Below are 115,343 nucleotides of genomic sequence, written 5' to 3' on the forward strand. Positions count from 1 at the left end.
GCACCGGACCGGCACTGGCCGCCACGACAGCCGTGCGGCGGGGCCCAGCGGTCGCCACCTGTTCCGGGTGGACTTCGCCGAGGCGGCGGGAGGGCCCACCGACCGCCGTGAGACGTCGACCGGCATGACCGGCCCTCTTGACGCGGCCAGTACGGGGCCCGACACTCCACTACAGGAATCCTAGTGAACTGGTAGGGAATCATGGGCCGTGCTGCGCTGGAACCCGTCAGTGACCTGGTCCGTACCGCCGTCCGCCCGCTGCTCCTGCTGACGTCCCGCCGCCACATCGACTTCGTGCGTGTGTGCAGTGCGGCAAGTTCTCACGCCGGCCCAGCCCCCGTTCACACCTGACCCTCCCGTTCAAGTACAGCCGCCCCGGCCCGTGCCGAAGCCGCCACGTGCCGTTGCCGCCGTATGCCCGCATGCCTGTGACCGAGCACCCAGGGAGACGCATGTCCGCCACATCCCCGACCGCCGTGCCGTCCTTCCGGAGCAGGATCGGCTGTGACGCGCGCAGCGGCTACTACGCCGCGCCGCATCGCTACCGGCTCCACCTCTCGCTGTCCTGTCCGCACTGTCTGCAGATCGCCGTCACACACAGCTTGCTCGGCCTCGACGACACCCTGCCGGTGACGCTGCTGCCCGCCGCGCCCGACGCACCCGGCGGCGGACACCAGGCGTTGCGTCCGCTGTACGAGGCCAGCTCGCACCAGCACACCGGTCCGGCCGTGGCGCCGGTCCTCAGCGACAACTGGACCGGGCGGATCGTCAGCACGCACACCCCCGACATCCTGCGCGACCTGGCCCGGCAGTTCGCCGGTCACGGTCCCGATCTCCACCCGCGCGGTGCCGACGAGGCGATCGCGGCCGTAGGCCGGCTCTGCGAGCAGGGCATCACCGAGGCCGCCCAGCGTGCCGGGCAGTCCGGTGGCGACCCGGCGGCACGCGACACCGCGCTGGTCACCCTGCTGCGCACGCTGGACGTGCTGGAGTGGCGGCTCGCCTCCCGGGAGCATGTCCTGGGCGGCGAACTCACCGTCGGCGACGTGAAGTTGTGGGTGTCGCTGGTCCAGTTGGACACCGTCCACCGCCACCACCTGGACGCCGCCGCGGTGCACCGGATCACCGACCACCCCCGTGTGTGGGCGTACGCACGACGGCTGGCGGCGCACCCCGCCTTCGGCTCCCACCTCGACCTGGACGGCATCGCCCGCAGGCACCACGCTCACTGCCGGGGGCAGGAGGCAGCCGGCGCGGCGGTGCAGATCGTGGACTGGGCGGCGTACGCGCGACTGGAGGCACCGGAGCCGGTGCGGCAGCCCGGCTGACCGGCAAACGACGGAGCAGTTCTGCGCGGTTGCGATGACGTGGTCGCCGATGCGGAGGTGATCAGGCAGCGGTGCCTCGACGTCGCCCTCGTCGGGGCAGAAGGCTCCGCAGAGCCGGAGCAGACAATCGATGCGCCGGTCGTCGGCCCGGCGGAGACAGCGTGCGACGCCTTCGTCGCGCCGGGCCCGGTATCGCGCCCACGCTGTGTCGCACATACATGTTCCCGCCAAGTATACGGAGCCGTATAGATGGGTCTACGCTCGATCTGTACGGCACCGTATGGAAGGGATCCGTCATGAGTGATCTGCGTCTTCCCGCAACCGACCACATGTCCCGCCCGTGGCGGATCCACGAGATCGCCGGCGACTTCCGACTCGAGGACCTGTGGGCGCTGCCGACTCCGGGCGGCCCGGACGACCTGCACCACTTGGTCCAGCAGATGGCGAACGGCAAGGGTGGTCCGGACGGCGGCAACCCCGTGGGCCGCTTCCTCTTCGCGGTGCGCTGGAAGCTCGGCGCGCTGCTCGGCTGGGACAAGCCGGACTCGGGTGTCGGCGGCCGGGTGGCATCGCTGCGCGACAGGCTGCCGGACGACCTGCGCGAAGGGCCGCGGGGGCCCGACCTCAGCACGGTGCCCTTCACATCGGTCTTCCAGACACACGACGAGTGGGCCGCCGAGTACGCCAACAAGACCATGCACGGCGTGATGCACATCGGCTGGGTCCCGGACGGGAACGGCGGTCACCGCGGCCAGATGGCCGTCCTGGTCAAGCCCAACGGCCGCTTCGGTTCTCTGTACATGCTCGGCATCAAACCCTTCCGGTACCTGGGTGTGTATCCGGCCCTCCTGCGATCGATCGGCCGGGAGTGGCGAGAGAACGCCGCGCGCCGAACGGCACGCTGACGCCTCCCCCGAAGGCCGTGACGGCGGTCGTCGAGTCCGGCCTCGGGCAGTGCGTGCACCGCGACATCGGTCACCTGATGAGACCGCCGACCACTACGTGAGAATTCCGCCCGGAATCTCATACCGCGCCATCCCGGCAACGAATACCCCACAGGAGAGGAGCGTGCAGCGCGGCACCCGAGGGAGTGCTCATGACGGGACAGCGGCTCCAGGCGGCGGACCAAGGCCTGGCGGACCACCCATGCCCTCCCGACGGCCGCACGGGCACCACCGCTCCCGACACGGCACGGACACTGGCCGGGCTGCTCGCGGACGTCGCCCACGTGGACGAGGTGCCCGTCGACAGCCACTTCTTCAACGACCTGGGGGCCGACTCCTTGGTCATGGCGCACTTCTGCGCACGGGTCAGGAGGCACCCCGACCTGCCCTCGGTGTCGATGCGCGACGTCTACCGCAATCCCACCCTCGCCGATCTGACGGCCGCCCTGGTGGACCAGGCACCCCCGGCTCCTGAGCGACCGGCGCCGGAGCAGGCCGAGCCGGCCGAGGCCGCGGAGCCGTCCTCGGCAGCCGACACGTCCGGGGCGCGGACCTCCGCCCCGGCGCCCCCGGTCCGCGGCCGGCCCCACTACGTGCTGTGCGGGGTGCTGCAACTCCTGGGCTTCCTCGGCTACGCCTTCCTCGTCGCCGTCGTCGCCGCCCGTGGCTACGACTGGATCTCCGCCGCGGAGGGCCTGCTCGACGCCTACCTGAGGTCCGTCGTCTTCGGTGCCGCGCTGTTCGCCGTACTGTGCACCCTGCCGGTGGTCGCCAAGTGGCTGCTCATCGGGCGGTGGACGGTGCGGAGGTTTCCCGTCTGGAGCCTGACCTACGTACGGTTCTGGCTGGTCAAGACGCTGATCCGGACGAGTCCGCTCGTGCTGTTCACCGGCTCGCCGCTGTACCCGCTCTACCTCAGGGCGCTGGGAGCGCGGATCGGGCGGGGCGTGACCGTCCTGTCGCGCAGCGCGCCCGTCTGCACCGACCTGCTGACGATCGGCGCCGGCACGGTGGTCCGCAAGGACTCGCTGATCAACTGCTACCACGCCCGCGCCGGCGTGATCGAGACCGGTCCCGTCACCCTCGGCCGGGACGCCGTGGTCAGTGAGGCAACGGTGCTGGACATCGGTACCCGGATCGGCGACGGAGCCCAGCTCGGCCACGCGTCCTCGCTGCACACCGGTCAGACGGTCCCGGACGGCGAGCACTGGCACGGGTCACCGGCCCAGCCGACGAACGCCGACTTCCAGCCGGTGGCACCCGCCCACTGCGGCACTCTGCGGCGCGCCTGCCACGGCGCCCTGCTGCTGCTCACGATCGTGCTCGTGTACGTGCCCCTGGGGGTCGGCTGCCTGGACCTGCTGCTCTCCAGGATGCTGGAGGAGACGGGCGTGGGCGGACAGCCGACCGCCGGCTCGGTGCTCTACGTCGGTGTCCTGGTGGTCACGGCCGTGACCTTCTTCGGCGGTCTGCTCGCCCTCCTCGTCGTCCTCGCCACCGTCCCCCGCCTGCTCGGCGCGTTCCTCGTCCCGGACCGTGTCTACCCGCTCTTCGGCTTCCACCACGCCGTGCACCGGGGGATCATGCTGCTGACCAACCGCCGGTCTCTCACCCGGCTGTTCGGCGACAGCTCCTGCATCGTCCACTACCTGCGCTGGATCGGTTACCGGCTGACCCCCGTGGAGCAGACCGGCTCCAACTTCGGCACCCAGGTCAAGCACGAGAGCCCGTTCCTCAGCACGATCGGCACCGGCACCATGGTCGCGGACGGCCTCTCCCTGATGAACGCCGACTACTCCAGCACCTCCTTCCGCGTGTCCCGCACCGCCGTCGGCGCCCGCAACTTCCTCGGCAACCGGATCGCGTACCCCTCGCGCGGCCGGACCGGCGACAACTGTCTGCTGGCGACCAAGGTGATGGTCCCCGTCGACGGTCCGCTCCGGCACGACGTCGGGCTCCTCGGCTCGCCCTGCTTCGAGATCCCCCGGTCCGTCCTGCGGGACAGCACCTTCGACGCCCTCAAGGAGGGGGACACACTGCGGCGCCTCCTCGCGGCCAAGAACCGGCACAACGCCGTGACCATGGCGTGGTACCTCTTCTCGGGCTGGCTCTACTTCTTCTGCGTCGCGCTGCTCATGTCGTCCGCCGCGAGCCAGTACCCCCGGTGGGGCACGGTGGCGCTGGCGCTGGCCAACGTCGTCGTACTGCCGTTCACGATCCTGTACTTCGTCCTGGTCGAGCGGGTGGTCACCGCGCTGCGCCCGCCGCAGCCGCTGTTCTGCTCGATCTACGACCGGCGCTTCTGGCGCCGCGAGCGGTACTGGAAGGTACCGGCGGAGACGTATCTGCACATCCTCGACGGCACACCGTTCAAGGGCGCGGTCTGGCGTCTGCTGGGCGTCCGGATCGGCGCCCGGGTCTTCGACGACGGGTGCAGCGTGACCGAACGCCCGATGGCAGCCGTCGGGGACGGCTGCACGCTCAACGCGGGCAGCGTCCTGCAGTGCCACTCGCAGGAGGACGGCACCTTCAAGTCGGACCGCATCGCGATCGGCGCCGGCTGCACGCTCGGCGTCGGATCGTTCGTCCACTACGGCGTCACGGTCGGCGACGGCGCGGAGCTGGCGGCGGACTGCTTCCTGATGAAGGGCGAGTCGGTCACCGAGCACACCCGCTGGGCGGGAAATCCCGCCCGCCCCGTACCCGGCGGCGGACACCCCCGGCCCGAACCCGACGACAGGCTCCCGGGGCACCGGCCCCCGCCCGACGCCGCTCAGCCCGCGCTCCGGGCCGGACCCGACGCCGGCCGACCCGCGCTGCATGACCCACCCGACCACCGCGGAGGTGCGTGATGGCGACGACGGCAGCCACTGCCGACGGCCGGGTCTCCCGGCACGACACCACCGCCGAGGCCGGCTTCACGGCCGTACCCCGCTGGGCGCGCGTCCCCGTCCCGGGTACCGCGGAGCACATCGCTCCGCTCCCCGGCAGCCTCGTGGCGGCCCTGCACCGGAGGGCCCGCGAACTCGGCGTGCCCTACACCGCGTTGCTCCTGGCCGCGCACGCGAAGGTGCTCGCGGTGCTCTCCGGCGACCCGGCGGTCCGCACCGGCTACCGGTCCCCGGCCGGCACCGGGCCGCTGCCGCTGGAGCTGACGGCCGAGCCCGGCACCTGGCGCGGACTGGCGCGGGCGGCCAGGGACGCCGAGGCGAGAACGCTCGCCTCCCCGGCCGCCCGGACGGTGCCGCCCGGCCTGGCACCCGCACCGCTCGGGCCGGGTCCCGACGTGGTCTTCGATCTCACCGTCGACGAGGCGGCGCTGCCCGCGGACACCACCGTGCTCGTCGTCGCGGCGAGCGACGTGGACGGCCGTCCCGTGCTGCGCCTGCGGCACCGGACCGACGTACTGGACGCGGACTGCGCCGCCCGGATCGCCGGGTACCACCTCGCCGCACTGGAGATGATCGCCGCCGACCCCGACGCCGAGCACCACCGGTGCACGCTGTTGTCCCCGGGCGAACTGCGGTTCCAGCTGGAGGAACTGGTCGGGCCGCATCGCGAGCTGCCGGACCGCCGCTGCCACGAGCTGTTCGAGGACCGGGTGCGCCGGCACCCGGACGCCGTCGCCGTGGTCCACGGCGACCGGCGGTGGACCTACGCGGAGCTGAATACACGGGCCAACCGGCTGGCGCGTGCCCTGCTGACCGCGGGCCTGCGCCCCGAGGACACGGTCGCCGTGGTGACCGAACGCGACCTCGACTGGACGGCGTGCGTCATGGCCGTGTTCAAGGCGGGCGGCGCGTACCTGCCGGTCGATCCGCACTACCCGCCCGCCCGCATGACGCGGATGCTCGCCCGCGCCGGCTGTGCCTTCGTCCTCACCGAACCGGGCAGTACCACGAACCTGGACCGGGCGCTCGACTCGCTGCCCGGCACCCGCCGGCTGCTCGCCCCGGCCCTCGCCGGCGAGGACACCGACGGATCCGACCTGGGCCTCGCGATCCCGGCGGACCGCCTCGCGTACGTCTTCTTCACCTCCGGTTCCACCGGCGAGCCCAAGGGCGCGATGTGCGAGCACGCGGGCCTGCTCAACCATCTCCACGCCAAGATCGACGACCTGGGCATCGGCGAGGGCACCGTCGTCGCGCAGACCGCATCGCAGTGCTTCGACATCTCGCTGTGGCAACTGCTCGCCGGCCTGCTGACCGGGGGCCGGACGCTGCTGGTCGGGCAGGACGCGGTGCTCGACGCCGACCGGTTCCTGGACACGATCGCCGCCGGACGGGTCAACGTGCTCCAGGTGGTGCCGTCGTACCTCGACGTCATCCTGTCCGCCCTGGAACGTTCCCCCCGCGACCTCCCGGACCTGCGGTGTGTGTCGGTCACCGGAGAGGCACTGAAGCGGGAGCTGGCCCAGCGGTGGTTCAGCACCGGACCCGGGGTCCGGCTGGTCAACGCCTACGGGCTGACCGAGACGTCCGACGACACCAACCACGAGGTCATGGACCGGGCACCGGCGCCCGGCCGGGTCCCGCTCGGCCGGCCGGTGCGCAACGTGCGCGTCCACGTCGTCGACGACAACCTGGTGCCGGTGCCGCTCGGTGCCCCCGGCGCCATCGTGTTCTCCGGCGTCTGCGTCGGCCGCGGGTACGTGAACGACCCCGAGCGCACCCGGCAGGCCTACCTGGCCGACCCGTACCGGCCGGGCGAACGGATGTACCGCGGCGGTGACTTCGGCCGGTGGCTGCCGGACGGGAAGCTCGAGTACCTGGGCCGCCGGGACGCGCAGGTGAAGATCCGCGGGTTCCGCATCGAGATCGGCGAGGTGGAGAACACTCTGCTGCGGGTGCCCGGCGTCCGTGACGGCGCGGTGGTGACGACCGGCGGCGACGATCAGGGCCGTCAACTGGCCGCCTTCTACACCGGCGCGGACTCCCTGACCGCCGAGACCCTGCGTCGGCGGCTGGGGGAGCTGCTGCCCGCGTACATGGTCCCCGCGTCTTTCCACCGGCTACGGCGGCTGCCGCTGACCGCCAACGGCAAGACCGACACCAAGGCCCTGTCGGCGCTGGCGGAGGAGCTGACCTCCGCCGGGAAACCCGGCTCCGCCGCGCAGGAACCCGGTCCGGCCGAGCAGCCGGGTTCCGTCGAGGAGCCCCCGGGAGCCCCGCGGACACCGACCGAACGCCGACTCGTCGCGGCATGGGCGAGGGAACTGGGCATGGCGCCCGAACTGATCGGCCGGGAAGACGACTTCTTCGACCTGGGCGGCACCTCGCTGTCGGCAGTACGCCTCGTGATGGCGCTGGACCGGGTGATCTCCCTGCGCGAGCTCACCGCCCGTCCGGTGCTGTCCGACCTGGCCCAGCTGGTCGACGCCAGGACCAGCCGGCAGTCCGAGGCCGTACGACCGTCCAGGACACCGTCCGCGCCACCGGGCGAGCCGTGAGAGATCGCACCGAGGAACACGAGAGGAGCACCACATGCTGTCCGCACTGTTCCGCAGGCACCCCGCCCCGGCCGGACCGGCCGCGCCCACCGGCGCCACCGTGCCCCAGCTGACGGACGACCCGCCGGTGTGGGAGACCGAGGGCGTAGCCGATCCGGCGGCCTGGGTGGCCGACCGGCGGGACACCCTGCGCCGCCTGGTCACCGAGCACGGTGCCCTCACCGTACGGGGACTCGCCCTGCGCACCCCGGCCGACGTCGCGTCGGTCCTGCAGCGGGTGGCCGACCGCCCGGTGACCGAGCGGGAGGCGTTCGCCGAGCGCACCCCGCACGCGGACGGCGTCTACTCGTCGTCGGCGTGGCCGCCCCATCAGCCCATGTGCATGCACCACGAGCTGAGTTACGCCATCGAGAGCCCTGCCCTGCTGCTGTTCGCGTGCCTCGTGCCTCCCGACGCGGGCGGTGCCACCGCCGTGGCCGACTCCGCCGCCGTGCTCGAGGAACTCCCGGCCGGACTCGTCGACCGGTTCGAACGGGAGGGCTGGCTGCTCACCCGGACCTACAACGGCGAGGTCGGCGCCACGCCGGCCCAGTCGTTCGGCAGCGACGACCGCGCCGCCGTCGAGGCGTACTGCCGCGCCCACGCCATCGACTTCGCCTGGCAGCCGGACGGCTCGCTGCGCACCCGGCAGCACCGCAGGGCGGTCGTACGGCATCCGGTCTCCGGCCGGCGCTGCTGGTTCAACCAGATCGCGTTCCTCAACGAGTGGACGATGGCACCGGAGGTGCGGGAGTTCCTGATCGAGGAGTACGGCCCCGACGGCCTGCCCTTCAACACCCGCTACGGCAACGGAGATCCGGTGCCCCGGGACGTCGTCGAGCAGATCAACAAGGTCTACGAGGCGCACACCGTACGCAGGCCCTGGCGCGCGGGGGACCTGATGCTGGTGGACAACATCGCGACCGCGCACAGCCGGGAGGCGTACGAGGGGCCGCGCGAGGTGGTGGTGGCCATGGCCGACCCCGTACGTCTCGACCTGCCCGGGGAACCGCCGAACGGGAGGGCAACGCCATGACCACGGTGCACACCGCCCCCGACGAAGCCGCCCACGCGGACGCCCCGGCCGTGCCGCCGTTCGCCGTCATTCCCGGCGCCCAGGTCAAGGAAGTCCTCCAGGGCCGGGAGAAAGCCGTGGTCGACGTGGTGGAGGCGACCTACCGGATGCACGGGTCCGGCCGCACGGTCAACCCGCCGTCCTCCTTCCTGCGCTTCCCCGACCGACCGTCCTCGCGGATCATCGCCCTGCCGGCCTCGCTCGGCGACGAGAGCACCGAGAACCGGGTGGACGGGATGAAGTGGATCTCCAGCTTCCCGGGGAACGTGGCGTCGGGGATCCCCCGGGCGTCGGCCGTGCTGATCCTCAACGACCCCGGCACCGGCTACCCCTTCGCCTGCCTGGAGAGCTCCATCATCAGCGCCGCCAGGACCGCGGCGTCCGCCGCCGCGGCGGCCGACCGGCTCAGCAGGGGGCGCTCGCGCCCCACCCGGCTGGGGTTCGTCGGGGCCGGCCTGATCGCCCGGTACATCCACACCTATCTGACCGGCACCGGCTGGTCGTTCGACAGCGTCGGGGTGCACGACGTGTCCGCCGACAGCGCGGCGGGCTTCCGCACGTACCTGGAGCGCTCCGGGGATGCCGGACACATCGCCGTCCATGCCGACGCCGAGGAGCTGATCCGCCACAGCGATCTGATCGTCTTCGCCACCGTCGCCGCCCGGCCGCACATCACCGAGCCGTCGTGGTTCGACCACAACCCGGTCGTGCTGCACGTGTCCCTGCGCGACCTCGACCCCCGGGTACTGCTCGCCGCCACCAACATCGTGGACGACGTCGACCACTGCCTGCGGGCCGACACCTCACCGGACCTCACCGCGCGTCTCACCGGCAACCGCGACTTCGTGCACGGCACGCTCGACGACGTACTGGCGGGCCGGGTGACGGTGCCCGCCGACCGGACCGTGGTGTTCTCACCGTTCGGCCTGGGGGTGCTCGACCTCGCCGTCGGCAAGTACGTCTACGACCAGGTGACCCGGTCCGGCGACCTGCACGTCATCGACAACTTCTTCCATGAAACGCGCCGGTATGGCTGAGGCGGTCACCCACCGCCGCCGTCCGGCGTCCCCGGCACCGACGAGGAGATCATCGTGCCAGTCATCACCGTTCCCCAGGAGTTCAACGAGGAGGACCTGTACGTCGACCTCGAGCCGATGACCGGGCAGCGGCTCTTCCTCAAGTGCGAGGGCTTCAACTTCGCAGGCTCGATCAAACTGAAGGCCGCCACCGAGATGGTGGAGTCGGCCGAGCGGCGCGGGGTGCTGACCCCGGACTCGATCCTGGTGGAGTCCTCCTCGGGCAACCTCGGCGTGGCCCTCAGCATGATCGCCGCGAGCAGGGGCTACCGCTTCGTGTGCGTGACGGACTCCCGCTGCAATCTCGCCACGCGACTGATGATGGAGGCGCTGGGCGGCCAGGTGCACGTCGTCTCCGACGAGCACGCCGCGGGCGGTCTGCTCGGGGCGCGGCTGGCGTACCTGCGCGGCCTGTGCGCCGCCGACCACCGGTACGTGTGGCTGAGCCAGTACCACAACCCCGACAACTGGCGGGCGCACTACTTCCGGACCGCCCCCGCCATCGCCCGGTCCTTCCCGCGCCTGGACGTGCTGTTCATCGGTGTCGGTACCACCGGCACGCTGATGGGGTGCGCGCGCTGGTTCCGGACCTGGGACCGGCCGGTGCGGATCGTGGCCGTGGACAGCGTCGGCTCCGCGATCTTCGGCAATCCGCCGGGCCGCCGGATGATCCCCGGCCTGGGCATGAGCGTCCGGCCGCCCCTGCTGGACGAGGCGTACGTAGACGAGGCGGTGCGCGTCGAGGAGGCCGACGCCATCCGTACCTGCCGGAAACTCGCGCGACGGGGCTTCCTGTTCGGCGGGTCGACCGGCACCGTGGTCAGCGGCGCGATGACCTGGCTGGCCCGCAACGGCTGGCGTGGCCTCACGCCGGTGGCGATCGCCCCCGACCTCGGCGAGCGCTACCTCGACACGATCTACCAGGCCAACTGGGTCCAGGCCCTCTACGGCAGCGACGCGCTCGGCGACGTGGCGGGTGACCGCCCCACGAACGCGGCGGGGGGCAGGATCCGCTGACGCCGCGACCGGACACGCCGTCGCCGGAAGGCGGCCCACGATGGACAACCGACCACGCACCGGGCGCCGGCCCGGGGAGCCGGGCGCCACGGCTCGCCGCCCCCGCCCATCGCGCCGCGGACCGCTGCGCCCCGAGCCCCTCCGACCCGCCGCCTGGGCCGGCCCCTGGGAACCGCCGGTGCCGGGACAGGCCCCCCGGCTGTGGCTGGCCCGTGTGGCGGACCTGAGCGCGGTCGTCGCCCCGCTCGCCGAGTCGGTGCTGGACGGCGCCGAACGGGAGAGAGCCGCGGCCTACCGCCGGGCGGCGGACCAGGAGGCCTACCGGGTCACCCACGTGGGACTGCGGCTGCTCCTCGGTGCCTGCCTCGGCGTCGACCCCTCCGACGTGCCGTTCGTCCGCCTGCCGTGCCCCGTGTGCGGGGCCCCGCACGGGCGTCCGGCCGTCCCCGGTGCCGACGTCTGCTTCTCCGTCTCGCGCAGCGGGGGTCTGTGCCTGCTGGCCTTCGCCGGCACGGCGGTGGGCGCGGACGTCGAGCGGCTGCCCGCCGCCGAGACCGTCACCGACCTGACGGCGACCCTGCATCCCCGGGAACGGGCCGAGTTGGCCGCCTGTCCGCCGGACGAGCGCCCCGCGGCCTTCGCCCGGGCGTGGACCCGCAAGGAGGCGTATCTCAAAGGCCGGGGCACCGGGCTCGGACGGGACCTGCGCCTCGACCGACTGGGCACCACGGTGGGCGCGCCCTGCCCGGTGCCGGGCTGGGTGGTCGCCGACGTCGCGGCCGGAGAGGCCTACGCCGCCGCCGTCGCCGTCGCCGAGCCGTGACGGCGGTTCACTCGGGCAGGGAGATGTAGGCCAGCGGGTCGGTGGTCGGCCGAGCGGAACCGCCGGCGGGTTCCACGGTGATGCAGACGGCGGTGGCCCCCTCCATCGGTCCGTCCAGGACCTGGGTCTGACGGCCGTTCACGGCGTGCAGCAGTCCGGCGGGCCGGTACTGTCCCGCTTCGGCGTACCAGAGCTCGTAGACCCGGCCGCCGGAGAGCGGTGGCAGGTCCACGGCGACGAGCGCCGCTGTGCCCTCCGACCGGGACGCGATCACGCTCGCCGTCGCGCCGCCGGGCAGTTCCTCGGTGCTGACCGTGGCGTCCGGGGCGGTCAGGACTCCGGTGAGCACCCGGGTCTCCGCCCGCGCGTCGGTGGCCTGCTCCCGGGCGGCGTCGGCCTCGGAGTGCTGCCACCAGGCGACACCACCGAGGGCCACCGCCGCCGCCAGGGACGCCGCCAGCGCCAGCCGCAGCAGGCGTCGGCGACGGCGATGACGCCGGGACAGGACCGCGACGGCGCGGTCCTGGCGTACGGTGGCGATCTGGTCGAGCACCCTGCGGCGCACGTCCGCGGACGGCGCGCGGACCTCGGCCACGACCAGCCGGTTGGCCGCTGTCGACAACTGGTCGGCCTCACGCCTGCACTCGGGACAGCCGGCCAGGTGGTTCTCGAAGGCGGCTTCCTCATCGGCCGGCAGCGCGTGCAGCACGTACGCGCCGACATCGACGTGGGCGTCGGTGTGGTTCACGATTCGGCGTCCAGACACTTGTGGAGGCGTTGCAGCCCCTGACGCATCCTTGACTTGATGGTTCCCGCCGGGACGGACAGGGAATCCGCTACCTCCGCGTAGGTCAGGCCCTCGTAGTAGGCCAGCACCAGCGGCAGCCGCAGCTCGGCGTCGAGCCGCGAGATGCAGCGGAAGAGCAGACGCCTTTCCTCGCGCTCCTCGACCTCCTCGACCACCGCGTCGAAGGACCGCTCCTGCTCCAGCGTCCCGACGCGCTGCTCGCGGGCCCGGCCCGCGGCGACCGACCGCACCCGGTCCACGGCGCGTCGGTGGGCGAGGGTGAGCACCCAGTTCCGGGCGGTTCCGCGCTCCGGACGGTACCGGCCGGCGGTGCGCCACACCTCCACCATCACGTCCTGGGTCACCTCCTCCGCCTGGGCCTCGTCCCTCAGCACCCGGCAAGCCAGTCCCATGACGGAGTGCGCCACGGCGTCGTACAGCCTGGCGAACGCCTCCTCATCACCTCCGGCGGCGCGGCCGAGCAGCGCGTCGACCCGTGCGTCGTCCGATGACCTGGCAGGACGCGGGCGCGCTCTGCCCGTCAGCCCCGCGTGGGCTCCACGTTCCATGGCCGCTCCTCAGCTCTGGACGACATTGCCCCCTCCACACGGATCGCGCATTCCGCCGGAGCCGTCTGCCTGACGGATTCACCGGCCGGGGTGTCCTTCGCCGTCAACGACACGCGGTACTGCCGGGCCGAGAGCCACCGGCGTCCGCCGCCGACCACGGGCGCCCCGACCGCACATGTGTTCGGCTCGTTGTGCCCCACGGGACGGGCACCCGCGCGAGCTGACCAGGCGATGCTCGAGCTGCTGACCGAGCGGGACACCCCAACCTGCGCGAGGCCCTGATCGAACGCGCCGACAGGCGACCGACGCGGTGGGACGGCACAGCGCTCTCGCGCACGATTCCGCCACATGCGGAACGGAGCGCGTTTCCGCACGGTGCTTCGCGTCGCGCAAGGGGTGAGCACCCGCGTCGTCCCTGCGTCACCTCTGGTGGAACCCCACCGGGATTGGCGTTAAAGACGCTACAAGAAGGCTCGACGGCACGGCATGCTCGCAGTGCTCAGCGGCGTGCTCCGTCACACCTGGCACTGCGCTCTGTGTCCGCAACCCGGCCGCGGGACGAGCCTGCGCCGACGAGAGCGGCGGGGGAGTGCGCGTCACCGCACCGGTACCACGACGAGCAGACACTGCCGAGCCTCTCATCCGGGTTCCCCGGCACTGCACAGCACGGAAGCGAGTCACCGAACGGTCTCCACTTCCTCAGGAGCAAGCATGGTCAGAAGGACTCTGCGGGCCACTGCACTTATGACAGCAGCCTGCGGCTTGGCACTCCACCTCAGTGGTGTCGCCGGCGCCGCCGTCAGCGAAGCGCCACCGGCCAAGGTGTTGGCCACCACGCTCGTCAACAGGACCGGCACCACCGTGACCGTCACCGCGGGTGTGGGATACGGCAACACGATCTCCGTATGGCAGGTCGGTGACGGTATCAGGATCAGGGACACCGGCGACCACATCGCTGCGTCCGGCGGTTGCACCGCTGTCAGCGCCAACGAGGCTCTGTGCCCCGGTGCCGCGACCACGACCGAGCTGGTGGTCGCCGCCGGCGATCAGAACGACAGCGTCACGTCGTCCCTCAGCGGGCTCGGGGTCACCCTGATGGGCGGTGGGGGCGACGACACCCTCGTCGGCGGAGGAGCCAACGACACCCTCGAAGGGGAGGAAGGCGCCGACTCGTTGTCGGGCGGGAGCGGGAACGACACGCTGATCGGTGGATCAGGTACGGACCGGATCACCGGCGGCTCCGGCAACGACTCCGTCGAGGGACGTGATGGCGCGGACATCATCGGCTCCGGTGCCGGCAACGATGTCATCGACGGAGGCAGCGGTGCCGACCAGATCGTCACCGGGGAAGGGTCCGACTACGTCGACGGAGGAAACGGCAGAGACATCGTCGACGTGGTCGACGAGATAAGCGGCAACGACTACGCCGACGGTGGCGCAGGAACCGACAGGTGTCGCTACGACGTCGGCGACTCCGTCACGGGTTGCCCCTGACGGCCTGCGGCCGTGAGTGAACTTTGCGCACCCCCATCCGACGGGACGACAGGGAGCACGTGATGACGAAAACCAGGCGCGCGCGGGCCACATTGTGCGTCACTGCACTCGTTGGCCTGGCACTGGCCGGCTCATCGGCCTGGGCCGAACCGGGCTACACCGGAGCGGGCCGGCTTGCGGACACGACGGTCGTGTCGTTCTCGGACGACAGTGTCATCATCACCGCGAGCACGGGTGTTGCGAACGACATCACCGTCCGGCGGCAGGGAGACATCCTCGTGTTGTCGGACACCGGGGACACGGTGTCGGCTGTGGGGCCGTGCCAGGTGCGGTCGGAGAACTCGGCGACATGTCCGCTGCCCGGGACCTCGATCCGCATCACCGCTCAGGACAGCGACGACCAGATCACCGTCTCGGCGAACGTGGAGACGCCCTCGACAGTCTTCGGCGGCGACGGTGACGACCGCCTCAACGGAGGCCCCAGGGCGGACCGGCTCTTCGGCGACGACGTGGCCCCCGGCATCAAAGCGGCGACGCCGGGCAACGACACCATCAACGGCGGCCCGGGCAACGACACACTGTCGGGATTGGGCGGCAACGACACGATCAACGGCAACGCCGGCAACGACACTCTGAACGGCAACGAGGGCAACGACACCCTGAACGGAAACACCGGCAATGACACCCTCAGAGGAGGCAGCGGCAACGACAGCCACAACGGTCAGGAAGGCATCGACACCCTCGAGGCCGTCGACGGAGTCCCGGTGAACGACTCACTCGACGGCGGCCTGGCCATCGACACGTGCAACCGCGATCCCGGGGACACGGCTGTCAACTGCCCGTGAGCCCATCAGCGTGGATGCGCAGGGATGGTGATCGGTGATACCTCCCGGGCCCCGGGCAGGGTGAGCCAAATGCCCGGGGCCCGACAGAAGTTCCCGTACGGGGCCGCTGGCGATTTCCGCAGACGCAGCAGTCCACGAGGAGAGAGGGCAGCGGTCAGTCGTCGACGAGATCGAGCTGGGCAGCACAGGCGTCCGCTACTCGAGTCCTTCGAGACGGCGGGCATCTTTGATCTCGCTGATCCTGGCAGCCGCCATCGGGGTCCACTCCCTCCTTTCTCCAGCGGCGCGGAGGGCTTCTCCAACCTCGCTGAGCTTCACGGAGGACAACACGCCCGCCCGCTCGATCAGGTCGTCCCGGGCCACGGTGGTCAGCCATGTACATGGAGTAAAGCCTGGACGCGGGAACGCGAACCGCAGCACGCCTTCGAAGGGCAGTCCTTCCGGGGCTCCTACGGCCACTTCAACGCCCAGTCCGCTGATGTCGACGCCCGCCGGCGCAACGACCTGCATCGCCTGAAACCCGGATGACTCCTCGTCCGAGAGCAGCACGACCGGGCGTCGCTCATCGAAGTCGGCCCACCAGACTTCACCGCGTTGCATGTGTCCTCCTGGCACGAGACGGCGACGGCCACCGTTGATCATCGGTGTGTGAAGACTGAAGATCATGCGGTGGCCGCGAGTCACAGCGTAGACCTTGCGCTGGCAGGAGGCGTTCGAGGTCCTGAAGTCCCGGATGGCGGGCCGGTTCGCGTGGATTGAACCCCGGCGTCGGGTGCGGGACTTGGTGCTGGGGCTGAATGCAGCACCTGCTCGGCCGGGCCAAGTGGGATGCCGAGACGGTGCGCGATGACGTGCGCGAGTACGTGCTGGAACATCTGCACGACGACGATGCGGGCTGGTCGTCGATGAGACCGGGGACGTGAAGAAGGGCACGCACACCGGGGGTGTCCAGCTCCAGTACACCGGCACGGCCGGGAGGATCGGGGTCGTCCGCGCTGACGAACACGCCCGCCGTCTGGCGACGCCGCCATCAGGCCCGAGCCCGGGCCAGCCATTACCGCCGACGAGCCGCGAATCAGACCTGGAGATCACGATCTGCGGCTGGAGTATCAGCCGCTCCGCCGGGCAGAGTCACCTCCCTGCCAGCGCATTCTGCTGCTTTCGTTGACCGTGCAAAGAGGCATGGACAAGACCTCTGCGAAGGAGTGAGCGAAACGCGCTGGATGATCTCCTTTTCAGAATCGACCAGCACCTCTCGTCAGTCCACGAAGACCTGATACTCATTCATCGTCCGGTACATGAACTCGTGGTGCGCGTTGATGCGCTTGCACGTGCATCGCGGCAGGTGCATAGTGAAATTGGGGCTATGGGTACTGCGAGCGGTGCATAGCCGCTGAAGACCGGCCTCCGATATTCGAGGGAGGCATCATGGTTGCTCTCTCCAACGTGCGTTTCGGTAAGCGCAACGATGACGTCAAAATCGTGCAAACCGCCCTCATGGAAGTCGATATAGACATTCCTGCGGGCGCCACCGGATTCTTCGGTGGCCAGACGAGATCGGCTTACGCGGAGTGGCAGCGCATGCTGGGACTGACCGGATCGGACGCCGATGGCTTCCCGGGCTGCTCTTCGCTGGCCAAACTCGGTGCGAGAGCCGGGTTCACCGTCGACTGCCGCCACCCCGGGGCCATCAGCAAGAGTTCCGTGCGCTTCTCGAAGAACTCGGGAGTGGCCGCCGACAGGGCCACGGCCCGCGCCTTTGCCGAGCAGGCCTGTGAGAGAACTGGTGCGCCGAGAACCTGGGTGACGGGGGTCGGCAACGGAGCGAATCTGCTGACTCTCATGTTCCGTGAGTCGTCCTTCCAGTCGAATGCGGTAAACCAGAACGACGTGAACGCAACGGGCCCTGTCCAATCGGACGGCGCCAGGCTCAACTGCTCTCGCGGCTACGCCCAGGTGATACCGGATACGTTCGCTGAGAACCACCAGGCAGGAACATCCGACCGGATCTACGATCCGGTGGCGAACGTCGCTGCGGCAATCAACTACATCTGGCGCCGGTATGGTGACATCTCGCGCGTGCAGCAGGCGAACCCGAACCTTGATCCGGCCCCCTACTGAAAGGAGACAGGACATGCCCGCGCAGGTTCCTTTCCCAGGTGCGGCATTCTTTCATAAGGGGCAACGCAGCCCCGTGATCACCGCGATGGGCAAACGCCTGGTCGCGGAAGGATGTGGAAAGTACGAAACGGGTCCTGGTCCCGAATGGACCGACTCGGATCGGGATTCATACGCTGCCTGGCAGCGCAAGCTGAAGTTCAAGGGCGCGGATGCCAACGGCATCCCTGGTAAGGTCTCCTGGGACAAACTGCGAGTCCCCGCGACGACGTCCACGACCCCAGGTGGCCGAGTCGCGTCTCCCGTACCGGGACGCGGCGTGACGACCCCCTACAACAAAAGGGGGCGGCACTGGATACTGGGCCGTCACACCGGCGCGGACTACGCCGCTCCGAAGGGCACGCCCTGCGTTGCGGTGCGCGGTGGAACCATAGCCCGCATCGGACGGGACAAAAGTTTCGGCACCTTCCTCGTGCTACGGGCCGGCGGATTCGACTTCTACTACTGCCACCTCTCCAAGCGGACGGTGACCCGGGGTGCCGTGAGGCCGGGCCAGAAAGTCGGCGAGGTCGGCAGAACCGGGAATGCCACCGGCCCCCATCTCCACTTCGAGAAGCGCCCGGCCGGTCTTGGCTTCGGTAAGGACGTCCCCCCCAACTGGTAGCTCGTGGCCGGCCGAGGAAATGGCCGCGTCGATCCCAGACGCCGTGATGCCGGCGGAAGTCCACAATGCCGGGCCCCGACTCTCACCGCCTTGGCGGGGGAGCCGGGCGCCATTGTGTGCCGTTGAGTCAGGGGATCCGTTCCGTCTTGCTGGCCACCAACTGGCCGGCCTCGAAGCCGTCGAGGCGGGCCGCCCGAGCGGTAGGTGCCGCGGGCACCGTCACATCGGCTTGGCCGTCGGTGAGATCGACCGAGGCGCACGGTCGTTGGTCGACGTACACGTCCACACGATCGACGTTCGCTGCCTTCACCTTGAGCTGCACGGAGCCGTTGACGGATACGGCGTCCGTGACGGACACGGTGTGCGGCTTCCGGTCCTTCAGGAGCAGACCCGCCTGGTCGAAGAGATCGGCGTTGTCCTCCAGGAGGTCCCGGCGGGTCATCCGGTGGAGTTCGTCGGGCACGACGCCCAGATCCTCCACGGGAGTGCCGGAGAGGGCGCCGACGCGGAGGGTGCGCCGGATGGACACACGCATGCCGGATCCCTTCGGCAGCGGTACGTACGGCGTGGCGCCGTCACCTGCGAGGAGGTCGGAGAGCAGTTTGTGGGTCCAGACATTGGCACCGCCGGCGCCGGTGTTCTCATCGGTGCCGAGAACCGGGCCGATCCGGTGGTCCTGGAAACCGGCCGCGAAGATGTCGGTGGCCGAGTAGCAGCGTGCGTTGGTGATGAGAACCACGGGCCCGAAGTACTGCTGCCCGACGGCGTTGGCACCCTCCTCGGGCGTGAGGGGGAAGGCACTCGAGAAGTTGGCGCCGGTCTCCATCGCCTGTTCCAGGGACGGGACCCAGGCGCCGAGGTCGATGCCGGAGGCACCGCTCTGGTGCCTGCGGCAGATACGCAGGTTGAGCGGGGTGTTGATGAACTGCACCGGCTCCGGGGTGATCCGGCGGGGGGTGAGGACCTGCAGGGCGAACTCGGCGGCGTGGATGTGTCCGCCACCGTTGTCCCGCACATCCACGATGAGACCGTTCTGTGGCAGCTGTCCGATGAGGCGGACGAACTCCCTGAGGAACGCCACCGGGTCGTCCACGCCGAACGTGAAGATGCGGATGTGGCCGAACCGCCCGGAGGACGTCTCTACTTGCTGCGCTTTGAACACCTTGGGCATGGACGTGGAGATCTCGCCCCGGCGTAGTTCGGGTGCCGGTGCATCGGCCTGGAGGGCCTGCTCCTGAGCGATGACGCGGGGGGCGAAGAGCAGCACCTTGGCCCTGCCGGCCTCGTCCCCGTCGAGATCGAGGCCCTGGGCCACGGCTGCGGTACTGATCGCGTCCGCGTCCACCATGGGAGGCAGGTTCTGCACGATCCGCCAGTTCTCGCGCAGTTCGCGTTGTGTGCCACCCTCATCGACATAGCTGACGGTCACCCATTCCTCGAAGGGAGGAAGGTGGATGCGCAAGGGCCGTACGGTGAGCGACTGGATGCCTCGGCTGCGTCGGGCGGGGGCGTTGCTGCCGGCGAACCGCGCCGCGTTGAGGTCGACGGCTGCGGAAATGGGGATACCGCTCCAGTGGGTGATTTCGACGCCGGGCGCGAAGCCGGGGGCGGAGAAGCCCTCGGCCACGTGAGTGACCATGAAGTGAGGGCCCTGCCCATCCGTGTACTGCTCTACCAGGAACGGCAGGAAGGCGATGCGGCCCGCAAAGGGCTCGGGGAGCAGGTAATTGGTGTGGAGATCTCTGACCGAGTGGAAGATTTCCGACATCTCGGCGTGGAACAGCCACTCCGGGGGCATGGTGTGCGTCTTCTGCCGCTCCAGGCGCCGACGCAGCACCCGGAGGCGCTGGACCGGGTTCACGGCGTGCATCGCTGTTTTGAGCGGCAGGTGGACGTAGTTCTGATCCAGCAGGACGAGAGCCTGATCGACGATGAGGCGGCGCTCCTCCAGGGTCAGGGTGCCCGCGCCTTGGAGGAAGCTGCTCAACGTTTCCGACGCGGCCAGGTGGTCGCGAACGGATTCCGCGGCGTGCTGGATGAAACCGGGTGTCCTGTCGTCAGTCAGGTCCGTCATGATGATCCTCCAGAAGGTGGTCTGCAGGGACTCAGCCCGCACCGGGAGAAAAGGCACGCGAAACGGAGTCGCGCTCGGCGTCAGCGGTGGCCGTGCCGGGAGAGTGGCTCGTCGACGGCGATGAGGAGTTGTGCATCGGGTTCTGGCTGCCTTTCCCATCGTCTCCGGCCGCTGCGTCCTCAGCCCAGGCGGATCGGCGGCAACAGCTCGTTCACGGGCAGGAGATCGAAGAAGTCATGTTCGGCCGCGGGTGCGTACCGCAGGAGTGCTGCGAAGCGGACCTGGCGGACGGTCACATAGTCGATGGCCTCCGGTGCGGCCTCGTCCAAGGATTCATGGACCGTGCCGTGCCAGTAGCCCGCGTCGGTCAGCGGATCACCGGTCCCCTCCTGAGCGGCTCCGGAGGAGAACAGGCTCACCGGCAGGTACAGCCGCGACACGCCCTTGTCCGCACAGGCCCGAGCGAGCTGCCTGCCCGTGAGCCCCTCCCCACCGCGCTCTCCGGGGGCGAACGGCGCCAGGATCACCACAAGCGGCAGCTCGCCCACGCACGCCCAACTTTGCGTGAAGGCTGAGCCGTGCTCCTGTCCGTACTCGCCGCTGTCCCGCGGCTCGTACGGTCGGCCCACCCCCTGAGGATCGGGCTGGGCGGCCCCGTCGAAGTACGCCCAGCGCCATCCTTCGGTCCGCCCGTCGGCGTTGCCCGACGTGGCACCCTCCGTCCAGGCATCCGCGTAGTCAGGGTCACGGACAAGTGGCGTCACAGGGACGTTCGGTGGTGAGCTGATGCCCGCGTCGTAGCCGTCCTGCCAGCCTTGGACCTGGGTCGGCACGAAGACTCCGGGGTCATCCGGGACCGGGTGGGGATTGTGCTGGGGCATGAGGAACTCCTTCGCTCACCGACTGGGCTCGCCCGCACAGCCGTAGGACCAGCCGGCCATGCCGTCCGCGTCGGATCTGTCGCTCATGAGGGATCCGCATCCTCTCGTCATCGCCAGGGCGTCACTGTGAGCCTGATACGGGCGTCCGCACCCACGATCGGGACGGCGGTGTCGGGCAGTTCGATGTGGTTGATCCAGATGTCGGGGCTCGGATTCTCGTCGCCACGGGGGTGGCTGCCCGGACGGTAGTCCCTGATGGAACCGGCGATGGTCGAGTTCCAGACGGCAGACAGGGCGGGCACGGAGCCCGCGCCGTCGGTGCCGACGTCGACGACGAGGATGTCGTCGAAGTCGGCTGTCTGCTCCAGGTGGTCACCGAAGTTCAGCAGGCCGTTGCTCTCACGCAACGACAGGATGCGCAGATGCAGTGCGTACCGCATGGTTCCGGTGTCGCGGGGTCGGACCAGGTCGCTGCACAGGAAGGTGTCCACCAGGGGTACGGCCCCGGTGCCCGGGTCGGCTTCCGAGGAGTGTTCGGCGGTGGAAATCCGCGTGCCGTCCCCCAGTTGGACGGGGCACCACTGCGCGCTGGTCCGCTCGTGCATCACGATCTGAAGCCCGCGCACGGACAGACCGACCTCGGCCTGCCAGGCCGTGTCCTCGCGCTCGGGCAGCCGGTGGCCGACGAGCGCGGCCTTCACCTCGCGGTCGCCGAACAGGAAGCGCCGCAGGTTCTGGTACCCCTCCTCGGAGTTGACGATCCCGTAGCGGCCGCTGTGGCTGCGGTGCACGTACGCCTGATGGGCACCGGGGACGTAGGCGTTGTCGATCTGTACCAGGCCGTCGCTGCGGGGCCCGACCACCGCAGCGGAGAGGCCGTGCGCCACGTCGTAGTCGGCCGGGTTGGTGCCGATCAGGCAGAAGACCCGATCGCGGGGGAAGGCGAGCGGCCGGTCAGGGGGCATCTCGCGGGGGTCCCAGTCCTCCTGGGGACCGTCCGGATCGGCGACGGACGCAGGCGTCAGGTACTCGTACATCCGCTGGGGACCGAAAATATCGGCACCGTTGATGCCGATGGCGTCGCGCAACCTCTCGAGCATGCCGAAGCCCAGGTCGAAGGTGATGCCGCCGTGCGGCGTACCGTACGTGAAGAGCTTTCCGACGCACTCGGCAGGATCGCGGCCGAGGTCCGGAAGAATCTTCTGGATCAGGCATCGGCACACCAGGCCGCCCATGGAGTGCGCCACCAGATGGACGCGCGGCGCCCCGGACTTCTCCCTGATCGTGTCGATCAGCGTCAGCAGGTCCTCCGCAGCCGTCTCCATGCGGAACGCCTTCGGCCGCCCGCTCCATGTGCTCGCGGACACGTCGTAGAAGCGGTGTATCCAGATGCTGTCGGGTGGGATCGTGGCATGCGAGTCCAGGTAGATCGCCTGACTGCCGTCGACCAGGATCTGATAGCCCTCATCAAGGTGCAGGCGCAGCAGGGGACTTTCGAACTGGTAGAAGTCGGGTTCGTTGTCCGGTCCGATACGGAGGTGCGTGGAGCCCTCGTTGAAGCCGTAGAAGGGGTCCGCCACGGCCTTGTTGATGCCTGCCGTGTCGCCGGCGAACCCTCGGACGTAGATGAGGGGGATCTTCTGGGGCTGATTCATGCGATGCTCACAGGCAGAATCGATCAAGGGTCACTGTGGCGGTCATGGCATCACCCCTGCTGTCCGAGAACTGCTCCTGTGGCTGGGCGCGCTTCGACCGTGGCTGGGCAGCCGTCGCGCCCGACGCTACGGATTGACTGTCAGCACCACGTCATCCTGACGTCATCGGGGCCCCGGGGGAGCCGCTCAGGGACGTGGCGTCCGATGCGTACGAGTGGTGCGGACCACCGCCGTGATCACTGGACGTGTCGCCCGCATCCGTCCTGGTGAACCGCCGTCCAGCGGGGTTGCACCGTGCGGATCAGGGGCTGAAACTGGTGATGAGTGCCTTGTCGAAGGATGCGGCACGTCCGTGGGGTCGCACCGGGGGAGCTACAGCGGCGACGCATGGCGGCGAGGCTGGGCAGCCCGAGTGCGCTCACGCAACACACTGTGAGCGAGGCGATGAGGTCGGTGTCTCCTCCCCAGTTGCGGTTGCTCGGCCAGTTCCGGCTGGAACTCGGTACCGAGACCGTCGAACTGTGCCGCAACGGCCAGCGGTTGCTGGCGTTCATGGGACTGCGGGGCCGGGTGTGCCGTACGGTTCTCGCCGGCACCCTGTGGCCCGACGTCACCGAGGAACACGCCCGTGGCAGCCTGCGCACCACCTTGTGGAAGCTCCCGCGCGGAGAGCCACCTCTGATCGCGTGCTGCGGAGACTCACTGGTGGTCAGCCCCGCCCTGCACGTGGACGTGCACTTCCTGACACGGACGGCGCTCGAGGTCGTGGAGGACCGTGGCTCACCGTGTCATACCCGGCCCGCACTGGAAATCCTGACAGGAGAGGACCTGCTGCTGGGGTGGGACGAGGACTGGGTGCTGGTGGAGCGTGAACGCCTGCGGCAACTGCGACTGCACGCGCTCGACGCGCTGGCCGAGGCACTGATACGGCAGGGCAGGCCCGCTCTGGCGATGGAAGCCGCCTGGGCCGGCGTACGCGCCGAGCCCCTGCGGGAGAGTGCCCATCGGGCCGTCGTGTCGGCGCATCTCGCGGAGGGCAACATCAGTGAGGCGGTGCGCCACTATGACGCGTTCAGCCAGTTGTTGAACGACGAACTGGGTGTCCCGCCCTCGCCGCAGTTCGCCCGGATGCTTCCCGAGCGACTTCCGGCACGAACCGCACGACGGGGTCGGGACTGCCAGCGTCGGGACCTTCTTCGAGGATGGTTCCGGTAAGCGCCGATGCCGTCGGCTCATACTCGATCGTCCGCTCCCGCCGCCACTCCAGTCAGGTCACGGCGCGCACCGTGCCGCGCCGTGACCTGGGGCTCTCGTCTGTCTCCCACCCCAGCGACTGTCGAGTCGCCGCGGATGCCAGAACGTCTACCCGGCCGGGGGACAGGACTCAGGGCCAGACGCCTGCGAAGTCGATCTCGCGTGCCCACTCGGGATGGTCTATCAGTGGATTCCGGTTGCCCTGGATCTCCGCGATGGCGGCGTTGCGGTGCAGCTCGTACTCGGTGACCGCCTCACGCTCGTGCCACTGCAGCAGGACCGGCAGCCGTTCCTGCGGGAACTCACGTGCCGCGTCGCCGACCTGGCCCGGATAGCGGAGGAGGAAGTACAGGGTCGCGCGGGCGACCGCGCCCTTGCCCTCCTGTGGTTCGAAGCCTGTGCGCTCGCGCATTCCGCAGGCGTCCCGGACCGTTTCGTCGAAGTCGGGGAAGTCGAAGTACGGGAAGTTGCCCCGGAAACTATTGCACCCGACCTCGCACGCGAACAGATGATGCAGGTCGCCCCGCATCGGCTCCTTCTTGGCGAACCACGACTGCGGCACCACGTGCTCGCAGTTGAACGGCATGGACGCCTCCAGCGCGTCGAACTCCGCCTCGAACTCGGCCGGCCCCGCAGTGCTCTCCTGCAGCAGGAGTTCCTGCACTCGGGCCAGCCGGGCCTCCGCAACAGCCGCGTCCGCCCGTATGAGCTCCTCGGCGGAGAAGTCCCTGCCGGAGTAGATGCTGCGCAGTCGGCCGTCCTTGTGCAGGTCGACCCACGGGTACACCAGTCGCATCGGCTTGTACCTGGGCTGGGGCTCGTGGGTCTCCGCCAGCAGCGTCGTCAGCGCACGGCGCAGCGCGTCACCGTCGCCGGTGCCGACGTCTGCGTAGTACGCGTCGCGTGCGGCGCTGTCCGCGGCCCGGTCGTAGTAGGGACGTTCCCGTGCGAGCCGGTTGTTGGCCAGGGCGGCGTCGACGTCCTTCTCGACCGCTGACACGACGTCCGCTCGTCCGGCCGGGGCTGGCTGCGGTGCCGCCAGCGGCGTCGGAGCGGGCAGCTGGGCGGGGAAAACCGCCTGCGAGGACGAGCGGGTGTCGAAGGCGACGGTGATCCGCAGGGGGACGGTGAGCTGAGCGGTGCCGTCGGCCGCGTGCGACTGCTCCTGGACCTGCACCGGTGAGCCGTCGGTCACCCGCCGAGGAGACGCGCCGTTGTGGGCGGGCATCGCGGGGGCGCTCTCCGTGGGAGACGGGGCGAGTCCGGTGGTGAACACCTCGTCCCGCAGCCGGGCCGCCTCACCGGACAGGGGTACCTCGTGCAGGGCCCGGAGCACCCGGCTGATCCGCACACCCTCGTTGGCCCGCCAGGCCAGTTGCTGCTCGCCCATCTCCGGCCGCCACACCGTGCCGTCGATGCTGAGTGGCCGGCCCTCGGCGTCGGTCTTCGGGACAGCCGAGTGGTGCAGCCCGACGACCTCCCACTGGTCGTTGAAGACCGGAGAACCGGACGAACCCTCACGGGTGTCGGATTCGTAGTGCAGGAACCGCTCCAGCACGTCGACGATCTGGTTCTCGCGCAGAGCGATCTGCTTGGGCTCGCCCCGAGGGTGCTGGATGATGTTGACGAACTCCCCGACGACGACCTTCCCCTCGGCCTCGCTGAGGACCAACCGGCCGAACGATGACAGCGCCTCGCCCTGAGCACCGCGCGGTGACACCGCGACGAGGCTGTAGTCGAGCGCCCGGTCGGTGATGAAGAACCGCAGGGGCTCCAGCTGGAAGACCGCCGGTACCAGTGGGCTCCCGTCGACACCGTCCTGGAAGGCGAAGGCGACCTTGCTGCGGCTCGCCTCCTCCGGGCCGCGCAGGACGTGATTGTTGGTGAGCAGCAGCGACGGGGACACCATGAATCCGGTCCCGTGTCCGCCTCCCGGTCCGCTGATGGTGACCCGGCCGACCGAGCGGGAGACCTGGACACCTTCCTCCAGGAATGCGACGGGAGTGAGATTGTTGCGTCCGATGAGGCGCTCCAGCCCCAGCACTTCGCTGGTGAACGCCTCCGGGGGCAACTGCAGGGTGCTTCCCGCACTGCTGGCGGGTTCCGTCGGTGTGTGCTCGATCGCCCGGGCCATGGCCCAGTCGGCGCCGAGACGCGCCAGCCGCTTCTCGACGCGCTCGGGAGTGTCCGCGTACAGCGGGCCGCGCGTCTCGATGACGGACTGGTTCCGTTCCCGCCGTTCGGTTCGGTTCGCGTAACGTGCCGCGGCCATCGTCAGCTGCGACAGATAGTCCGACTCTCGTTCGGAAGCGAGTTCCGCCGTGGCCATGATCTGCCTCCCGGCCTGTTGTGATTGTGGCGGTGGTGTCTGAGACACGATTTCTTCTGAGGCAGGCGGGACGGCGTTCTGCTGAAGGCGTCGGCTCTGCCGGGGATGCGCGCGCAAGACGTGAGGCGCAGCGCTCATGTTCGCAAGGTGCTTCCTGCTCCCGATATTTGCAGATGTGCGATATATGTGCAAAGGGGTCGCAGGACCTGTCAGCGCATCAGAAGCGGCACGCGTCACCGACGGCTGCCCCGATGCGGTTCGCTCCTCGGCTATGGGGCGCCGACGATCAAGTCATCGGGAACGTGAGGAAGTTGCAGCTTCTACGGTGCCTTGTCGAAACTCTCACCTCCGGCGTTGGTCCGTTTTGCGGCCCCCATCCGGGCGACCTACGCTGGAAGCGTCCATTGCATCCCAGGGTCACGGAAGCAGACGGGTGACCCACATGAGCGAGCATGTGACCAGGTCGCCGTCGCGGGCGATGCGAGGCGCTGTCCGAAGCGACAGCCCCTGACCGACGACGGAGCGGGCGCTCCGAAGGCGACCCGGCGATCTTGCGCCGTACGAGGAGCACACTCCGTCCCGCCGGGACTTGCGGCCGCCCGGCGTGAGCCCCTGCGGCTGTCGCCGTCCGGCGTCGGCGATCAAGCGGTGGGTACGGTCCTGCGCCGCGAGAGTGAGTGCCGCACGAGCGCCAGGCATCCCACGGCACCGATGTCATTTGTTGCCGGTTCCTTTCGAGTTGCGGCTGGTTGTCTGTCAGCGTCCGAAGCCGGCCAGTTTCGCGCGCAGCTGGAGGACGGACTTGGTGTGGATCTGGCTGACTCTGCTCTCGGTCACCCCGAGCACGTTGCCGATCTCGGCCAGGGTGAGCCCCTCGTAGTAGTACAGCGTGACGACGGTCTTCTCCCGCTCGGGCAGCGTGTTGATCGCCCGCGCCAGAAGCCGCCGCAGCTCCCGGTCCTCGGCGACCTCCACCGGATTGTCGGCGGCGGTGTCCTCCAGCGTGTCCATCAGGCTCAGCCGGTCGCCGCTCTCCCCGCCGGCGTGCAGCAGCTCCTCCAGCGCGACCACGTTCGCGAGCGACAACTGGCTGAAAACCGCGTGCAGTTCGTCCACGGCGATGCCCATCTCACGGGCGACCTCGCCCTCCGTCGGGGTGCGCCGCAGCCGCGCCTCCAGCGTCGCGTACGCCCGCTCCACATTGCGCGCCTTCTGCCGCACCGAGCGCGGGATCCAGTCCAGCGCGCGCAGTTCGTCGATCATCGCGCCCCGGATCCGGGTGATCGCGTACGTCTCGAACTTGATCTCCCGGTCGACGTCGAACTTCTCGATCGCGTCGATCAGTCCGAACACCCCGGAGGAGACGAAGTCCGCCTGGTCGACATTGGGCGGCAGTCCCACGCTGACCCGGCCCGCGACGTACTTCACCAGCGGCGAGTAGTGCAGGATCAGCTGCTCGCGCAGCCGCTCGTCCCCCGTCTCCTTGTACGACCGCCACAGCTCGTCGAGCGTCGAGGGAGCGGAAGGTCGCGCACGGCTCCGTTCGGCCGATGCGGCGGGCGACTGCTCGGCGAGTGCGGTGGCGCCCAGGGGTGCGGTCCGCGCCGTCTGTTGTGGGCGGGTGTGAGCGGACGACGCAAGCGCAGGACGAGAGGCTCTGAGTTCTGCGCGGGCCACGCTAGCCGTCGGCTCTCGCCGGAGCCTTTGCTTCAGCACGGCCAGGGAGGCTTCCGTTTCCGTCGGCGGCACGGCCTGTGCCAGCGCCCGCTCGGTCTGCTGCAGCATGTCCCGGACGGGGTCGTGCTCGGCCGGCGGGGAGGAGCCGGCAGGCTGCTGCTGGTGCGGTGTCACTGGTGCTCTCCTCCCTCTCCTGAGAGCAGACCGGACCGTTTCAGTTCGACCGCGAGCGGTTCGAGTTTCTTGCGGGCGTCGCTTCGGTGCTTGCGCACGGTCGAGGGCTCGATCTGCAGTGTGTCGGCGATCTCGGCTGTGGCCAGGCCCGCCAGGTAGGACAGCGCCATCACCTCGCACTGACGAGCGGGAAGGGCCGCGATCTCGGTACACACCTGGAGGAAGCCTTCCTTCACGTCCATGAGTTCGGCCGGGTCCGGGTCGCGGCCCGGCCGCTCGAAGTCGTCGAGGGGGGCGGTGTCGGAGTGGCGGCGGCGCAGGTTGATCGCCTCGTGCAGCACCGTCGTGGCCAGCCAGGAACCCAGTTCCGCACCGGGGCGGCGTCCGGGGCGTTCATGCGGCGCCAGCACTGGGCGAAGGCTTCTTGCACGGCATCGGACGCCAGAGCACGCTGGGCGCCGCACACGAGGGAGGCTTTGGCGAGCAGCCGCGGATACCATTCCCGGTACACCGCGTCGAACTCCTCCTCGCAAGAGTGTCCGGGCATCTATTCCTGCTCGTTGTCGGGAAGCCGCACGGCCCACGAGACACCGTCCTGGTCGGTGACCTCAACAGAACCTCCGCCAGAGGAAAGCTGCTCCAGCACGACCCTCAGCGTTTCACGCCGGACCACCTCACGGATCCAATAGGCACAGGCACGTGCGGCGATCCCGGCTGCGGCGCTGACACCCGTCGCCAGGCACGCCCACCCCAAGACTGTGAGCACCGTGGTCTTCTCCTCTTGCGTCGCTCTCGCGCCGGGAGGGCTCCCGGCATCTACAAGAGGGCAGCGGCCCGGAAAACGCGTAGGCGGGCCACCGGAGGAACGCGGAATCACCCAATGAGGTGATCATTCGCATGTCGGTTCGAAGTCCGTGACGGATGGTTCGGCCGTGACCACGCGACCACCCGACCGCACGACCCGCGGTCACGGTGACCGCCACAGCCACACCCCCCGTCGCGGCCCGCGCACAGGACCCGCACGCCGCACACCGGCCTCCCCGGCACGGCGGGAGAAACCTGCGGCGCGCCGCTCGGCTCGGCCCTGACCAGCAGTCCTGCCGGCCGCACCCTCCGCCGGCGCGAATCCAGGTGCCGGCACGACGTGTCGGGTGTCGGGTTGCGTGCTGCCGCCGCCCGTGCCCACCCCTCATGGCGTGCCGTCAGGCGTGCCGTCACCAGAACCCGCACCGGATGCAGCGCCGATCCGGTCCACGAGCCGAGTGACCTCGGGGGCGGTGGCGTGATCGAAGACGGGGAGCCGACCGTCACGGAAGTGGAGCCACCGGGCTCATGCCCCGGTCCTGTTCGACGTCGGGGCAGCGCGGAGGGGGAGTGTGGCGGGCAGGGTGACCGCGATGAGGAGGCCGCTCACCCACAGGGGCCCGAGGGTCCCGGCTGCTGTGCCCAGGGTGGTCGCGGCGACGAGCGGTCCGCCGGCGGCGCCGGCATTGAGTGCTGCGGTGGCGTACGAGCCGGCCATGGTGGGAGCTGCTGCTGCCTCGTACAGGACCCTCGTGATCAGTGTGCTGCCGAGTGCGAAGGACAGCGCTCCCTGCACGAACACGAGGGGGAACAGGGCGGCCGGCTGATGGGCCAGTACGGCCAGGCTGGGCCAGCCGATGAGCAGCAGCGGACCGGTGACGGCGATGACCAGGTCGGGGCGCCGGTCGGACAGCCGTCCGGCGACGGTGACGCCGGCGAAGGAGCCGGCACCGAAGAGCATCAGGGCGACGGAGACCCACAGGTCGCCCAGCCCGGCGGTCCCGGTCACCACGGGGGCGAGGAACGTGAAGCCGGCGAAGGTCGCGGCGTTGACCAGCGCGCCGAGCAGCATGACCCATAGCAGCCGCCGGCTTTTGAGCTGTGCGAGTTCCGCACGGAGGGAACGCCCGTCGGCGCGGAGGCAGTGCCCGTCGGCTGCTTCCTTGTGCTGTCCGCGGTGTGCTGGGAGTCCGGTGAGGATGCCGGCGGCGGCGGGCAGGCAGAGGGCGGCGAGGGCCCAGAACGTGGCCCGCCAGCCGAGCACCGTGCCGAGCACGGATCCACCGGGAACACCGGCGATCGTGGCCATCGTGGTACCCGACAGCAGCAGGGCGAGCGCACGTCCCTGCTTGCCGGCCGGGACGAGAGTGGCTGCGGTCGTCAGGGCGACCGCGAGGAATCCCGCGTTGGCGAGCGCTGCGACCACCCGCGTTGCGCACAGGAGACGGAAGTCGGAGGTGGCGGCGCCCGCGGCGTGGGCTGACAGGAACACGAGGACGAACCCGAAGAGGCTGGAGCGCGTGGGCCAGTTGCGGGCAAGCGCCGCCATGAGCGGGGCGCCGACGATCATGCCGAGCGCGAAGGCCGAGGTGAGCAGGCCTGCTGTCCCGACGGTGACGTCGAGGTCCGAGGCGATGTCCGGCAGGAGGCCGGCGAGCATGAACTCCGAGGTGCCCATGGCGAAAACCGCCAGGGCAAGCATGTACAGCGGGAAGGGCATCGAGTGGCTCCGAGGTGAGGAGAAGCACGAGAAGGTCATCTCGTCACCGCGGTCAGCACCCAGGGGTGCACCTCGCCCGGCCGCGTAACGGCGGCAGGACGGCAGGGCTGTGAACTCAGTGGTTCAGGGGGCTGACGGCGTGACCGAAAGCCCCCGCCCTGTCTGACTCTGGACTCGACACGGGCCGCACGCTACCTCACCGGCGCCTGTTGCAGCACCTCTCTTTTGCTCCTCCTCGCCAAGGGCCACGTCGATGCATCCGACCCCGGCGCTTCTTCCGCCTGCTGGAGGAGGCCGGCGGTGACCGGTGCGGGCGGGGCTCCGAAGGGCTTGTGCGCGGGGCGCCGGCCGGGCGCGGCGTGTTCGTCAGGGCAGGCTCGCGCCCTGGGTGCGCAGTTCCTGCTGGACGGTCGCGGCGGGGATGTCCTTCGGCGGTTTTCCCTGGGTTGCTGCGAGGGCGGCACAGACGCCTGCCGCGTGGCCGGTGGCCATGGAGATCGGCATGACGCGGTAGGAGGAGTGGGCGACGTGGTCGCCGGAGATGCAGCGGCCTGCGGTGAGGATGCGGTCGAGGTTGCGGGGGAGGAGGCAGCGCAGGGGGATGTCGTAGGACTCGCCCGGCGGGAGGCGCTTGAGGGTGGTGCCCCGGCCGCTGGGGTTGTGGATGTCCACGGGGTAGGCGCCGCGGGCGACGGCGTCGGGGAACTTCCGGGCGGTGAGGACGTCTTCGCCGGTGAGCTGGTAGTCGCCGGTGATGCGGCGGGTCTCGCGGACGCCGGTCTGTACGCCGCTCTGGATGATGTAGGAGTCGGCGAATCCCGGTACGCGGTTCTGCAGGAAGCGGGCGATCTGTGCCATCTGGCGGTGGGCGGAGAACTCGGCGCGGGTGAGGTCCCAGACGCTGGTGCCGAGGACCTCGGTGACGCGGGTGGAGTTGACGGCGATCTCCCCGGTGTTCGGGGTGGCGAAGAAGAGGATGTCCTCGCGGGGAAGGTCCAGTTCGCCGGCGTCGGTGGCGGCGCGGACCAGGTCCCACAGGCCGTGGACGCCTTTCCACTGGTCGGGGTGGGCACGGACGTATGCGGTGAAGGCGTCGTGGTCGAAGCGTGCCATGCGGAACATCAGGGTCATGGGCTGGGTCCAGCCGTCCTCGGGCCGGCCGGTCTCGTAGGCGGCTCCCGCTGCAGCGGCGATGTCGCCGTCGCCGGTGCAGTCGACGATGACGTCGGCGTCGATGACGACCGGGCCGGATTTGGTCTCGAACACGGCCCGTGCGCGGTCGGGGAGGGAGATGACGCCGGAGGCGAAGGCGTGCAGCAGGGTGCGGACCTCGTGGGTCTCCAACAGCTCGTAGGTCACCAGTTTGAACAGTTCCGGGTCGAAGGGCACCGTGTAGCCGGTCTCGAGGGAGGGGCGGATCGCTGCTCCGGCGCGTACCAGGTGGTCGAGGAGCATCCACAGCACGCCGCCGACGACCGGTTCTCCTTCGCCGTGGTCGGGGGGCAGCAGGCGGGCGGAGTCGCCGGTGACGGCCTGCTTGACCTCGTTGTGGAAGCTCATCAGCGGCATGACCAGGGCGGCGGTGGCGTTGCCGCCGAGGAATCCGTACCGCTCGGCGAGGACGACCTGGGCGCCGGTGTTGGCGGCGCCGACGGCGGCTGCGATGCCGGCGGGTCCGCCTCCGACCACCAGGACCTGGGTGGAGCCGGCGTGCAGGGCCTGGCGCGGCGGAAGGGGCACGCTGCGCGGGACGCGGGGCGGCTGCAGGTGGGACATGGTTCCTCCTCGGCGCGGCGGCGGTGCGGCGGGCGGGGCCCCCCGCGGGTTCTGATGGGTCAGCCGGTCGCCGGCGCGGCCGCCGTCGCCGCGGGTCCGGCGCCCGGGCCGGTGCGCGTAGCGGCGCCGGTGCTGGGGGCGGGGGCGGTGCGGTCCAGGTAGGCGAGAAGCCGGTCGGCGGTCTGGGCGGACCGGGTCCGCATGGCCGCGGTCCGCGCGGCCATGTGCGCCGTACGGGCGAGCCGCTCGTCCCACAGCCGGTCGACCTCGGCGAGCAGCAGCCCAGCTGTCTCCCGGACGACACCGCGCAGGGCCGGCGCACCGATCTGCTGGGCGAAGTCGAACACTTTGCCCGCATACGGCAGCGGAAGCAGGGGGATGCCCGCGAGCGCGGCGAAGATCAGAAAGTGCAGCCGCATGCCGATCGCCAGGTCGAGCTGCGCGGTGATGTCCAGGACCTGCTGCGGGCCGTAGTCGCCGTGCAGCACGGTGCAGTGGTCGGCGTCCGCCATGTGCGAGACCACCGCGTGGGCGTGCCGGATGTCGTCGCGTTCCATCGGGACGAAGACGATGCGGGCGCCCAGCCTGTGGACGAGGAAGTCGCCCACGCCGGCGAGCAGCTGGTGGTAGCCCTCCTCGTCGAGGTGCTCGGCCGCCCGGCCGGGCTCGCGCACGCTCATCCCCACCAGAAGGGGCCCGCGCGGAACGGCCTCGGCGCGCAGCAGGCGGGCCCCGCTGCCGCCGGGTTCCAGCAGCAGCGCCGGATCCGCGGTGACCGTGACGGGGCGGCTCAGGCCGGCCTCCTCCAGCACCAGCTTCGACTCCTCGTCGCGGACGGTCACCTCGGCCGCCTCGGAGAGTGTGGCGCGGATCCACGTGCAGTCGGCCTCGTCGGTGAGCGGGCCGGCGCCGACCGCGTAGGTGAAGACGGGCACGCCGAGGTGCTGGGCGGTGCGGGCCAGACGCAGGTAGCGGCGCGCCTCGGTGTCGTAGAGGATGCCGCCGCCCCCGAGCACCAGCACGGTGAGGCGGCGCAGGTGCTCGGAGATCTGTTCCCGGCACACGCCTTCCCAGCCGACGGCCTCGACATCGGGGTGGATGCGCCGGCTGTGTTCGGGACGGCGGGAGAAGACGACGACACGGGCGTCCGGGCGTCCGGCCCGGATCCGGTCCAGCATGGCGGTGAGGATGGCCTCGTCGCCGACATTCCGGCCGCCGTAGGACCCGAGTACCCCTACGGTCACCCTGCTTCGGTCGCACATGGTCGGCCCTCTCGCTTGGTTCACCGGCTCAAGGACAACAAGGGGGTGGGCCTGCAGCGGCCCGCCGCCTGCGGGGACGGCATGTGGTCGGGCGCTTGTGCTTCTCTCCAGGTTCACCGTGATGGGGGGATTCACGCGCCTGCGGGCCGAGGAATCGCCTCGGGAAAAAAATGGGGGGGCGCGGCCGGCGGGCAGGGCGGTCGGCGTGCTGCTGATCGCCGGGAAGGGGAGAGCCGCTGAGCGCCGGGGAGGCAAGCGCGGCCCGGCCGTGTCGTGGCCTATGCGGGCGTTGAGCGGGCGGGCTGCGGCTGCTGCCGGGGCGGGGGTGCGGTGTGCTGCCGGGCCGGTGATCCCGCTGGGGCGGGTGGCGAAGGTGCGGTGGCGCAGGAGGAGGAAGCGGGCGATGCCGGTGAGGGCGGAGGCGGTGAGGTAGACGGTCTGTTCGGTGAAGGTGCTGGCAGCGGGGTGGAGCAGGTGCAGGATCCACGTGGCGATGCTGGTGGCGAGGTAAGCGGCTGTTGCGGTGGCGGCGGAATGGGCGTGTTCGTGCGGGCGAACGCTGCGGCCGGTGGTGAACGTGATGCGCGCGTGCAACTCGGTGGACAGCACGGTCGTGACCGCGGTGACGATCGCGTTGGCGGCCGCCCAGGGCACGACGGTGGCCAGCAGCGGAACGGCAAGGCTGGAGAGGATGCCGGTGGTGCCGCCGAGGGCGGCGAAGCGGAGGAAGGAGACGAGGGGACGGGCGGGGGCCGCCGCGGCGGGTGCGGGGGCGTGCGGCGGATGCATGGCGGTGGTCCTTCCTTCACAGGTCCGGGGGCGGGACGGCGTGCGAGTGCAGGTGCCTGGTGGCGGGGTGTCACAGGCCGCGCGCGGTGATTGCGCCGTGGGTTCTTTCGAACAGGGGAAACGCTATGTTGCATTTACTGATTCATCAACAATGATGCTGCGCTGAACTGCCAAATATGCAGCTCAAAGTGGCGGAATCGTTGCAACAGCGTCACGGTTAAACGCAACGAAGCCTCTCAAGCATCGTTGCAATGGCTTGGGGTGAATGCGCCGAGGGATGCACGCCGGCCCCGTGAGGTCCTGATCCTCGTCGGTCTGCCCCTGCCCCGGGGATTTCACCGGCGGGGCCTCCAAGAGGGCGGCTCTCGGGTGATGGCGCCGAAAGACCGCGTCTCCGCGAGCAACCCCGCCCCCAGGACGGGAGCAACGCGCCCCCCGGGGCCGTCACCGCGGCATCGAGCACACGGAGCAGACCCGGTCAGACCCGGTACGCCCGGGCGAAAGCCCACGCCCCCGGTGAAGATGGGGCTGGTCGACAGTGCCGCACTCCGCCGCGACCCGAGCCGCGCTCCCGCCCGACGCCAGACGACGGGCGGCATGCTCTGCCCTGTCGGCCGTGCAACGAGCCCCTAGGGCGTGTCCGCAAAGTCCCGCCTGCCCTGCGACGCCCGCCGCAGGGCCCGCCCTTCGGGCGGACGACGCGACTTTGCGGACACCCCCTAGCCCAGGTCCAGGGCGAATGAGCCCCTAGCCCAGGTCCAGGGCGTTCGGCAGGCCCCAGCGGTAGCGGGTGAGGTCGTGGCGCTTGAACGCCTCGAACTCCGGGGCCCGGTACAGCGGTGTGATCGTGCAGCGCGGTGCGTCCGAACCCGCCCTGTCCAGCAGGGCGTTGACTGCGGCCCGAGCGGAGGCGTTGGCGCCTTCCATGGTCGCCAGGTCGATGTCGACGGAGACGTAGTCACCCGCGAGGAAGAGGTTCGGGATCCTCGTCGCCGCCGTCGGCCGGTTGCGGAGGGTGCCCACGGGGTGGATCAGCAGCTCGTCCTCGTTGACCGGATGGGGGGTGCCGATGCCGTCGACGCCGGGATCGAGGAACCACGAGTGCAGCGCGCTGTCCCGCAGCACCGCCTTGCCCGTGTCGTTCAGCGCCGCCTTCAGCTGCGCCCACACCTCTTTCGCGACCTCGGCCCGGGTGCACTGCTTGGCTGTCCTGCCGTAGAGGATGCCGGGCCTGTCCCACTCGGAGATGTCGACGGAGAGGCAGTCGACGGCGGTGCCGTCGCCGTAGTCGGCGGGGAAGTCGCGTCCCGGCCAGTGCCCGGCTTGCTGGATGGCCGTCAGGGCCCAGGGCGAGTCGACGCAGTTGAGGTGTCCGTCGAGCAGGGGAGCGGACTCGGTCAGGTAGAACTGGATACCGGTCATCCAGTCCGTCTTGAGATTGTCGCAGCGTGCGAGCTGGGGGTCGGCGGCCCGCAGGGCCGGTCCCCAGGTGCGGCGGGCGTGCTCGACGGGCATCGCGCACACGTAGTGGTCGGCGGTCACGGTCCGCGCCTGGCCGGCCGGCCCGGTGATCCGTGCTCCGGTGACCCTGCCCCCGCCGTACTGCACCTCCCGGACGGTCCAGCCGACCTCGAACGCGACACCGAGCGACGTCAGGTGATCGACCCACGGGTCGATCCACGCCTCGTTCGTCGGCGCGTTGAGGATGCGGTCGAGCGGGCCGTCCGCGCCGCGCCCCAGCCCGTTGAGGAGGAACGCCTCCAGCAGCCTGGCCACCGTGCGCGTGCTGGCTTCCTCCGCCTTGGTGGCGACGATGTTGCGGGTGACGCCGACGGCCAGGAGGCGCTGGTAGTCGCGGGTCATCCGCTCGGCTCTGATGTAGTCCCACCAGGGTGTGTTCTCCCAGACCTCGTCGCGCCGCTCGTCGCAGCTGGTGAGGAAGACCAGGATGCGGTTGACGAAGTACGCCGTCTGATGCGGGGGGATCCCGCGCGCGGTCTCGATGACGGCGGTCAGTGCGCGGCGGACGTCGTCGAGGGTGAGGCCGGGCGGTTGGTGGCCGGGCCAGGGCAGGGGCAGGCGCAGGTCCTCGCGGCCGGTGCGGGCGAAGGACATCTCCGAGGGGGCGACGAGGTTGTCCCGGACGCCGCCGGGATTGCCCGGGAACGGGATGCGCCGCATCGTGTCGGGCAGGTTGTGGTAGATGCCGGGGATGAAGCGGAAGCCGTGCTCGGCGGGTAACTCCCGCCGGCCGCCGCGTGCGCTGCCCGGCACGCCCATGCTGCGGGCTTTTCCGCCGAGCGCCCGGCGCTCGTAGACGGTGACGCTGAAGCCGCGCTCGGCGAGTTCGTGCGCGGCGGTCAGCCCGGCCACTCCGCCGCCGAGCACGGCGACCGACTGCGGGACGCGTGCTGAGGGGTGTCTTGCGGGGTGTTGTGCCGCGGCCTCGGCCGTGCTGGCGGTGCCCAGCGCGGCAGCGCCGCCGGCCGCGGCGGCCCCGGCCATGAACGTACGTCGTGAGGTGCCCGAACCGGCCATCCGATCCCCCTCTTACCGCAGGTAACCATCGCGTGCGCCGCAGGAGCATACGAACAACCCGTGAGACCCGGAAGAGACGTGCGGCCCCCTTCCTGTGATGGCCGGATACGGAGGCGCCCGCGCCCAGGGTCCGGCGACGGAGCGCGTGTGCAGGTGAGGGGGGCAGGGCCGCGACCCGTCCATGCCGAGGACGCCGACGAGTTGTCCCGCCCCGGCTCGTGGCCGTGCGACCGGCATGCGCCCGCTACGAAGCCCCCGGGCAAGGGCCCGGGGCTGCTGCTCGACTCGCTGCACGACTCACGACTCGGCACGCACCGTTCCCCGTCCGGCCGCCGGACCTTCTGCGGCCGTCTCCCAGGGCCGGGGACCGGTGCCGTCGGTCCATGCCTGGAGGAATCCCCGGTCCGCGCACACGATCCCGCACTGCTCGGCGTACTCCACCGCCGGAGAGGTGAAGTCGCTCGTGGTGACCAGCACGGCCACATCGGCCTCGTGGACGGTGAAACACGTGCCGCCGAAACGCTGGAGATCCTGGGAGCCGACCCGATGGGAGTCGCCGTAACGCTTGCACTGGATGACGACTCGCCGCCCGTCGCCGGTTGTGGCCACCACATCGGCGCCCAGATCGCCGGATCCTCCGACGACGGCGACGTCGGAGCAGCCGTCGCGTTCGCAGAGGCCGGCGATCGCCTGCTCGAACTCCTCCGGCGTCAGGTCGTCGTAGTCGACAGCGGCTTCGGCGACCGTGCGCTGAGGCGGAATCGCGACGGCCTCCAGTTCGCCGGCCGCCTCTCGTGCCGCCTCGTCGAGCGCTGCCGCGGCCCGGCGGGCGGCCCTCGCCACACGCAACCGGCGCCGCAGCCCCACCAGAGCCGCCACGCCCACGACGACCAGGGCGAACACCCAGGCGGGACGCCGCTCGACGGTGCCCGCCACCATGCGCACCGCGAAACCAAGAACGCTCACCACCACGGCGAGGAAGACGAAGAACAGGGCGGTCGAGCGCAGGTCGAACCCGTGCGGCCGGTTTGCAGGCGACTTACCAAACCCAGGCGCGGTCACGAAATGCCCCTCCTCTTGAGACCGGTTGAAGATCACTTCCACCGTCTTCCCAAGATCAGGATCTTCATCGTCCCGCCGCACCGCCGGACTTGGCTGGAGGCCGTCCTGACCCTACGATCCGGAGCGCAGTCCCAGAGCGCTGTGCTCCACCACGCCCTCGGGAAGATCGCTCTTCCCTGAGGCCCCGGCAGTCAGCTCAACGAGCCCGGCCCTCAGTTCGGCGGCGGGCTCGCCCAGGACGATCGCACTGATGACCAGCTCCATCATCAGGCAGTGATACGCGTCGCCCATGTTCCGAAGACGCTTCCCATCGGCCTCGACCACAGCAGAGGCAATCCTCCACCCACGACCGGCCACGGGGACGAAGGACACCTCATAGATGCCGCGCCCCGTCCAACTCCGGTGCATGAGAAGAACATCGCCTTCGACGAAGACGTTCCACTTCTCATCCATGCCCCGGGCCCGGTATCCGCGCCGGATCCGGTCCCACTCCTCGTCACTCCAGACCCGATCCGGCAACTGGACCACCGGCCGGGGCGTGCTGATCGGGTGAAGGCGCCGGAACGATTCTCGGGTGAGCGGGGCATCAGCAGACATGCCGCGATCTTACGGAAGCGCCACCCCGACAGGCCGACGGATTCCAGGGGCGGGAGGAACTCGAGCGGCTCAACACGGTCCGAGCGGGGCAGGGAATGGAGGACGACGAGCGGCGTCCTCAGGCAACGGACCGGGGCTGAGTATTTCGGTCGATGGTGCCGCCGTTTCCCCTCAACTGGTCCCGCCGGCACGCACGGCCGCCCGGCTGCACCTGTTGAATGCGGCCCCGGGTGCCGTCGCAGACCCGCGCGGCCGTCCGTGCCGACGCGGGGGTTGCGGTCGGGCAACTCTGAACCTCCGACCCCTTGACAGCCCTCCCCGGCGCCCAGATGGTTGTTGCCCATAGTGAATAAGGATGCATTATTCGCAACGACGCACCCTGGTGGCCACCCCGCCTCACCTTCTCTCGTCGTCAGCCCATCCGCTCCGGCTTACCCGTCGGTAAGGCGGCATCACCGACGAGTTCCCCCGTCGTCGTCCGCGACAAAGACTCCACTGCCCTCTGTGGAAAGGCCGAGTTGATGAACAACACCCGCGAAAGGGACGGGAGTCGTAGCCATCCCGTCGAAGCGGATCTGCCAGGAAGCCCTGCGGCGTCCGCCCGCCCACGGACCGACATGATCGTCTTCGGCGTCGCTGCCGCCATCACCGTCGCCTTCGTCGTGTGGGGAGCCGCTGCCACCGACTCGTTGGAGAGCGTGTCCGGGGACCTGCTGGACGGGACCATCCGCAACGGCGGCTGGGCCTTCGTCCTCGCCGCCTCGGGCTTCGTGGTCTTCGCCCTCTGGCTGGCGGTCAGCCGTTACGGGCGGATCACCCTGGGGAAGGAGGGTGAGCAGCCCGAGTTCCGCACGGTCTCCTGGATCGCCATGATGTTCAGCGCGGGCATGGGCATCGGCCTGATGTTCTGGGGTGTGAGCGAACCGCTGTCCCACTTCGTCACGCCGCCGCCGGGCACCGACCCGGTCGATGCCAACCAGGCCATGGAGACCGCCATGGCCACGACTCTCTTCCACTGGACGCTCCACCCGTGGGCGATGTACGCGGTCGTGGGTCTGGCGATCGCCTACAGCACCTTCCGGCGCGGCCGCCGACAGCTGATCAGCGCCGTCTTCATCCCGCTCATCGGCGAGAAGCGGGCGAACGGCTGGGGTGGCCGGGTCATCGACATCCTCGCCATCTTCGCCACTCTCTTCGGCTCCGCGGCCTCCCTGGGACTCGGCGCCCTGCAGATCGGCAGCGGCTTCACCGAACTGGGCTGGCTGGCATCCGTCGGCACCGGCCTGCTGGTCGCCGTGATCGCGGTGCTGACCGTGGCGTTCGTCGCCTCGGCGGTGTCCGGGATCGCCAAGGGCATCCAGTGGCTGTCCAACATCAACATGGTGCTCGCGGTGTCGCTGGCGGTCTTCGTGTTCCTCGTTGGCCCGAGCATCTTCATCCTCGACCTCCTGCCCACCTCGGTGGGCGCCTTCCTCGGCGACCTCGCCCAGATGGCCGGGCGTACCGAGGCGTCGAGCGGTGAGGGTGTCGCCGACTGGCTGGCCGGCTGGACGGTCTTCTACTGGGCGTGGTGGATCTCCTGGACGCCCTTCGTCGGCATGTTCATCGCGCGCATCAGCCGTGGCCGGACCATCCGGCAGTTCGTCGGCGGGGTCATCCTGGTCCCCAGCACGGTCAGCCTCCTGTGGTTCGCCGTCTTCGGCGGCTCCGCGATGCACCTGCAGGACGAGAAGCGCCTCAACGAGGCGTCGACCGCTCAGGGTCAGCTCTTCGACGTGCTCCAGCAGTACCCGGTCGCCTCGGTCACGAGCGTGGTCGTGATGATCCTCGTCGGCATCTTCTTCGTCTCCGGCGCCGACGCCGCCTCGATCGTGATGGGTACGCTCTCGCAGCGCGGATCCCTGGAACCGACCCGGGGCGTGGTCATCCTCTGGGGCGTGCTGACCGGCGCGGTCGCCGCGATCATGCTGGTCATCGGCGGCGGCAAGGGTGACGCGCTCACCGGACTGCAGAACCTCACCATCCTGGCGGCGGCCCCCTTCGCCGTGGTGATGGTCGGCCTGTGTATCGCACTCACCCGCGATCTGCGCCAGGACCCGCTCATCATCCGCGGGCGCATCGGCAAGGAGGCCATCGAAACGGCCGTCATCGCCGGCCATGAGAAGTACGACGGCGACTTCGAGCTGCGCATCGGCCCCGTCGCGTGCAACGACGGCCCTGAGGAACCGCAGGCCCAGGAGGCCGCGCAACCGACGCAGTCTCCCTCCCCCTCCGCCCGCTGAGGCCGGAGGGCCCTCGCCCGGCGGGGCCGTTGCACCGACATTCGTCGGCCACGGCCCCGCCGGGCGTTTTCGCTGCTCCGACCACGCTTCCGCCCGGCTGAGGGAACCTCGTCGCGCTCCTTGACCCCCGGTCGGCGCTCAATCATGCTTGTTGCGGCACGTGGAATGTGTGCCGTAATGAGCAACATCGGTCTCGAACCATCCGAGGAGTGGCCATGACGCACCAGGTCCGTGCTGTCGTCGCGCAGGGCAAGGGCGCCCCCGTCAGCCTGGAGACGATCATCGTGCCTGACCCGGGTCCGGGTGAGGCGCTGGTGAAGATCGAGGCCTGCGGGGTCTGCCACACCGATCTGCACTATCGCGAGGGCGGCATCAACGACGACTTCCCCTTCCTCCTGGGCCATGAGGCCGCGGGCATCGTGGAGTCGGTGGGGGAGGGGGTCACCGATGTGGCTCCCGGCGACTTCGTGATCCTCAACTGGCGTGCGGTGTGCGGCCAGTGCCGTGCCTGCCGACGCGGGGAGCCGTGGTACTGCTTCGACACCCACAACGCCAAGCAGAAGATGACCCTGCTGGACGGCACCGAACTGTCGCCGGCCCTGGGCATCGGTGCCTTCGCCGAGAAGACGCTGGTCGCGGCCGGGCAGTGCACCAAGATCGACCCGACCGCTTCCGCGGCCGCCGCCGGTCTGCTCGGCTGCGGTGTGATGGCCGGCATCGGCGCGGCCATCAACACCGGCAACGTCGGCCGGGGCGACTCGGTCGCCGTCATCGGCTGCGGCGGCGTCGGAGCCGCGGCGATCGCCGGGGCGAACCTGGCGGGCGCTTCGAAGATCATCGCGGTCGACATCGACGACCGCAAACTGGAGACGGCCACGAAACTGGGCGCGACCCACACCGTCAACTCCAAGCAGTCCGACGCGGTCGAGGCGATCCGCGAGCTGACCGGCGGCCACGGCGCCGACGTGGTCATCGAGGCGGTCGGCCGCCCGGAGACGTACAAGCAGGCCTTCTACGCCCGCGACCTCGCCGGCACCGTCGTCCTCGTCGGCGTCCCCACCCCGGAGATGAAGCTCGAACTGCCGCTGCTGGATGTCTTCGGCCGCGGCGGGGCGCTGAAGTCCTCCTGGTACGGCGACTGCCTGCCGAGCCGCGACTTCCCGATGCTCATCGACCTCTACCTCCAGGGCCGGCTGGACCTGGACGCCTTCGTCACGGAGACCATCGCGCTGGACGAGGTCGAGAAGGCCTTCGAGCGGATGCACCACGGCGACGTGCTGCGCTCGGTGGTGGTCCTGTGACGGCCGCCCGCATCGAACACCTCGTCACCTCGGGGACGTTCTCTCTCGACGGCGGTACCTGGGACGTCGACAACAACGTGTGGATCGTCGGCGACGACACCGAGGCGATCGTCATCGACGCCGCCCACGACGCCGACGCCATCGCCCGGGCGGTCGGCGACCGGCGCCTCACCGCGATCGTGTGCACGCACGCCCACAACGACCACATCGACGCCGCGCCCGAACTCGCGGCGCGCACGGGGGCCCCGGTCCTCCTCCATCCGGATGACCTGCCGCTGTGGAAGCAGACCCACCCCGACCGGGCGCCGGACGCCGAACTGGCCGACGGCCAGGTGCTTTCGGTGGCCGGCGCCGATCTGACCGTGCTGCACACGCCCGGCCACGCCCCTGGGGCGATCTGCCTGTACGCACCGGCCCTCGCGGCGCTCTTCAGCGGCGACACGCTGTTCGCCGGCGGGCCGGGAGCCACAGGACGGTCGTACAGCCACTTCCCGACCATCGTCGAGTCCATCCGGGACCGGCTGCTGACGCTGCCCGCGGAGACCGTCGTGCACACCGGACACGGAGACACGACGACCGTCGGCGCCGAGGCCCCGCACCTTCAGGAGTGGATCGACCGAGGCTTCTGACGCCCGTAGGCGACCCTCGCACGCCCGCCGTATCGGCTCGCGATCACCACGAGCCGATACGGCGGGCTGCTGTTGTTCTATGTGAAGTGCGTTCTGTGTCGCGCAACGAAATGAGCAGTCTTGCGCGGCTTCCGAGTGCCTTGACAAGGGTTCTGGGCGACCTCAGACTGAGGTTGCGCCTGCCGCAATCCGTTTCGCTATATGCACCGAGGTGTCATGATGATTCCCGCGTGCCGACTCGCGGATCTCCCGCGAGGTGAGGCCCACCGGCTCGACATCGATCCGCCGGTCTCGGTGTTCCACACCGACGATGGCGAACTCTTCGCCATCGACGACACCTGCACCCATCAGGACGCGTCGCTCGCCGACGGCTGGCTGGAGGGCTGCGAGGTCGAATGCCCGCTGCATGCTTCGAAGTTCGACCTGAGGACCGGTGCGGTCGACGCCCCGCCGGCCAAGCTCCCGGTCCGGACGCACGAGGTCGTCGTCGAGGACGGCATGATCTACGTCCGTCTGTCCACCGAGGTGCCCAACCTGCCGCCCTGCATCTCGGCCCGGCTCGCCGGAGGCCCCGCGTGAGGACGGTCGCCGTGGTCGGCGCCTCGCTGGCCGGACTGTCGGCGGCACGCTCACTGCGCAAGCAGGGCTACGACGGCCGGCTCGTCGTCATCGGCGACGAACTCCACCGGCCGTACGACCGGCCCCCGCTGTCCAAGGAGTTCCTGGCCGGCACCCTCGGCGAAGCCGACCTCGCGCTGGAGACGGACGACGAGGACCTGGCGGCGGAATGGCTGCTCGGCGTCCGCGCCACCGGACTCGACCACGCGCGGCGGGTCGTCCGGCTCGACGACGGAAGGGAGGTGCAGGCCGACGGAGTCGTCATCGCGACGGGCGCCTCGGCCCGCACGCTGCCCGGCTCCGAGGGGCTTGCGGGAGTGCACACCCTGCGCACCCTGGACGACGCCCGCGCCCTGCGGGACGAACTGGCCCACGGCGGACGGCTGGTGGTGCTCGGGGGAGGCTTCATCGGAGCCGAGGTCACCTCCACCGCGCACGCCCTCGGCCTCGACGTGACCCTCGTCGAGGCCGCCCCGACACCGCTCGCCGGACCGCTCGGCGCGACCATGGGCGCCATCGTCTCCGCCCTCCATGCCGACCACGGCGTACGCCTGGAGTGCGGCGTGGGCGTCAAGGGGCTGAGCGGGGGCACCCGGGTCGACGCCGTCCTGCTGGAGGACGGACGCAGCATCCCCGCCGACATCGTGGTGGTCGGTGTGGGCGCCCGCCCGAACGTCGAGTGGCTGGAGGGTTCCGGCATCGCTCTCGACAACGGCGTCAAGTGCGGCGCCGACGGCCGTACCGGCCTGGCCGGCGTGGTCGCGGTCGGCGACTGTGCCAACTGGTACGACCCCCGCGCGGGCCTGCATCGCCGCGTCGAGCACTGGACGGGCGCGCTCGAGCGCCCCGACGCCGCGATCGTCACGCTGCTGGCGGGCGGTGCGGTGGAACCGGGTGTGCCCCGGCCGCCCTACTTCTGGTCCGACCAGTACGGCGTGAAGATCCAGTTCGCCGGTCACGCGGCAGCCGCCGACAGCGTGACCATCGAGGCGGGAGCCGCGGAGGACCGCGACGTCCTCGCCGTCTACCGGCGCGCCGGAGACCCGGTCGCCGTACTCGGGATGAACCAGCCGCGCCTGTTCATGCGCCGGCGCAAGCAGCTCGCCGCCACCGCGTCCTGACGTCGGGAGCCGCTCTTCCCGGCGCGTGAATGATCCCTCCACGACGTTCTCCCGAGGAGTGCACCGTGACCTCGACCAGCCTGCCGGACAGTCTGATCGCCACCCTTCCCGGCTCCTCCTACACGGACCCGGGGGTCTTCGCCCAGGAGCAGGAGCGCATCTTCGAGACCATGTGGTTCTGCGTCGCGCGCGCCTCCGACCTGGCGAAACCCGGTGCCTTCCGCACCGTCGACGTGGGCCGCGAGAGCATCCTCGCCACCCGGGCCCGCGACAACAGCGTCCGCGCCTACTTCAACGTCTGCCGGCACCGCGGCGCCACGCTGTGCACCGAGGAGTCCGGCGAGGTCAAGCGGGCCTTCCAGTGCCCGTACCACGCCTGGACGTACGGCCTGGACGGCAAGCTCGTCGCCGCGCCCAACCTCACCAAGATGCCCGACATCGGACGCACCGAGTACGGGCTGGTGAATGTGGCCGTGCGCGAATGGCTCGGCTATGTGTGGGTCTGCCTGGCGGAGCACCCGCCCTCGTTCGAGGAGGAGGTCATCGGCGCGGTCGTCGAGCGCCTCGGCGACGTCGGGTCGATCGAGCGCTACGGCATCGAGAACCTTCAGGTGGGCCGTCGTATCACCTACGACGTGAAGGCCAACTGGAAGCTCATCATCGAGAACTTCATGGAGTGCTACCACTGCGCGACCATCCATCCCGAACTCACCGAAGTGCTGCCGGAGTTCGCGGACGGGTACGCCGCCCAGTACTACGTGGGGCACGGCGCGGAGTTCGGTGAGGACGTCCAGGGCTTCACCGTCGACGGCTCCGAGGGGCTGGACCGCATCCCGGGGGTCGCCGAGGAGCAGGACCGCCGCTACTACGCGATCACCGTCCGGCCCCAGGTCTTCATCAACCTCGTCCCCGACCACGTGATCTTCCACCGGATGTATCCGATGGCCGCGGACCGCACGGTCGTGGAGTGCGACTGGCTGTACCTGCCGCACGTCGTCGAGAGCGGCAAGGACGTCAGTCGGTCCGTGGAACTCTTCCACCGGGTCAACCAGCAGGACTTCGACGCCTGCGAGCGCACGCAGCCCGGAATGAGGTCCCGTATATACGCCAAGGGCGGCGTGCTGGTGCCCAGCGAGCACCACATCGGCGCATTCCACGACTGGGTGAACGAACGCCTCGGCACCCCGCAGGGATGACTCAGCCCAGATAGCCCATCCGGTGGCTGATCTCGTCGGCACCCTTGATCAGGATGGAGGACAGCTCGTGCATGCGTTCCTCGGTCAACCGGTATCCGGGCCCCGAGGCGCTGAGCGCCGCGATGACCTGGCCGTCCCGGTTGCGCACCGGGGCTGCCATCGCGTGCAGACCGACCTCCAGTTCCTCCAGGGTGATGGAGTAGCCCCGCTCCCGCGCCTCGGCGAGGTTCTTCTCCAGCTTCGTCTTCGCGCTGATGGTGCGCGCAGTGACCTTCTTCATGCCGGCAGAGGCAAGCAGCGCGGCACGCTCCTTGGCAGGGAGGTACGCCAGCAGGATCTTGCCACTGGAGGTGGCGTGCAGCGGCGTCAGCTGGCCGACCCAGTTGTGCGCGGTGATCGCCCCCGGGCCGCGTACCTGGTAGAGGTTGATCGCGTAGTGCTCCTGCATCACGGCGATGTTGACCGTCTCGCCGAGTTCCTCCGCGAGACGCTCGCAGATCGGGCGGCCCTGCTGGGTGATGTCGATACGGTCCGTGACCGCGCCGGCCAGGCGGACGATACCGAAGCCGAGCCGGTACTTGCCGCGCTCGCCGGACTGTTCCACCAGACCGCGCGCCTCCAGTGCGCCGAGCAGCCGGAAGGCGGTGGACTTGTGCACCTCGATCTCTCCCGCCACCTCGCTGACACCCGCCTCGCCACGCTGAGCGAGGATCTCCAGTACGCTGATGGCGCGGTCGACCGACTGCACACCGCCGGTGTGCGAGCTTGACGTTTCCGTGTCAGGGCTATGGTTGCTCATAGTGAAACTATACTCGCATTAAACAACGGCCGCTCGACCCGTTGAGGTCCCTGTTCACAGATTCTCTGTGGTGGCCGGTCGCCGCCGGACGGGCGCGGCGCGCTCGGGGCCGGATGTCGCGGCTGGACCTGGATACGGCGCAGGTCGCGCCGCTGTTCGACTCCCTTATGCCGTCCCTCGCGAGACGCTTGAACGGCGATCGTCGCCGCCGGCGTCCACGCGGCATCTGTTGCCATGAAGGTCATCGCGGTCGGTAACGGAGCGCGACCGCCGTGCCCGGCCAGGGCACACCGGGGCATCGCTCACTGGGAGAACGTCGACATATAGGTCCTCCACGGATGCCCGGGGGGCGGTGCGAACGGACGCGCACCGCCCTCCGGGCGTTGCTGTTTTCCCGGCTGTTCTCCGACGTCACCGGACCCCTTGACACCCACCTGCACGGCGGGCACATTGAGTTGCGCAACCTGAATCATGTTGCGTAGAAAGCAACTCAACCGGAGGTGCGGCGATGGCGGGACCCCGAGTGGTCATCATCGGAGCAGGAGTCGTCGGCGCGGCGCTCGCGGACGAGATCTCCGCGCGAGGCTGGACCGAAGTGACCGTGGTCGACCAGGGCCCGCTCCCGGCGACCGGTGGCTCCACCTCGCACGCCCCGGGCCTGGTCTTCCAGACGAACTCCTCCAAGACCATGACGGAGCTGGCCCGTTACACCGTCGAGAAGTTCTGCTCCCTCGACGTCGGCGGCAAGCCCTGCTTCCTGCAGGTCGGCGGCCTCGAAGTGGCGACCACCCCCGAGCGCCTGGCGGAACTGCAGCGCCGCCACGGCTGGATCACCGCCTGGGGAATCGAGGCCCGGCTGCTGACCACCGACGAGTGCGTCGAGCAGCACCCCCTCGTCGACCGCGACAAGGTCCTCGGCGGCCTCCTCGTCCCGACCGACGGGCTCGCCAAGGCGGTCCTCGCCGTCGAGGCGCAGATCCGGCGGGCCACCGAGCGCGGCGTGCGCTTCCTGGCCCGCCACGAGGTGCTCGACGTCCGGCAGGCCGACGGCCAGGTGACCGGCGTCCTCACCGACCAGGGCGAGATCCCCGCCGACATCGTCGTCTGCTGTGCCGGCATCTGGGGCCCGAGGATCGCCCGCATGGTCGGCATGAACCTGCCGCTGACCCCCCTCGCCCACCAGCTCGCCTGGACCGGCCCCGTCCCGGCCCTCGCCGGCCAGACGGAGGAGGCGGTCCGCCCGATCCTGCGTCACCAGGACGCCGACCTCTACTACCGCGACCGCTTCGACGGCATCGGCATCGGCTACTACGGCCACCGCCCGATGCCCCTCTCCGCCGACGACATCCTCTCCGTGGACGAGGCCGACGCGATGCCCTCGGTCCTGAAGTTCACCGAGGAGGACTTCGAGCCTGCCTGGGCCGAGACCCAGTCCCTGCTCCCCGCGACGCAGGAGGCGAAGATCGAGGAGGGCATCAACGGCCTGTTCTCCTTCACCACCGACAACTTCCCGCTGCTCGGCGAGTCCCCGGACGTCAAGGGCTTCTGGGTCGCCGAGGCCGTGTGGGTCACCCACTCCGCGGGCGTCGGCCGGGCCATGGCCGAATGGCTGGTCGACGGCCACTGCTCGTCCTTCGACCTGCACGAGTGCGACGTCAACCGCTTCGAGCCGCACCAGCTGGCCCCGGAGTACGTCCTGACCCGCGACTGCCAGAACTTCATCGAGGTCTACGACATCCTCCACCCCCTCCAGCCCTCGGGCGACCCGCGCCCGATCCGCACCAGCCCTTTCCACACCCGCCAGCAGGAGCTGGGCGCCTTCTTCCTGGAGGCGAACGGCTGGGAGCGCCCGCAGTGGTACGAGGCCAATGCCGGCCTGGTCGAAGGCCGCAGCATCCCCACCCCCAACGACTGGGCCGCCCGGTACTGGTCGCCCATCGTCGGCGCCGAGGCACAAGTCACCCGCGAGACCGTCGCGATGTACGACATGACCGCCCTCAAGCGCCTGGAGGTGACCGGCCCCGGTGCCGCCGCCTTCCTGGAACGCCTGTGCACCGGCAAGGTCGCCAAGTCGGTCGGCTCCGTGACCTACACGCTCCTGCTGGACCACGACGGCGGGATCCGCAGCGACATCACCGTCGCACGCCTGGCCCGCGACCAATTCCAGGTCGGCGCCAACGGCAACCTGGACCTCGACTGGCTCAGCCGCCACCTCCCCGCCGACGGCACGGTCCAGGTCCGCGACATCACCCCCGGCACCTGCTGCATCGGCCTGTGGGGCCCGCTCGCCCGCCAAGCCCTCCAGCCCCTGACGGACGAGGACTTCTCCAACGACGGCCTCAAGTATTTCCGCGCCAAGCGCGCCTACATCGGCAGCGTCCCGGTGACCGCGATGCGGCTGTCGTACGTCGGTGAACTCGGCTGGGAGCTGTACACCACCGCCGACCAGGGCCAGAAGCTGTGGGACACCCTGTGGCAGGCGGCCAAGCCCCTCGGCGGGGTCATCGCCGGTCGCGGCGCCTTCAACAGCCTGCGCCTGGAGAAGGGTTACCGCTCCTTCGGCGCCGACATGACCTACGAGCACGACCCCTACGAGGCCGGCGTCGGCTTCGCGGTCAAGCTCGACAAGGACGACTTCATCGGCAAGGCGGCACTGGAGCGCCGTAAGTCCGACGTCCGGCGGAAGCTGACGTGCCTCACGATCGACGACCCGCACTCGGTCGTCCTGGGCAAGGAGCCGGTGTACGACGGCGACCGAGCGGTCGGCTACGTCACCAGCGCCGCCTACGGCTACACGATCGGCAAGGGCATCGCGTACGCATGGCTCCCGGCCGAACTGACCACCCCCGGCACACCCGTGCAGATCGGCTACTTCGACCGGCGTGTCGAAGCGGTCGTCGCCGAAGAGCCCCTGTTCGACCCCACCATGTCCCGCCTCCGTGGCTGACGTTCCGCGTCCGAGGGAAGGAACACCGCCGGTGAACGCACAGCTGCTCGACGGGAAAGCCACCGCCGCCGACATCCGCCGCGAACTCGCCGAGCGGGTGGCGAAGTCGACGGCCACGAACGGCCGCCCGCCGGGCCTCGGCACCGTCCTGGTCGGCGACGACCCGGGCAGCCGTGCCTACGTCGCCGGCAAGCACCGCGACTGCGCCCGGGTCGGCATCGCCTCCATCCGCCGGGACCTGCCCGCCGACGCCTCGCAGCAGCAGGTCGAGGAGACGATCGACGAGCTCAACGCCGACCCGGCCTGCACCGGCTACATCGTCCAGCTGCCGCTGCCGCGCCACCTGGACGCGGGCGCCGTACTGGAACGCATGGACCCGGCCAAGGACGCCGACGGACTGCACCCGGTCAACCTCGGGCGGCTCACCCTGGGAGTCGAGGCCCCGCTGCCATGCACCCCGCGCGGCATCGTCGAACTGCTCCGCCGCCACGACGTACCGCTCGCCGGAGCCCGCGTCTGCGTGATCGGCCGGGGCATCACCGTCGGACGCCCGATCGGCCTCCTCCTCACCCGCCGCTCCGAGAACGCCACCGTCACCCTGTGCCACACCGGCACCAAGGGCCTCGCCTGGACGTACGCGAGGCGGACATCGTCATCGCCGCAGCCGGCTCGCCCGGACTGGTCACCAAGGACATGCTGCGTCCCGGCGCCGCGGTCCTGGACGTCGGCATCACCCGCACCGACCAGGGCCTGGTCGGCGACATCCACCCGGACGCCGCCCAGGTCGCCGGATGGATCGCCCCCATGCCCGGCGGCGTGGGCCCCATGACCCGGGCGATGTTGCTCGCCAACGTCGTCGAGGCCGCCGAGAGGAACGCCATCGCCGTATGAACGCGCACGCCTTCATGTACCCGCAGCATCCGCACCCTGCACAAGCCCTGTCAGAAGACGGAGACGTCCGATGAGCCCCCGCACCCCCGGCGTCGACCTCCCCGACCACCCCGACTTCCTGTGGCGCAACCCCGAGCTCAAGAAGTCCTACGACGTGGTGATCGTCGGTGGCGGCGGACATGGCCTCGCCACCGCGCACTACCTCGCCAGGAACCACGGCATCACCGATGTCGCGGTGCTGGAGAAGGGCTGGCTCGCGGGCGGCAACATGGCCCGCAACACCACGATCATCCGCTCCAACTACCTGTGGGACGAGAGCGCCGGCATCTACGAGCACGCCCTCAAGCTCTGGGAGGGCCTGGCGGAGGAGCTCGACTACCCGATCCTCTTCTCCCAGCGCGGCGTGCTGAACCTGGCGCACAGCCTCCAGGACGTCCGCGACAGCGTGCGCCGCGTCGAGGCGAACCGCCTCAACGGCGTGGACGCGGAGTGGCTCGACGCGGACGGCGTCAAGGAAGTCTGCCCGATCGTCAACATCTCGCAGGACGTGCGCTACCCGGTCCTGGGCGCCACCTACCAGCCGCGCGCCGGCATCGCCAAGCACGACTACGTCGCCTGGGGCCTGGCCCGCTCGGCGGACGCGGCGGGCATCGACATCATCCAGAACTGCGAGGTCACCGGCCTCGACGTGGTCGGCGACCGCGTCGTCGGCGTCCAGACCAGCCTCGGCCCCATCGCGGCCGGCAAGGTGGCGCTCTGCTCGGCGGGCCACACCTCGGTCCTCGCCGCCATGGCGGGCATCGAACTCCCCCTCCAGAGCCACCCGTTGCAGGCCCTGGTGTCGGAGCTCCTGGAGCCGGTGCACCCCACGGTCGTGATGTCCAACGCGGTCCACGTGTACGTCAGCCAGGCGCACAAGGGCGAGTTGGTCATGGGCGCGGGCATCGACGCGTACAACTCGTACACCCAGCGCGGTGCCTTCCACGTCATCGAAGACCAGATGTCGGCGGCCCTGGAACTGTTCCCGGTCTTCGCCCGCGCCCACGTGCTGCGCACCTGGGGCGGCATCGTCGACGTCAGCCCCGACGCCTCACCGATCATCGGGCTCAGCCCCGTCGACAACCTCTACCTCAACTGCGGCTGGGGAACGGGCGGCTTCAAGGCCACCCCCGGCGTCGGCTGGGTCTACGCCCACACTATCGCCAACGACACCCCGCACGCCCTCAACGCCCCCTTCTCGCTCGACCGTTTCACCACCGGCGCGCTCGTCGACGAGCACGGCGCGGCCGCGGTGGCCCACTAGGGAGCCGAACCGATGCTGCTCATCCCCTGCCCGTGGTGCGGGCCCCGCGACGAGGCCGAATTCCACTACGGCGGCCAGGCCCACGTGCCCTACCCGGAGGACCCGGCGTCCCTCTCCGACGAGGAGTGGGCCCGCTACCTCTTCTTCCGCGACAACCCGAAGGGCCCCTTCGCCGAGCGCTGGAGCCACGCGGCTGGCTGCCGCCGCTGGTTCAACGCGGTACGGGACACGTCGACGAACGAGATCCTGGCGGTGTACCGGGCGGGAGAGGAACGCCCGGCAACTCTTGAGCCGAGGCCGGTTCTTTCAGCCCGTCCGGCGTTTGAGGACGAGGCCGTTCAGGCCGAAGCGGGGTCTGGGGGCGCAGCCCCCAGCGGGGTCGAAGGGGCGGAGCCCCTTCAGGATGGGACGGGTAGGGGCGGCGGGGGCGAGACTCAGCCGTTCCGCCACCCCACCCGCGGCCGAATCGACCGCGACACCCCCCTCACCTTCACCTTCGACGGCACCGAATACCGAGGCTTCCGCGGCGACACCCTCGCCTCGGCTCTCCTGGCCAACGGCGTCATCCAGGCCGGCACCAGCATCAAGCTCGGCCGACCCCGGGGCATCTTCTCCGCCGGCGTCGAAGAGCCCAACGCGGTCGTCCAGATCGAGAAGCCCTTCCCCGAGCCGATGCTCCCCGCCACGACCGTCGAGCTCTACGACGGCCTGGTCGCGAGCAGCCTCCCCGGCCAGGGCCGCCTCGCCACCGAACCGGACCCCGCCCGCTACGACGCCGTACACGCCCACTGCGACCTCCTGGTCGTCGGCGCCGGCCCGGCCGGCCTCGCGGCAGCGGCGGCGGCAGCGAACAGCGGCGCCCGCGTCATCCTCGCCGACGACCAGCCGGAACCCGGCGGCAGCCTCCTGGGCACGGCCGAGCACCTCGACTGGGTGCGGGAGGTGACGGAGCAGCTCGACACCGCCCCCGAGGTCCGAGTCCTGTCACGCACCACCGTGTTCGGCTATTACGACGACAACCACCTCCTCGCCGTGGAGCGCCGCACCAACCACCTCGGCGCCGACGCCCCCGAGAACGTCTCCCGCGAACGCGTATGGCGCATCCGCGCCCGACGGGTCGTCCTCGCCACCGGCGCCCACGAGCGCTCGCTGGCCTTCGCGAACAACGACCGCCCCGGCGTGATGCTGGCCTCCTCGGCCCGCACCCACCTCAACCGCCACGGCGTCCTGCCCGGCCGCCACGCGGTCGTCTTCACGACCAACGACAGCGCCTACGCGGCGGTGCTGGACCTGGCCTCGGGGGGCCTGTCCGTCGCGGCGATCGTCGACACCCGCCCCGAACCGGGGGAGTGGGCGGACCGCGCACGAGCAGCCGGCATCGAAGTCCTCCCCGGCCACGCGGTCATCAGCACGGAGGGCGAGGCCCGCCTCACCGCGGTGACCGTCGCGCCGTACGGAGAGTCCGCGGGGCGGCGGGAGTTCGCCGCCGACCTGCTGCTGGTCTCCGGTGGCTGGAACCCGGTGGCGCACCTGTTCAGCCAGTCGGGGGGCAGGCTGCGCTACGACGACACGCTGGGCTCCTTCGTCCCCGACACCTGCCGTCAGGCGGTCGAGGTCGTCGGCAGCGCGAGCGGAGTCCTCGACCCGGCCACGGTCCTGGCACAGGGCTCGGCCGCCGGTGCCCGCGCCGTCGGGGCCGAGGGCTGCACCCCCGAGGCGCCCCGCCTCCCGGAGGTGCCCGCGCCGCCGCGGCAGACGCCGCCGATGCACGTGTACGTCGTCCCGGGCGACGCGGAAGGGCCCCGTTTCGTCGACCTCCAGCGCGACGTCACCGTCGACGACCTGGCCCGCGCGACCGGCGCCGGCCTGCGCTCGGTCGAGCACACCAAGCGCTACACCACGGCCGGCACCGCCAATGACCAGGGCAAGACCTCCGGCGTCCTGGCCAGCGGTGTCGTCGCCGAACTGCTCGGCGTGGACATCTCGGCGCTCGGCACGACCACGTTCCGCCCGCCGTACACCCCGGTGTCCTTCGCCGCCCTCGCCGGCCGCGACCGGGGCGCGCTGAGCGACCCGGTGCGCACGACCGCCCTCCACGAGTGGCATGTCGCGCACGGCGCCCTGTTCGAGAACGTCGGCCAGTGGAAGCGCCCCCGGTACTACCCGCAGGACGGCGAGGACATGGAGGCCGCCGTACTGCGCGAGTGCCGGGCGGCCCGCGAGAGCGTCGGCTTCATGGACGCCTCCACCCTCGGCAAGATCGACGTCCAGGGACCGGACTCCGGCGTCTTCCTCGACCGGCTCTACACCAACATGATGAGCACCCTGAAGGTCGGCATGATCCGCTACGGCGTCATGTGCCGCCCGGACGGCATGGTCTTCGACGACGGCACGGTCATCCGCGTCGCCCCCGACCGCTTCCTGGTCACCACGACGACGGGCAACGCCGCCGCCGTGCTGGACTGGATGGAGGAGTGGCTGCAGACCGAGTGGCCCGAGCTGAAAGTCCACTGCACCTCCGTGACCGAGCAGTGGGCCACCGTTGCCCTGGTCGGTCCGAAGTCCCGCGAGGTCCTCGCCTCGCTCGCGCCCCGACTGGCCGTAGCCAACGAGGACTTCCCGTTCATGGCCTGGCGCGAGACGACGGTCGCCGGCATCGAGGCCCGGGTCTGCCGGATCAGTTTCTCCGGCGAACTCGCCTACGAGATCAACGTGTCACCGTGGCGTGCCCTCGCCCTGTGGGAGGCGGTCTACGAAGCCGGCGCCCCGTACGGCATCACCCCGTACGGCACCGAGACCATGCACGTCCTGCGCGCCGAGAAGGGCTACCCGATCATCGGCCAGGACACCGACGGCACCGTCACCCCCCAGGACCTCGGCATGAGCTGGGTGGTGTCGAAGAAGAAGCCGGACTTCATCGGCAAGCGGTCCCACGCCCGAGCCGACACCGCCCGCCCCGACCGCAAGCACCTGGTCGGCCTTCTCCCCGAGGACCCGGACACCTTTCTCCCGGAGGGCACGCATCTCGTCGCCGAGGGTGTCCTGCCGGCCCCGCCCGTCCCCATGCTGGGCCATGTCACCTCCAGCTACCGCAGCGCGGCCCTCGGCCGGACCTTCGCGCTCGCCCTGATCAAGGGCGGCCGGGACCGCATCGGCGAGCGCCTGTACGCGCCGGTGGGCGACCAGTTGGTCCCGGTGACCGTCGCAAGCCCCGTCCTCTACGACCCCGAGGGAGCCCGCCGCGATGGCTGACAACGCCCTGACCGCACCCCTGCGCAGCCCCCTGGTCCACGTCGCGGACCGCCTGGCCGCCGCGACACGTACGTCCAAGGGCGCGATCCGGCTGGCCGAACTGCCCTTCCTCGCCCAGATCAACGTGCGTCTCGACGCCAAGGGAGCGGCGGCGGAAGCCGTCGGACTCGCGCTGGACCTCCAACTGCCGCTCCAGCCCAACACCGTCGTGCGCGCGGGGGAGGTGACCGCGCTGTGGCTCGGCCCGGACGAGTGGCTGCTGGTAGGGCCGCCGGGGAGCGAGCGGGATCTGGAGAGCCGGGTCCGGGAGGCAGCGGGGGACGAGCCCGTCTCGGTCATCGACGTCTCCGCGCAGCGCACCACGCTCCTCGTGACGGGCCCCCGTGCCCACGACCTGCTGGCCCACGGCTGCCCGCTGGATCTGCATCCGCGGGCCTTCGGCCCCGGGCGCTGCGCCCAGACGACACTGGGCCGCACGCACGTGGTGCTGGTCGCCCGGGACGAACCCCGGGCCGGATTCTGGGTGCTGGTGCGCTCGTCGTTCGCCGGCTATCTGACGGACTGGCTACTCGACGCCGCGACGGAATACGTCTGATCGACCGGGCGGGGATCGTCCCGCCACCCTGTGGGAGCTCGGCCGAGGGGCTCCCACAGGTCTTTGTGCAGTGAGTCTCGTCGTACGCATCGGGGCCCGACAGGGGCCCGGAGGACGCCGCTCGGGTCACGCAGGGACCTACGCGACCTCCTGAGCCCGTTCTTGATCTTGCTTGCTGGCTTCGAGAAGCTCGCGGGTCAGGCTTTTGAATCCCGTCTCGCTCTCACCGTCGATGACGAAGCGGGCAAGGTACTGGCGCTTCCCGAGCTCGGGGAGGTGTCCGGTGACCTTGTCGGCCGACAAGATCCTCAGGCGGGCCTCCTCGCAGTGGTCTCGTACCAACTGGATGACGCGGCGGTGTACGAGACGCTGCGCGGGATCACGGACCTCATGGATTCGGCCTCGGGTCGTGACAGCTCGGGGAGGACGCTGGTGTGCGTGTCCGAGGTGATCTGGCGCGAGCTGTGCCCAAGCCGCTCCTGGACCACCTTGATGTCGCTTCTCTGGAGCAGCGACAGAGTGGCCGAGATGTGCCGGAGATCATGAAGCCGGACCGGAGGCAGGCCGGACAGCTCCACCAGGCGCTTGAAGCGGCGGCTTATCCAATCGGGGTGGAGCGGCTCGCCGTTCTCATGCGTGAAGGCCGGGTCCGACTCGCCCAGGCTCCGATGGCGGACCATTCCTCGCGCGCCTTGTTCTGCCTCGCGTGCCATTGCGTCAGCACTCGGCCGACTCCTCGCTCAGGTTCAGAGTGCGGACGCTGTCGGCCTTGGGTGTTTCGCCGTAGAGCCGGTAGGCCACCTCCACGATCTGGGCAGCCAGAGAGCGGAGAGGCTGACTTCGGGCCACGGCAGCGCGCACATCTCGCCTCGGCGAGGGCCGCAGCTGATCGAAAGCATGCGCGTCAGCGGCCACTGCGAACATGGATGAATCCCTGATCGATTGGCACTGCAACGAACCGGTCGGCTGAGGGTCGGCTGGGTCTCTTGCAACCGGCTGTTCCGGACGCTGCCGATGTTCGTGGCTGCCCCGCACCCAGGGGGCGGGGACGGTCATGTGGGCCGAGTCCGTCGCATCCACGATTGCGGGTGCGGGCCCGGGTGGCGCGCTGTTCCCGCTGTGTCCTCTACCGGTATTGGGGGACGCCACGCGGTTGGTAGATCGGCAGGGCCGTGGACGTCGGCAGGACGACGACGGCAGCAGTGTCGAACAAGGACTGACGCCCATCCCACGGTGGCGCCTCGACGCTCCTTCCGCATATCCCTGTCCTCATCCCCTTACATACCCCCCATGGGTATGTTACCGTGCGGCCGTCAGATACCCCCCGGGGGTACCCATGGAAGGGGATGAAATCAATGTCAGCCATCAATCCGAGGCGCTGGTGGGCGCTGGTCGTGCTCGCCGCCGCTCAGTTCATGGTGATCATGGACACGTCGATCATCGGGGTGGCGCTCCCCGAGATGCAGAAGGACCTGGGCTTCTCGCAGGGTGAGTTGCAGTGGGTCTTCAACGCGTACGTCATCGCCTTCGGCGGGCTGCTCCTGCTCGGCGGTCGTCTCTCCGACCTGCTCGGCGCGCGCAAGATCTTCACCACGGGCTGGGTCGTGCTGATCGCCGGCTCGATCGTCGCGGCCGCCGCCCAGACGGCCTGGGTGGAGGTCGTCGGCCGTGCCGTGCAGGGCGTGGGCGGTGCGCTGATCGCCCCGTCGGCCATGACTCTGCTGATGATGCTCTTCGCGCACGACCCGAAGGAGCTCGGCAAGGCCATGGCGCTCTACGGTGCCGCAGCCCCCGCGGGAGGCACGGCCGGCGTGTTCCTCGGCGGGGTCTTCACCGAATGGCTGAGCTGGCCCTGGATCTTCATCATCTACGTCCCGATCGGCGTCGCCACCCTCGCCGCCACCAAGCTCCTGCCCGCCGTCGGCAGTCGCCGAGGTTCGGTCGACGTGCTCGGAGCGGCCGCGGTCACCGCAGGTCTCGCACTCGCTGTCTTCGCCATCGTCCGCGCGCCGGAGGTCGGTTGGACCTCCACCGGGACCGTGCTCCAGCTGGTCGGTGCCGCCGCGCTGCTCGTGCTGTTCTTCGTGATCCAGAAGACGGTGCGCGAGCCGCTGATGCCGCTCGGCATCTGGCGCGTCCCGCGGCTCGGCTCGGCCAACCTGGCGATGACCTTGCTGGGTGCCGCGTGGATCCCCATGTGGTACTTCCTCAACCTGTACCTCCAGCAGGTTCTCGGCTACGGGGCGTTCGCCTCCGGCGCCGCGCTGCTGCCGATGACCGGCCTGCTGATGATCTTCATGACAGCCATCACGGCCAGGCTGATGGCGAAGGTCGGCGCCAAGCCGCTGATCGGCGGCGGGCTGCTCGTCCTCGCGGCAGGGCTGCTGTGGCTGTCCGCCGTCGAGCCCACCGGCACCTTCGCGGTCGATGTCCTGCCCGCCTCGCTGGTCGCCGCGCTCGGCATGTCGCTCGCCTACATCCCGGCGATGATGGCCGCCATGTCCGGAGCCCCGCAGGAGCAGGCCGGCCTGGCGTCCGGCATCGTCAACACCACCTACCAGGTCGGCTCCGCCCTGAGCCTGGCAGCGCTGACCGCGGTCGCCACGTCGCAGGGCGCGGGCCAGCTGGGCAACCTGCCCGCCCTGACGGACGGTTTCAGTGCCGCCCTCATCTGGGCCGCCGCGATCGCCGCGGCGGGCGGGCTGATCACCCTGCTGGTGATGCGGAGCGACAAGGCCGCAGCCGCGCCGCAGGCCGACGCCACTGCGACGGCACAGGGCGAGCGGGCCGGCGTCTGAAATGCTGTGCCGGCGCCTGGTGAACTGCCGCGACGCCGCAGTTCACCAGGAAGCAGGGCAAGAGAAACCGTCCAAGGGCCGTCCAGCACCGGGTAACCGGCGCCGGACGGCCCTTTGCTCTCAAGCCGCACGCCCGTCCGTTCTCACCCAGGTCGTGGTGAAGCCGAGCCGCTGACGGTTGATTCCGCCTGTCCATCCCGACGGCCATTCACCCCCGACGCCCAGGGACGGCCTGAGCTGGTGGGCGACAGCAAGGACGACTTCATGGGCTTCACCGTGGCCGGCGACAAGACGTTCTACGCCAGCGGCCACCCGATCTCCGGAGGCAACAAGGGGCTCATCAAGAGCACCGACGCGGGCAGGACGTGGAAGTCCCTGTCCCTGTCCGGCGAGTCCGACTTCCACGCCCTGGACTTCGCCCACGGCACGGTCTACGGCTACGACTCCACCCACGGCCAGGTACGCACGACCAAGGACGGCGTGTCCTGGAAGGACGGCGCGCGGCTGGAGGCCCTCGACATCGCGGTCAGCCCACAGGATCCCGGTCTCGTCCTCGCCACGACCGCCGATGGCATAGCCCGGAGCACCGATGGTGGCAGGACATTCGCCAAGGGCGAGGAGCCGGTGATGGCCTTCCTCTCCTGGGCGGCGAAAGGGGCTCTGTACGGCATCGACACCTCCGGCGGCTTGCACCGCAGCAGCGACGGCGGGAGCACCTGGAAGGAGGTCTCCACCGTGCCGGGAGGCCAGCCCCAGGCTCTGACCGCTGTTGACGCCGAGCACGTTCTGGCAGCCACCCAGACCGGGGTATACGAGTCGAAGGACGGCGGCAACGCGTTCACAAGGCGCCTCGCCGTCGAATCGAACGAAGGCCACTGAGCGGAACCCCGCACGCCGGGCGGCCTCCGAACCGGAGCCCCACTGGGCGTCCGCCTGACCCCGGCGGTGCCGGGTGGCTCCGCGGCCCCGGAGTCCGGCACGCTCATCCTGTGACCCACGCGCCCCGGGCCGGGACGGCAAGGTGGAGTTCGTAGCCGCCGTCGGCCGTGGGGCCGTGGCTGAGGGTGCCGCCGAGGAGTTCGGCGCGCTGACGCAGGCCGACCAGACCCTGATGTCCGCCGGGCAGGGGGAGGGCCGGCCTTTCGGGGGCCGTGTTGGTGACAGTGATGTGGACAGTCCCGTCCTTGTGGTGGGCGCAGACCGTCGCCGTTGCTCCGGGCGCATGCTTGCGGACGTTGGTCAGTGCCTCCTGCACGGTGCGGTACACGGCTCGCTGGACGGTCGGCGGGAGGTCGTCGGGAAGGTCGGTCCGCAGCTCTGTCTCGATGCCGCTGCCGCTCACCAGCCGCGGCAGGTCGGCGAGGGACGGCTGTGGGGTCAGTTCAGCGGGACGGCTGCCGGAAGCCCGCAGCACGCCGACCATGTGCCGCAGCTCGTCAAGGGTCTGCACGCTGAGGCGCCGGATCGCAGCCGCGGTGTCCTTGACCTCGGAGTCCTGACTGCCCACCTGAAGTGCTCCGGCCTGCACGGCGATGAGGCTGACCTTGTGGGATACCACGTCGTGCATCTCTCTGGCGAGCTGGGCGCGTTCCTTGGCCAGCACGGATTGGGCGGTCAGCAGTCGTTCGCGCTCACGTGCGTCGGACACTTCGGCGAGTCTCATGGTCAGGTCGCGTCGGGCCTGGACGAGCTGGCCGAGGAACACGGGAGCGGCTGCCGTGGCCATGGTGTAGCCCAGACTGACGAGCAACGAGCTGTCGGAGATCCCGACCGCTTCCAGTGACGGCGGCCAGTGCCACGGAACGATGTCGCTGATGGTGAACGCGGCGGCGCAGACGACCAGCACCGAGCGCCGGCGTGTATGCGAGGCGAGGGTGTACAGCGCGGCCAGGGTGGCAAAGACCGCGTCGGTGACCAGGGTCGCGGGCAGGGTCAGAACGAAGGTAAGGAGGGGCAGCCGACGACGCAGGGCCAGACCCGCGGCGGCGAGCAGCCCGCAGGCCATGGCCAGCTGGTCCTTGGTGTCGACGTTGACCCAGACATCCAGGAGCGAGGCCGCGATGAGCGTGCCGTCCAGCAGAGCGGCGACGCCACCGGCACGACGGGGTGTCACCTGTCCTCTCCTTCCTGCGGGAATCTCAGCAGGCCGGCGCGTTCGGCGAGCAGGGCAGCCTGGACACGGCTGCCCACTCGCAACTTGGTGAGGATGGAGCTGACATGCTCCTTCACGGTGCCGACGCTGAGGTGCATGCGGCTGCCGATGCCGCTGTTGGACAGTCCCTCGGCGACGAGGACCAGGATGGCGCGCTCCCGGTCGGTCAGCCGGGAGACCGCGCCGGCGGCAGGCTCACTCGGTTCATTGTCCAGATAGCCGTCCACCACGGTCCGAGTGACCTTGGGTGACAGGACGACGCCGCCTTCGGCCAGCGTGCGTACCAGATGCACAAGGTGCTCGGGATCGGTGTCCTTGAGCAGGAAGCCCGCGGCACCCGAGCGCAGTGCTGTCGCCACGTACTCGTCCATGCCGAAGGTGGTGAGCATGGCGACCACCGGAGGGTTGTGCAGTCCACACAGTTCGGCCAGCACGGTAAGACCATCCACATCAGGCATGCGGATGTCGAGGAGTACGACGTCGGGCCCCACCTCCTCGGCCGTCCGGACCGCCCGGCTGCCGGGGACTGCCGCCACGACCTCGATGTCGTCGGACGCGTTGAGGATGTGTGTGAACCCCGTACGGATCAGGGCCTCGTCGTCGACCACCAGCACCCGGATCACCTGCGGCTCCATTCGTCGGGACTCGTCAGGGGGACCGCTGTCCGACCCATATCTCGCCGAGGACCTGTCGCCGGACGCCCGGCATCGGGTGCCGCCAGGTGACCGGGGCCGACTCCCGCCAGTCGGCGGGGTAGGTCCGGAAATCTATGGGGTGGGTAGAAATGGAGTGAATGCACACTCTAAAGAGGTATGACACACAACGCCCCCTCACGCTCACCCACGCAACCTGCTGCGGCATCCGTCACGGCGATCGCGGAGGGGGACGGCCCTCATGTCCCGCTCCGTCCCTCATCGTCGGGCGGACGACTGATTGGTGTCGACCTGGCCCGCGGCCTGGCGATGTTCGGCATGTACGCCGCTCATGTCGGCCCCGAGCCGTCGCAGGGCGGGCTCCTGGGCTTCCTGATGGAGACGGCACGCGGGCGTTCCTCCGCGCTGTTCGCGGTACTCGCCGGCTTCTCGCTGGTCATCATCACCGGCCGCCCGCAGCCCCGAACCGGCCGCGCGGGGCGCCAGGCAGGGGGAAAGATCGTCCTCAGAGCCGTCGTCCTCATCGCCCTGGGCTTCGCCCTGGCCTCGCTGGGCACCTCGGTCGACGTGATCCTGGCCTACTACGGGCTGACGTTCCTCTCCGTGCTCCCGCTGTACCGGATGTCGGCCAGGACGCTTGCGGTCGTGGCCGCCGTGGGCGCACTCGTCCTGCCCCAGATGCTGTTTCTGATCCACCAGTGGATCGACGAAGGAAGCTGGGCCGACACCGTCATCAGCTGGGACCCGCTTACCCGGATCAGCGACACGGACGGTCTGCTCGACCTGCTGTTCACCGGCGATTATCCGGTCCTCACCTGGGCACCGTTCATGATCGCGGGCATGGCGGTCGCCCGACTCGACCTCACGCGCGCCCGTCTCCGCACGCAGCTGGCCCTGACGGGAGCCGCCCTGGCCGTGCTCGGCTACGGCGGCTCCTGGCTTGCCCTGCGCCTCGTCCCGCACGCGAGCGCCGCGATCTCCGCGGACACGGACGGCGGCTCGGCATCATCGGCCTGGTGGTCCGACGCCGTGGGCGAGCCGGTCGGCCACACTCCGGCCTGGCTGCTGGTGGCCGCACCGCACAGCCAGACGACCGCCTCCGTACTCGGCAACACGGGCGTCGCCCTGGTCGTCCTCGCCATGTGCCTCGCCGTCACCGCCCGCATGGGCCGTTTCACGCGTCTGACCACACCCGTCTGCGCGGTCGGCGCGATGTCCCTGACCGCGTACACCCTGCACGTAGTCGCCATCCGCGTCCTCGGCACGGACAGCAAAGACTTCCCGGAGCTGCCGGTGCTCCTGGGGTTCATCGGAGCCGCCATGGTCCTGGCGTACGCATGGAGCCGCGCGTTCCGGCGCGGTCCCCTCGAGTATCTGCTCCACACCATCACCAGGGTCACCCGCCACATCAAGTGACCCGCCGCAGTGGAGCCGTACAGCGTGGATTCAGTCACTGACGACGGGCGCCCACTTCGAGACTCCGGCAGGTGACGCGACCACCACGCGTGGGGGAACGGCTGCCGCCTGAAGACTGCTGACCGCCACTCGTCGAGGGGTATCAACGAGTCGACCACCTCGAAAGCGCGCGGGCCATCCAGGAGACCTGGAGCAGGCTTACGGCACGGCGTGACGCCGGAAAGGCGGGCGACGGGGTCGTCAGCCGGCCATCATGACGAGCATGGCGCACATCGTGCCGCCCATGCCGATGTGGGCTGTCAGGGCCGCGGCCGGTGACGTACCCGGCGGGCGGCGGCGGCTCCGGCTGCCTGCTGCCGCGTGTGCCCGGCGCTTGTCGCCTCCCAGCCGGGCCCTGTCCCAGACGGAGATGGCCAGGGACGCGGCGAACACCACGATTGCGTCGGGCAGGGCGAGTAGCCGCCGCGCCCAGCGGCCCCTGCCCGCGCTGCGGCCCGCACCCGTCCGCCGGTCGGTGCCGCGGAGTCGCGCCCATACGGACGCGACGATCGAGATCAGGAAGTACGCGGCAAGCGTGATCAGGACGACACGCCATACAGCAGTGGAGTCTCCCGCCGCGGCGCCGTCGGTGGCGCCGGACGCCATGTCGTGGGCGACCACCCCCGAGGAGTGGTCCATGCCCTCCATCCCGGCCATGCCCGCCGTCTCCGTGGCGTCGGCCGTTCCGGCGGATCCGTGCCCATGCCCGTGACTCGTGCCGGCCATCGAGTGTCCGCCCAGAGCCAGAACCGGCGCAGAGTGGGTGCCCGGCATGGCGAGCGTCATGATCACCATGGCGGCACTGCCGATGACGTGATGCGCCCAGCGACGGCCGTGCCGCCAGCCGTGCAGACGAGCGTGGCGTACGGACAGGGCCACGCTGCCGAGGCCGACGGCGGTGAACGCCGCCACCCACCACAGGCTGTGGTCGCCGAAACTGGTGGCCGTCGCGGGCAGGAACATCGCGGCCATGCCACCGGCCATGACGAGGTCGCCTCCGGCCGCGAACCGCGCCTGTCTGCTGTCGGCTGCGGCCACACGGGCCGTGCTCACGACGGCCACGAGTACGGCGACCGCCGCCAGCGTCCAGTTCAGGGCCGGACTTCCCATCGCTGCCCTCCGCATCGACCGTCGTCGCCCGCGCCCTGTTCCGCGGGCCCGTCGACTCCCGTCGTCCTCTGGCTGTTGTCTACGGATGTCCTTGGTACGTAGGGGTGCCAAGAGGTGTTCAGCAGAGGGACTTCTTCCCCTGAGAGCGTCAGTCCTGTGGAGGGCGCACGCCCGCCAGGGTGACCGTGACCAAGCGCCGCACGGCGGCCTCGGACGGCAGGGTTCGTGCCGCTGCCAGGGCGCTGATGCAGTAGCGCGTGAGTTCCGTGGGCGGGATGTCGTCCCTGACGTCACCGGTCTGTGCTGCCTCGGTGAGCAGGGCCTGAACCATGTGCTGAAGGTGCTGGTGTGCGTGGGTCAGGTGGTTGCCGTTGTCCCTGTGCAGAAACGCGCCGAGGTCTGTGTCGTGGTGGCCGTGGGATCCATGGGTGATGAGGGCATAGGCCTCCAGCACCGCTTCGAGGCGCGCACGCGCCCCTTCGGTCCGGTCCCGGACTTCCGCCAATTGGGCGAGGTGACCCGCGATTTCGCGCGCGTGCCAGGCGTGCAGGATGGCTTCGACGTCCGGGAAGTACTTGTACAGCGTGGCCCGCCCGATGCCGGCCTTCTCGGCGATCTGAGACATCGTCACCGACAGTGGGCCCTTTTCGGCCGCCAGGGCGGCTGTGCTGTCCAGGATGGCGTCGCGCACTTCGCGGCGGTGCGCGTCGATCGTCTCGTTCCACAGCTTCGGCACGCGGAAAGCGTACGCGATGCCGATGCTGTGACACCATGGTTTGACAGTGACAAAGTGTCTCGATAAACCTGGCGTCATACGAAGGGCATGCCGCCCAGTAGGTGAGACAAGGAGAACCCCTCATGGTGGATCCGCCGCAGGAGTCGAACTCTCGCGACAAGACGGGTGAGGCTCCCGGCCGAACCCCGGCCGCGGGGATGCCCCGCTGGGTGAAGGTGTCCGGACTCGCGCTGATCGTGGTCCTTCTCTTCGTGGTCATACATCTGGTTACGGGGGCGGGTGACCATGGTCCGGGGCGTCACCTCGGGGGACAGGCTCCGCTCGTCGGTGTCACGAAAGCCATCGGACCGGACGCAGGGGATATCGGATGACCATGCCGCCCCGCCTGCGCAGGCTGGCCCTGATTGCGCACGTCACCTCCTCGGTTGGGTGGCTGGGCGCGGTCGTCGCCTTTCTCGCGCTGGCGGCGATCGGCATGACCAGCCAGGATGCCGCGACAGTGCGCGGCGCGTACCTCGTGATGGAGCCGGCCGCCTGGTGCGTCCTGGTCCCCCTGGCCTTCACCGCCCTGCTTACCGGCATCGTCCAGTCCCTGGGTACGCCCTGGGGCCTCTTGCGGCACTACTGGGTGCTGTTCAAACTCCTGATCAACGTGGTCGCCACCGGAGTGCTGCTGATCTACATGGGGACGTTCAGGTCTATGGCGCACACGGCTGCCGACCCGGAGGCCGAGCTGTCTTCAGTGCGCAACTTCTCTCCCGTGCTGCACTCCGTCCTGGCGCTGGTCGTGCTGCTGCTGGCCATGATCCTCGCGGTGTACAAGCCGCGGGGCGTCACTCCGTACGGGCAGCGAAAGCAGCAGGCGGAACGCGAGAGCCGCAGCACGCCGGGCGCGGTGTCCGTGTCTCAGGCGTGAGGGCGCCAGACGCACACCGCTGATGGGTGCGGCCGCGGCCACCCCGGAAGCGCACTTACCCCCTCCGCGTATATGGGCGGCACTCGTCTCATCGAGAACTCAGAGGGATGCGATGACACCACGGGGAGCCTGGGCCCCGTGGACCCGCGCCTCGCACGGCGTCGTCACCTGGCGCGTGCTGCCGTCATCGCCGTCTCGCGACATTTGCCGTACTGGTCCACCACGAGACGGTAGCCGCGGCGATGAGCTCGACCTCTGCTCCCGCCGCACACGTGATGACGCCGGGCATGGTGATGGCGGACAGTCATGTCGCACCGGAGTCGCCCATGTCCGGTCACGCGCACGGAAGCACCATCGTGCAGGCCGCGGACCAGACGATGAACAGTGCTGATGGCCTGGCCTGCTCGGGAACGGCCATGCAGCACTGCTCGACCGCGAGCGTCGAGGTGGTACAGCTGGCGGTACCCGCGCTGACCCCGGGGCAACCAGGTCTCGCCGCGCACGGCGCCGTCGCCCCAGGGCCGAAGCCCGCCGGGACAGTGGACCGGGCGCCCCCGAACCTGTCCGTTCTCTCTCAGTTGCGCATTCAGGCCGTGCCCAACGGCTTTCCTTGGGCCTTGATCAGGCCGAGAGGCGTCCCAGCACGCCAACTCCCATAGGCGTACACAGAGATCGAGGACCTCCATGAACAGCATCAACCGCCGATCTGTCCTGCTCGCCGGACTCGGCGTCGCAGACGCGGGCGCGCTCGCGCCTGCAGCAGTGGCTCTGGCTCGACGCCCGCCCTGGTCACCCCCTCCGGCTCGGCGGTCGCCGCTCCATTCATTGGCACGGCATCGCCATGCGTAACGACATGGACGGCGTGCCTCCGGTGACGCAGCAGGCCGTACGGGCGGGCTCCAACTTCACCTACCGCTTCATCGCCGACGCCCCCGGCACCTACTTCCTCCATCCCCACGTCGGCGTTCAGCTCGAGCAGGGCCTGTACGCGCCGCTGATCGTCGAGGCCCCCAAGGAACCGCTGTCGTACGACGACGAATGGGTCGTCGTCCTGGACGACTGGGTCGACGGAGTCACCGGCACCCTTGACGAAGTCCTTGCCGAGCTGCGGCAGGGAATGGGTGGCATGGGCGGCCACTCCAGCTCCAGCGGCCATGAGGGCCACGACATGGGCGACCTCGACGGCCGATGCGGTACGTGTGACGGCATGCTGGGGTGCCGAGGCCCCGCCGAGACGGTCGCCACTGGACTGAGTGCGCCGAACGCGGCTGGGCCGGATGGCTCTGAGGGTGCCTCAGCCGTGGTAGCCCATCCGGTGGCTGATCTCCTGTGCGCCGCCGATCAGCGTGGGAGCGACCTCGTGCATGCGTTCCTCGGTGAAGCGGTAGGCGGGGCCGGAGGCGCTGAGCGCGGCGATGACCTCGCCGTCGCGGGAGCGGATCGGGGCCGCCATGGCGTGCAGTCCGATCTCGAGCTCCTCCAGCGTCACCGCGTACCCGCGCTCCCGCGCCTCGGTGAGGTTCTTCTCCAGCTTCGTCCTGGCCGTCAGGGTGTGCGGCGTCAGCTTCCGCACCCCGGACTCCGCGAGCACGTCGGCGCGCTCCTTCGCCGGCAGGTGGGCCAGCAAGATCTTGCCGCTCGACGTGGCGTAGACGGGGGTGAGCTGGCCGACCCAGTTGTGGGTGCCGACGGCACCCGGGCCGCGTACCTGATACAGGTTGACTGCGTAGTGCTCCTGCAGGACGGCGATGTTGACGGTCTCGCCGATCTCCTCGCTGAGCCGCACACACACCGGGCGGCCCTGCTGGGTGATGTCGAGGCGATCGGTGACCGCGCCGGCCAGGCGGACGATGCCGAAGCCCAGCCGGTACTTGCCCCGCTCCGCCGTCTGTTCGACCAGGCCACGCGCCTCCAGAGCCCCGAGCAGACGGAACGCTGTCGACTTGTGGACGTCGATCTCGGCGGCCACCTCGCTGACGCCCGCCTCGCCGCGCTGGGCGAGGATCTCCAGCACGCCGACGGCGCGGTCGACGGACTGCACCCCGTTCACAGCGGGACCCGCTGTTTCGCAGTCTGCGCTGTAGTTGCCCATAGCGCAACTATACGCGTGGATCTTCGTGGGTCACCATGAAGCTCGACCGGACGCCGGGGTTGTGGAGCCGGCCCGGACGGGGGTTGCGGGACAGTCGGTTCCGGCCGCCCGCATGGTCGCACGGTCCGCTCTCTCAGCGGAAGACCACGGTGCAATGTCCGTTCACCAGCACCCGGCTCTGGCTGTGCCACTCGACGGCGCGGGCGAGCACCTGAGCCTCGACGTCGCGGCCGATGGTGACCAGCTCGTCCGGGTCGCGGGAGTGGTCCACGCGGACGACGTCCTGCTCGATGATCGGGCCCTCGTCGAGGTCGGGCGTGACGTAGTGCGCCGTGGCGCCGACCAGCTTCACGCCGCGCCGGTGCGCCTGGACGTACGGCCGGGCGCCCTTGAAGCTCGGCAGGAACGAGTGGTGGATGTTGATGGCCTTGCCGTCGAGCTGCTTGCACAGGTCGTCGGAGAGGATCTGCATGTAGCGGGCCAGCACCACCAGGTCGACGTCCAGCTCGCGCACCAGATCCAGCAGCCGCGCCTCGGCCTGGGCCTTGGTGTCCTTGGTGACCGGGATGTGGTGGAAGGGGACGCCGTAGCTCTGCGCCAGCGGCTCGAAGTCGCGGTGGTTGGAGACGATCGCCGGGATCTCGATGTTGAGCGCGCCCGTGGACTTGCGGAACAGCAGGTCGTTCAGGCAGTGGCCGAACTTCGACACCATGATCAGCGTGCGCGTCGGGGTCGACGCGTCGTGCAGCTGCCAGGTGATGCCGTACGCCTGACCGACCGGTCCGAAGCCGGTGCGCAGGTCCTCCAGGGAGATGCCGGCGTCCGAGACGGCGAAGTGCACCCGCATGAAGAAGCGGTCCTGCAGCCGGTCGTCGAACTGCCGGCTCTCCAGGATGTTGCCGGAGTGGCTCACGAGAAAGGTGGTCACTGCGTGGACGAGGCCGGCCTGATCGGGACAGGACAGGGTGAGGATGAACTCACGGCCGGGCCGCGGTCGAGGAGACATGCCTTCCTCCATCGGTCGGTGGTGCGGATCGCGCAACACGGTGAGCTATACGCAACGTGATTGAGCGGGGATGAGAGCGCGGTCAAGGGGCGGGCCGACGGAAGCGCTGCCGCCGGCGCATTCAGCGCAAGGTTTCTCTATGTAGAACGCACATCGCAATGTGCAACATCATGCGCATGGGGTGAGGTGTCGTCAAGGGTGTCGGGATGCCTGCGCGGTGAGGGTGCGGGGCGATCTCCGTGGAATTCGTAAGAGGTTCAGGGTCCCGTCTTGACGATGACAGGGTGATCGATGTTCCGTTGCGTATGGGGAAACCAGTTCGCTCAAACGCAACGTCCTTGCAGCCCGCCCGTCCCCCATTCCGGGAGTTCAGATGTCCATCCGTGCCGTCGACGAGGCACCCCTGAACAAGTTCCACCGAAAACTCACCTGGGCCTGCGCCGGCGGCCCGTTCCTGGACGGCTATCTGCTCAGCATCATCGGCGTCGCGCTCATCGGCATGAGCAACGAGCTGAACCTGAGCACCGGGGACGAGAGCCTCATCGGTGCCGCGGCCCTCGTCGGCATCTTCGTGGGAGGGCTGTTCTTCGGGCCCGTCACCGACAAACTCGGGCGCGAGGCGATGTACACCATCGATCTGGCCGTGCTGGTCGGCGGCTCGGTGCTGTCGGTGTTCGCCACCGAGACCTGGCAGTTCGTCGTGCTGCGGTTCGTGCTCGGCATGGCCATCGGCGCCGACTATCCGATCGCGACGTCACTGCTGGCCGAATGGGTGCCGAACAAACACCGGGGCCGACTGCTCGGCATCCTGATCCTGGCCTGGTACGTCGGCGCGGCGGTCGCGTATCTGGTCGGCTACGTGATGGCCGAGATCGCGGGCAACGACGCCTGGCGGTGGATGCTCGCCTCGGGCGCCGTACTCAGCGCCCTGATCCTGTTGATGCGCATCGGCACGCCGGAGTCGCCGCTGTGGCTGGTGAACAAGGGGCGTACCGCCGAGGCCCAGAAAGCGATCAGGAAGGCCCTCGATCGCACCGTCTCGGTCGAGGAACTGCTGGCCGCCTCGGCGGCCGAGCAGTCGGTGGAGCGGAGCCGGATCCGTGACCTGTTCCACGGCACATATCTGCGGCGGACGCTGTTCTGCGGGCTGTTCTACATGTGTCAGATCACGCCGATGTTCGCCCTCTACACTTTCGGTCCCGCCATCCTGGGCTCCTTCGGGCTCGGGGAGGGCAACGAGAGCAACCTGGGCTCGGCGCTGATCAGTGTCGTGTTCGTGCTGGGCTGTATCCCCGCGCTGCGGCTGGTGGACCGGGTGGGGCGCCGCCCCGTGCTGGTGTGGTCGTTCGCCCTGATGGTGGTGCCGCTCGCGGTGCTCGGCGGCGGCCACGCACTGCCCATGGCGGTGGTCATCGTGTGCTTCTGCGCCTACGCCCTCCTGTCGGGCGGTCCCACGGTGCTGGAGTGGACGTATCCCAACGAGTTGTTCCCCACCAGCATCCGGGCCACCGCGGGAGGCGTGGCGACCTCGATCAGCCGTGTCGGCGCGGCAGCCGGTACGTACCTGCTGCCGATCTCCCTGGATCGGCTGGGCATCGGTGCGACCATGCTGATCGGCGCCGGTATCACCGGGGTGGGCTGGCTGGTGTCCTTCGCGTGGGCCGAGGAGACGCGGGGCCGCACCCTGGCGGAGACCAGCGCCGTGCCGGGCTCCGCGCCGCCTGCGACGGCGGCCGAGGAACGTCGCGACAGCCTCCGCGGAAGCCGTCTCGGGCGTTCCTGACCTGGTGGCCCACGAACCCGGACATGCGGCCGACCTCCCCGGAGGTCGGCCGGCCGCATGTCCGGGTCTTCCGGCGCCGCCTCCGTGGCTGTTCGGCGCCCGTTTTCCGCCGCGATGGCAACTTCGCTCGGCCAACCCCTTGACAGTGGGTGTCGGTGGAGACACAGTTTGGATCGGTCGTTGCTTATAGCGAAGATGATTGCGCAATACGCAACACCGCTCAGGTGGTTGTCCCGGCCTCCCGGGTCTCACCGGGCCAGGTGACGTTTCTCCCTCCTCCGTCGATCGCTCCAGGGAGCGATCGACGTCCTCCCGCCACACAGAACATCAGGCCGAAGATCCCGAAGATCGCATTTCGGCCGTCCCCTCGACGAGGAGAACGACCGTGACACACGAGGTACGCGGCGTCGTCGCCCGCCAACAGGGCGCACCGGTCTCGGTGGAGACCGTCCTGGTGCCGAACCCCGGCCCCGGTGAGGCGCTCGTGCGGGTGGAGGCCTGCGGTGTCTGCCACACCGACCTGCACTACCGGCAGGGCGGGATCAACGACGAGTTCCCCTTCCTGCTCGGCCACGAGGCGGCCGGTGTCGTCGAGTCGGTCGGCGAGGGCGTCACCGACGTCGCGCCCGGCGACATGGTCGTCCTCAACTGGCGTGCCGTCTGCGGCACATGCCGGTCCTGCAGCAAGGGCAGGCCCTGGTACTGCTTCGCCACCCACAACGCCACCCAGCCGATGACCCTGGCCGACGGCACCCCGCTGTCCCCGGCCCTCGGCATCGGCGCCTTCGCCGAGAAGACCCTGGTCGCCGCCGGCCAGTGCACCAAGGTCGACCCGGCCGCCTCGCCCGTCGCGGCCGGCCTGCTCGGCTGCGGGGTGATGGCCGGCTTCGGCGCCGCGGTCAACACCGGCGGCGTGGGCCGCGGCGACTCGATCGCGGTGATCGGCTGCGGCGGCGTGGGCATGGCCGCGATCGCGGGCGCCAAGGTGGCCGGGGCGAGCCGGATCATCGCCGTGGACGTCGACGAGCGGAAGCTGAAGTGGGCCGAGCAGTTCGGCGCCACCGACACCGTCGACTCCTCCCGGACCGACGCCGTCGAGGCGATCCGCGCACTCACCGGCGGCTACGGCGCCGACGTCGTCGTGGACGCGGTGGGGCGCCCCGAGACCTTCAAGCAGGCCTTCTACGCCCGCGACCTGGCCGGCACGGCCGTCCTGGTCGGCGTCCCCACCCCCGAACCGACCCTCGACCTGCCCCTGCTGGACGTCTTCGGCCGCGGCGGGGCTCTGAAGTCCTCCTGGTACGGCGACTGCCTGCCCGCCCGGGACTTCCCCGCCCTGATCGACCTCTACCTCCAGGGCCGCTTCGAGCTGGGCGACTTCGTCACCGAGACGATCACCCTGGACGACGTCGAGGCCGCCTTCGCCAAGATGCACCACGGCGACGTCCTGCGCTCGGTGGTCGTCCTGTGACCGCGCGCACCGAGCGCCCCGTCACCTCCGGCACCTGCGAACCGGACGGCGGCAGCCGGGAGGCCGACAACCGGCTCACCCGCGACCGCTGACCTCGTCCGTCACCGCAATACCCAAGCCCCTCACCACACCAGGAACTTGGAGGAAGACCATGGCGGCACAGCCGAAGGTGGTCATCATCGGCGCCGGCATCGTCGGGTGCGCACTCAGCGACGAACTGACCGCACGCGGCTGGACGGACGTCACCGTTGTGGAGCAGGGCCCCCTCTTCGCCACGGGCGGCTCCACCTCGCACGCCCCCGGTCTGGTGTTCCAGACCAACGGTTCCAAGACGATGACCGGGTTCGCCCGGTACACGGTGGAGAAGTACAGCGCGCTGACCCTGGACGGGCAGTGGTGCTTCAACCAGGTCGGCGGCCTGGAGGTGGCCACCACCCCCGAACGCCTCGCGGAGATCCAGCGCCGGCACGGCTGGCTGAGCTCCTGGGGAGTCGACAGCCGCCTCCTCACCCCCGAGGAGTCCGCCGCACTGCACCCTCTCCTCGACCCCGAGCGCATCCTCGGCGGCTTCCACATCCCCAGCGACGGCCTGGCCAAGGCCCTGCGCGCGAGCGAGGCCCAGGCCCGCCAGGCGACGGCCCGCGGAGCCCGGTTCCGTCCCCACCACACGGTGACCGGCATCGAGACGACCGGCGACCGTGTCAGCGCGGTCGTCACCGACCAGGGCACCTTCCCGGCCGACATCGTGGTCTCCTGCGCCGGATTCTGGGGCCCGAGGATCGGCCGGATGGTCGGGCAGCCCGTGCCGCTCGTGCCCATGGCCCACCAGTACGCCCGCACGACCGAACTCCCGCCGCTCACCGGCCGCAACGACGCGCACACCGAGGCCTCCCTGCCCATCCTGCGCAACCAGGACGCCGGCCTGTACTACCGCGAACTCGTCGACCGCATAGGCATCGGCTCCTACGCCCACCGCCCCATGCCCGTCAGCCTGGACACGGTGGCGCACCCGCGCGAAGCCGACATGCCGTCCTCGCTGGAGTTCACCGAAGCCGACTTCGAGGACGCCTGGGCCGACTCCCTCACCCTGCTCCCCTCCCTCGCCGACACGAAGATCGAGGAGGGCTTCAACGGCATCTTCTCCTTCACCTCCGACGGCATGCCGCTGATGGGCGAGTCGGCGAAGGTCCAGGGCTTCTGGCTCGCGGAGGCCGTCTGGGTCACCCACTCGGCCGGCGTGGCCAAGGCCATGGCCGAGTGGCTCGTCGACGGCCGGCCCGCCACCGACGTCCACGAGTGCGACATCAACCGCTTCGAGGAAGTCCAGCTGGCGCCGTCGTACGTCATGGAGCGCAGCTGCCAGAACTTCGCCGAGGTGTACGACATCCTGCACCCGCTGCAACCGGCGGAACGACCCCGCCCCCTGCGGACCAGTCCCTTCCACGCCCGCCAGGAGGCCCTCGGCGCGGTCTTCCTGGAGGGCGGCGGCTGGGAGCGCCCGCACTGGTACGAGGCCAACGCACACCTGCCCGAGGTGGCCCGCGTGCCCGGCCGTAACGCCTGGGCGTCGCGCTACTGGTCGCCCATCGCCGGAGCCGAAGCCCTCGTCACCCGGGAGCGGGTGGCCCTCTACGACATGACCCCGCTGAAGCGGCTGGAGGTCACCGGCCCCGAAGCGCTCACCTTCCTCCAGAAGCTGACCACCAACCAGCTCGACAAGCCGGTCGGCTCGGTCACCTACACCCTGCTGCTCGACTCCGCCGGCGGCATCCGCAGCGACCTGACCATCGCCCGCCTGGAAACAGAACGCTTCCAGATCGGCGCCAACGGCAACCTCGACCTGGACTGGCTGCGCCGGCACCTGCCCGGCGACGGCTCGGTGCAGGTGCGGGACATCACCGCCGGCACCTGCTGCCTCGGCGTATGGGGCCCACGCGCACGTGACCTCGTCCAGCCGCTCACCGACACCGACTTCTCGCACCAGGGCTTCGGCTACTTCAAGGCCGAGCAGGCCTTCCTCGGCGACGTCCCGGTCACCGCCATGCGGCTGAGCTACGTCGGCGAGCTGGGCTGGGAGATCTACACCACCGCCGACCTCGGCACCAGGCTGTGGGACACCCTGTGGGAGGCCGGGCAGGAGCTGGGGATCATCGCCGCCGGCCGCAGCGCCTTCAACAGCCTGCGGCTGGAGAAGGGGTACCGCTCCTGGGGCCATGACATGACCACCGAGCACAACCCGTACGAAGCCGGTCTCGGCTTCGCCGTCCGCCGCACCAAGGAACACTTCACCGGAAAGGCCGCGCTGGAGGGGATCAGCGACGAGACGGTCACCCGCCGGCTCACGCCCCTGGTCATCCAGGACCAGCAGTCCGTGGTGATGGGGCACGAACCCGTCCGCGTGGACGGCCGCCCCGTCGGCTACGTGACCAGCGCCGCCTACGGCTACACCATCGGCGCGCCCCTCGCATACGCCTGGCTGCCCGCCGAGCACGCCGCCCCCGGGACCCCGGTGGAGATCGAGTACTTCGGCGCCAGGGTCCCCGCCGTCACCGCCGCCGAGCCCCTCTTCGACCCGGAGATGTCGCGCATCCGGCGCTGAACGGGCCCCGACTCCCGGCAGCACCACACCATTCATCGGCAACCGGCACGATTCCCAGGAGATGGACACATGGCCACTTCGTACGACGTGATCGTCGTCGGCCTGGGCGGGATGGGCAGCGCAGCCGCCTGTCACCTCGCCGCCCGCGGTCAGCGCGTGCTCGGCATCGAGCGTTTCGGCCCCGCCCACAACCTCGGCTCCAGCCACGGCGGATCCCGCATCTACCGGCAGGCCTACTTCGAGGACCCCGCCTACGTACCCCTGCTGCTGCGCGCCCATGAACTGTGGGAGAAGCTCGCCGTCGACTCCGGCCGCGAGGTCTTCACCGAGACCGGCGGCCTCATGATCGGCCGAGAGGACAGCGAGGCCTTCGCCGGCACCCTGCGCAGCGCCCACGAGTGGGGCCTGGACCACGAGGTCCTGGGCGCCGCCGACATCCGGCGCCGTTTCCCCACCTTCAACCCGGCGGCCGAGGACGTCGCCTTCTACGAGCGCAAGGCGGGCATCGCCCGGCCCGAGGCGACCGTCACCGCCCACCTGGACCTGGCCCGGGCCCACGGCGCCGACCTGCACTTCACGGAACTGGTCCTCGGCTGGGAGGCCGACGGACCGGGCGGCAGGGCCTGGGTGGTCACCGACCGCGGCGCCTACACCGCCGACCGTCTGGTCATCGCCCCCGGAGCCTGGGCCCCGAAGCTCCTGTCCGACCTCGGCGTGCGCGTGACGGTGGAGCGCCAGGTCATGTACTGGTTCCAGCCCGAGGGCGGAACCAGCCCGTTCAGCGCCGAACGGCACCCCGTCTACATCTGGGAGGACCCCGACGGCACCCAGATCTACGGCTTCCCCGCGCTGGACGGCCCCGACGGCGGCGCCAAGGTCGCCTTCTTCCGCAAGGGCGTCCCCAGCGACCCCGACCACCTCGACCGCCGGATCCACCCGGACGAGATCGCGGCCATGGCCGACTACCTGCGCCCGCGCATCCCCACCCTGCCCGGCCGCTACCTCAAGGCCGCCGCCTGCATGTACTCCAACACCCCGGACGAGCACTTCGTCCTCGCCCGACACCCCGAGCATCCGCAGGTGATCGTGGCCTGCGGCTTCTCCGGCCACGGATTCAAGTTCGTGCCCGTCATCGGCGAGATCCTCGCCGACCTCGCAACCGAAGGCACCACCGACCACCCCATCGCCCTGTTCGACCCCCGCCGCGTGCGCGTCTGACACTTCCGAAGGTGAGACGTTGACTTCCTTCCCTGCCTATGGGCGGGGGATTCCAGCGGTCGCCCGCTGGGCTTCCTGCTTCACCGACGACCGCCCCGTCCGGGAGGGCTCCCGTTGAGGTCTTACACCGTCTCCACAGGCAGACGCCGCCAGCCCGGCGGCCAGAAGGTTGCGCGCCGCGTTCACGTCGCGGTCATGCACCGCGCCGCAGGAGTCGCACGTCCATTCGCGGACGTGCAGCGGCAGTCTCGCCGCGACCGTGCCGCAGGCCCCGCACAGCTTCGAGCTGGGAAACCAGCGGTCGACCACGACAAGTTCACGCCCGTACCAGGCGCACTTGTACTCCAGCATGGAGCGCAGTTCCGTCCACGATGCATCCGAGATGGCGCGCGCGAGGCGGCCGTTCTTCAGCAGGTTGCGGACGGTGAGGTCCTCGATCACGACCGTTTGGTTCTCACGGACGAGTCGAGTGGTCAGCTTGTGCAGGAAGTCCCGGCGCCGGTCGACGATCCGCGCATGGATCTTGGCGGCGCGGTGCCGGGCCTTCTCCCGGTTCGCCGAGCCCTTCACCTTCCGCGACAGTTCACGCTGCGCGCGGGCCAGGCGGGCGCGGTCACGCCCCTCGTGCCTCGGGTTGGCGATCTTCTCCCCGGTGGTCAGCGTCACGAGCGAGGTGATCCCGGCGTCGATGCCGACGCCCGCCGTGGTGGCGGACGCAGGGGTGATGGTGTCCTCGCACAGCAGGGACACGAACCACCGGCCGGCCGCGTCGCGGGACACGGTGACCGTCGTGGGCTGCGCTCCTTCGGGCAGCAGACGGGACCAGCGGATGTCCAAGGGCTCGGTCATCTTCGCCAGCGTGAGCCGTCCGTCGCGCCACGTGAAGGCGCTGCGGGTGTACTCGGCCGAGGCACGGGACTTCTTACGGGACTTGAAGCGCGGGTACTGCGCGCGCTTGGCGAAGAAGTTGACGAACGCTGTCTGAAGATGGCGCAGCGCCTGCTGCAGCGGGACACAGGACACCTCGCTCAGGAAGGCGAGCTCCTCGGTCTTCTTCCACTGGGTCAGCGCGGCCGACGACTGCAGGTAGGAGACACGGCGCTGCTCGCCGTACCAGGCCCGAGTGCGCTCCTCCAGCGCCTTGTTGTACACGAGGCGGACGCAGCCGAACGTGCGCGACAGTTCTGCTGCCTGCTCGTCGGTGGGGTAGAAGCGGTACTTGAAAGCCCGCTTGACCTGCGGCGTCACACCCCACACCCTATCAACTCCCGTGTGAGTGACGGGTGTCGGCCGGTGGCCGCAGGCACCAAACCGCCCTCGCGGCGATTCACCTTTCCCTGCCCTGCTCCGCAGGAGCTTCACTTCCTCCCCGGCCTGAAGGCCGCGGCATCCACGAAGGAGAGCTGATGACCATCACGAACCTGCCGCCCAGCCTGATCCCCACGTTGTCCGGCGAGTACTACACCGACCCCGAGGTCTTCGCCCAGGAGCAGGAGCGGGTCTTCGAGGCCATGTGGTTCTGCGTGGCCCGCGCCGCCGACCTGGACAAGCCCGGCGCATTCCGCACCTACCAGGTGGGCCGCGAGAGCGTGCTGGTCTCCCGGTCCCGGGACGGCTCGGTCAAGGCCTTCCTCAACATCTGCCGGCACCGCGGCGCCAAGCTCTGCACCGAGGAGTCCGGCGAGGTCAAGCGTGCCTTCCAGTGCCCGTACCACGCGTGGACCTACGGCCTGGACGGCAAGCTGGTCGCCGCGCCCAACCTGACCTCGATGCCGGACATCGACCGCAAGGAGTACGGCCTGATCAACGTCCATGTGCGGGAGTGGCTCGGCTATGTGTGGGTCTGTCTCGCCGACAACCCGCCCTCCTTCGAGGCGGACGTACAGGGCGCGGTCGTCGAACGCCTCGGCGACGTCGAGTCGATCGAGCGCTACGGCATCGAGAACCTTCAGGTGGGCCGTCGTATCACCTACGACGTGAAGGCCAACTGGAAGCTCATCATCGAGAACTTCATGGAGTGCTATCACTGCGCGACCATCCACCCCGAACTCACCGAGGTGCTGCCGGAGTTCGCGGACGGTTACGCGGCGCAGTACTACGTGGGCCACGGCGCGGAGTTCGGTGAGGACGTCCAGGGCTTCACCGTCGACGGATCCGAGGGCCTGGACCGCATCCCGGGGGTCGCCGAGGACCAGGACCGCCGTTACTACGCGATCACCGTCCGGCCCCAGGTCTTCGTCAACCTCGTCCCCGACCACGTCATCTTCCACCGGATGTACCCGATGGCACCCGACCGTACGGTCGTGGAGTGCGACTGGCTGTACCTGCCGCACGTCGTCGAGAGCGGCAAGGACGTGGAGCGTTCGGTGGAACTGTTCCACCGGGTCAACCAGCAGGACTTCGACGCCTGCGAACGCACCCAGCCGGCGATGAGCTCGAAGGCGTACGCCAAGGGCGGCGTGCTGGTGCCCAGTGAGCACCACATCGGCGAGTTCCACACCTGGTTGCAGAACAAGCTCGAGGTGGGCCCCGCACACTGATCCCTCCCACCCCCAGTGCTGCCCGCCCACCTGCTGTTGCGGCCCCTCCGGCAGGTGGGCGGGCCAGCTGCCGGAGGGGGCGAGTTCCCCCGGTACCGCGCGGTTGCACCATGTGAAACGTGGTGCATCATCAGAAATTGATCTGCGACACCTCCCTTGACAATGCCGCATCACGCGGAAAGCATGTTGCGTATAGCGAGTGTCGTTGTGTTATGCGAGACAACCCGTCTGGAGCCGGCATGAGGAGCATCACCGTCGTCGGAGCGTCGCTGGCAGGACTGAGCACGGTCCGCGCGCTGCGCGCAGAGGGCTATGACGGCGAGATCGTCGTCGTGGGGGAGGAGCGCCACGCCCCCTACGACCGCCCCCCGCTGTCCAAGGACTTCCTCAAGGGCGACATCGACGCCGAAGGGCTCGCGCTCGGCGACGCCGACGAGTACGAGGCCCTGGACGTGCAGTGGCTGCTCGGCGAGCGCGCCGTGCGGCTCGACCCCGTCGCCCGCACCGTCACCCTGACCGGGGGACGGCATGTGCGCACCGACGGCGTCGTCGTCGCGACCGGCGCCAACCCACGAACCCTTCCCGGCACCGACGGGCTGGCGGGCGTCCACACCCTGCGCACCTTGGACGACGCCCTGGCCCTGCGCGCCGAACTGCTCGACGGCCTGCCCCGGGTCGTCGTCATCGGCGCCGGGTTCATCGGTGCCGAGGTCGCCTCCACCGCCCACCGGCTCGGGCTCCACGTCACCGTCGTCGAGGCGCTCCCCGTACCGCTGGAGCGCCAGCTCGGGCGCGAGATGGGGCTGGTGGTCTCCTCGCTCCACAGCGATCACGGCGTTGAGCTGCTGTGCGGCACCGGCGTGGCGGAACTGCTCGGCGAGAGCCGGGTCACCGGCGTACGGCTCTCCGACGGGCGGGTGCTGCCCGCGGACGTCGTCGTGGCCGGCGTGGGCGTGCGGCCGAACACCGACTGGCTCGCCGGCTCCGGTGTGCAGGTGGACGACGGAGTGGTGTGCGACTCCGGCTGCTCGACCAGCGTCCCGGGCGTGGTCGCCGTCGGTGACGTCGCCCGCTGCCCGCACCCGTTCACCGGACGGCACACCCGCATCGAGCACTGGAGCAACGCCACGGAGCAGGCGAAGACCGCTGCCCGCACCCTGCTGACCGGTGTGCCGGCCCCCGCCCCGCTCACCCCGCCGTACTTCTGGTCCGACCAGTACCAGGCCCGCATCCAGGTCGCCGGACACGTCGCCCCCGGCGCCGAGCCAGAGATCGTCGAAGGCGACGTCGACAGCCGCACCTTCACGGCCGTCTACCGCCACGAGGGCACCCCCGTCGCCGTCCTCTCCCTCAACCAGCCGAAGTTCTTCAACCGGCTCCGCCGCACCCTCACCCCCGCCGCCGCGGCCGTCGTGTCATGACCGCCGGACCCCGACTCTCGCCGGAATCCGGGGTGGAGACCGCCCCGAGCGTTCCCCGGCACCTGCGGTACACCTGGGACCACGAGTGGCTCGTCGTGGACGAGGGCAACGCCACCGTCGGCATCACCGCCTTCGCGGCGCGGGCCCTCGGTGATGTCGTCCACCTGCGGCTGCCCGACGTCGGCACCTGGGTCGAGGCGGGGGAGAGCTGCGGACGGATCGAGTCACGGACCGCCGTCAGCGGCCTGTACGCACCCGCCTCGGGCCGGGTCCTGGAAGTCAACCCCGCGCTGGCCGACGACCCCGGCGTCGTCAACGCCGCCCCTTACACCGGTGGCTGGCTGTTCCGGCTCCGGGTCGAGAACATCGCGGGCGCGCTGTCCGCCGATGCCTACGCCGCCCACTGTGCCCACACCCAAGGAGACCGCCCATGACCCTGTTCAACCAACCCCTGGACCGGCTCGACCCGGAGGTGGCCGCCGCGGTCGACGCCGAACTGGAGCGTCAGCAGTCCACCCTGGAGATGATCGCCTCGGAGAACTTCGCGCCGGTCGCGGTGTTGCAGGCGCAGGGTTCGGTCCTCACCAACAAGTACGCCGAGGGCTACCCGGGCCGCCGTTACTACGGCGGGTGTGAGCACGTCGACGTGGTCGAGCAGATCGCCATCGACCGGGTCAAGGAACTGTTCGGCGCCGAGTACGCCAACGTCCAGCCGCACTCGGGCGCATCCGCCAACCAGGCCGCGCTGTTCGCGCTGGCCCAGCCCGGCGACACCGTCCTCGGCCTGGACCTGGCCCACGGCGGCCACCTCACCCACGGCATGAAGATCAATTTCTCGGGCAAGCAGTTCAACGTGGTCGCGTACCACGTGGACCCCGAGTTCGGTCTGGTCGACATGGCGGAGCTGGAGCGGCTCGCCAAGGAGCACCGCCCGAAGGTGATCATCGCCGGCTGGTCGGCGTACCCGCGGCAGCTGGACTTCGCAGCGTTCCGGCGGATCGCCGACGAGGTCGAGGCGTACCTGTGGGTCGACATGGCGCACTTCGCCGGTCTGGTCGCGGCCGGGCTCCACCCGAACCCGGTGCCGTACGCGGACGTGGTCACCTCCACGACGCACAAGACGCTCGGCGGGCCGCGCGGCGGCATCATCCTGGCAAGGCAGTCCTTCGCGAAGAAGCTCAACTCCTCGGTCTTCCCGGGCTTCCAGGGCGGTCCCCTGGAGCACGTCATCGCGGCCAAGGCGGTCTCCTTCAAGGTCGCCGCGAGCGAGGACTTCAAGGAGCGCCAGCGCCGCACGGTCGAGGGCGCGAAGATCCTCGCCGAGCGGCTCACCGCGCCGGACGCGCGTGCGGCCGGGGTGAACGTGCTGTCCGGCGGTACGGACGTGCACCTCGTCCTGGTCGACCTGCGCGACTCCGAGCTGGACGGGCAGCAGGCCGAGGACCGGCTCCACGAGGTCGGCATCACGGTCAACCGCAACGCCGTCCCGAACGACCCGCGCCCGCCGATGGTGACCTCCGGTCTGCGCATCGGCACGCCGGCCCTGGCGACCCGCGGCTTCACCGCCGAGGACTTCACCGAGGTCGCCGACGTCATCGCCGAGGCACTCAAGCCGTCCTGCGACGCCGAAGCGCTCAAGGCCCGGGTGAAGGCGCTGGCCGACAAGCACCCGCTCTACCCCGGCCTGTAACCGACAACCTCCCGCAGGGGCGTGCCGTGACCGCTCGGAACGCCCCACCAGTCCCACGGAGTATGGCGTGGCAATCAGCGTCTTCGACCTGTTCTCCATCGGCATCGGCCCGTCCAGTTCACACACCGTCGGCCCGATGCGCGCCGCCGCGATGTTCGTCGCCCGGCTGAAGCAGGACGGCGTACTCGCCCAGACGGCCGCCGTCCGGGCGGAGTTGTTCGGCTCCCTCGGCGCGACCGGCCACGGCCACGGCACTCCCAAGGCGGTGCTGCTCGGCCTGGAGGGCAACGAGCCGCACACCGTCGACGTCGCCCAGGCCGACCTGGACGTCGAGCGAATCCGCAGCACCGGACGCATCCGCCTCCTCGGTGCGGAGATCGGCCCGGCCCACGAAATCGGCTTCGACGCCTCGACCCAGCTGGTCCTGCACCGCCGGCGGTCGCTTCCGTACCACGCCAACGGAATGATCCTCTTCGCCTACGACGCCGACGGGGTGCCGCTGCTGGAGAAGACGTACTACTCGGTCGGCGGCGGATTCGTGGTCGACGAGGACGCCGTCGGCGCGGACCGCATCAAGCCCGACCACACGGTGCCGGCGCACCCGTTCGGCACCGGCGACGACCTCCTGCGCCTGACCGAGGAGACCGGTCTGTCGATCTCCGCGCTGATGCTGGAGAACGAGAAGGCCTGGCGCACCGAGGAGGAGATCCGCGCCGGCCTGCTGGAGATCTGGCGGGTCATGGAAGCCTGTGTCTCCCGCGGACTGGGCCGCGAGGGCATCCTCCCCGGCGGTCTCAAGGTCCGCCGCCGCGCCGCCGCAGCCGCCCGCGCGCTGCGCAGCGAGGGAGACCCGGCGGGCCGCGCCCTGGAATGGGTGACCCTCTACGCCATGGCCGTGAACGAGGAGAACGCCGCAGGCGGCCGGGTCGTCACGGCCCCGACGAACGGCGCGGCGGGCATCATCCCCGCCGTCCTGCGCTACTTCCTCGACTTCGTGCCCGGCGCCGACGAGGACGGCATCGTCCGCTTCCTCCTCGCGGCGGGCGCCATCGGCCTGCTCTTCAAGGAGAACGCGTCCATCTCCGGCGCCGAGGTCGGCTGCCAGGGCGAGGTCGGCTCGGCCTGCTCGATGGCCGCCGCAGGTCTCGCCGAGGTGCTCGGCGGCAGCCCCGAACAGGTCGAGAACGCCGCCGAGATCGGCATGGAACACAACCTCGGGCTGACCTGCGACCCGGTCGGCGGCCTGGTCCAGATCCCCTGCATCGAACGCAACGGCATGGCCGCCGTCAAGGCCGTCACCGCCGCCCGCATGGCCCTGCGCGGCGACGGCCGCCACCACGTCTCCCTCGACAAGGTCATCAAGACCATGAAGGAGACCGGCGCCGACATGAAGGTCAAGTACAAGGAGACCGCCCGCGGCGGCCTCGCCGTCAACGTCATCGAGTGCTGAGGAGACGGACCGAGCGGGACAGGGACGCAGCAGGAGAAGGGCCGCCAGCCATGCTCACTCCCGAGCCGGACCGGACACGCGGTTGCGCACCCGCCGAACGCCGGCTCGTCGACGGCGGCCCGGCTCGGTCGGCGTCATCGCTTCCGTCACCCGCCCCTTCTGCCGCGCCTGCGACCGCACCCGGCTCACCGCCGAAGGCCAGGTGTGCGCCTGCCTGTTCGCCCGGGAGGAGTCCGACCTACGCGCGCCACTGCGCTCCGGAGCGCAGGACGAGGAGATCGCGAAGCTCTGGAAGCGCGACGACCGACACAACTGGGAGTGAGGCCATGGGACGGGTCACCGAGCGACGGCGCGTGGTGCGCATCCGGGACGGCGCGCTGAGCACGCGCCCGGACACGCTGGTGGCGAAGGAGCCACTGGAGATCCGGCTCGGCGGCAACCCGCTGGCGATCACCATGCGCGCGCCGGGGGACGACTTCGCGCTCGCCGCCGGCTGCTCGGCGCGGTGGCCGATCGCCGACACACCACAGGTCCGAGTCGTGTCCGGGCGGGCCTCCTTCGAGCTGGCGCAGAAGGCGGTCATGGCGGGCGTCCCGGTGCTGGCGGCGGTCTCGGCGCCGTCCTCCCTCGCCGTGGACCTGGCGGCGGAGACGGGGCTCACGCTCGTCGGCTTCCTGCGCGGCAGTTCCACGAACGTCTACGCGGGCGAGCAGCGCCTCGACCTGCCCACCGCGGCCATGGCCGGCGAACCAGCGCGGTGAGCCAGTACATGACCCGCCTCGAAGAACTCCACGACAGCCGCACCCACGGCAGCACCCTCGTCGGCCGGCCCCGCCTGCGCCCACCCGACGCCCGCGACCGGCCCCGCCGCGTCGCGATGCTCTCCGTGCACACCTCCCCGCTGCACCAGCCCGGTACCGGCGACGCCGGCGGGATGAACGTCTACATCGTCGAACTCGCGCAGCGTCTCGCCGCGATCGGCATCGAGGTGGAGATCTTCACCCGGGCCACCTCAGCCGCGCTCCCGCCCAGCGTCGAACTCGCGCCCGGCGTCCTGGTACGGCACGTGGCCGCCGGACCCTACGAGGGCCTTACCAAGGAGGACCTCCCGGCGCAGCTGTGTGCCTTCACGCACGGCGTGACGCAGGCGTGGGCCGGCCACCGCCCGGGCCACTACGACCTGGTCCACTCCCACTACTGGCTCTCCGGCCACGTCGGCCGACTGGCCGCGCAACGCTGGGGTGTCCCACTCGTCCACGCCATGCACACCATGGCCAAGGTCAAGAACGCCTCCCTCGCCGAGGGCGAAACCCCCGAGCCGGCGGCCCGCGTTCTCGGCGAGAGTCACGTCGTACGGGCTGCCGACCGGTTGATAGCCAACACGGAGAGGGAGGCGGAGGAACTCCTCCGCCACTACGACGCCGACACCGCCCGAGTCGCCGTCGTCCACCCCGGTGTCAACCTGGAGCGCTTCCGGCCTGACGCCCGCGGTGTCGAGGCCGGACGGGCCGCTGCCCGCTCGCGCCTCGGCCTTCCGCAGAACGCGATGATCCCCCTGTTCGTGGGCCGCATCCAGCCGCTGAAGGCGCCGGACGTCCTGCTGCGCGCGGTGGCCCAGTTGTTGGCGGAACGGCCGTGGCTGCGCGAGCGGATCGTGGTGCCCGTCGTGGGCGGGCCCAGCGGCAGCGGTCTGGCGAGGCCGGAAAGGCTGCAGAAACTGGCGGCCTGTCTCGGCATCGCCGATGTGGTGCTGTTTCGGCCGCCGGTCGGCCAGGACCGGCTCGCCGACTGGTATCGGGCGGCGTCCGTCCTGGTCATGCCCTCCTACAGTGAGTCCTTCGGCCTGGTGGCCGTCGAGGCGCAGGCCTGCGGCACCCCGGTGATCGCTGCTGAGGTCGGCGGCCTGCCGGTGGCGGTGAAGGACGGGCTGAGCGGCACTCTCGTACCCGGGCACGACCCGAGGGACTACGCGGCGGCGCTGTCCGGATTCGCCGACGACCCCGCACGCTCCACCCGGATGGGCGAGGCCGCGGCCCGGCACGCCCGCTCCTTCGGCTGGGACACGGCCGCGGCGAGGACGGCGGACATGTACGCCGCGGTCCTGCACGAGCGGAGGCTCCATCGGGTCTCGTGACCTGAAGAGCTTGTTCAGAGAGGCGTATTCGCGTATGCGGCGGCAGCGGCATACCGGCTGCCGTGGGGTGGACGGTGTCTCGGGCGGTCGCGCGGGAGCGCCCGCCGGGGGGTTCGTGGTGCCGGCGTGATGTCGTGGGTGCGGGCTGTTCAGGCGTCCGGGGCGGGTTCGAGTACGACGACTGCGGTGGGGGAGGGCCTGCGCTGTGCGTGGGCGTCGAGGTTGTTGTCGGTCTCGCGCCAGCGTGCCCACAGGCGCGTGCGTTCGTCGCCGACGGCGGCGCGAGCGCGTACCGGTCTGGTTCCGTCGGCGAGTTGGGCGACGGCGTCGGGGTGGGCCTGGAGGTTGAGCCACCAGGCCGGCTCGCCCTCGCCCCACCCGTTCATGGCCAGTGACACGAGGTTCGGGCCGTCCTCGAGGTATCCGATGACGACACTGCGGGGCCGGCCGGTGCGGCGCCCGGTGGTGGTGAGCCGGAGGGTGCCCCACTTCCCGGCACGCGGCCGCCACAGCGCGATACGGGCGCCGAGGACCCGGTAGGCGCCCCGGTGGATGTGCCAGGCCAGGCGGATGAACCAGCGAGGTGGCAGCCACGGAGCTTTCGCGCGCCCTTCACCCGTCATGCCACGACCTCCCGCGCGCCTGGTCCCGGACCTGGGCAGGACGCTAGCCGCGACCGAACGGGTACGCCAGGCCTTGCGGAGCCGTTTCCCCTTCAGACACCGGCCCGGGACACGCGCGCCCGCCACCGAGGCGGCCTGTGACGTGATGGTGCGCCAGTCCCGCAGGCGCCGGATGTCCCCCGCACTGGCCCACCAGAAGCCGGCACGACGACAAGCAGGATCACACCGAAGAGGCCGGCAAGACCGCCGACGACGGCTAGGAACTGGTCCAAAGCCATGGCCAGCAGCCTAGCCCTGTCCGGCTGTTGCGGGAGGCCGCGGCCCGCGGAGCCCGCTGGCTTCGGTGCCCCGCGCGAGTAAGGACCGCTGCTCATGGGCCCGTTGACGACCGAGGGTGTGGCGTAGGCTCCTGCCGTATGCAGGTGATCGCGGTTCTCGCACTCGACGGCGTGTCTGCCTTCGATCTGGCCATCCCGTGCCAGGTGTTCGCTCTCGCAGCCCTCGACGACGGGGCGCCGGCCTACGAGGTGCGCGTCTGCGCCGACCGGGCGCTGTCGGCCACGGCCGGCCCGGCGGAGCCCTTCCGGGTGTCCACCTCGTACCGCTGGGACGACGCCCTGGACGCGACCACCGTCATCGTGCCGGGCATCCCGCACGACCGCGTCCCGCATCCGCGTGCCGTCCGGCTGTTGCGGGAGTCCGCGGCCCGCGGAGCCCGTATCGCCTCGATCTGCACCGGTGCCTTCGCTCTCGGCCACGCCGGACTGCTGGAGGGACGGCGTGTCACCACGCACTGGCGGTTCGCCGACCTGCTGGCAGCACAGTTTCCCGGTACGCACGTCGACCCGTCCGTGCTCTACGTCGACGAGGGCCAGCTGCTCACCTCCGCCGGGATCGCCGCCGGCCTCGATCTGTGCCTGCACATCGTCCGCCGCGACCACGGCGCGGCGGTGGCCGCGGAGGTCGCGCGGATGCTGGTGATGCCGCCCCAACGCGCCGGTGGTCAGGCACAGTTCATCGAATACCGGGCACCCGACGGCGATGCCGCCGAACTCGGCGACACCTTGCAGTGGATGCGCGGCAAGCTGAACGAGCCGCTCACCCTCGCCGACATCGCCGCCCACGCGATGATGAGCCGCCGCAGCCTGTTCCGCCACTTCCGGGCGCAGACCGGCACCACACCGCTGCGCTGGCTGCTCGCCCAGCGCGTCCAGCGTGCCAGGGAGCTGCTGGAGACGACCGCGCTGCCGCTGACGCGGGTGGCCGACGAGACCGGGTTCGGCTCCGTCGAGGCGCTCCGCCACCACTTCACACGGCAGGTCGGCACCACTCCGTCCGCCTACCGGGCCACCTTTCGCGGGTGAGCCGTGAGCCGTGAGCCGTGAGCCGTGAGCCGTGAGCCGTGCGTCGGGCCACGGGGCTGGCCGTATCCTGCGCACCATGGGCACGCGCGCCGGTGTCACCGTTCACCGGCCGTCGGAAGACTGAACGCGTTCTCGCTTCCGCCGACGGCCACCGCACACCGCGCGGCCACGCCCACCCGGAGACCCCATGCACACCCAGCCCGCGAGCGTCACCCCGACCACGCCCACCGGCACCCGGCCCCGGCGCCCGCTGCGCGTCCACACCGTGCTCTACGACGGCGTCGAGGAGCAGGACTTCGCCGGTCATGTGGAGGCGCTCGGCATCGCCGGCGAGGAACTCGTCGTGCAGTCCTTCGTCCACGTCGAGGCCGACCGTCGGGTGAGGACGGCCGCCGGCATGGAGATCGTGTGCCGGGACGCCTTCTCGCCCCGCACGGCCGACGTGATCATCGTCCCCGGCGGAGGGTACGGGGAGGGCTCAGCGGTTCGGCGGGAGATCCAGCGCGGCGTATTGCCCCGCGCCCTGAAGGCGGCCCCCAGGCAGGGCCTCGTGCTCGGCGCCGTGTGCACGGGCACCATGCTGCTGTCCGCCGCAGGACTGACGGCCGGGCGCCGCTGCACCACCCACCACATCGCCCAGGAAGACCTGCGCCAGGAGGGCGGACGCGTGGTCGGTGGCCGGGTCGTCGACGACGGCGACCTCGTCACCTGCGGCGGCGTCACCTCCGGCATCGACCTCGGCATCTGGCTCCTGGAGCGGTTCTTCGGCCCGGACCTGGCCGTCCTCGCCGAGGAGGTCCTGGAGTACGAACGCCGGGGCACGGTCAACACCCGCTGACTCCGCTGCTCCTGCCGACTCTCTGAAGAAGGAAACGACCTGTGAAGCGACGCACCCTTCTGCGCACCGGCACAGTGCTAGGTGCCGCCGGTCTCACGGCGGGCCTGTCCACGCGCAGCGCCGCCGCGGCCGGCTCCCGGCTGCGCGACGATGCCCTGCGCGTGCACCTCGTGCTCTTCGACGGCGTGGAGGAGCTCGACCTCGCCGCTCCCTACGAGGTGTTCGCCGCCTCCGGCCACTTCACCGACCGCTCCGTCGACGTGCGATACGTCGCCCTCGACGGCCCCCGTACCGTCACCGCCGCCTTCGGCACCACCCTCCGCGTCGACCACGCGTGGGCACCAGAGCAGGCCGACCTCCTCGTCGTCCCCGGCGGCGGGTATGCCCGCCGGGAGGACCCCGGGGTCCGGGCCGAGATCCGACGAGGAACGCTCCCGCAGGCGCTGGCGCGGGCCCGGCGTCCCGGGCTCACCATCAGTGCCCTGTGCACGGGCGTGATGCTCCTGTCCGCCGCCGGCCTGACCCGCGGCCGGCCCTGCACCACCCACCACCGGGCGCGACAGGACCTCGAAGAGCAGGGCGGGGTCCTGAAGAACGCCCGGGTCGTCGACGACGGCGACCTGGTCACCTCCGGGGGCGTCACCTCCGGCCTGGACCTCGCCCTGTGGCTGGTGCGCCGCGAACTGGGCGTCGATGCCGCCCTCGGCCTGGAGAGCATGCTGGAGTACGAGGCCCGCGGCACGGTCCACCAGAACGCCGGCGGCCGAATCTGACTCCGGGCCCAGGGCGCATCACCCGTGGAGAATACGGCCCTTCATCGGTGAGTTACCGATGTGTGAGCGCCTCGCAGATGCCGGGGCGCTCACACATCGCGTTGCCGTTACGCCGCCTGTGGCTGCAGGAGGCGGGCCAGCATGTCGTCCAGGCTCACCATGCCGGTGAGCCGGCCGGAGGCGTCGCGGACCACGGCGAGCGAGGCGCGGCGCCGGCGCAGCAGCTCGATCGCGTCGGCGACGGTGGCGTCCTCGGTCAGCTCGGGTACCGGTCGGGCCAGTGCACGGGCGCTGGTCGTCCGTCCCTGGGCGCGGGCCACCAGGGCGTCGCGGGCATGGACCGAGCCGATGATGCTGTCCTTCTCGCGGACCAGGAGGCGGGTACGGTCGCGGTCCCCGGCCAGGCGCAGGATCTCGTCGACGCCGGCGCCGCCGTCGACCGAGGTGATCTCGCCGGCCGGCACCTGGAGGGCCCGCACCGGGGTCTCGGGCTCGGTCAGCGAACGCGTCAGCAGCTCCGAGTCCGTCTCGCTGATCAGGCCGAGTCGCTCGGACTCCTCGACGAGGTGGGTGAGCTGCTCGCGGTTGTGGACGGCGGCCAGTTCGTCGCGCGGGGTGACCCGGCACAGCCGTACCAGGCCGTTGCTCATCCTGTTCAGCACCGAGATCAGTGGCCGTACCGTCTTCACCATTGCCCGGAAGAGCGGCGAGAGCAGCATGGCCGAGCGCTCGGGGCGGGCGATGGCCCACGACTTGGGGGCCATCTCTCCGACCACCATGTGGAGGAACACCACCACGATCATGGCGACCGCGAAGGCGATCCCATAACTGAGCGCGCTGGGCAGGCCCAGCTGGTGCAGCAGTGGGTCGAGTTCGTGGGAGATCGCGGGCTTGGACACCGAGCCCAGGCCCAGTGTGCACACGGTGATGCCGAGCTGGGCGCCGGCCAGCATCAGTGACAGCTCACGCATGCCGGCCAGGGCGGCCTTGGCGCCGCCACGGCCCTCGGCCGCCGCCTTCTCCATGCGGTGGCGTTTGGCGGCGACCAGAGCGAACTCGGCTGCCACGAAGAATCCGCTGCCGATCAGCAGCAGCACCGTGACGAAGAGCGCCATCGGGAAACTCATGTCTGCTCCTGCGTCTCCTGGACCGATCGCTCGATCCGTACGCGCTCGGGCACGTGCCGGTCGAGGGTCCGTACCTCGATCACCGCGGTGCCGCCCTGCGGCAACTCGACAGTGAGCCGGTCCCCGATGGCCGGGAAGCGGCCGAGACGGTCGACGATCAGGCCGGCCACGGTGTCGTAGTCCTCTTCCTCCGGCAGTTCGATGCCGGTGGCCTCGGCCACCTCGTCCAGCCGGCGGCCCGCGTCCACCAGCCAGCCGCCGCCGTCCGCGACGGCGACCTCGGTGACCTGGTCGGACTCGTCGGCGATGTCGCCGACCAGTTCCTCGGCGATGTCCTCGTACGTGACGATGCCCGCCACACCGCCGTGCTCGTCCAGCACGACCGCGAACTCGTCGTCGCGCTCGCGCATCTGGGTCACGGCGTCGGGCAGGGGGAGGGTGTCCGGCAGCAGCAGCGGGCGCCGCGCGAGCCCACCGGCCGTGGTGGCCTGCAGGCGGTCGGCCGGCAGTCGCATCAGCTGCGCCACGCCGAGGACACCGCCGACATCGTCCGGGTGGTCGCCGAGCACCGGGTAGTTCGAGTGTCCGTGCTTGGCGATCAGATCGACCGCTTCGGCGGCGGTGGCGTCCTTGCGGACGAAGACGGCGTCGGCACGCGGCACCATCACCTCGTCCAGCGTCCGCTCGGAGAACTCCAGCGCGTGGTCCAGCAGGGCGGCGGTGTCCTTCGGCAGGGCGCCGTGCTCGTGCGACTCGCCGATCAGGTGGCCCAGCTCCTCCAGCGTGGCGCCGTGGTGCAGCTCCTCGACCGGCTCGATGCCGACCTTGCGCAGCAGCTTGTTCGCCGCCCCGTCGAAGATGCGCACGAGCGGGCCGACGACCTTCAGATACGCCAGCGTGGAGGCGGCCAGCGACTTCGCCAGCCGCTCCGGCACGGCGATGGCGAGGTTCTTCGGCGCCAGCTCACCCAGCACCATCTGCACGACCGTGGCCAGCACGAAGGCCAGCACGACGGAGATGCCGCTCACGGCGGCGTCGGGGATGCCCATGCCCGACAGGGCAGGCCTGAGCAGCGCGGACACCGACGGCTCGGCGATGAAGCCGACGACCAGACCGGTGACGGTGATGCCGAGCTGCGCGCCCGAGAGCATGAAGGACAGCCGCTCCAGCACCTTCAGGGCGCGGGCGGCCTTGCGGTCCCCGGACTCGGCCTCACGGGCGAGGGCGAGGCGGTCCGCGGAGACGTAGGCGAACTCCTGGGCGACGAAGTATCCGGTGCCGGCGGTCAGAACGAACACGGCCAGCACGCCCAGGAGGGCGTTCGCGGCACTCATCGAACACCATCCCGCCGCGTGCCGTGCTCAGAAGATGCCTGGCAGGATGGTCGGGGACTGTGCCCCGAGGGGTCCGTCGATCTGGCGGACAAGGGGTTGCTCCTTCTGTCTGGCTGTACATCCAGCCAACGATCCCGACCGGAATCATGTTCCCGGAACCTGCCCGAGCGCTGCGCCCGCGGGGCCACCGTCACCTGAACCGCCGGAAAGCCCACCCCATCCTCGGCAAGGCGTTCCTCAACGAGGCCGGCTGCAGCGGCGTCTCCCTGACGAGTCGAAATCAGTGACGGCCGACGTCCTCTGCCGCGGTGTCCCGCTCCAGGGTGATCGTCCCCGCGGCGCCGTCCATGGTGATCAGCTGCCCGGTGCGGATGCGTGCGGTGGCGTCAGGGACGCAGATCACGGCCGGGATGCCGTACTCGCGGGCGACGGTCGGGCCGTGGGCCAGCACCGCGCCGGTCTCGGTGACCAGACCGCCCGCGGTGAGGAACAACGGCGTCCAGCCCGGGTCGGTCGTCGGCGCCACGAGGATCTCACCCGGCTCGATCGACGCGCTCGCCGGGTCGTGGACCACGCGGGCGCGGCCGCTGACGCGCCCGGACGCCGCGCCCACGCCGGTGAGCGTGCGGCCGTCCGTGGTCCGGGCCGGCAGCAGGGTCTCCGCGTCGGTGCCGTCGCAGAGCAGCGCGACCGGAACGGTGCGGCGCCGCAACTCCCGTTCGTGCGTCGACCGGCGTTCTCTCACCGCCTCGCGCAGGTCGGCGCCGCTCTCCACCGCCGTACGCAGCTCGGGCAGGGTGAGGAACATGACGTCGTCCCCGCGCTCGAGGAGCCCGTCGGCCCGCAGTGCGGCGCCGATCGCCAGCAGGCGCCGGCGGCGGTCGCGCAGCGAGTAGAGTCCGGCGAACTTCCCCGCCTCGCGCAGTCCGGTCAGCTCCCGTGCGCGCCGCAGGAAGAACCCGGCGATCCGTCCCCGCAGCGGTCGCTCGCGGCGGGCGCGCCGGGCGAGCTCGGTGAGTGTCTTCTCGGCCCTGGCCGCGGCGCGTTCGAAGCGGCGGTCCGGGGCCTGCTCGGGGTCGGTGACCCGCAGGCAGTTGGCGAGCATCGCGAACACCGGCGTCGGGTCCTCCGACCACCGCGGTACACCGACGTCGACCTCGGCGGCGGAGCGGATGCCGTACGCGTCGAGGATTCCGCCATCCCGAAGTCCGGCAGCTCGCCCGCGAGGTGGGCTGCCGCCAGCTGGTCCGGTGGAGTGTCGAGGAGCATCTCGCGGTACGGTGCCGCGCGTCGGGCCACCTGCCACAGCGCGAGGTCCATCTCGATCGTGACGTTGTGCGGCATGCCGCCGAGCACGGTGTGGATCTCGTCGTCACCGGCGATGCCCCTGAGCAGCGGCGGCAGGGCGGCGCAGACCAGTAGTCCGGTGACCACGGGCCAGAGGATCGCGTCGCCGGTGTGGGGCGGCGCACCGTCCTCGAGCAGGTCCAGGAGCTCCGCGGCCGTGGCCGGGTCGGTGACCGGCCGGCGCCGAAGGCGCTCGATCTCGCCGAACACGCCGGCCCGCGCCGCTTCCGGCCGGGCCAGTGCGCGCAGGATCCCGGCCACCGCTCCGGGCGCCGCCGTCAGCGCGGCGGCGCTGGGCCGGCGGGCGGACCTGCGCGGCGTGAACCGCGGGTCGTCAAGGAGGTGCTCGACCACGGCCTGCGCGCGCGGCCCGAAGTCGACCGCCATCAGCTTCACCAGCCGCTGCCGGGCCGCTGGGTCACGCATCGCGTCGGTGAGGTCGCCGTAGAGCCGGCCGCCGATGTCGACGATCTCGACGGCGATACCGAACGAGGCGAGCATGCCCGCCAGCACGGACTTCAGGGTCGCCACGCCCATCGGCGTCGCCGGCTGGAGCATGCCCTGGACGTGGCCGAACTCGACGTACAGCCGCGGGCCCGGCTCGCGGCTCTCGGGGGGCGCCGGGAACAGTGCGGTCATCGGTCGCGATTGCAGCAGCCACAGCACGCCGTCGCGGTCGTAGGCCCACTCGATGTCCTGCTCCGCGCCGAGCGCACCCTGCAGCCGCGCGCCGGTCTCGCGGAGCTCGGCCAGCCGGGCCGGGGTGAGGCAGCCGCGCGCTTGCTGCGTGGGACCGTCCAGGACGTAGTGGTCGGCTGCTGCTGTCCCGTCGACGACGGCCGCGCCCAGTCCCAGGGTGGCGTCGACGACGGTCTCGCGACGCGAACCGGTGACCGGATTGGCGGTGAACAGCACGCCCGCGACCTCGGCGTCGACCATCCGCTGCACGACGACCGCCATGCGCGCGGTGTCCTGCGGGATGCCGGCGGCTTCGCGGTAGGCCCTCGCCCGCTCGGTGTGCAGCGACGTCCAGCAGGCGCGGATCGCCTCGAGCAGGTTCTCGGTGCCCGAGACCGAGAGGCAGGTGTCCTGCTGGCCGGCGAAGCTCGCGTGCGGCAGGTCTTCGGCGGTGGCGCTGGAGCGGACGGCGACCGGGCCGCCGCCGAGGCGCTCGTACGCCGCGAGCACCTCGTCCCGGGGCACCTCGTCGAGCCGGTACGCCTCCGTCGTCACGCAGAAGCCGTCCGGCACGCGCTCGCCGAGACGGATCAGCGCGGCGAGTCCGGCGGCCTTGCCGCCCACCAGGTCACGCCGCTCGGGGTCGATCACCCGGAGGTCGAGCACGTTCGCGTCTCTCTGCATGCCACCAGGACACACGTTGCCGCTACGACAAGGTCAAGCCGGGGATCCGACAGTCAGGCCCGACCGGACCCGAACGGTTTGTCGTACGCATGAACGTAAAAGAAGTATAAAACCAACATGAGCGGGCGCAATCGGGCAGAAAACGGACTAAACTGGGCATCAGTCGAGGTTCCGATGCCAGGAGATCCCACATGTTCGATGGAGCGACCGCCGCTCCCGATCCCGCCCCCCGCGCCAACGCGGCCATGGCCGCCGGCTGCGAGGTATGCAATGGCTGGGGGACGGTGATCACCCGCCACGGCCGCCATGCTCTCTGCCCGGCGTGTCAGTCTGACGCTGACCGAGAAGACCACGGGAGTGACCGAGCAGACTGATCGCCACGGTCGGCCTGCCGCAGGGCATCCCTCGCCGCCTTGCGGCCCGGAGGGCGCGTCCACGCCGCACCGGCCGCGAGGTCCCGGCACGGCGCCCGGGTCGGCAACCGCCACAGCAAAACGTTCACGACCTGCCGGTGATTCGGTCAGGGTCGCCCGTGACCATCAGCACCACACGGCAGCGGAGCTGTCCGCTCCTACCTGCGTCCGTCAACTCACCACAGTCAGCGGCGAAATCAAGGACGAGGATGGTCTTGGCCGGGATCGCGCGGAGGGCCCGGCACGAAGAGACTCAGCCGGTAGGTGGTGGGGTGTACCAGGCGTCCGCACAGGGTGTCGACCCGAGTCATCGCCCAGTCGATTCGCTCTGCCCCGGCACGCAGATGGCGCAGGTGAGCATGCCACTCCGACTCGTCCTGGGTTTCGAAGATCACCTGCCAACGACCCGCGCCGGGACCCGTGTGGGCGGGAGTCTGCTGCCCCGCGCCATGCTGACGCTTCCTTTTCCGCTGTCCTGGCACGGGCCCAGCATCGCTCTCCTGGCACCACCGCGGCAAGGCCATTGATCCAGGGGTGCGGGGACCTCCGTGGGGCGATGAGGGCCGGGTCGTCGTGCGCGCCCCATGCCTCGGCAAGAGATTCGAGGCCGCCTGGTCGCCGCCGGCGCAGCCGTAGGGGAGGTGTGCTCCTTGCCGAGCCGCGTCGGGCGGCACTGCCCGCGGCCGGCTGGCGGGAATCTGTCCGGCCGCGTTGGTCCCAACGTGTAGCCGTGTTGGCCTGTTTCACTGTGGGGAGCCTCATGGTGGGTATCCCGCCTGTCTGTTGGCGCGGCTGGTGTTCAGGCTCGTGGAAGCCCGGCCTTGGGTGAGGGGTTGTCGCGGCGGGCGCGGCGGGTTCCGATCAGCAGCAGGATGCACGCGAGTGCGAAGAGCGGCCAGGGTGTGAACGGCAGGACCACGGCGTCGACGACTGTCCAACTCCCCAGCGTCCAGGCGATGAAGGCGGGCGGGGTCATGCCGCGGCGGTCCAGCCACAGCACCGTCAGGCCGATCAGGACGAGCGGTATGCCGAAGCTGTCGAGGCTCAGCCAGTAGGCGCTGCCCGCCGGGCTCATGTCGGCAAGGTCCTCGCTCCACAGTCCGCCGCTGAACCATGTCCCGGCGTGCTGTGCGGCCTTCTCCACCGTCAGCGCGCCGAGCGTGTGCGCGGTTCCGCAGAGCGTGATGATCCAGCCAGCCCACTTGATCATCTGAGTCCTCCGTTCTTGTCGATTCATAATTCCGATACTGCAGTTCCGATACTCTCGTTCCGTATGATGAGGCCCATGACAGCGAGAGGGCAACGGGGCGGACGCCCCCGGGACAGTCGCGTGGATCACAAAATCCTTCAGGCCACGCGCGAGCTCATCGACGAAATCGGCTACCCGGCCCTGACCGTCGACCGGATCGCCACGCGCGCCGGGGTGGGCAAGGCCGCGATCTACCGCCGCTACGCCTCCAAAGCCGAGATGGCGTTCGTCGCCACCATGGACGAGCAGCAGGTGCCCGCGTGGACCACAACCGGCTCCTTGTACGGGGATCTGCTGGCGCTGGTCCGCGTGTTTCACCGCCGCATGGCCACCCCGGCGGCCCGGCATCTGGCACCGGCCCTGATCAACGAACTCGCCGTCAATCCCGAACTGGACAGCCGGTTCAAGGAAACCTTCCTCGCTGCCGAGCAGGCCGCCTTCGCCGACATCATCGAACAGGCCGTGGCCCGGGGCGAGCTGGCCGGGACCGTCGACCCCGCGATGGCTCACCTGCTGCTGCTGGGCTCCCTGGCCTCCGCCCTCTACATCCTCAACCTGCCCGTCGACGACGCGTTGGTCACCGACCTCGCCGCCGCTGCGGCAGCAGGAATCACCGCCCTGGCCGCACGGCACCACAGCGCCTCCGACGCAGTCGACGAACGGCGCTGACAGGCGCCCTTCTCCTATACGGCTGGCCGCCTCTTCTGACGCGGTGAGGCCGACCAGCGCCCGATCCATCGCCGTTGTCGGTACCCGCCAAGCCACCTGGGTCGCGCAAGGCGTTGAGGTGGGGCACGCTCATGGTGCAGGGGCCGCGTACGGGGCGGCCCCGCGTTCTGTGGCGCCTATGCCGAGCCGGCCGTGTTCGCTGCGTCTGGGAGAGTCATGACAAGCAGGTTCACCGAGCTGGCCGTCGACTGCCGGGACCCGGAGAGGCTTGCCGCTTTCTGGTGCGAGGTTCTGGGTTTTGACGTGATCGACCCGGACTCCGCCGGATCTCTCAGCCGGTCGTGCCGTCGAGCATCTCGCGCAGGATGTCCAGGTGGCCGTTGTGGCGGGCCGTCTCCTCGGTGAGGTGGAGGAGGATCCAGCGCAGGTCGACCTGGACGCCGTTGCGGATGGCTCGCTGGGCCTGCTTGTCCAGGTCGTTCCCGGCGACCAGTTCGCGGTAGCGGGCGCTCTGTTCCGCGTATTCGTCGAGCAACTGCGTGAGCGGGAAGTCGACGGCGATACGCATCTCGCGGTCGGGGTCCTCCTCGGTCCAGGGGCCCCGGTCTTCCTCGCCGAGGAAGACCACTTGGAACCAGTAGTACTCGACCCAGCGGAGGTGGTTGATCACTCCGCTCATGGTCATCAGCGGTGAGCCCGGCAGGAGCGCCTTGCGTGCGTTCTCCGCAGAGACGCCATCGCACTTGGCGCGGGCGGTGTCACGTGCGTAGTCGAGAAACGTGGTGAGCTGGGTGCGCTCGTCCCACGCGGGCGGAGTGTCGTCGATTGTGGTCATCGAGCGAAGCGTCCCCGATCGCGCGACCGATGTCGAAGCATTTATCGACGGACCCCACATGCTCCGCCCCGCTCCTCGTCCGGCGGGCCGCTGGAGCGATTCCACGCCGGTGGGGCACCCCGTCTAGAGCCTGTCTGACGGCTCAGTGGCAGACGGTCTGCCCTGATTCCACGGTCTGCCGGGCTCATCAGCATGCAGCTGAGGCCCGCAAACCGGCTCCACGATTCCCTGGCCGGCGCCGCGTGCGCGGACCGGGCCTGCAGCTCACGCCGCAACCGCCGCTACCTGCGCCGGCGGCAGATCAAGCACACCGTCCCCGAGCCGAAGAACCAGCGGGCCAACCGCCGGCGCCTCGGCAGTGCGGGCGGCCGGCCCTGCGGGTCTGGCCGGCCAACCTACCGGCGCAGGCACGGAGTTGAGCGCACGATCTTGGCGCTCAAGGGTTCCGGGCCGTGGCAGCCCGGGTACGAGAAGCGGGCGTACGTCTTCTACGGCGCTGGCGCTGTCACCATCGCCGCGATCCGGCTCTGGCTCCGGGCCTGATTACCGTGGCCCGCTTGCCGGTCTTCGGAAGGGAGGGTCACTCGCCGTTGTTCTCGGCGAGGGTGTGGGCGACCAGGGCGTTGGCGTGCCCGTGGCCCAGGCCGTGTTCGGTCTTGAGCCAGGTCACGAGTTCCATGTGCTTGGTCAGGGGCGAGGCGCGGATGAGGTCCTTCCACTCGGCGATCGGGCGGCCGTACTTCTTCTCGATGGAGGGGAAGTAGCTCGCGGGGCCCTTCACGGGTTCGGTCACGGCGGGTTCCGTCCTTCGTTGTGGTGGGGGAGGTCAGGATGGCCGGGTGGTGCGCTCGTGGCGCAGCAGGACCACCTGGGAGTCGAAGGTCCGGGACTCGGTCAGGGTGAGGTCGATGCGCTGCTGCGGGGTGGTGAAGACGGGCTTGCCGCCGCCGAGCACGACGGGGTGGACGAAGATCTGGTACTCGTCGATCAGCTGATGCTCGGTGAGGAAGCCTGCCAGCGTGGAACCGCCGAACAGCAGCAGGTGGGCGCCGCTGTCCTTGAGGGCGGTGAGCTGCTCCACGACGTCGCTGTTGATGACGCGGGTGTTCCAGTCCGCCTCGGTCAGCGTCGAGGAGACGACGACCTTGGACGCCTTGCGCCACACGGGCGCGAACGCGAGGTCGTGTTCGTGAGTGGAGTACTCCTCGGCGCGGGGCCAGAAGCCGGACATCATGTCCCACACCACCCGGCCGTACAGGAAGATGTCGGCGCTGTCGGTGAGGGCCTGCGAGTAGGCAGACAGTTCACCGTCCATGCGGGGCCAGTCGAACTCCCCGTCGGGTCCTTCGATGAAGCCGTCCAGCGACTGGTGCACGAAGTGCGTGATCTTGCCCATGAGTACCGGGCCCCCCTTGGTGACAGGCGTCCGGACGGCCGTCGGCCGCCCTTTGTGTACGATGTCCACATTCGAAGGGTGCGGCGATCCGCACCCCCGAGTGATCATGCGGAAAGCCTAGACGACTTAAGTGGATGCTGTCCACATTTGGAGGCGGCGGCCATGGCGGCAACCGGGAGTGCAAAGCCCAAACGGGACACCTATCGCCACGGTGACCTCCGCAACGCACTGATCGAGGCCGCCCTCGAACTCGCCCGCCAGGGCGGCCCGGAGGCCGTCGTGCTGCGCGCCGCCACGAGGCAGGCCGGGGTCGTCCCCAACGCCGCCTACCGGCACTTCGCCGACCGCGACGCCCTGCTGCACGCCGTCTCCCAGGCGGCCATGGCCCAGGTCGCCCGCACGATGGAGGCCGAGCAGGCTGCCCTGCCGCCCACCGAGGACCCGGTGGCCGCCGCCCGGGCCCGCTTCCGCGCCGTCGGCACCGGCTACCTCCGCTTCGCCCAGGAGGAACCCGGCCTGTTCCGCACCGCCTTCCACGTCCCCGGCGACATGACCCACGCCGCCGCCGACACCGCCGCGGGCGGCACCGGCAAGACCCCCTTCGAGCTTCTCGGCGAGGCCCTCGACGGCCTCGTGGAGCATGGCCTGCTGCCCGAAGATCGCCGCCCTGGCGCCGAGTTCCTCGCCTGGTCCGCCGTCCACGGACTCGCCGTCCTGCTCATCGACGGCCCCCTCCGGGGCCTCCACCCCACCCAGGCCCACGACGCCGGCCGGCACGTCATCGACATGATCGAGCGCGGCATCTGACACCATCGAGGAGCGGCACCTCAGCACCCTCGACCCGTCAGACAGGCCCTGATCAGACAGGCAAGAACACGGTCTCACGCTGCGGGTGAAGCGGTAAGTGGCCCATGATGTGTGGCCATCAGTGGACCAAGAGGTGTGGCCCATCCCGCCCGTAGGTTCGGGGCATGGCGAACACCTCATCCCGGTCCGCGCGGTCCGCCCGGGCACCTCGCGCACTGCTCCTCGCCCAGTTGAGCAACGCAGTGGGCGACGGCGCCTTCTACGTCTCCTCCGCGCTCTACTTCACCTTGATCGTCGGCCTCTCCGGGCCTCAGGTCGGGGCCGGCCTCGCCGTCGCATGGGCCATCGGCTCGTTCGCCGGTGTGCCGCTCGGCCATCTCGCCGACCGGCGCGGACCGCGCGGGACTTCCGTGCTGCTCTCCTTGCTCACTGCCGCCGCTGTGACCGGTTTCCTCTTCATCGGCTCGTTCGCCGCTTTCCTCACCACTGCCATCCTCTACGCGACCGCGCAGAGCGGCCTCGCCGCGGCCCGGCAGGCGCTCCTCGCCGGCCTCGTCGAACCCGCCGCCCGTACCGCCGTCCTGGCCCGGCTCCAAGCCGTCCTCAACGCGGGCCTGGCCGTCGGCGCCGCCCTCGGCGGACTCGCCCTCCACCACGGCACGCGCACCGCCTACCTCACGGTCTTCGCCCTGGACGCCGCCGGGTTCATCCTGTGCGCCCTCCTCCTCGCCCGCCTCCGCGCCCCGGCACCGGGGCCCGCCGCGGCCGAGGGTGAGCCCCGGCTCGCGGTGCTGCGCGACCGTCCCTACGCGCTGCTCACCCTCCTCAACACCGTCATGCTGCTGCGGCTGCCGCTGCTCAGCCTCGCCCTGCCCCTGTGGATCGTGGAACGGACCAGCGCACCCGGTTGGACCGTGTCGGCGCTGTTCGTCCTCAACACCGCCGCCGTCACCCTCTTCCAGGTCCGCGTCGCGCGCCCCGTCACCGATCTGACCACCGCCACCCGCGCCGTCCGCGTATCCGGCGCGGTCATGCTGGCCTCGTGCACGGTCTTCGCCGTTACGGCTTCCACCGCCTTCGGCACCTGGACGTCCGTCGCCGTCCTCGTCCTCGGCGCAGCGCTCCAGGTCCTCGCCGAGATGCGCCACTCCGCCGGCTCCTGGCAGATCGGCTTCGCCCTCGCGCCCGCCGAACGCATCGGCCAGTACCAGGGCTTCTACGGCACCGGCGTCCCCGTCGCCCGCACGCTCGGGCCGTTGCTCGTGACGACGCTGCTCATCGGCTGGGGCACCCCCGGCTGGCTGCTGTTCGGCGCTCTGTTCCTCATCGCCGGGGCGGCGACCGGCCCCGCCACCCGGTGGGCGGAGCGGTCCCGCGCGGCGGCTCCCGCCGACTCACCCGCGGCTTCCGGACGGCAATCCAGCTCTCGCCTCCGGTTTCCGGCCCGGTGAGACGCAGGCAGCCGTACCGGCACACCTGGTTCCGGCCGAGCATCGGCGGCCACGCCGCGCCGAGAGCGGCGGGCCCTGGCGTCCGGGGCCCGCTACCACGCCGGTCCTGGACGGCGGACCGCTCGCCTTCGAGCCGTGCGCCGCGACGTTCGGCGGCCGGCGAACGTTCGCCGTACTGACGGCCATCACTCCTGTGGACGCGCGGCCACTCCCAGAAGGCCACCGGTTCGCGCTCCAAACTGACACACCAGTATCTGATCTTCGGGAAGTGAAATTCCTTTCCTCCGTGACCATGCCTGCTGGCCTGGGGGTTAAGGATGCAAGTCGCCCGATGGCTGAAAACAGTTTCAGAAAGTTGCAGTAGATCTTTCTGTGCCGCCAGGATGCGGCGCATGCCGGATTTCATGCAGCGCGCATCCCGACCCTTCGCCACGGCCACCATCGCTGCGGCGGGTCTCATGATGGCCCTGACCGCTTCCCATTCCGCCGTCGCGGCCACCGAGCCCGCAGCTCCGGACTGCGTGCAGTACTTCCAGAGCTGGCGTTACACCGATGTCGTCAATGGCTGTGACGACGCCGTCGCCGTCACGGTCGAGTACACGAACGGCCAGTGGGCCCCGTGCCGCGTAGTCCAGCCCGGCGCGTCGGTGACCTTCGCCGGGTACGGGACGGACGGCAACTACGTCACGGGGCTGCTGACGTGCGACCCCAACCTCGTCACCCAAGCGGCGCCTGCACCCTGACGCTTCGACGCCCGACGCGGCGGAGGACCACATCCGTATCGAAGGCATGACCCGCGACGACCTGGAGGGCGGCGAGTTCCAGGACACCTGCGCCGCGGCGGTTCAACAGATCACCGAGGCGACGTGCAAGCACCGCGAGCCGCCGTCGCCAGGGTCTGTCTGATGAGTGTGTACCGCCCTGTTGGGCGGTAACTGGTCGACCGCCTTCGTGAAGGGATCGACTGGTGAGGCTGACTTTCGCAGCTCAGGTACTTCTCACGCTCTTGTCATTGGTGTCGTCGCTGCTGGTAGCGGTGGTGGCGGGGGCGCTTTCGCATGCGGCCGGAGCCCCGGTGGCCGGTGCGGTTTTGTATGGCGGTGGCGCGTTCATCGGCTGGATGACCCTGTGCGTCACTGTGCTGACGGCGCTCGGCCTGCTCGGGCATCACAGTCATCCCGGTGAGTAAGGGGTACCCGGCGATCATGAGCGCAGCCACAGCCGGATCGCAGCGAGGGTGACGGTGCCTGGCCTCTCTCAGATGCATGGCACCAAGGGGTCCGCGGAGTGGAAAACCTCCGCTGCGCCATGGAGGGCGACGGGAGCTGATCGACCGAGCCGGCGGGCGGACGCGGCAACCGGCGTGCGTGCCGGATCGCGCGGTCATTCTCCCGGGGCCGTGGCGACGCACCGGCGTACCGCCGCGTCGCACCGCTCCACCGCCGCCCGCGGGTCGAGTGCGTACGTGCCGTCGCCGAACAGCTCGAACGTCATCCAGTCGTCGTAGCCGTGCCGTTCGAGGGCCCGCAGATAGTCGGAGAGCGGAAGTTCGCCGTCGCCCCATGCCAGGTGCCCCATGGGGCGGCCGTCGATCAGGTGCACATGGCGGATACGGTCGCCGAGCGCGGCGAAGGCATCGTCGACGGTTTCGCCGGCCACGGCCATCGTCACCGTGTCGAGCACTGCTCCCAGACGGCCGGCGCCGATCTCGTCGAGCATCGCCGCCAGCGTGGGGGAGTCGTTGACCAGGTTCGACTCGACACGTTGGAGCGGTTCGAGGACGCACGTCACGCCCAGCGTGTCCGCGTGGGCGGCGATGTCGCCGATCGCGTCGACCGACCGGCGCCAGGCGGCGTCCACGGGCTCGTCCTCACTACCCCGTCCGGGTGTCAACAGCAGTTTCTCGGCTCCGAGTTCGACGCAGAGCTCCGCAGCCCGGCGGAACAGGGCGATGCTCTGCGTGCGCAGCCAGCCGACCGGAGAGGCCACGTTGACCGGGTACATCACCTGCTCGGGCGTGAGGCAGTACGCCGAGAGGCCGCGCCTCTCGATACGGCGGCGTAGGTCGCGTGCCTCCGCGTTGCCGACCTGCGGAATGTGCAGGTGCGGGGCGATGCCCCAGAGCTCCAGCTTCTCGCGCCCCAGGGCGACCGCGTCGTCCAGGAACGTGTCGAACGGCAGATGCTGGTACGCGAAGTTGGATCCGGTCAGCCGCGGCGGGCGGGTGATCGGCATGGGTTCTCCCTTCTCTTCCGGGGGCGTTCACTTGCCGATGCCGTCGGCCAGGCCCTTGACGATGTAGCGCTGGCCGAAGAGGAACAGGAGCACGACGGGGACCGCTGCGATCACCATGCCGGCGAACACGACGGGAAAGTCCGTGCCGTGCTTGCTCATCAGGCTTGTCAGGCCGACCGGCAGGGTCTGCACGTCACTGCCGTTGGTGAACACCATGGCGAACAGGTACTCGTTCCAGGCGAAGAGCACGTGCAGCAGGACGGTGGACGTGATGATGGGCTTGCACATCGGCAGGATGATCCGCCAGAACGCGGTCCAGCGGCCGGCCCCGTCGATCTGTGCCGCCTCGTCCACCTCGCGCGGCAGGTCGATCATGTAGGCGCGGATGAGGAAGGTGGTGAAGGGGACGCGGAAGGCCGTGTAGAGGATGAGCAGTGCCCAGAAGCTGTTGTACAGGCCGATCGACTGGAACATGCGCACCAGCGGGACCAGGGCGACGGTCGGGGTGAGCATGAGGCCGCCCAGGATGACGGCGGTTAGCACCTTGTTCAGCGGGATGTCCACCCGCGTCAGTCCGTACGCCGCCCAGGCGCTGATGAAGACGGTCGCCACCGTGGACGTCACCGTGACCAGGATGCTGGTCGCGAGGTAGTCGCTGACGCCGCGGTTCCACGCGTCGCGGTAGTTGCCGAAGCTCAGGTCGGTGGGGAGCGCGAAGGGGTTGCCGAAGAGTTCGGTGTTGGTCTTGAAGCCGTTCAGGACCATCCACAGCAGCGGATAGAGCACCACGACAGCGAGACTCAGCAGGAAGGCCCACATGAACAGGCGCGCGATGACGCCGAGGAAGCCGAGACGGCTCACCATTCCACCCTTCTTCTCCGGGTGAACCACAGCTGTGCCATCGCGATCGTGAGGGTGATCACGAAGATGACGGTGCCGATGGCCGCGGCGTGGCCGAAGTCGTTGCGTACGAATCCGTTGCGGTACAGCCACGTGCCGAGCACGTGGGTCGAGTTGTCGGGTCCGCCGCTGGTCATCACCATGACCTCGTTGAACACCTGGAAGGCGCCCGACACGGTGACCAGGAGCATGAGTCCGGTCATCTCCCGCACGAGCGGGAGCGTCACCTGGAAGAAGCGGCGGACGGGTCCGGCGCCGTCCAGGGCGGCGGCTTCGTGGAGCTCTGCGGGGATCCGCTGGATGGCGACGGCGAACAGCAGCGTCGAGTAGCCGAAGCCCTGCCACTGGCTCATCGCGATGACCGCCGTCATGGCGGTGCTCTCCTGGCCCAGCCAAGCGTGGTCGAACGTGCCGGGCGCGACCGCCTCCAGAGCGTGGTTGAGCAGGCCGAGGTTGGGCTCGTAGATGAAGTAGAAGAGCAGTCCCGCGACGGTCAGTGAGATCGCGGACGGGATGAAGTAGATCGTCCGCAGTGCGCGCTGCCACCGCGTGCTGCGGACGCTCTCGACGAGTGCGGCGAGCAGGAGGGCGCCGAAGACCTGGAAGACGACCGAGAGCAGGGCGTACCAGAGGTTGTTGGTGAAGGAGGTCCAGAAGACCGGGTCGGCGAACAGGTCGCTGTAGTTGTCCAGTCCGACGAACTGCTGGGTGCCGCTGTAGATGTCCCAGGTCAGTGTGGAGTAGGCGAAGTTCTGGACGAGCGGGAGGTAGACGAAGACCGCGAGCAGGACGAGGGCCGGCACGGTCCACGCGAGCCCGGCTGCTCTTCGGTACAGGGTGCGCACCGGTTTGATTTCCCTTCAGCTCGCGCCGGTCACTTGGCGGAGTCGGAGGCCCGGCGCACGCTGTCCATGACCTGCTCGGGCGACTTGCTGCCGCTGATGAGGGCCTCGCCGCCGGCCAGCCATGCGTCGGCGACCTCCGGCGCGGTGACCATGTCCAGCCAGCCGGCGAGCCGGGGGGCCTTGTTGACCAGGTCGATCCCCTCCTGGACGGCCTTGCTGGACGTCTGCGGCGTCACCGCGCCGACCACGGTGCTCGGCTGGCCGTAGGGCGGCGCGGACAGGGTTTTCGCGTGGGCGGTGCTCGTTGCGAACTTCATGAAGTCGACGGCGAGAGCCGCGCGCGGCGACCTGGCGTTGACGAAGTACCCCTCTGGCGCTCCCTCGACGACCTTCGGGTCTCCCTTGGCCTCGGCGGCGGCGGGCAGCGGGAAGATGCCCAGGTCCCCGGGCTTGAGCTGGCCGCCGGAGGTCGTGTTGTCGAATTCGAGGACCTCCTGGTAGTACATGGCGGCCTTGCCCTGCCCGAACGCCTGCTGTGCCGAGGTGTAGAGGACACCGTTGGTGCCGCGTCCGGTGTCGGTGCAGGTGGACACCAGGGTCTTGAACTGCTTGAGGGCGACCAGGTAGCCCGGGTCGTCCCAGGTGGCGGTCTTCGGGTCGTAGTCGGTCTCGCGGACGTCGGTCGGCACGTTGTGGGCGAAGAGCTGCTGGAGGTAGTGCAGGGCGGGCCAGCCGTCCTTGTTCCCGAAGGCGATGGGCTCGTAGCCGGCCTCGCGCAGGTCCGGGCAGGCGGCGATCAGGTCCTCGAAGGTCTTCGGCACGTCGACGTCGGCCTTGTCGAAGGCGGACTTGCTGTAGCCCATGAACTTGCCGTTGTTGTACAGCGGGACGCCGTAGTAGCGGCCGTCGTGGGCGAACGCCGACAGCGCCGACTCACCGAAGGTCCTGCCCCATGGAGTGTTGGGGCCGATCACCTTGGTGAGGTCCGCCGCGCGGCCTCCGCGGATGAAGTTCTCCGCCCAATTGCCCGTCCAGGTGAAGTAGATGTCGGGCAGGGCGTCCGACGCGGTGAGGGTCTTGGTCTTGTCCTTGATGCTCTGGTCCGTCTCCTGGATCAGCTCGACGTTCACCTTCGGGTGCTTGCGCTCGTACGCGGCGGCGATGTCTTCGAAGTAGGGCTCCAGGGGCTCGCCCGCGAACTTGGTGAGGATGCTCAGGGTGCCGGAGTACTCCGGCTTCGCGGTCACGTCGGCCGCGGGACCCTTCGCCGGTCCGGCGAAGCAGCCGGTGAGGACGAGTGCCGAGGCCCCGAGAAGTGCCGCGGACCGTGTCAGTGCACGTGTGCGCATGGGCGTCCTTTCGTCGATGGAGGGCCCGCCGAAGGCGCGGGCGCGTCGGATCCGCTGCGGGGTGTCCGAGGACGGCCGCTGGGCGTGCGGCGACTGTACAGAGAATCTGATACCGGTACCAGAGTCGAAGCGAAGATCTTCTTCGGGAAGGCGCGGGAGTGAGCCGCAGCGCGCCCGTCTTCTTCACTGGAGCCCAGTAAAAGGCCAGTTCAAACCCATCGTCGAAACCTGTGGTACGTCTGCGGGCAGCTCGCTGCTGTTGACGCCGCCCGTGCGCTGTGTCAGCGTGTGGCCCGCGTGATACCGGTATCAGGTCGCCTCAGCGCCGCCGGCCGCACCCGTTCCCGAAAGGACGCGAAGATGCTCGGATTCGACGAGCCGGAATTCCTCTCCCAGCTGGCGAGCACGGTGGCCCTGCGCCCCCGGATCGAGGAACTCGCCGACCGCCTCACGGACGACGGCTTCGACAACCTCTTCCTCGTCGGCGCCGGCGGCACCTACGCCCAGATGTGGCCGTACGAACAGCTCGCCCGCCGCACCTCGACGCTGCCCGTCCACGCCGTCATCGCGGCGGAGCTGGTCACAGGGTCTGAGGCGACGCTCGGCGAGCGCTCGGTCGCCGTCTTCACCTCGGTGTCGGGCACCACCGAGGACAGCCTCCGGGCCATCGAGTACTGCAAGGCGAAGGGGGTTCGCACCGTCGGATTCACGGGCCACGCCGAGTCTCCCATCGCCCGGAGCGTGGACGTGGCCCTGGTGTCCGAGCCGAAGGCCTGGCCCTTCGACCCGCAGATGCTGCTGCTCATGGGGCGGCTGCTCGCGCGCCGGGGCGAGTTCGAGGGATACGAGAAGCTCGCCGGTGAACTCGCAGGACTGCCCGGCATCCTCCTCGACGTGGCACGGCAGGCCGAACCGACGGCCGCCGCCTTCGCCGAGGCCCACAAGGACACGGACTACCACTTCCTGGTCGGCGGCGGAAACCTGTGGGGATTCACCTACCTGTACTCCATGTGCATCCTCGAGGAGATGCAGTGGCTGCGCACCACCCGCGTGCACAGCGCCGAGTTCTTCCACGGCTCCCTGGAACTCCTCGAAGAGGACACGAGCGTGCTCGTGTTCCAGGGCGAGGACGAGACCCGCGCCCTCACCGACCGGGTCGAGGCCTTCGCCAAGCGCGTCTCCCGTGACGTGACCGTCTTCGACACCCGCGACTACCCGCTGCCCGGCATCAGCCCGGAGTTCCGCGGCCTGCTCGCACCGCTGGTGCTCGACACCGTCATGGGCCGGGTCAGCAAGCACCTGGAGCGGGTGCGCGGACACTCGCTCGACCTGCGCCGCTACTACCGCGTCATGGACTACTGAGACACGCGACCGGCCGCTGCCGCACCGGAACGGCTCGGCGGCAGCGGTCGGCGCGGCCCGGCGCGTCACCCCCCGACCCGCCCGAGGGCAGCGGTAGCGGTGTGCGGCCACCGTCGCGCTCCGGGCGCCTCGCTCCCAACGATCGGCAGCCCCGCAGCCGCAGCCCGCACCCCGTAGCCCGCAGTCCCCACCCGGCACCGAGTCCGGTGCCGGGCGCCCGTCCGTGCCCCCGCCCCATGGCGTGCCGGGCCAGCGCACAGGAGAACCCATGAGAGTCCTCGGCTTCGGCGACAACATCGTCGACCGGTTCGTCGACCGCGGCATCGACTACCCGGGCGGCAACAGCGTGAACGTGGCCGTCTACGCCAGACGCCTCGGCCTGGAGGCGGCGTACCTCGGAGTGTTCGCCGACGACGCCCTCGGCCGCTTCCTGCGCGAAGCGATCGCGGACACCGGGGTGGCCGTCGACCACTGCGCCGTGCGCGACGGCGAGAGCGGCGTGTCCACCCTCCGGGTCGACTCGGGCGACCGTGTCTTCCTCGGCTGGAACGGAGGCGGCGTCACCGTGCGCGAGCCACTGGTCCTCGACAGCGGTCTGCTCGCCTACGTGTCCTCCTTCGACCTGGTGCACTCCAGCGTGTACTCGGGCAGCGAGGGCGAACTGCCCAAGCTCGCCGGTCTCGACACCCTCACGACCTTCGACCTGTCCAGCGAGGAGGAGTACCGCACGCCCGGCTACCTGGACCGGGTCTGCCCGTACGCCGACCTCGTGCTGCTGTCCTGCTCCCACCTGGACGAGACGGCCACCCGCGACCTGCTGGCGGAGACGGTGCGGCGCGGCGCCGGACTGGCCCTCGCCACCCGAGGCGCCGAGGGCGCCGTCGCCCACGACGGTCGTACGACCGTGGCGGCGCCGGCCCGCCCCCTGGACGACGGGGCGCCCCCCGTCGACACGATGGGCTGCGGTGACGCCTTCCTCGCCGGGTTCGTGGTGTCGCTGCTGCGCGCGGGATGGCGGAAGCCGACCCCGCCCGACCACGACCAGCTGGAGCGCGCGCTGCACGACGGCGCGGACGCCGCCCACGACCAGTGCTTCACCGAGGCGGCATTCGGCCGTGGCCGGCCCACCGGCTGTGTCTAGCATGTGGACAGCCGTCGACCACGAGAAGCGAGGTACCGAGCGATGTCAGGAGAGCGGCCCCGCCCGTCGGCGTCCCCGACGATCTCCGAGGTGGCCGCGGAGGCCGGTGTCGGCCGGGCGACCGCCGCCCGCACGCTCGGCGGATACGGATACGTCAGCCCGGAGCTGAAGGAACGGGTGCTCGCCGCGGCCGAGAAACTCGGCTATCGCGCGAACGCACTGGCCCGCAGCATGTCGACAGGGGTGACGCACACCCTCGGGGTCATCGTCGCGGACATCGGCAACCCGTTCTTCGCGGGTGTCGTACGCGGCATCTGCGACACCTCCCGCGCCCGCGGCTTCGACACGCTGGTCGTCAGCACGTACGAGAGGCTGGAGGAGGAGGTGGCGGCGGCCAATGTGCTCATCGACAAGCGTGTCGACGGCATGATCGTCGCCTCGGCGGCGGTCGACCGCTCCTCGGTGGGCCACATCCGCACGGCCCTCGACCGCGGGATCCCGGTGGTCCTCGTCGACCGAGCGATGCCCTCGCTCGATCTGGACGCCGTCGTCATCGACAACCGGGACGCGGCACGCGAGGCGGTGGAGAAGCTCATCGCGGCCGGCCACCGGCGTATCGGATTCGTCTGGGGCCCACCGGTGGAAAAGGCTCCCGCGACCCGCCGGGAACTGATCGCCGCAGCGTCGCGCAATCTGTGGACCGACGGGGAGCGCCTGCGCGGATACCTCGACGCGCTCGACGACGCGGGCATCCCCTTCGACCCCGAACTGGTGATGGTCGGGCCGAAGGAGGAGGAGCGGGCGGCCCAGGAGGTTGCCCGGATGCTCGACCTCCCCGACCGCGTCACCGCGCTGTTCTGCACCGAGACCGACGGCGTCACCGGTGCGCTGCGCGCCATCCGCGCACGGGCATTGTCGTGCCCGGCTGACGTGTCCCTGATCGGGTTCGACGACAGCGCCTGGGCCGCGGTCATGGTGCCACCGCTGACCATGATCGAGCAGCCGGTGCACCAGCTCGGGTCCACGGCCGCCGAAGTGCTGCTCGACATCCTCGGGGGAGCGGAACCTCGCCGCGAGATGCACACCCTGCGCACCCGCCTCATGGACCGTTCGTCGGTCGCGGCGCCGCCCGGCCGGGCCTGAAGGCTGCGCCGGCCATGACGCCTGGCCGGGCGTCGGCAGCACGAGCGAGGCCGGGGCAGCGGGCGTATCGCCACGGGGCGGGCACGGCCGCCGCGCGTGCACCGGGCCGGTCAGCGAACCGCATCCAGCTGTGCTCGAACCAGCTGCGGTGCGTTCTGGCGGCGTCGACGGCCATCCCGGCTGCCCCGAGATTCCTGCCAGGTCTCCTGTACCGTTCGTCGGCACGATGGTGAAGAACTCCGCCGTACGCTCGCTGCCCAAGTCGTCGCCAGGGCTGTCCCGTAACTGCTCGTCACGAAGCGGTCGGGTGCAAAAACTGCGTGGCTGCCGAGGTCACGGTGCCGGTATCGTCCGGTTTCCGGGCCCGCTGTATCAGCAGCCAACGTTCAGAGAGCGATGCACATGACCAGCCAGCAACCGACAACAACCCTGTGGCGCCCCACCGGCCCCAAGGAGCTGGATCTGGTTCGGGAGCTGGACTGGCGTGCGTGGCCGCCCAGGCTGCCCGAGCAGCCGATCTTCTACCCGGTCCTCAACGAGGACTACGCGATCAGGATCGCGCGGGACTGGAACGTGAAGCACGATGGGGCCGGCTTCGTCACCCGTTTCGAGGTCGAGTCGGAATTCTTGAGCCGGTATCCCGTCCAACAGGCAGGCGGGCAGACGATCCTCGAGCTCTGGGTTCCGGCCGAGGAGCTGGACGACTTCAACGCGCACATTGTGGGCGAGATCCAGGTGGTCCACGAGTTCCGCTGAGGCAGGGCAGCTTGGTGACGAGAGCAGTCGGTCCGGTGTGATGGCAGCAGTGAGTTGCGGGGGCAGGGGCAGCGTCTATGGCAACGGGCCGGGGACGAACAGACTCAGCATCGGGGGGTGCCTCTATGTCCTTGGTCAGGCGGGTGGGCAGCGTCGACCCGGGGTTCGATCTTCTGCGTGGGCATGAGACGGTCCGGTCGTGTCGGAGACGATGAGTGGGTTGGAGGCGGCCTTGGCTGAGGCGTCGCCTCCTTCGTGGTCGCAACGTGTTCGTGCCGGGCGTGACCTTGCTTCCTTCGCTGATGTTCCTGAGGCTGCGGAAGCGTTGGTGGGACTCTTGCTGGATGTCGAGGACACGGCGGTGACCCGGCAGGCGGCAGAGGCGCTGGCCCGGGAGGGGACGGTGGCCGCTGTAAGGCTTATCGCTCTCGCGGTTGCCGAAGCTGACGACCACCAGGCTGACTGGCTGCAGACCGGGGTGCATGACGCGCTCGTGGGGCCGGACGGTGTGCTCGACGTCGCAGCGGTCTGCGGGCAGCTCGCCCGGGACCCGGACGAAGCTGTCCGTCGGGGTGCCGCGGAGGTCTCGGCGTGGGCGGACGGCTTCGTGGTGGGCGCGAGTCCTGCGTAGGAGGCCAGGTGGGCGGCGGTGGGGAAGCCGGTGCCGTCGCCGACGGTGACCAGCAGCACGGCGGCGGTCCTGAACGCGACCCCGGGCACCGAGGTCAGGACCGCCGAAAGAGGGTGCTCCTCCAGCAGGGCCTCGATGCATCGGTGTCGTACACGCGCATCCACGTTTTGCATACCTGCCGCCCGCGAGGTGCCGGGTGTTGCGCTCGGCGGGGCGGTGGTCGAACTTCTGATCAGCGTCTCCACGGCACCTTCCGGGCCCGGTGACACCTCCACCCAGGTCATGCCTTCGACAGGGGGGAACGGACATGCCGGGCCCGGAGGCCAGCGGCCCTCTTGCAGGACCGCGAAGAACATAACGGGGGGTGCCGCCTGCGAAGGTCAGGCGTCCGCGCCCCTCTGCCATGACAGCGGAGTCGAGATCGGGCTCATCCTGCTCCGTGAGCCCGGTATCGGAAGGCTCGGTAGATTCCCTGGGGATCATCATGGGCCCATGCGGCATACTCCTCGAAGCCCAGATTGCCGATACTCAGGTTCGCGTGGATGTCGTGCACCCCAGCGGGGACCGTGCGGAACTCGCGGCCGAACTCGGTGAGCTGTGCGTAGTCTTCATCGTCCGCGCAGTCCTCCCGCGTCAGCGTGGTGACCGCCAGGAGTGGGTGGCTCTCGGACCGCATGCTGATCCTGTCAGCGATAAAGACAACGGCTAGGTCCTCATCGGCGCAGACCGCAGTGAGCACCTCGTGGACGGCCGCCCCCGCCCACACTGGATCGTTGATGACGTGGACGTCCGCCTCGTACTGCCTGTCTCCCCTGGGTTTCATCAACGCCGCCGCCAGAGCCTGCCACACCTGATCGTCGTGAAAGTCGGTTCTGATGACCAAGGCATCGAACGCATCACGGTCGGTGATGATGGGCAACGCGCTCATGGATCTTTCTCCTCGGTGACGACGTGCTGAGCCGTGCCTGACTGTCTCAAGGCCGAATTCGAGGATGCGGCTGCGTCTGCGGTCACGCTCCACTCTTACCGGCGCTTGAACTCCACCGGCCCCGCGTTCATTTCGATCGTGCCGTCCGCGTGGAGGACAGGCCGGCGTTCGGTCATGCGGGCGCTGTATGCCTCGATGTGGTGGATGGCCGCTCCGTCGGCGGTGGTGAAGTCGACCAGCGCGATCGCCACCCAGTAGCGGGTCTTGGTGTTCTCGTAGAGCGGGACGGTGACGGTTGAGCCGCGGCCGTCGTCGACAACCACCTTGGCGCCGAAACTGCGGAAGGATCCGAAACCGTTGCTGAGCGCTGAATACGCGCACAGCAGGACATAGCCCTGCTCGTCCGGACGCGCGATCTGCACGGCTTCACGGCCGGGGACGCGGGAGTCGCCGTCGAGACGGATGTAAGGACGGCTGGTGAGCGAGCCCAGCCGCCGGTAGTAGACGACGTCGGCCTTCTTGCCCTTGTGCGCGGTTGCCGGTGCGGCGGAGGCCGCCGTGCCGCCGGCCCGCAACGCCTCGCCCTGGGGCACGTGATGGGATTTGACCAGAGTGCCGGGTGTCCTGGTGCCGCGCAGGGCCTTGCTCGCGGGCACGAACAGGGCGTACAAGTCGAGGTCGGCCCCTTGCCTACGGCGCCGCTCGCTGCCGCCGTCCCACTCCAGGGCCACCGTGACGACCAGCTCGCGGTCGGCCTTGTCCAGGCTGAGGGAGACCTGGCTGCCCTTGTCGAGACTGACGCGCCCCAGGGGAGGCTTGAGGAGCCTCGCAGGCGAGGGTGAGGCTGCGGTTGAGGCAGGAGCTGCAGCAGCGGAGGGTGTGGGACGCGCCGTCGGCGGCTCGGGTGTCTCGTCCTCGGCGACCTCGATGCCGAAGTCGGTGGCGAGGCCGGCCAGTCCGTCGGCGTAACCTTGGCCGATGGCCCGCAGCTTCCAGGCCGGACCGCGGCGGTAGAGCTCGGTCAGCAGGACAGCGCGCTCGCCGTCGGTGAGGGCCGGCGGGCGGAAGAGAACCGCATTCCCGTCGGCTTGTACGGTGCTGACCAGTACATTCTTGACGTCGCGGAACGTACGCGTCACATCGTCAGGGTCACAGCTGGCGACCAGCACGACACGGTCCACGTCGGCGGGCAGGGCAGCGGGGTCCACCTCGATCCGCTCGGGACCGTCAGCGTCGGCAGGCAGGTGGCGCACGGCCCCGGATTCGGCGACGGGCTGGTTGTAGAAGACAAGATCGTCGTCGGACCTGACTTTGCCGTCCACGGTCACCAAGAGGGCGCTGAGGTCGACCGTGTCGCCCTCGACGGTCAGCGTCACCGTCACCGGCCCAGGCCTCAGCGTTGTGTTCCCGCCCTTGTCCAGCTCCAGCATGACATCCACTCCCGTGCGAACTCACCACCCTCGTGCGGCCACTGTGTCATACCTAGGCATGGATTAGGCCGGTCACGACTCACTACCCCCACCCGACCTTCAGACCCGGGGTGCTCCGATGCCTTCTGCTCAAGGGATCAGGGCGGCGTCTCTGGAGCGGTCTTACCAGGCCGGGAGGCTGCTTGAACGATCCTCCTGCCCGTAGTTCTCATCGAGTGGCTGCGTCGATCACCGGGGCGACGCGGTCATGCGAACGGCGACAAGCCCTTTGTCTCAAGGTGGGCGAGCAACGAGTCAAAGCACGCGTCTGGTCAGCGAGAGCGGTGGTCAGTAGACCGGCAAGCCACATCTGCTCGCTGGCCGCCTTGCGGGCCGTCTCCGACTCCGGGCTGCGACAGGTGACGTGCACATTCTCATGCCACGTGTGGGTGTCCGGCTTGTCGGTCACCGTCTCCCACAGCGCGTCGGCAGTCAGCTCTTCCTCGTCGACGCCCCCGGCGTTGTCAGAGCCGGTTGGCAAGATCGTGGCTATGAACAGCACCCCGACTACTCCACCGCGGCCGTTCGACGTCACCGCCGCCTTCCCCCAACTGGCCCCGCTGGCACGCACGGCGACCCGGTTGCATCCCCGTCCCGGGGCTCCGTCACCGCAGGACAGCTCCATCGGCGGACCACTGCTCTGGCCCGTCGACGAGCTGTGGCCGCACTGCGACGGACCTCATGTGGTGGATGGGATGAACCTGCCCCTGTCCCCAGCGGATGTTCGGCTGGAACGACGGATCCGTGCCGCCTCGCGCGGCAGGAGCCTGACCCCGCAGGAACGACAGACCCTTGAGCGCATCCGTCCTCCTCGGCAGTTTCCGCTGAGGGTGGCCGTCGCCCCGTACGAGGGGTCCATAGCGATGCTGCCGGTCGCGCAGTTGTACACACGGGACGTGCCCGATCTGCACGCGCCTGAAGGAGCAGACCTGCTCCAGGTCCTGTGGTGCCCCTTCGACCACCCGATCATGCCCAAGACCGCGCTGTTCTGGCGGTCGGCAGCCACCGTCACCGACATCCTCACCACGCCCCCCGAACCGCCCGCGATGCAGTTCGACGGCTACCTGCCCGAGCCCTGCCTGCTCAACCCGGAGCAGGTCACCGAATACCCCGACCACCTGGAGCTGAGTGAGGAACTCCAGGCCCAGCTGGGGGACTGGAGCGTGTGGCAGACCGCCGGCACGCATGCCGGCCGACCCTACGCGTCGTACCTGGAGGAGTCCTTCGACCGCAATTACGCATCAGGTCAGCAAGAGACCCGCGACAGTGAGCGCGCGTGGTATTTGCCGCAGTACTACGACAATGAGTTGGCCGGCGCACCCGGCTGGAAGGTCGGCGGCTGGCCTCGCTGGGGCGCCACCGACCCCATCCCCCGGCGCTGCCCTTCCTGCGACAGCGGCATGGATGCCCTGCTGACCATCGCCACGTTCGAGGGCGACCACGACAGCAGCTGGCTCCCGCACGAGGACCCGGCGGACGAACCACCCGCCGACTTCGACCCGAGGCAGCCCACTGCGGTCCAGATCGGCAGCGGCTACGACCAGCAGCTCTACGTCTGCCCGGCAGCACCGGAACACCCGCACGTCGAGCTCATGCACTAGTCGGCCACACAACACCGGCCCGCCCCTTTCGATCCCCACCGGGGCCCGAGAAGAGCGCTTCGGCCCCAAGTCTTGTCCCGCAACTGCCGCTTGAGCGGTGGGCCAGCGTCCCGGCCCTCCTCAAGGGATGGACCGAGGTTGAGAGACTCCACCTATGGGATCTTGGGGAACCTTGGGGCCGGCGCTGTTGTCTCTCGCAGGGGTGGTGCTCGGCGCGGGCGGGTCACTGTGCGGTCAGTACCTCGTCTCGCGTGCGAGCACGCGCCGCGTGCTCGAGCCAGTGCAACCCGGGGCGGGAAAGCCCCGGGCAGCGGTTGGCTTACGAGGCGCCGTCGAGGACCTGGCGCAGGCGATGCGCGAACTCGTCCGGCTTCCCCGGATATCCGAACTCTCCGTCGCAGAAACCGCCGTGATGGC

93 protein-coding genes and 10 pseudogenes (1 of these 103 running past the window's edge) are annotated in these 115,343 nt (G+C 70.0%); 59 read left to right on the forward strand and 44 right to left on the reverse strand.

The features are described 5' to 3' along the window. The first annotated feature begins 452 nt into the window (after nt 1-452). The 8 genes from AB0412_RS10965 to AB0412_RS11000 all read left to right on the forward strand — a co-directional run bounded on the left by AB0412_RS10965 (nt 453) and on the right by AB0412_RS11000 (nt 11,751). A complete protein-coding gene (locus AB0412_RS10965) occupies nt 453-1,328 on the forward strand; it encodes a glutathione S-transferase C-terminal domain-containing protein (RefSeq protein WP_366402217.1) in 876 nt (291 codons plus the stop codon). Between the two features lie 296 nt (nt 1,329-1,624). Next, nucleotides 1,625-2,233 (forward strand): DUF2867 domain-containing protein, encoded by a 609-nt coding sequence (locus AB0412_RS10970; RefSeq protein WP_366402218.1) that lies wholly within the window; start codon nt 1,625-1,627, stop codon nt 2,231-2,233. 191 nt (nt 2,234-2,424) lie between these two features. Continuing rightward, nucleotides 2,425-5,124: a Pls/PosA family non-ribosomal peptide synthetase gene (locus AB0412_RS10975; protein WP_366402219.1), complete on the forward strand. Its 2,700-nt coding sequence runs from the start codon at nt 2,425-2,427 to the stop codon at nt 5,122-5,124. Continuing rightward, nucleotides 5,124-7,721: an amino acid adenylation domain-containing protein gene (locus AB0412_RS10980; RefSeq protein ID WP_366402220.1), complete on the forward strand. Its 2,598-nt coding sequence runs from the start codon at nt 5,124-5,126 to the stop codon at nt 7,719-7,721. Before AB0412_RS10975 ends, AB0412_RS10980 begins: the two co-directional genes overlap by 1 nt. Nucleotides 7,722-7,755: 34 nt before the next feature. Next, complete coding sequence (locus AB0412_RS10985; protein WP_366402221.1) at nt 7,756-8,796, forward strand: TauD/TfdA family dioxygenase; 1,041 nt, start codon at nt 7,756-7,758, stop codon at nt 8,794-8,796. After that, nucleotides 8,793-9,872, forward strand: a complete 1,080-nt coding sequence (sbnB, locus tag AB0412_RS10990) for a 2,3-diaminopropionate biosynthesis protein SbnB (RefSeq protein WP_366402222.1) — start codon at nt 8,793-8,795, stop codon at nt 9,870-9,872. The genes AB0412_RS10985 and sbnB overlap by 4 nt, the downstream gene beginning before the upstream one ends. A 54-nt stretch (nt 9,873-9,926) precedes the next feature. Further along, the gene (gene sbnA / locus AB0412_RS10995) at nt 9,927-10,928 is read left to right on the forward strand and encodes a 2,3-diaminopropionate biosynthesis protein SbnA (protein ID WP_366402223.1); all 1,002 of its coding nucleotides are present in this window, start codon (nt 9,927-9,929) and stop codon (nt 10,926-10,928) included. A 178-nt stretch (nt 10,929-11,106) separates the two neighbouring features. Then, nucleotides 11,107-11,751, forward strand: coding sequence for a 4'-phosphopantetheinyl transferase superfamily protein (locus AB0412_RS11000; protein ID WP_366402224.1), 645 nt, complete (start codon nt 11,107-11,109; stop codon nt 11,749-11,751). 7 nt (nt 11,752-11,758) lie between these two features. Here AB0412_RS11000 and AB0412_RS11005 read toward each other — a convergent pair whose 3' ends face one another. Next, entirely contained in the window at nt 11,759-12,499 is a 741-nt protein-coding gene (locus tag AB0412_RS11005) for an anti-sigma factor (protein WP_366402225.1), read from the reverse strand. Beyond that, nucleotides 12,496-13,107 carry an ECF RNA polymerase sigma factor SigK gene (sigK, locus tag AB0412_RS11010; protein WP_366402226.1) on the reverse strand — a complete coding sequence of 204 codons (612 nt, stop codon included), beginning with the start codon at nt 13,105-13,107 and terminating at the stop codon, nt 12,496-12,498. Before sigK ends, AB0412_RS11005 begins: the two co-directional genes overlap by 4 nt. 711 nt (nt 13,108-13,818) lie before the next feature. On the opposite strand from sigK, the gene AB0412_RS11015 reads away from it, so the two are divergent. Further along, nucleotides 13,819-14,601 carry a hypothetical protein gene (locus AB0412_RS11015; protein WP_366402227.1) on the forward strand — a complete coding sequence of 261 codons (783 nt, stop codon included), beginning with the start codon at nt 13,819-13,821 and terminating at the stop codon, nt 14,599-14,601. A gap of 62 nt (nt 14,602-14,663) precedes the next feature. Beyond that, nucleotides 14,664-15,446, forward strand: coding sequence for a calcium-binding protein (locus AB0412_RS11020; protein WP_366402228.1), 783 nt, complete (start codon nt 14,664-14,666; stop codon nt 15,444-15,446). A 195-nt stretch (nt 15,447-15,641) separates the two neighbouring features. Here the strand turns inward: AB0412_RS11020 and AB0412_RS11025 are convergent, their stop codons facing one another. Further along, nucleotides 15,642-16,046, reverse strand: coding sequence for a type II toxin-antitoxin system PemK/MazF family toxin (locus AB0412_RS11025; protein WP_366402229.1), 405 nt, complete (start codon nt 16,044-16,046; stop codon nt 15,642-15,644). Between the two features lie 133 nt (nt 16,047-16,179). Here AB0412_RS11025 and AB0412_RS11030 point away from each other — a divergent pair. From AB0412_RS11030 to AB0412_RS11045, 4 genes and pseudogenes are all read left to right on the forward strand, one after another. Further along, nucleotides 16,180-16,428, forward strand: a pseudogene (locus tag AB0412_RS11030) (transposase); the annotation flags it as partial. 446 nt (nt 16,429-16,874) lie between these two features. Continuing rightward, nucleotides 16,875-17,567, forward strand: coding sequence for a transglycosylase SLT domain-containing protein (locus tag AB0412_RS11035; protein ID WP_366402230.1), 693 nt, complete (start codon nt 16,875-16,877; stop codon nt 17,565-17,567). 28 nt (nt 17,568-17,595) lie between these two features. Next, nucleotides 17,596-17,832 (forward strand): annotated as a pseudogene (locus tag AB0412_RS11040) (peptidoglycan-binding protein); the annotation flags it as partial. A 108-nt stretch (nt 17,833-17,940) separates the two neighbouring features. After that, nucleotides 17,941-18,228, forward strand: a pseudogene (locus AB0412_RS11045) (M23 family metallopeptidase); the annotation flags it as partial. 127 nt (nt 18,229-18,355) lie between these two features. Here the strand turns inward: AB0412_RS11045 and AB0412_RS11050 are convergent. The 3 genes from AB0412_RS11050 to AB0412_RS11060 form a co-directional block, all read right to left on the reverse strand. Continuing rightward, entirely contained in the window at nt 18,356-20,302 is a 1,947-nt protein-coding gene (locus tag AB0412_RS11050) for a S41 family peptidase (RefSeq protein WP_366402231.1), read from the reverse strand. Nucleotides 20,303-20,481: 179 nt separating this feature from the next. After that, nucleotides 20,482-21,183, reverse strand: coding sequence for a hypothetical protein (locus tag AB0412_RS11055; RefSeq protein ID WP_366402232.1), 702 nt, complete (start codon nt 21,181-21,183; stop codon nt 20,482-20,484). Between the two features lie 107 nt (nt 21,184-21,290). After that, nucleotides 21,291-22,838, reverse strand: coding sequence for an alpha/beta fold hydrolase (locus AB0412_RS11060; protein WP_366402233.1), 1,548 nt, complete (start codon nt 22,836-22,838; stop codon nt 21,291-21,293). Between the two features lie 444 nt (nt 22,839-23,282). Between AB0412_RS11060 and AB0412_RS11065 the strand changes: the two genes are divergently transcribed. Beyond that, nucleotides 23,283-24,053, forward strand: a complete 771-nt coding sequence (locus tag AB0412_RS11065; RefSeq protein WP_366402331.1) for a BTAD domain-containing putative transcriptional regulator — start codon at nt 23,283-23,285, stop codon at nt 24,051-24,053. Nucleotides 24,054-24,222: 169 nt separating this feature from the next. Here AB0412_RS11065 and AB0412_RS11070 read toward each other — a convergent pair whose 3' ends face one another. From AB0412_RS11070 to AB0412_RS11110, 9 genes are all read right to left on the reverse strand, one after another. Further along, complete coding sequence (locus AB0412_RS11070; RefSeq protein WP_366402234.1) at nt 24,223-26,421, reverse strand: endonuclease; 2,199 nt, start codon at nt 26,419-26,421, stop codon at nt 24,223-24,225. Nucleotides 26,422-27,177: 756 nt separating this feature from the next. After that, a complete protein-coding gene (gene whiG, locus AB0412_RS11075; protein WP_366402332.1) occupies nt 27,178-28,206 on the reverse strand; it encodes an RNA polymerase sigma factor WhiG in 1,029 nt (342 codons plus the stop codon). Between the two features lie 62 nt (nt 28,207-28,268). Further along, nucleotides 28,269-28,682 (reverse strand): sigma-70 family RNA polymerase sigma factor, encoded by a 414-nt coding sequence (locus tag AB0412_RS11080; RefSeq protein ID WP_366402235.1) that lies wholly within the window; start codon nt 28,680-28,682, stop codon nt 28,269-28,271. A 920-nt stretch (nt 28,683-29,602) separates the two neighbouring features. Continuing rightward, complete coding sequence (locus AB0412_RS11085) at nt 29,603-30,796, reverse strand: Cmx/CmrA family chloramphenicol efflux MFS transporter (RefSeq protein ID WP_366402236.1); 1,194 nt, start codon at nt 30,794-30,796, stop codon at nt 29,603-29,605. A gap of 366 nt (nt 30,797-31,162) precedes the next feature. Further along, nucleotides 31,163-32,572 (reverse strand): FAD-dependent oxidoreductase, encoded by a 1,410-nt coding sequence (locus AB0412_RS11090; RefSeq protein WP_366402237.1) that lies wholly within the window; start codon nt 32,570-32,572, stop codon nt 31,163-31,165. 59 nt (nt 32,573-32,631) lie between these two features. Further along, nucleotides 32,632-34,623 carry a polysaccharide pyruvyl transferase family protein gene (locus AB0412_RS11095; protein WP_366402238.1) on the reverse strand — a complete coding sequence of 664 codons (1,992 nt, stop codon included), beginning with the start codon at nt 34,621-34,623 and terminating at the stop codon, nt 32,632-32,634. Between the two features lie 747 nt (nt 34,624-35,370). Further along, nucleotides 35,371-37,161, reverse strand: coding sequence for an FAD-dependent oxidoreductase (locus tag AB0412_RS11100; RefSeq protein ID WP_366402239.1), 1,791 nt, complete (start codon nt 37,159-37,161; stop codon nt 35,371-35,373). 297 nt (nt 37,162-37,458) lie between these two features. Further along, nucleotides 37,459-38,223, reverse strand: coding sequence for a restriction endonuclease (locus AB0412_RS11105; protein WP_366402240.1), 765 nt, complete (start codon nt 38,221-38,223; stop codon nt 37,459-37,461). A gap of 111 nt (nt 38,224-38,334) precedes the next feature. Continuing rightward, the gene (locus AB0412_RS11110; RefSeq protein WP_366402241.1) at nt 38,335-38,820 is read right to left on the reverse strand and encodes a hypothetical protein; all 486 of its coding nucleotides are present in this window, start codon (nt 38,818-38,820) and stop codon (nt 38,335-38,337) included. Nucleotides 38,821-39,437: 617 nt separating this feature from the next. Between AB0412_RS11110 and AB0412_RS11115 the strand changes: the two genes are divergently transcribed. The 6 genes from AB0412_RS11115 to AB0412_RS11140 all read left to right on the forward strand — a co-directional run bounded on the left by AB0412_RS11115 (nt 39,438) and on the right by AB0412_RS11140 (nt 45,967). Beyond that, nucleotides 39,438-41,102: a BCCT family transporter gene (locus AB0412_RS11115; protein WP_366402242.1), complete on the forward strand. Its 1,665-nt coding sequence runs from the start codon at nt 39,438-39,440 to the stop codon at nt 41,100-41,102. 215 nt (nt 41,103-41,317) lie between these two features. Beyond that, nucleotides 41,318-42,403, forward strand: coding sequence for an S-(hydroxymethyl)mycothiol dehydrogenase (locus AB0412_RS11120; protein WP_366402243.1), 1,086 nt, complete (start codon nt 41,318-41,320; stop codon nt 42,401-42,403). Next, nucleotides 42,400-43,032, forward strand: coding sequence for an MBL fold metallo-hydrolase (locus tag AB0412_RS11125; RefSeq protein WP_366402244.1), 633 nt, complete (start codon nt 42,400-42,402; stop codon nt 43,030-43,032). The genes AB0412_RS11120 and AB0412_RS11125 overlap by 4 nt, the downstream gene beginning before the upstream one ends. A 216-nt stretch (nt 43,033-43,248) precedes the next feature. Further along, nucleotides 43,249-43,611 (forward strand): bifunctional 3-phenylpropionate/cinnamic acid dioxygenase ferredoxin subunit, encoded by a 363-nt coding sequence (locus tag AB0412_RS11130; RefSeq protein WP_366402245.1) that lies wholly within the window; start codon nt 43,249-43,251, stop codon nt 43,609-43,611. Further along, nucleotides 43,608-44,771 (forward strand): FAD-dependent oxidoreductase, encoded by a 1,164-nt coding sequence (locus tag AB0412_RS11135; protein ID WP_366402246.1) that lies wholly within the window; start codon nt 43,608-43,610, stop codon nt 44,769-44,771. Before AB0412_RS11130 ends, AB0412_RS11135 begins: the two co-directional genes overlap by 4 nt. A 65-nt stretch (nt 44,772-44,836) precedes the next feature. Beyond that, nucleotides 44,837-45,967, forward strand: coding sequence for an aromatic ring-hydroxylating dioxygenase subunit alpha (locus AB0412_RS11140; protein WP_366402247.1), 1,131 nt, complete (start codon nt 44,837-44,839; stop codon nt 45,965-45,967). 1 nt (nt 45,968) lies between these two features. Here the strand turns inward: AB0412_RS11140 and AB0412_RS11145 are convergent, their stop codons facing one another. Then, the gene (locus AB0412_RS11145) at nt 45,969-46,766 is read right to left on the reverse strand and encodes an IclR family transcriptional regulator (protein ID WP_366402248.1); all 798 of its coding nucleotides are present in this window, start codon (nt 46,764-46,766) and stop codon (nt 45,969-45,971) included. Nucleotides 46,767-47,274: 508 nt separating this feature from the next. Between AB0412_RS11145 and AB0412_RS11150 the strand changes: the two genes are divergently transcribed. From AB0412_RS11150 to AB0412_RS11170, 5 genes and pseudogenes are all read left to right on the forward strand, one after another. Further along, entirely contained in the window at nt 47,275-49,713 is a 2,439-nt protein-coding gene (locus tag AB0412_RS11150; RefSeq protein WP_366402249.1) for an FAD-dependent oxidoreductase, read from the forward strand. A gap of 31 nt (nt 49,714-49,744) precedes the next feature. Continuing rightward, nucleotides 49,745-50,604, forward strand: a pseudogene (locus tag AB0412_RS11155) (bifunctional methylenetetrahydrofolate dehydrogenase/methenyltetrahydrofolate cyclohydrolase). A gap of 70 nt (nt 50,605-50,674) precedes the next feature. Beyond that, nucleotides 50,675-51,907, forward strand: coding sequence for a sarcosine oxidase subunit beta family protein (locus AB0412_RS11160; protein ID WP_366402250.1), 1,233 nt, complete (start codon nt 50,675-50,677; stop codon nt 51,905-51,907). Nucleotides 51,908-51,919: 12 nt separating this feature from the next. Next, nucleotides 51,920-55,159 carry a sarcosine oxidase subunit alpha family protein gene (locus tag AB0412_RS11165; RefSeq protein ID WP_366402251.1) on the forward strand — a complete coding sequence of 1,080 codons (3,240 nt, stop codon included), beginning with the start codon at nt 51,920-51,922 and terminating at the stop codon, nt 55,157-55,159. Further along, nucleotides 55,152-55,754: a sarcosine oxidase subunit gamma family protein gene (locus AB0412_RS11170; RefSeq protein ID WP_366402252.1), complete on the forward strand. Its 603-nt coding sequence runs from the start codon at nt 55,152-55,154 to the stop codon at nt 55,752-55,754. The genes AB0412_RS11165 and AB0412_RS11170 overlap by 8 nt, the downstream gene beginning before the upstream one ends. A gap of 138 nt (nt 55,755-55,892) precedes the next feature. Here AB0412_RS11170 and AB0412_RS11175 read toward each other — a convergent pair whose 3' ends face one another. Together AB0412_RS11175 and AB0412_RS11180 are read right to left on the reverse strand one after the other, a co-directional pair. Beyond that, a complete protein-coding gene (locus tag AB0412_RS11175; protein ID WP_366402253.1) occupies nt 55,893-56,057 on the reverse strand; it encodes a hypothetical protein in 165 nt (54 codons plus the stop codon). A gap of 5 nt (nt 56,058-56,062) precedes the next feature. Next, nucleotides 56,063-56,467 carry a tyrosine-type recombinase/integrase gene (locus AB0412_RS11180; protein ID WP_366402254.1) on the reverse strand — a complete coding sequence of 135 codons (405 nt, stop codon included), beginning with the start codon at nt 56,465-56,467 and terminating at the stop codon, nt 56,063-56,065. 642 nt (nt 56,468-57,109) lie between these two features. On the opposite strand from AB0412_RS11180, the gene AB0412_RS11185 reads away from it, so the two are divergent. Beyond that, nucleotides 57,110-58,552 carry an MFS transporter gene (locus AB0412_RS11185; RefSeq protein WP_366402255.1) on the forward strand — a complete coding sequence of 481 codons (1,443 nt, stop codon included), beginning with the start codon at nt 57,110-57,112 and terminating at the stop codon, nt 58,550-58,552. 114 nt (nt 58,553-58,666) lie between these two features. Next, nucleotides 58,667-59,431 (forward strand): F510_1955 family glycosylhydrolase, encoded by a 765-nt coding sequence (locus tag AB0412_RS11190; RefSeq protein WP_366402256.1) that lies wholly within the window; start codon nt 58,667-58,669, stop codon nt 59,429-59,431. Nucleotides 59,432-59,534: 103 nt separating this feature from the next. Here AB0412_RS11190 and AB0412_RS11195 read toward each other — a convergent pair whose 3' ends face one another. Together AB0412_RS11195 and AB0412_RS11200 are read right to left on the reverse strand one after the other, a co-directional pair. After that, nucleotides 59,535-60,665 (reverse strand): histidine kinase, encoded by a 1,131-nt coding sequence (locus tag AB0412_RS11195; RefSeq protein WP_366402257.1) that lies wholly within the window; start codon nt 60,663-60,665, stop codon nt 59,535-59,537. After that, entirely contained in the window at nt 60,662-61,327 is a 666-nt protein-coding gene (locus tag AB0412_RS11200; protein WP_366402333.1) for a response regulator transcription factor, read from the reverse strand. Before AB0412_RS11200 ends, AB0412_RS11195 begins: the two co-directional genes overlap by 4 nt. Nucleotides 61,328-61,516: 189 nt before the next feature. Between AB0412_RS11200 and AB0412_RS11205 the strand changes: the two genes are divergently transcribed. Then, entirely contained in the window at nt 61,517-62,773 is a 1,257-nt protein-coding gene (locus tag AB0412_RS11205; protein ID WP_366402258.1) for a DUF418 domain-containing protein, read from the forward strand. A 240-nt stretch (nt 62,774-63,013) separates the two neighbouring features. Here AB0412_RS11205 and AB0412_RS11210 read toward each other — a convergent pair whose 3' ends face one another. After that, nucleotides 63,014-63,922: a DUF5134 domain-containing protein gene (locus AB0412_RS11210; RefSeq protein ID WP_366402259.1), complete on the reverse strand. Its 909-nt coding sequence runs from the start codon at nt 63,920-63,922 to the stop codon at nt 63,014-63,016. Between the two features lie 148 nt (nt 63,923-64,070). Beyond that, entirely contained in the window at nt 64,071-64,658 is a 588-nt protein-coding gene (locus tag AB0412_RS11215) for a TetR/AcrR family transcriptional regulator (protein WP_366402260.1), read from the reverse strand. Between the two features lie 367 nt (nt 64,659-65,025). Between AB0412_RS11215 and AB0412_RS11220 the strand changes: the two genes are divergently transcribed. Together AB0412_RS11220 and AB0412_RS11225 are read left to right on the forward strand one after the other, a co-directional pair. Beyond that, complete coding sequence (locus tag AB0412_RS11220; RefSeq protein ID WP_366402261.1) at nt 65,026-65,574, forward strand: hypothetical protein; 549 nt, start codon at nt 65,026-65,028, stop codon at nt 65,572-65,574. 684 nt (nt 65,575-66,258) lie between these two features. Then, nucleotides 66,259-66,727 (forward strand): annotated as a pseudogene (locus AB0412_RS11225) (multicopper oxidase domain-containing protein); the annotation flags it as partial. 141 nt (nt 66,728-66,868) lie between these two features. On the opposite strand, the gene AB0412_RS11230 reads toward AB0412_RS11225, so the two are convergent. Both AB0412_RS11230 and purU read right to left on the reverse strand, forming a co-directional pair. After that, nucleotides 66,869-67,666: an IclR family transcriptional regulator gene (locus AB0412_RS11230; protein WP_366402262.1), complete on the reverse strand. Its 798-nt coding sequence runs from the start codon at nt 67,664-67,666 to the stop codon at nt 66,869-66,871. A gap of 133 nt (nt 67,667-67,799) precedes the next feature. Next, entirely contained in the window at nt 67,800-68,672 is an 873-nt protein-coding gene (purU, locus tag AB0412_RS11235) for a formyltetrahydrofolate deformylase (RefSeq protein WP_366402263.1), read from the reverse strand. Nucleotides 68,673-69,045: 373 nt separating this feature from the next. On the opposite strand from purU, the gene AB0412_RS11240 reads away from it, so the two are divergent. The 4 genes from AB0412_RS11240 to solA all read left to right on the forward strand — a co-directional run bounded on the left by AB0412_RS11240 (nt 69,046) and on the right by solA (nt 75,743). Next, nucleotides 69,046-70,455, forward strand: coding sequence for an MFS transporter (locus AB0412_RS11240; protein ID WP_366402264.1), 1,410 nt, complete (start codon nt 69,046-69,048; stop codon nt 70,453-70,455). A gap of 385 nt (nt 70,456-70,840) precedes the next feature. Next, nucleotides 70,841-71,926 (forward strand): S-(hydroxymethyl)mycothiol dehydrogenase, encoded by a 1,086-nt coding sequence (locus AB0412_RS11245; protein ID WP_366402265.1) that lies wholly within the window; start codon nt 70,841-70,843, stop codon nt 71,924-71,926. A 151-nt stretch (nt 71,927-72,077) separates the two neighbouring features. Then, complete coding sequence (locus AB0412_RS11250) at nt 72,078-74,525, forward strand: FAD-dependent oxidoreductase (RefSeq protein WP_366402266.1); 2,448 nt, start codon at nt 72,078-72,080, stop codon at nt 74,523-74,525. 69 nt (nt 74,526-74,594) lie between these two features. Further along, nucleotides 74,595-75,743, forward strand: coding sequence for an N-methyl-L-tryptophan oxidase (gene solA / locus AB0412_RS11255; RefSeq protein WP_366402267.1), 1,149 nt, complete (start codon nt 74,595-74,597; stop codon nt 75,741-75,743). Between the two features lie 36 nt (nt 75,744-75,779). Here the strand turns inward: solA and AB0412_RS11260 are convergent, their stop codons facing one another. Next, nucleotides 75,780-76,991 (reverse strand): RNA-guided endonuclease TnpB family protein, encoded by a 1,212-nt coding sequence (locus AB0412_RS11260; RefSeq protein WP_366402268.1) that lies wholly within the window; start codon nt 76,989-76,991, stop codon nt 75,780-75,782. A 158-nt stretch (nt 76,992-77,149) separates the two neighbouring features. Here AB0412_RS11260 and AB0412_RS11265 point away from each other — a divergent pair, with 158 nt between their 5' ends. The 8 genes and pseudogenes from AB0412_RS11265 to mshA all read left to right on the forward strand — a co-directional run bounded on the left by AB0412_RS11265 (nt 77,150) and on the right by mshA (nt 84,978). Continuing rightward, nucleotides 77,150-78,283: an aromatic ring-hydroxylating dioxygenase subunit alpha gene (locus AB0412_RS11265; RefSeq protein WP_366402269.1), complete on the forward strand. Its 1,134-nt coding sequence runs from the start codon at nt 77,150-77,152 to the stop codon at nt 78,281-78,283. A gap of 239 nt (nt 78,284-78,522) precedes the next feature. Beyond that, on the forward strand, nt 78,523-79,704 hold the full coding sequence (locus AB0412_RS11270) for an FAD-dependent oxidoreductase (protein ID WP_366402270.1): 1,182 nt from the start codon (nt 78,523-78,525) through the stop codon (nt 79,702-79,704). Further along, complete coding sequence (gene gcvH, locus AB0412_RS11275; RefSeq protein ID WP_366402271.1) at nt 79,701-80,138, forward strand: glycine cleavage system protein GcvH; 438 nt, start codon at nt 79,701-79,703, stop codon at nt 80,136-80,138. The genes AB0412_RS11270 and gcvH overlap by 4 nt, the downstream gene beginning before the upstream one ends. Continuing rightward, on the forward strand, nt 80,135-81,394 hold the full coding sequence (gene glyA, locus AB0412_RS11280) for a serine hydroxymethyltransferase (RefSeq protein WP_366402272.1): 1,260 nt from the start codon (nt 80,135-80,137) through the stop codon (nt 81,392-81,394). Before gcvH ends, glyA begins: the two co-directional genes overlap by 4 nt. A 67-nt stretch (nt 81,395-81,461) precedes the next feature. Beyond that, nucleotides 81,462-82,844 (forward strand): L-serine ammonia-lyase, encoded by a 1,383-nt coding sequence (locus AB0412_RS11285; protein WP_366402273.1) that lies wholly within the window; start codon nt 81,462-81,464, stop codon nt 82,842-82,844. Nucleotides 82,845-82,897: 53 nt separating this feature from the next. After that, nucleotides 82,898-83,139 (forward strand): annotated as a pseudogene (locus AB0412_RS11290) (GTP 3',8-cyclase MoaA); the annotation flags it as partial. 31 nt (nt 83,140-83,170) lie between these two features. Then, nucleotides 83,171-83,605, forward strand: coding sequence for a formate dehydrogenase accessory sulfurtransferase FdhD (locus AB0412_RS11295; protein ID WP_366402274.1), 435 nt, complete (start codon nt 83,171-83,173; stop codon nt 83,603-83,605). An 8-nt stretch (nt 83,606-83,613) separates the two neighbouring features. Next, nucleotides 83,614-84,978, forward strand: coding sequence for a D-inositol-3-phosphate glycosyltransferase (mshA, locus tag AB0412_RS11300; RefSeq protein WP_366402275.1), 1,365 nt, complete (start codon nt 83,614-83,616; stop codon nt 84,976-84,978). Nucleotides 84,979-85,127: 149 nt separating this feature from the next. Here the strand turns inward: mshA and AB0412_RS11305 are convergent, their stop codons facing one another. Together AB0412_RS11305 and AB0412_RS11310 are read right to left on the reverse strand one after the other, a co-directional pair. Further along, the gene (locus AB0412_RS11305) at nt 85,128-85,601 is read right to left on the reverse strand and encodes a nitroreductase/quinone reductase family protein (RefSeq protein ID WP_366402276.1); all 474 of its coding nucleotides are present in this window, start codon (nt 85,599-85,601) and stop codon (nt 85,128-85,130) included. A gap of 132 nt (nt 85,602-85,733) precedes the next feature. Continuing rightward, nucleotides 85,734-85,790: pseudogene (locus AB0412_RS11310) on the reverse strand (hypothetical protein); the annotation flags it as partial. A 227-nt stretch (nt 85,791-86,017) separates the two neighbouring features. Here AB0412_RS11310 and AB0412_RS11315 point away from each other — a divergent pair. From AB0412_RS11315 to AB0412_RS11325, 3 genes are all read left to right on the forward strand, one after another. Next, complete coding sequence (locus AB0412_RS11315; protein WP_366402277.1) at nt 86,018-86,965, forward strand: helix-turn-helix domain-containing protein; 948 nt, start codon at nt 86,018-86,020, stop codon at nt 86,963-86,965. 187 nt (nt 86,966-87,152) lie between these two features. Continuing rightward, nucleotides 87,153-87,803, forward strand: a complete 651-nt coding sequence (locus AB0412_RS11320; RefSeq protein ID WP_366402278.1) for a DJ-1/PfpI family protein — start codon at nt 87,153-87,155, stop codon at nt 87,801-87,803. A gap of 41 nt (nt 87,804-87,844) precedes the next feature. Then, nucleotides 87,845-88,576 (forward strand): DJ-1/PfpI family protein, encoded by a 732-nt coding sequence (locus AB0412_RS11325; protein ID WP_366402279.1) that lies wholly within the window; start codon nt 87,845-87,847, stop codon nt 88,574-88,576. A gap of 107 nt (nt 88,577-88,683) precedes the next feature. On the opposite strand, the gene AB0412_RS11330 is transcribed toward AB0412_RS11325, so the two are convergent. The 5 genes from AB0412_RS11330 to AB0412_RS11350 all read right to left on the reverse strand — a co-directional run bounded on the left by AB0412_RS11330 (nt 88,684) and on the right by AB0412_RS11350 (nt 95,369). Further along, on the reverse strand, nt 88,684-89,703 hold the full coding sequence (locus AB0412_RS11330; protein ID WP_366402280.1) for a hemolysin family protein: 1,020 nt from the start codon (nt 89,701-89,703) through the stop codon (nt 88,684-88,686). Next, nucleotides 89,700-91,037: a hemolysin family protein gene (locus AB0412_RS11335; RefSeq protein ID WP_366402281.1), complete on the reverse strand. Its 1,338-nt coding sequence runs from the start codon at nt 91,035-91,037 to the stop codon at nt 89,700-89,702. The genes AB0412_RS11330 and AB0412_RS11335 overlap by 4 nt, the downstream gene beginning before the upstream one ends. 280 nt (nt 91,038-91,317) lie before the next feature. After that, entirely contained in the window at nt 91,318-91,845 is a 528-nt protein-coding gene (locus AB0412_RS11340) for a PEP-utilizing enzyme (protein WP_366402334.1), read from the reverse strand. Nucleotides 91,846-91,967: 122 nt separating this feature from the next. After that, a complete protein-coding gene (locus AB0412_RS11345; protein WP_366402282.1) occupies nt 91,968-93,746 on the reverse strand; it encodes a PEP/pyruvate-binding domain-containing protein in 1,779 nt (592 codons plus the stop codon). Between the two features lie 1,212 nt (nt 93,747-94,958). Continuing rightward, nucleotides 94,959-95,369: a DUF6463 family protein gene (locus tag AB0412_RS11350; protein WP_366402283.1), complete on the reverse strand. Its 411-nt coding sequence runs from the start codon at nt 95,367-95,369 to the stop codon at nt 94,959-94,961. 120 nt (nt 95,370-95,489) lie between these two features. Between AB0412_RS11350 and AB0412_RS11355 the strand changes: the two genes are divergently transcribed. Then, nucleotides 95,490-96,077, forward strand: coding sequence for a TetR/AcrR family transcriptional regulator (locus AB0412_RS11355; RefSeq protein WP_366402284.1), 588 nt, complete (start codon nt 95,490-95,492; stop codon nt 96,075-96,077). Nucleotides 96,078-96,293: 216 nt separating this feature from the next. Further along, nucleotides 96,294-96,389 (forward strand): annotated as a pseudogene (locus tag AB0412_RS11360) (VOC family protein); the annotation flags it as partial. A gap of 19 nt (nt 96,390-96,408) precedes the next feature. Here AB0412_RS11360 and AB0412_RS11365 read toward each other — a convergent pair. After that, nucleotides 96,409-96,912: a DinB family protein gene (locus AB0412_RS11365; protein WP_366402285.1), complete on the reverse strand. Its 504-nt coding sequence runs from the start codon at nt 96,910-96,912 to the stop codon at nt 96,409-96,411. A 249-nt stretch (nt 96,913-97,161) separates the two neighbouring features. On the opposite strand from AB0412_RS11365, the pseudogene AB0412_RS11370 reads away from it, so the two are divergent. Then, nucleotides 97,162-97,455: pseudogene (locus tag AB0412_RS11370) on the forward strand (IS5/IS1182 family transposase); the annotation flags it as partial. A gap of 37 nt (nt 97,456-97,492) precedes the next feature. Here AB0412_RS11370 and AB0412_RS11375 read toward each other — a convergent pair. Both AB0412_RS11375 and AB0412_RS11380 read right to left on the reverse strand, forming a co-directional pair. Next, entirely contained in the window at nt 97,493-97,705 is a 213-nt protein-coding gene (locus tag AB0412_RS11375) for a DUF4287 domain-containing protein (RefSeq protein WP_366402286.1), read from the reverse strand. A gap of 33 nt (nt 97,706-97,738) precedes the next feature. Then, on the reverse strand, nt 97,739-98,308 hold the full coding sequence (locus AB0412_RS11380) for a dihydrofolate reductase family protein (RefSeq protein ID WP_366402287.1): 570 nt from the start codon (nt 98,306-98,308) through the stop codon (nt 97,739-97,741). A 162-nt stretch (nt 98,309-98,470) separates the two neighbouring features. Here AB0412_RS11380 and AB0412_RS11385 point away from each other — a divergent pair, with 162 nt between their 5' ends. From AB0412_RS11385 to AB0412_RS11400, 4 genes are all read left to right on the forward strand, one after another. Continuing rightward, nucleotides 98,471-99,115, forward strand: a complete 645-nt coding sequence (locus tag AB0412_RS11385; protein WP_366402288.1) for a TetR/AcrR family transcriptional regulator — start codon at nt 98,471-98,473, stop codon at nt 99,113-99,115. A gap of 164 nt (nt 99,116-99,279) precedes the next feature. Further along, nucleotides 99,280-100,566, forward strand: coding sequence for an MFS transporter (locus AB0412_RS11390; protein ID WP_366402289.1), 1,287 nt, complete (start codon nt 99,280-99,282; stop codon nt 100,564-100,566). 392 nt (nt 100,567-100,958) lie between these two features. Next, the gene (locus AB0412_RS11395; protein WP_366402290.1) at nt 100,959-101,309 is read left to right on the forward strand and encodes an alpha-amylase; all 351 of its coding nucleotides are present in this window, start codon (nt 100,959-100,961) and stop codon (nt 101,307-101,309) included. A 224-nt stretch (nt 101,310-101,533) separates the two neighbouring features. Beyond that, a complete protein-coding gene (locus tag AB0412_RS11400) occupies nt 101,534-101,755 on the forward strand; it encodes a hypothetical protein (RefSeq protein WP_366402291.1) in 222 nt (73 codons plus the stop codon). 194 nt (nt 101,756-101,949) lie between these two features. Here AB0412_RS11400 and AB0412_RS11405 read toward each other — a convergent pair whose 3' ends face one another. Genes AB0412_RS11405 through AB0412_RS11420 form a run of 4 tightly spaced genes read right to left on the reverse strand, consistent with a single transcriptional unit; the run spans nt 101,950 to nt 105,895 of the window. Then, the gene (locus AB0412_RS11405) at nt 101,950-102,801 is read right to left on the reverse strand and encodes a TIM barrel protein (RefSeq protein WP_366402292.1); all 852 of its coding nucleotides are present in this window, start codon (nt 102,799-102,801) and stop codon (nt 101,950-101,952) included. Between the two features lie 27 nt (nt 102,802-102,828). Beyond that, on the reverse strand, nt 102,829-103,665 hold the full coding sequence (locus tag AB0412_RS11410) for a carbohydrate ABC transporter permease (RefSeq protein ID WP_366402293.1): 837 nt from the start codon (nt 103,663-103,665) through the stop codon (nt 102,829-102,831). After that, nucleotides 103,659-104,546 (reverse strand): sugar ABC transporter permease, encoded by an 888-nt coding sequence (locus AB0412_RS11415; protein WP_366402294.1) that lies wholly within the window; start codon nt 104,544-104,546, stop codon nt 103,659-103,661. Before AB0412_RS11415 ends, AB0412_RS11410 begins: the two co-directional genes overlap by 7 nt. A gap of 29 nt (nt 104,547-104,575) precedes the next feature. Beyond that, nucleotides 104,576-105,895 (reverse strand): ABC transporter substrate-binding protein, encoded by a 1,320-nt coding sequence (locus AB0412_RS11420; protein WP_366402295.1) that lies wholly within the window; start codon nt 105,893-105,895, stop codon nt 104,576-104,578. A gap of 360 nt (nt 105,896-106,255) precedes the next feature. Here AB0412_RS11420 and AB0412_RS11425 point away from each other — a divergent pair, with 360 nt between their 5' ends. The 5 genes from AB0412_RS11425 to AB0412_RS11445 all read left to right on the forward strand — a co-directional run bounded on the left by AB0412_RS11425 (nt 106,256) and on the right by AB0412_RS11445 (nt 110,928). Further along, nucleotides 106,256-107,257, forward strand: a complete 1,002-nt coding sequence (locus AB0412_RS11425; protein ID WP_366402296.1) for an SIS domain-containing protein — start codon at nt 106,256-106,258, stop codon at nt 107,255-107,257. Nucleotides 107,258-107,525: 268 nt separating this feature from the next. Next, nucleotides 107,526-108,398, forward strand: a complete 873-nt coding sequence (locus tag AB0412_RS11430; protein ID WP_366402297.1) for a PfkB family carbohydrate kinase — start codon at nt 107,526-107,528, stop codon at nt 108,396-108,398. Nucleotides 108,399-108,440: 42 nt separating this feature from the next. Then, a complete protein-coding gene (locus AB0412_RS11435) occupies nt 108,441-109,541 on the forward strand; it encodes a LacI family DNA-binding transcriptional regulator (RefSeq protein WP_366402298.1) in 1,101 nt (366 codons plus the stop codon). 402 nt (nt 109,542-109,943) lie between these two features. Continuing rightward, complete coding sequence (locus AB0412_RS11440; protein ID WP_366402299.1) at nt 109,944-110,297, forward strand: hypothetical protein; 354 nt, start codon at nt 109,944-109,946, stop codon at nt 110,295-110,297. A gap of 199 nt (nt 110,298-110,496) precedes the next feature. After that, nucleotides 110,497-110,928 (forward strand): hypothetical protein, encoded by a 432-nt coding sequence (locus AB0412_RS11445; protein ID WP_366402300.1) that lies wholly within the window; start codon nt 110,497-110,499, stop codon nt 110,926-110,928. Here the strand turns inward: AB0412_RS11445 and AB0412_RS11450 are convergent. From AB0412_RS11450 to AB0412_RS11465, 4 genes and pseudogenes are all read right to left on the reverse strand, one after another. Continuing rightward, a pseudogene (locus AB0412_RS11450) lies at nt 110,895-111,059 on the reverse strand (transposase); the annotation flags it as partial. The gene AB0412_RS11445 and the pseudogene AB0412_RS11450 overlap by 34 nt on opposite strands. Before the next feature lie 296 nt (nt 111,060-111,355). Continuing rightward, complete coding sequence (locus AB0412_RS11455; RefSeq protein WP_366402301.1) at nt 111,356-111,856, reverse strand: hypothetical protein; 501 nt, start codon at nt 111,854-111,856, stop codon at nt 111,356-111,358. 95 nt (nt 111,857-111,951) lie between these two features. Next, the gene (locus AB0412_RS11460; RefSeq protein ID WP_366402302.1) at nt 111,952-113,286 is read right to left on the reverse strand and encodes a TerD family protein; all 1,335 of its coding nucleotides are present in this window, start codon (nt 113,284-113,286) and stop codon (nt 111,952-111,954) included. Nucleotides 113,287-113,494: 208 nt separating this feature from the next. Further along, the gene (locus tag AB0412_RS11465) at nt 113,495-113,827 is read right to left on the reverse strand and encodes a hypothetical protein (protein ID WP_366402303.1); all 333 of its coding nucleotides are present in this window, start codon (nt 113,825-113,827) and stop codon (nt 113,495-113,497) included. Here AB0412_RS11465 and AB0412_RS11470 point away from each other — a divergent pair. Beyond that, nucleotides 113,817-114,926, forward strand: coding sequence for a hypothetical protein (locus AB0412_RS11470; protein ID WP_366402304.1), 1,110 nt, complete (start codon nt 113,817-113,819; stop codon nt 114,924-114,926). The two genes, AB0412_RS11465 and AB0412_RS11470, sit on opposite strands and share 11 nt — an antisense overlap. A gap of 319 nt (nt 114,927-115,245) precedes the next feature. Here AB0412_RS11470 and AB0412_RS11475 read toward each other — a convergent pair whose 3' ends face one another. Then, nucleotides 115,246-115,343: the final stretch of an alpha/beta hydrolase gene (locus tag AB0412_RS11475; RefSeq protein ID WP_366402305.1), read on the reverse strand. Its footprint extends 772 nt past the window's final position; only the last 98 of its 870 coding nucleotides appear in the window; its start codon lies beyond the right edge, outside the window; it ends in the stop codon at nt 115,246-115,248.

Origin of the sequence: Streptomyces sp. NPDC052012 (assembly GCF_040689265.1) — a bacterium.
Taxonomy (GTDB): domain Bacteria; phylum Actinomycetota; class Actinomycetes; order Streptomycetales; family Streptomycetaceae; genus Streptomyces.

Excerpts from the sequence above, each read along its gene's own strand:
- AB0412_RS11185 (WP_366402255.1), top strand. The coding sequence starts at position 57,110 with ATGTCAGCCATCAATCCGAGGCGCTGGTGGGCGCTGGTCGTGCTCGCC.
- AB0412_RS11145 (WP_366402248.1), bottom strand. The coding sequence starts at position 46,766 with ATGAGCAACCATAGCCCTGACACGGAAACGTCAAGCTCGCACACCGGC.
- AB0412_RS11035 (WP_366402230.1), top strand. The coding sequence starts at position 16,875 with ATGGTTGCTCTCTCCAACGTGCGTTTCGGTAAGCGCAACGATGACGTC.
- sigK (WP_366402226.1), bottom strand. The coding sequence starts at position 13,107 with ATGGAACGTGGAGCCCACGCGGGGCTGACGGGCAGAGCGCGCCCGCGT.
- AB0412_RS11220 (WP_366402261.1), top strand. The coding sequence starts at position 65,026 with ATGACCATGCCGCCCCGCCTGCGCAGGCTGGCCCTGATTGCGCACGTC.
- AB0412_RS11365 (WP_366402285.1), bottom strand. The coding sequence starts at position 96,912 with ATGACCACAATCGACGACACTCCGCCCGCGTGGGACGAGCGCACCCAG.
- AB0412_RS11320 (WP_366402278.1), top strand. The coding sequence starts at position 87,153 with ATGCACACCCAGCCCGCGAGCGTCACCCCGACCACGCCCACCGGCACC.
- AB0412_RS11395 (WP_366402290.1), top strand. The coding sequence starts at position 100,959 with ATGCCGGATTTCATGCAGCGCGCATCCCGACCCTTCGCCACGGCCACC.
- AB0412_RS11380 (WP_366402287.1), bottom strand. The coding sequence starts at position 98,308 with ATGGGCAAGATCACGCACTTCGTGCACCAGTCGCTGGACGGCTTCATC.
- glyA (WP_366402272.1), top strand. The coding sequence starts at position 80,135 with ATGACCCTGTTCAACCAACCCCTGGACCGGCTCGACCCGGAGGTGGCC.
- AB0412_RS11025 (WP_366402229.1), bottom strand. The coding sequence starts at position 16,046 with ATGCAACGCGGTGAAGTCTGGTGGGCCGACTTCGATGAGCGACGCCCG.
- AB0412_RS11085 (WP_366402236.1), bottom strand. The coding sequence starts at position 30,796 with ATGCCCTTCCCGCTGTACATGCTTGCCCTGGCGGTTTTCGCCATGGGC.
- AB0412_RS11425 (WP_366402296.1), top strand. The coding sequence starts at position 106,256 with ATGCTCGGATTCGACGAGCCGGAATTCCTCTCCCAGCTGGCGAGCACG.
- AB0412_RS11210 (WP_366402259.1), bottom strand. The coding sequence starts at position 63,922 with ATGGGAAGTCCGGCCCTGAACTGGACGCTGGCGGCGGTCGCCGTACTC.
- AB0412_RS11130 (WP_366402245.1), top strand. The coding sequence starts at position 43,249 with ATGATGATTCCCGCGTGCCGACTCGCGGATCTCCCGCGAGGTGAGGCC.
- AB0412_RS11270 (WP_366402270.1), top strand. The coding sequence starts at position 78,523 with ATGAGGAGCATCACCGTCGTCGGAGCGTCGCTGGCAGGACTGAGCACG.
- AB0412_RS11165 (WP_366402251.1), top strand. The coding sequence starts at position 51,920 with ATGCTGCTCATCCCCTGCCCGTGGTGCGGGCCCCGCGACGAGGCCGAA.
- AB0412_RS11180 (WP_366402254.1), bottom strand. The coding sequence starts at position 56,467 with ATGGCACGCGAGGCAGAACAAGGCGCGCGAGGAATGGTCCGCCATCGG.
- AB0412_RS11410 (WP_366402293.1), bottom strand. The coding sequence starts at position 103,665 with ATGGTGAGCCGTCTCGGCTTCCTCGGCGTCATCGCGCGCCTGTTCATG.
- AB0412_RS11350 (WP_366402283.1), bottom strand. The coding sequence starts at position 95,369 with ATGATCAAGTGGGCTGGCTGGATCATCACGCTCTGCGGAACCGCGCAC.
- AB0412_RS11015 (WP_366402227.1), top strand. The coding sequence starts at position 13,819 with ATGGTCAGAAGGACTCTGCGGGCCACTGCACTTATGACAGCAGCCTGC.
- AB0412_RS11160 (WP_366402250.1), top strand. The coding sequence starts at position 50,675 with ATGAGCCCCCGCACCCCCGGCGTCGACCTCCCCGACCACCCCGACTTC.
- AB0412_RS11100 (WP_366402239.1), bottom strand. The coding sequence starts at position 37,161 with ATGGCCGGTTCGGGCACCTCACGACGTACGTTCATGGCCGGGGCCGCC.
- AB0412_RS10985 (WP_366402221.1), top strand. The coding sequence starts at position 7,756 with ATGCTGTCCGCACTGTTCCGCAGGCACCCCGCCCCGGCCGGACCGGCC.
- AB0412_RS11265 (WP_366402269.1), top strand. The coding sequence starts at position 77,150 with ATGACCATCACGAACCTGCCGCCCAGCCTGATCCCCACGTTGTCCGGC.
- AB0412_RS11420 (WP_366402295.1), bottom strand. The coding sequence starts at position 105,895 with ATGCGCACACGTGCACTGACACGGTCCGCGGCACTTCTCGGGGCCTCG.
- AB0412_RS10980 (WP_366402220.1), top strand. The coding sequence starts at position 5,124 with ATGGCGACGACGGCAGCCACTGCCGACGGCCGGGTCTCCCGGCACGAC.
- gcvH (WP_366402271.1), top strand. The coding sequence starts at position 79,701 with ATGACCGCCGGACCCCGACTCTCGCCGGAATCCGGGGTGGAGACCGCC.
- AB0412_RS11405 (WP_366402292.1), bottom strand. The coding sequence starts at position 102,801 with ATGCCGATCACCCGCCCGCCGCGGCTGACCGGATCCAACTTCGCGTAC.
- AB0412_RS11020 (WP_366402228.1), top strand. The coding sequence starts at position 14,664 with ATGACGAAAACCAGGCGCGCGCGGGCCACATTGTGCGTCACTGCACTC.
- AB0412_RS11390 (WP_366402289.1), top strand. The coding sequence starts at position 99,280 with ATGGCGAACACCTCATCCCGGTCCGCGCGGTCCGCCCGGGCACCTCGC.
- AB0412_RS11460 (WP_366402302.1), bottom strand. The coding sequence starts at position 113,286 with ATGCTGGAGCTGGACAAGGGCGGGAACACAACGCTGAGGCCTGGGCCG.
- AB0412_RS11250 (WP_366402266.1), top strand. The coding sequence starts at position 72,078 with ATGGCGGCACAGCCGAAGGTGGTCATCATCGGCGCCGGCATCGTCGGG.
- purU (WP_366402263.1), bottom strand. The coding sequence starts at position 68,672 with ATGTCTCCTCGACCGCGGCCCGGCCGTGAGTTCATCCTCACCCTGTCC.
- AB0412_RS11455 (WP_366402301.1), bottom strand. The coding sequence starts at position 111,856 with ATGAGCGCGTTGCCCATCATCACCGACCGTGATGCGTTCGATGCCTTG.
- AB0412_RS11060 (WP_366402233.1), bottom strand. The coding sequence starts at position 22,838 with ATGAATCAGCCCCAGAAGATCCCCCTCATCTACGTCCGAGGGTTCGCC.
- sbnB (WP_366402222.1), top strand. The coding sequence starts at position 8,793 with ATGACCACGGTGCACACCGCCCCCGACGAAGCCGCCCACGCGGACGCC.
- AB0412_RS11470 (WP_366402304.1), top strand. The coding sequence starts at position 113,817 with ATGAACAGCACCCCGACTACTCCACCGCGGCCGTTCGACGTCACCGCC.
- AB0412_RS11170 (WP_366402252.1), top strand. The coding sequence starts at position 55,152 with ATGGCTGACAACGCCCTGACCGCACCCCTGCGCAGCCCCCTGGTCCAC.
- AB0412_RS11315 (WP_366402277.1), top strand. The coding sequence starts at position 86,018 with ATGCAGGTGATCGCGGTTCTCGCACTCGACGGCGTGTCTGCCTTCGAT.
- AB0412_RS11110 (WP_366402241.1), bottom strand. The coding sequence starts at position 38,820 with ATGTCTGCTGATGCCCCGCTCACCCGAGAATCGTTCCGGCGCCTTCAC.
- AB0412_RS11150 (WP_366402249.1), top strand. The coding sequence starts at position 47,275 with ATGGCGGGACCCCGAGTGGTCATCATCGGAGCAGGAGTCGTCGGCGCG.
- AB0412_RS11230 (WP_366402262.1), bottom strand. The coding sequence starts at position 67,666 with ATGGGCAACTACAGCGCAGACTGCGAAACAGCGGGTCCCGCTGTGAAC.
- AB0412_RS11440 (WP_366402299.1), top strand. The coding sequence starts at position 109,944 with ATGACCAGCCAGCAACCGACAACAACCCTGTGGCGCCCCACCGGCCCC.
- AB0412_RS11120 (WP_366402243.1), top strand. The coding sequence starts at position 41,318 with ATGACGCACCAGGTCCGTGCTGTCGTCGCGCAGGGCAAGGGCGCCCCC.
- AB0412_RS11090 (WP_366402237.1), bottom strand. The coding sequence starts at position 32,572 with ATGTCCCACCTGCAGCCGCCCCGCGTCCCGCGCAGCGTGCCCCTTCCG.
- AB0412_RS11305 (WP_366402276.1), bottom strand. The coding sequence starts at position 85,601 with ATGACGGGTGAAGGGCGCGCGAAAGCTCCGTGGCTGCCACCTCGCTGG.
- AB0412_RS11340 (WP_366402334.1), bottom strand. The coding sequence starts at position 91,845 with ATGTTCCTCACCCTGCCCGAGCTGCGTACGGCGGTGGAGAGCGGCGCC.
- AB0412_RS11065 (WP_366402331.1), top strand. The coding sequence starts at position 23,283 with ATGAGGTCGGTGTCTCCTCCCCAGTTGCGGTTGCTCGGCCAGTTCCGG.
- AB0412_RS11435 (WP_366402298.1), top strand. The coding sequence starts at position 108,441 with ATGTCAGGAGAGCGGCCCCGCCCGTCGGCGTCCCCGACGATCTCCGAG.
- AB0412_RS11115 (WP_366402242.1), top strand. The coding sequence starts at position 39,438 with ATGATCGTCTTCGGCGTCGCTGCCGCCATCACCGTCGCCTTCGTCGTG.
- AB0412_RS11295 (WP_366402274.1), top strand. The coding sequence starts at position 83,171 with ATGGGACGGGTCACCGAGCGACGGCGCGTGGTGCGCATCCGGGACGGC.
- AB0412_RS11330 (WP_366402280.1), bottom strand. The coding sequence starts at position 89,703 with ATGAGTTTCCCGATGGCGCTCTTCGTCACGGTGCTGCTGCTGATCGGC.
- solA (WP_366402267.1), top strand. The coding sequence starts at position 74,595 with ATGGCCACTTCGTACGACGTGATCGTCGTCGGCCTGGGCGGGATGGGC.
- AB0412_RS10975 (WP_366402219.1), top strand. The coding sequence starts at position 2,425 with ATGACGGGACAGCGGCTCCAGGCGGCGGACCAAGGCCTGGCGGACCAC.
- AB0412_RS11240 (WP_366402264.1), top strand. The coding sequence starts at position 69,046 with ATGTCCATCCGTGCCGTCGACGAGGCACCCCTGAACAAGTTCCACCGA.
- AB0412_RS11205 (WP_366402258.1), top strand. The coding sequence starts at position 61,517 with ATGACACACAACGCCCCCTCACGCTCACCCACGCAACCTGCTGCGGCA.
- AB0412_RS11070 (WP_366402234.1), bottom strand. The coding sequence starts at position 26,421 with ATGGCCACGGCGGAACTCGCTTCCGAACGAGAGTCGGACTATCTGTCG.
- AB0412_RS11335 (WP_366402281.1), bottom strand. The coding sequence starts at position 91,037 with ATGAGTGCCGCGAACGCCCTCCTGGGCGTGCTGGCCGTGTTCGTTCTG.
- AB0412_RS11385 (WP_366402288.1), top strand. The coding sequence starts at position 98,471 with ATGGCGGCAACCGGGAGTGCAAAGCCCAAACGGGACACCTATCGCCAC.
- AB0412_RS11430 (WP_366402297.1), top strand. The coding sequence starts at position 107,526 with ATGAGAGTCCTCGGCTTCGGCGACAACATCGTCGACCGGTTCGTCGAC.
- AB0412_RS11095 (WP_366402238.1), bottom strand. The coding sequence starts at position 34,623 with ATGCATCCGCCGCACGCCCCCGCACCCGCCGCGGCGGCCCCCGCCCGT.
- AB0412_RS10965 (WP_366402217.1), top strand. The coding sequence starts at position 453 with ATGTCCGCCACATCCCCGACCGCCGTGCCGTCCTTCCGGAGCAGGATC.
- whiG (WP_366402332.1), bottom strand. The coding sequence starts at position 28,206 with ATGCTGCAGCAGACCGAGCGGGCGCTGGCACAGGCCGTGCCGCCGACG.
- mshA (WP_366402275.1), top strand. The coding sequence starts at position 83,614 with ATGACCCGCCTCGAAGAACTCCACGACAGCCGCACCCACGGCAGCACC.
- AB0412_RS11050 (WP_366402231.1), bottom strand. The coding sequence starts at position 20,302 with ATGACGGACCTGACTGACGACAGGACACCCGGTTTCATCCAGCACGCC.
- AB0412_RS11055 (WP_366402232.1), bottom strand. The coding sequence starts at position 21,183 with ATGCCCCAGCACAATCCCCACCCGGTCCCGGATGACCCCGGAGTCTTC.
- AB0412_RS11345 (WP_366402282.1), bottom strand. The coding sequence starts at position 93,746 with ATGCAGAGAGACGCGAACGTGCTCGACCTCCGGGTGATCGACCCCGAG.
- AB0412_RS10970 (WP_366402218.1), top strand. The coding sequence starts at position 1,625 with ATGAGTGATCTGCGTCTTCCCGCAACCGACCACATGTCCCGCCCGTGG.